Here is a 91,256-nt window from a genome sequence, read left to right as displayed (position 1 = left end):
TTAACTGATCGGCATTAGCCTAATTAGAGGCTGCTTTTTTGTTCTTGTCTGTTGGCTCTGAAAAGAGTATCAGACAAGAGAACTGCGAGTTTACAACTTACTCTGCAGCTTTTGTCTCTTCGGCTTCAACAGTCGCTTCAACGGTGCCTTCAGCTTGCTCTTGAGCGGCTTTAGCCTGTTCTTCAGCTTCCATTTTTGCACGGTCAGCTTTAGAAATGTAGCGAGGCTTGTTGCTACTATGCAGTTTAGAATTCGCCTGTTTCTGCTTCTTTTTTAGAATTTGATTGATTTTTTTCTTACGGTTCATTGCTGCATAGCCTTGTATTTAGTTTAGGCGGTGGAGGATAATCATTTTAGCTCTAGAACTCAATATTTACATGGTATTCAGCAAGGAAAATATCACTATGCAGGCCGTCGAGACCGAACGTTTACGATTAAGAATGATCACGCCTCAAGATGCAGTGTTTATTCAGCGATTATACAGCTCAGAAGATTTCCTGCGTTACATTGGAGACAAGGAAATCAACGACACTGACAAGGCAGTTGAATACATCAAAAACAACATTCTTAAGATGCATGAAGAGAAGGGTGTTTGCCTATTGATGGTCGAAATGAAGGGCTCATTAACCCCAATTGGTATTTGCGGGTTAATTAAAAGAGATACCTTAGACTCGCATGATATTGGCTATGGCTTTGTTCCAGAGGTGTATGGGCAAGGTTTTGCTCAAGAAGCGGCACAAGCAATAATTGAACAAGCTAAGCAGAATGCTGATATCGATCATTTAGTTGCCATCACAACCTCTGATAACATTCGAAGTATCACATTACTGACTAAGTTGGGTTTTGTGTTTGAGCGAGTCGAAGACGTATTAAGTGAAAGCGTCAATCTCAACCTGTACGGTTTATCTCTGGGCAATTAATCATGTTTCAACATAACAACCTTCTACAAGGCGAGCTTGCAACGGAGTACAAAACCGTTATTGCGATGGTGCACATCTACTGTAAAGATCACCACGGTACAGTGCGTCAGAATGGCGCGTTATGTGAAGAGTGTGATCAACTGTTACGCTATGCCGAAACACGACTTGACCGTTGCCCTTATGGTGAAGCCAAACCGACCTGCAATAAGTGTCCGATTCATTGCTATAAACCAGACCCGAAAGAGCAAATGCGTTTAGTGATGCGCTATGCTGGGCCAAGAATGCTACTTAAGCATCCTATTTTAGCGATTCGACATCTGATTCATGAAAAACGAAAAGTGCCTGAAAAGCCGCTTCCAAATGTATCTAATCGTCATATCCGAATGAACAAGAAGTAAGTGGCGCTTTAAAGTAATTTCTAAAGAAACGAAAAAGGTCTGATTTCTCAGACCTTTTTTGATGTAGATACGTTTTATCTAAGCTTGAATATAGCAAGGTAACTGTAACTTACGCCGCTTGAGGCTCTTCGTAGGTCACGGTGAGGTTGTTGATCCAGCGTCGGCTCAAGTATCGGTGTGAGCATATTGCTAACTTCACCACTTCTTCTACCAACATCAAACCATAGATGTATTTGAAATCCCATCCAGCGACAAACGCGCCATAAACACATACTGGAATGCCCACCATCCACATCGCGATGAAGTCCATACGCAGGCAAAATGCATTATCACCACCAGCACGAATGATACCGTTAATGATCACCATGTTGAGCATACGAATCACAACCGCAAAACACATGATCATCATTGCTGGTGAAGCGAGCGGGTATAAAGCGTCTGTGGTCAGGTTTAGCCATGATAGAACATGCTCTTTACCCATAAACAGCATCAAACCGACAACAGCCCCAAAACCAACCACGGCTTTGATGAAGGTCAGACCCATACTCATAGCGTCATCAAACTCATCACGGCCCAATGAGTGACCAAGCAACACTGAACACGCAACCGAGATACCAAAGAATATCGAGTAGCACAGCGACTCAAAAGGCGCGAGCATTGAGAATACTGCGAGCTCCGTTGTGCCCATGTGACCGAAGATCATTTGGTACGCCATGGTGCCCATTGCCCACAACACTGCGTTCATCGTTAGTGGCAAAGCAATACGACGGTAAGACAACCATAATGATGGACGATGTGGTGAGCTAGGCGTGGTTAACAACCAGTGTTTACGCACGCGCATGTAGCCATACATCAAGCAAACTTGAATTGCGCGAGCGAGTGTCGTCGCCAGTGCTGCACCAGCAACACCCATAGCGGGAATACCAAAGGCACCTTTGATTAGAACGAAGTTAAGCGCAATGTTGAGTGCAATCGTCACCGCACCAAGTAAAAGCGGAGTTACGGTGTCACCTGATGAGCGCATACTTGCTTCTACGACGACAACAATATGAGTCAGCAGTAAAACAGGGAAGCCATACCATAGGTAAGTCGCGCCAAGCTCAATGACGGTTTGATCGCTGGTTTGCAACATCATTAAAAACTGAGAACCAAGAGTGATGATTGCAGTCACTGGCAACAGAACTTTTAAGCCAAACACCATCGCGATAGATGATACCGTTCGCGCGCTTTTCCGGTCATTCTTTCCCCAATATTGAGCGACTAATGTTCCGTTTGCTGAGGCCAACCCTGCCATAATCATAATAGCAACGAAGTGCCATTTTGATGCAATTCCCACAGCCGCAGCAGCTTCCATACCATAATCACTGACCATTAATACGTCAGCAAGGGCAAGAATAGCGACAAGCGCACTTTGCAAAGCAACAGGCAAACCAAGTTTAACGATACGAGGTAAGATGCTCTCTGGCTTGTTATTCATAGATGAGTTAGGGTTGATGTTAGTTGTCATAAGCTCTCCGATTTATGGCAGAACTATAGTGATTTGAGCGAAGTAACAACATGTTTAAAAAACAACAAAACCTGTGCGAATCCGTCATTGATGCAATGAGACCAAAATCAACTTGGCATGATGATGTTTTTCTCGCGGAACAGTGCAAAGAACGTTTTTTGACCGTTGAAGATATTCCAGAGATGAAAAGCTTTGGTGTCTATATGGGCGGCATGGCGAAGCTATATGATGGCTACTGGGTTGAGCGCGAATCCGTTAATGTTCATACGTTGATTTTCACTATGGAAGGTGGCGGGATTCTAACAACCGCAACATCGGTCCAAGCGATTACACCTTATACACTCGTGGTGCTTCCTGCTGAAACCCCATTTCGTTTTGAACTCGATCCTCAATATAATTATTGGAAAATGGCGTGGATGTTGACGCCTGACACTAAGCAATGGCAGCACATAGCTAGTTTAGGGCAGGGGATTGTGCCCTTTGGAGAGTGTGAGCAGATCTGGTCATTAATGAACTTGGTTTACTTTGAGATAGGCGGTAGAGCCAGTTACCGTAAGTTACTCTTGAGCGAAATTATCCGAACATTAACAGGGTTTGAGCCGAAGTCGACCAGCACCACTGCACGTGTTCAAGCGCTCTATAACGAAATTGAAAGTAGTCTGCACCAGCCATGGACAGTGGCTGGGATGGCTGAAAGAGTGTTCATCAGTGAAGAGCAACTCAATCGAGTCACCAAGACGCTATTTAACCTGTCGCCACGCAGTAAATTGATTCAATTACGCATGGATAAAGCCACCAGCCTGTTGAAATATCAAGATTGGTCAGTTTCTATGATTTCTAATCGCTTGGGCTACAAAGATCCTTATAACTTTTCGCATCGCTTCAAAAAGCATTTCGGTTTATCACCCAGTCAATATCGAAAGAGCCATCGACTTCTTGGTTAGCCTTGCACGATGAAATGAGAAGTGTGGGAGAAGAAGGTTACATATAGGCATGAGTTGAAAAGGGCCCTTCGCTTAGACATAAAGTCTGAACTCGGAGCCCTAATGACACGCATCTAGTGTCTGTCTATTTAAGCTTACTCGCCTGCAATCTGTAGGTGAGAGCGCTTTAGGCTAGCAATCAACATGTAGATCGTTGTAGCAAGTAGAGACGAGAACAGGTAAGTGAACAATCCTGCTTGTGAATCCATAAAGCTGTCTGCAACGATTGGTCCCGCAACAGAACCGATGCTGTAGCAAAGTAGCATGATTTGAGTCACTGACACCAAGTAGCTTGGGTCAAGGTTACGGCAACCTAAGTTAATCGCGATTGGGTATAGCGCAAATGTGGCCATGCCTAATACGAACAAGCTCATGCCTAGTACGTAGAAATCGTGATTGATAGTCAGCACACCAATGCTTGCAACCCCTAGCAGGCAGAACAGAGCCATTAATAACACTTGTCCTACGTGGTGAGATAACCAAGTCACCATCGGCTGTACAGCCATACCACCCATGATAACCAAAGCCATCAAACCACCAATGTCTTCGTGTGCAATGTTACGTTGAGCAAGTTCAACTGGCATCAAGCCGTAAATCGCACCTAGCGTTAATCCGGAAACAATGCAGCCAATTAGCGCGCTGTGGCTTAATTTGCTGATCTGCTTTAAAGACAAAGATTGCACATCGTGGATCTGTGGTGGAGTTGCTTGTCCGTACATCAGCACAATGATCGCACCAAACAGAAGGGTGAACATTGCGATGAAAGGTACGCCACCAGTAATACCTAAGTAACCGATACCAAGCTGACCAACTGCAGAACCGCCGTACAGTGAACACATGTAGATAGCGAGACGTTTTGCGCGTTGTGACTCGTCACCGCTCATTAGCCAAGACTCTACAATCACGAAGATACCTGCAACCGCCACACCAGCCACAAAGCGAGCTAGTAGCCATACTGCTTGGTGTGGGATCAATGGCAATACAAGGATCGTTGCGATGAACACACTCAATGCGATGACGAACGCATCTTTGTGGCCAACACGCGCAATGGCACGTTCAATCAATAATGTACCAGCCAGTAGACCTGCATAGAATGCACTCGCCAACCAACTCGATAGATCTTTGTCTAAGCCATACTCAGACAGCATTAATGGTAATGAACTCATTAAGTAGCCTGAAGCGATCGCGTAAAAAGACAATGCAATAACAGGAACAGTTATGCGAGTTGTTGGTTGGATGTTGTCCAATGCAGGAGCCTCTGATAGTAAAAGAAACGATGAATTTTCCGCGACTATGGGGGAGAAACTGAATTGGGTAAAACAAATAAAAATGGTCGTTAAGATAAAAGAAATTTATCGACCAACTAAACTAAAATACGGTTGCGATATTTGGTGGTTTGGCGAGATTTTATGCGGGCAAAAAGTCGTTAAGCCGTTGTTCATTGGTGGTTTAATTTAGAAAAAGATTGCAGCGTGATTGTCTTTTTATGATTTGGATTGAGTGGGATTTTAAGTGTTAGACCGTTTCTTTACGGTATTGACGTGGCGAGTTACCACTCCACTTACGAAAGGCATGACGAAAGTTAGCGCTATCAGAAAAGCCAACTCGTTCAGATATCTCTTCAATACTCATTCGAGTTGAAGAAAGGTAGTGCCGGGAAAGGTGAAAGCGAACATGGTCCAGTATCTTCTGATAGCTCGTATCCGCTGCTTTCAGGTGACGACGCAGAGTTCGAGAAGACATGCCCAGTTCTGAAGAAATGGATTCTATAGAAGGGTAACATCCTGGCCTTTCAATCAGCATCTGAGAGACTTTCTCTTTGAGGCTACTGGGTGCACTGACTTTTGCCAACATGTCATCACACGATTTTAAGCACATCTGTAAAGTGATGGGGTTGGCGGTAGGAAGAGATGAGTACAAGGTGGTTGCGTCGAACTCCCATTCAAGCCGGTCACTATTGAATTCAACCGGGCAGCGGAAAATCTCTGTGTATAGATCGCCGTATTCAGGTTTTGGATAGGGGAAGCGGATCACTTGAGAAGGAAAGGGCTGCTGTAAGACCTCTTCGCACAAACTGTGTATCGCTGCGAACCAGTATTCACAACAAAAGGGCAGTAAAGAATCGAGTTCGATAAGTTGCTCTGCGCGAAAGTAACCAATGTTGTCTTCTACAGACATGGTTTTCCTGAGGACAGGGCCAGCAAGTTGCAGATACTTAAACCCGATTAAAAAGGCATCGAGTAGTGTTTCGCTGCTAAACACCGCATAACCGAGCACGCCGAAATCGCTGAACCTCGCTTGTTGGCCAACTTTAAGCCCCAATCCGTCTTCGTTGGAATTCGCTAACGCATTACTGAACACAGCAAGCTTTTGCGCCAAAGTGATGTGTGTATCGGGTGTGTTGAGTTGGAGAGCATCGATGTTACTGCCTTCGAGCAACTCTTCGATACTGAGAACAGGCGACAGGTAACGATGCAGCAACTGAAGATCCAGAATGCCGAATGCTTGCATGTCGGGTTCGTAAACTGCGGTGTATTCCATAAGCTGCCTCTTGTTGAATATCGATATCTTAACCGAACTTTTAACATTTACGCCTGTTGCTTGTTCTCACTTTCGCAAGCTTGTTCCAAATTTTGGTTTATGTGTGCAAGGTTTTATTGGGCTAGCGCAGGCTGTGTCCGAATATCACCGGTTTTTGTCTTTTTGAAACCTGTTCGAAATGTTATCGAAATGTTGTAATTTATTGGACTGCACATTGGAGCGTCTCAAACATTTTGCTCAATAACGACTCTTATCTACATGACACACCAATGTGCAGGCTCGTGATGACAAGAAAGAGACTTATTACAACGATTAGAACGTCTACGGTGACCGTCACAAACAGGTCTAAGCCGCACAAGGAGATCATGGATGCACAATCTTGCTGTTAATTTGGAGCGTAGCGCTTCGCTTTTTCCAACTAAAGCCGCTCTGCGTATGGGATCGGATGAAATCAGTTTTTCTCAGTTAGAACAACTTTCTGGAAACGTGGCTGCTAACTTGAAAAGACTTGGGTTGCAGAACGGAGATAAGGTAGCGTTGTCATGCCCGAACGTGACTTACTTTCCGATAGCCTATTACGGGATTCTAAAAGCGGGTTGTGTAGTCGTGCCTTTGAACGTGCTATTCAAGGCCAGAGAGATCGCTTATCACCTTAATGACTCTAACGCGAAGGCCTATTTATGTTTTGACGGCAGTGAAGAGCTTCCAATTGGTCGCTATGGTTTACAAGGTTTTGAGCAGGCAAACCACTGTGAACACTTTGTCGAGATGCCTATCCCAACAAACACAGACACTACTTTAGAAAGTAATGAGGAGCATGAATCAATCGCTGATTGGTTGGCACAACCTTTTACTCCTTTTGAGTCTGTGGCTTGTCATGGCGATGATACCGCTGTGATCCTTTATACCTCTGGCACGACGGGTCAGCCAAAAGGGGCTGAGCTTTCCCACACCAACATGCAAACCAATGCGATGTCGTCACAGTATCTAATGAGATTGGAGTACAGCGACACCACAATGGCTACACTGCCTTTATTCCATAGCTTCGGTCAGACGGTGATGATGAACGCGAGTGTGCTAACAGGGTCCACCATGGTGTTGATTCCTCGTTTTGAACCGTCATTGGTTATTGAACAGATCATTAGCCATAAAGTCAGCGTGTTTGCGGGTGTTCCTACTATGTATATCGCGCTATTAAAGGCGGGAGAAGAGTCTTCTGATAGTTTAGAAAACACAAGCAAACGCTCTGAACAGGTTAAACACAGCTTGAGGTTAGGTGTTTCTGGCGGTGCTTCTATGCCGCTTGAGGTTATACGACAGTTTGAATCTCGTTTTGAATTACCAGTCTTAGAAGGTTATGGGCTCTCGGAAACGGCGCCGGTTGCGACCTTTAATCATATTGATGGCGATCGTTTATCGGGTAGTGTCGGTCAGCCTTTATGTGGCCACCTCATCAAGATTACTGATATACAAGGCAACTCTGTCGCTATGGGTGAACTCGGCGAAGTCTGCATTAAAAGCCCAAGTGTGATGAAAGGCTATTATCAAAGGCCAGAGGCGACAGCTGAATCTATTCGTGATGGTTGGTTCTTAACGGGAGATATCGGTCGCGTCGATGAGCATGGCAATTTGTTCATTGTTGACCGTGTTAAAGACATGATTATTCGTGGTGGGTACAACGTTTATCCACGTGAAGTCGAAGAAGTGTTGATGTGTCACCCCGATGTCGAAATGGTCGCGGTGGTAGGCGAGCATCATGAACATTTAGGCGAGGAGATCCACGCGCATGTGGTTCTTCACGAACATACGCAATGTGATAGTGCCGCCTTGATAGCATGGTGTCGTGAGCAACTCGCCGACTACAAATACCCGCGTAAGGTATTCATTCGTAAAGCCTTACCCATGACAGCAACCGGAAAAATCTTGAAGCGTGAGTTACACCCACTAGAAATAGCGGAGATGGCAAATGGATAGTTATGATTTTATTATTGTTGGCGGTGGTTCAGCTGGGTGTGTGATGGCTTCTCGGCTGTCGGAAGATCCTGATGTGACGGTTTGCTTGTTAGAAGCGGGTGGTAAAGACACCAGCCCATTCATTCACACACCCGTTGGCGTGGTGGCGATGATGCCAACCAAACTCAATAATTGGGCATTCGAAACGGTTGAACAGCCGGGTTTGAACGGTCGTAAAGGCTATCAGCCTAGAGGTAAGACACTTGGCGGTTCTAGCTCTATCAATGCCATGATGTACGCTCGTGGACATCGCTATGACTACGATAGATGGGAAAGCTTGGGCAATGCTGGCTGGAACTATGAATCCTGTTTGCCTTACTTTAAGAAAGCAGAAAACAACGAAGTCCACCAAGATGAGTTCCATGGCCAAGGTGGTCCTCTTAATGTGGCCAATCTTAGATCGCCAAGCCCTATGTTGGAACGTTATTTAACGGCGTGTGAATCGATAGGTGTACCTCGCAATGAGGATATTAACGGCGCTGCTCAGTTTGGGGCGATGCCGACGCAGGTAACACAGCTGAATGGTGAACGATGCAGTGCTGCCAAGGCTTACTTAACGCCAAACCTTTCACGATCGAATCTCACGGTCGTGACTAAAGCCACCACACATAAGGTTTTGTTTGAAGGCAAGAAGGCGATAGGTGTTGAATATGGTTCTAGCGGAAAGCGCTATCAGATACGATGCAACAAAGAAGTGATTCTTTCCGCTGGCGCGTTTGGTTCTCCCCAATTGCTGTTACTGTCTGGTGTCGGTGCTCAAACTGAACTAGAGACACATGGAATCGAACAGGTTCATGAATTACCTGGAGTGGGCAAGAACCTTCAAGATCATATCGACTTAGTACATTCGTATAAATGCAGTGAAAAGCGTGAAACTTTTGGTATCTCGCTGCAAATGGCCTCTGAAATGACCAAAGCCTTACCACTATGGCGCAAAGAACGCCGCGGTAAAATGAGCAGTAATTTTGCAGAGGGAATAGGCTTTCTCTGTTCCGAAGATCATATCGCTGTACCGGATTTAGAGTTTGTATTTGTGGTCGCTGTTGTAGATGACCATGCTAGAAAAATTCATACCAGTCATGGCTTTACCTCTCATGTCACCTTATTGCGACCGAAGAGCTACGGCACCGTAACGCTCAATAGTAATGATCCCTATGATCCGCCTAAGATCGATCCTGCGTTTTTCAGTCATCCTGAAGACATGGAGATCATGATTAAGGGCTGGAAGAAGCAGTATCAAATGTTAGAGAGTTCCGCGTTTGATGATATCCGAGGCAATGCTTTCTACCCTGTGGACGCCAGTGATGACAAGGCTATCGAGCAAGATATTCGCAATCGTGCAGACACTCAGTATCACCCGATCGGGACCTGTAAAATGGGACCTAGTAGCGATTCTTTAGCTGTGGTAGATAAAGATCTCAAAGTTTATGGATTGGATAATTTGAGAGTCATTGATGCTTCTGTGATGCCGACACTGATTGGGGCAAACACCAATGCACCAACCATTATGATTGCTGAGAAAGTCGCAGATCAAATCAAACAGCAATACGGGTTTGGCAAGCAAGAATCTAATATTCAAGCGAAAGGCGAAGCTGTAGTTTTATTCAAGAAGTTAAGTGATAACCATAAATAAAACAGTAGGTTAGATAGTCTTGATTTGGTAAGACTCTCTAACCTATTTTTGTGTGCTTACTTAGAATTAAGTAATGCTAAATCAATAGCTTAACCAATAGTATTACTTAGTTAGTGCTTGATTAAGCCACTGATCAAATTGACCTTTTGGCAGTGCACCGTTAATCGTATCAACACGTTGACCGTTCTTGAACACCATCACCGTTGGGATGCTTCTGATTTGATACATAGCCGCCAGTTGCTGTTGAGCTTCGGTATCAATTTTAACAAATCGAACATCGCCAGCGCGCTCTTTAGCGACATCGCTAAATACAGGTGCGAAACCTACACATGGGTTGCACCATGTCGCCCAAAAATCGACAACGACAGGCTGTGAACTGTTCAAAATTGATTGGAAATTCAGTGACGTACCTTCGATTGGTGCACCGTCTAGAAGTGCGTTTTTGCACTTACCACAAGTAGGGCTTTCTGAAATTCTTTCTGAAGGAACTCGGTTTATGCCACCGCAAGAAGGGCAACGTGTGTTGAATGTAGACATAACTTTCTCTTTTTATTGCGTCTCCGTGCCTAACGCGATTTACGAATCATGTACGGAACGCTTATACTGTTTAAAACAAGAATAAGATACTCAAATAAAAACAAACAATAAACAGGTAAATGATGACAAAATTTTACGCTGAAATTACGGGCTGGGGAAAGTGTCTGCCACCAGCCGTGCTATCCAATGATGATTTAAGCACTTTCATTGATACGTCTGACGAGTGGATTCGTACTCGAACTGGTATCGAAAATCGTCGTATCAGTCATGTAAATACCTCTGAGCTAGCGACCGTTGCTGCTCAACATGCAATGGCGTGTGCTGGTTTAACAGCCGAAGATATCGATCTTGTGATCGTAGCGACGTGCAGTCCAGACTCTCTTATTCCAAATACCGCGTCTAAAGTTCAACAGAACTTAGGCATCAAGAGCGCAGCAGCTTTTGACCTTAATGCAGCGTGTACAGGCTTTATCTACGGTGTTGAAACAGCAACTCGATTGATTCAAGCGGGCAACTACCGCAATGCGATCGTTGTGGGTGCAGAGCGTCTTTCATTCTTCATCGACTGGACCAAGCGTGATACTGCGGTTCTATTCGGTGATGGCGCTGGCGCTGTGGTTTTATCGCGTACTGAAGAACAAGTGGGTTTACAAGAAGCTCAAATCGGTTGTGACGCAGAGGGCCGTGACATTCTAGCAGTACCAAAATTCGGTACGTCTATGGACCGCTTTGCTGCTGATAACGGTTACTGGGATTTTGATTTCGTTGGTAAAGAGATCTTCAAGCGTGCAGTGAAAGGAATGGGCGCTGCAGCACATACAGTATTGAGTCGCACTGGCATCTCAACTGAAAACATCGATGTTGTGATTCCGCACCAAGCGAACATCCGAATTATTCAAACTCTGTGTGATATGGCGGGCATTGAACGTGAGAAAGCGTTTGTGAACATTCAAAACTATGGCAACACGTCGGCTGCGACTGTGCCAATTGCATTGTGTGAATCGTTAGAGCAAGGCTTTGTTAAACCGAACTCAAACATCCTTGTGGCGGCATTCGGTGCCGGTTTAACTTGGGGGGCAGGCCATATTAAGTGGGGTAGCCGTGTTGATCCGTTAGGTCAATCGGACGCTAAGCTTCCAGAAGCAGATAGCTCGGCATTAGAACTTCTAGAGAGAGCCATTTTACACTGTAAAACGCGTCCTAATTCTGAGAATGAGTAGCAGCATGGCGCAAGTTCGTTTTATGACAGAAGCCGACCTCGATGGAGCGGCTTTAGTTCACCAAGCTACTTTTGTTCGACAGCAAAACTCAAAAAATTGGTTACAATGTAACTTAAATGCTGCGCCACGCTTTCTTAACTTTGTTGCTGAAAGCGATGGCGAGATTGTCGGCTACATTATTTGGGTTCAAAAGAGTGGGTTTAGGCCTGAAGCTGTTTTGGAGCTAGAACAACTTGCTGTGTTACCGAGTGCTCAGGGGCAAGGATTGGGCAAAAAGCTGATTCTAGACTCTTTGCCTCAAGTGAAGCAGAAGCTATCAGAGCAGGGCTCGACACTAAAACATGTATTAGTGACCACCAGAGCAGATAACTTTGCACAAAAGCTCTATCAGTCGACATTGGGCGCAGAAGTCGAAACCACGATTTCAAACCTTCACTCAGCCGATGAAGTGCTTATGATAGCTCGCAATGTAGGTGAGCGAATCTGATCGCTGAGTGATTAGAACTCATTATAATCAGCAATATAAGTCGACCACGATCGATAAACGTTTTATTAGGGGCTAAGTTAGTCCCTTTTGTTATTTCTTAGGAAGTGTTTTGAAGAAAGTTTTAGCAATTGGCTACGTTTGGCCAGAACCGAATTCATCGGCGGCTGGCAGCCATATGATGTCACTTTTACGACTGTTCAAGAGACAAGGTTGGCCCGTTGAGTTCGCAACGCCAGCTCAAGAAACCGAGCATATGATTGATCTTTCTGAAGAGGGCATTACAAGCCAATCTATTCAGCTAAATTGCGATAGCTTTGACCAGTACATCGAAGAGCTGCAACCTGATGTTGTCATGTTTGACCGGTTTATGATGGAAGAGCAATTCGGCTGGCGCGTCGAGAAGGTATGTCCCAATGCCTTTAAGCTACTGGATACTGAAGATTTACAATTCCTACGCAATGCTCGACATGAAGCTGTTAAGAAAGAGACAGAGTTAACGAAAGAGCACCTGTACAGTGACTTGGCGAAACGTGAAATCGCTGCAATCCTGCGCTGTGATCTTTCGTTGATCATCTCAAATTACGAGATGGAATTGCTCCAATCTGAGTTCAATATCGATCCAAAACTATTACATCACCTGCCGTTCATGGTTGATCTCAACACGTTGCCTGAAAGTACGAAAAGCTTTGAAGAACGTAAGCATTTCATGACGATAGGTAATTTTAGACATGCGCCTAACTGGGATGCAGTGCTTCAGTTACAGAAGATTTGGCCGAAGATTCGTAAGCAGTTGCCTGATAGTGAACTTCATATTTACGGATCTTATCCGCCGCCGAAAGCAACCGCTTTGCATAACCCTAAAACTGGCTTCCATATCAAAGGTTGGGCGAAAGACGCTCAAGAAGTGATGGAGCAGGCTCGTGTGTGTGTTGCACCTTTACGATTTGGCGCAGGCATTAAAGGCAAGTTACTTGATGCGATGAAGCTACAGACTCCGAATGTAACCAGCGAGATCGGCAGTGAAGGCATGCTACCGCAAGGTGAACTGCAATGGCCGGGCGCAGTGTCAGATGATATTGATGAGTTTGTTGAACAAGCTGTCGCTCTTTATAAAGATGAAAAGAAATGGCTTAAAGCTCAAAGCCAATGTCATTCAATTCTTGAAGCGCACTATGAACAGAATCAACTGGGCGACAAATTGATCGAGCGACTGACTGCGCTAGGTTCTGAGCTTGATGCGCATCGACTGGATAATTTCTTTGGTTCAATGCTTAAGCACCATAGTATGGCGAGCACTAAGTACATGTCGCAATGGATTGCTGAGAAGAACAAGGTCAAATAGCTGTTCTTTACCAAAGACAGAATAAATCTTAAGCCCTTAGGTTAACACCTAGGGGCTTTTTTCATGCAGGGCGCTTGTTAATTCCAGACTTACAAAACGACACATACTCGCAGTACATTAGCATTGACTAATTTATATTTATTAGTAAACTCTAATTTATAGGTTGTTATGAGTTTATGATGTTTGTGGATAGGAGAGGTTTGTGCTTAGTTTGATTCCTTGGGATGCTTTTTTCGGCGGCATGTTGTTAGGCGTGTCGGCCATTGTTTTAATGTTGGGGATTGGTCGAGTTGCTGGCATTAGTGGCATTGTCAGCCGATTATTGCCAACTGGCACCAGCAACAAAGAACGTAAAGATGCGGATACAGCAAACACCGAAAAACACTGGCGTATCGCCTTTGTTGTGGGAATGGTCGCAAGTGGTTGGCTATTAATTCCGACGGGCTACCAACTTCCGCAGTTAGAAGAGATGAATCTCGCTTTAGTGATTATTGCTGGCCTTCTGGTGGGCTTTGGTACTAAAACAGCGAACGGTTGTACTAGCGGGCATGGCATTGTCGGAATGGCGCGTTTATCTAAACGTTCTATTGTTGCGACCTGTGTATTTATGGGTGTGGCAATCGTAACCGTGTTTATCAAGAATCTGACTGGCTTGGGGGCATAATGAAAAACGCTTCATTTACTATCGTTATCGGTTTGGTCGCAGGTATTCTTTTTGGCTCTGGCATGATCATCTCAGGGATGGTTGATCCTGAGAAGGTACTCGGCTTCTTAGACATTACCGGTAACTGGGACATTAGTTTGGCATTCGTCATGGGTGGCGCGCTATTGGTCTTTGCACCGTTTTATCATCTGGTCATTAAAAAGCGCGCTAAAGCCATCAATGGCGAGCCGTTAGATAGCCGTAACAATCCGTTGATAGACAGAAAGCTGATTCTTGGATCTACAGCGTTTGGCTTAGGCTGGGGGATTGCAGGCTTTTGCCCAGGCCCTGCGGTAACCAGCCTAAGTGGCGGCAACCCGACGGTGTGGGTGTTTATGATAAGCATGCTGGTGGGAATGTGGCTGGCGGATCGTATGAACAAAACGTGTTAGTAGCAAGCTTATAGCTGATTACATTGGCTTTGACGTTATCCGTTCTGAGCTGACCAAGCATAGAGGTTGACTCGCTTTCAGCACGAAAGTCAGTCAGCCTCTTTCTATATTTACTGTTTCTATTATTTTCAGTTATCTACAATCTGCTGTTATCTAAAATCTACTATTTAATAGTCGTTGAAACTGGACAGTGGTCGCTGAGTTTGTAGTCCAGAACATCTTGTGTTTCAAATACCTTCTGCTTTGCAGGAGAAGCATTTAGCGACTCACTCACCACAATATGATCAATAACAGAGCGGAACTGATGTGTGCGATAATTGTTGCGGTTAGAGCGTACCTTACAATCTGCACGGGTCTTTCGTGTCGCTAACTGCGCATCAGTATATTGTGATAACTCTTTCCACATCCAATCTCGTGAGTAAGCGAGGTTATGGTTAAAGTCGCCAAGAATGGCGTAGTCTTCGTTATTGCGCTCTCTTTGCTTTATCCACTTGTTCAGTTGCTGAGCTTGCTCTTTTAAACGAGAGCAATCGCGGTTGGACTTATACGCTCCGCTACAACCTGCCTTTAAATGCACAGACAACATGTGAATGGGATTAAAGTTTGTTTCTACAACGATATAGCTGGCAAACCTAAGTTTACTGTTGGATGTGGTTTCAAGCGGAAAGTCAGCGTAGTCGGTGAGGGCTACTCCTTTACGAACTGCAAATCCCGTGTATTGGTTCACTTCTTTAAATTGGCGGTTGCTGTTCTTAGATAGCGCCCGGTCAGACATCAATATCTTGTATTGATCGCCGGCGATGCGCTGAATGGCATTTACGTCGTCGACTTCTTGAAAGGCGACCACATCCGCATTTAAGGATTGAAAATATTCTTCAAGTTTGTCGAAATCAGCTTGATCACGTTGGGCAGAAAACTTATTCACAGCCTCGTTGGTTGATAACCATTCGATATTCCAACTGGATATGGTCAAAGGTTCAGCAAATGTCTGGCTACTGAGTAAGCAACCTAACATTATCCAGTTTTGAAGTCGTTTCATCCCAAATATCCCTAATTTTGTCGTCCAATATAGTTGAGCCGTTATCCTACAACACTTACCAAAAATTCAACTCTTTTTAGCAGTTTTTTTATTGTTACATTGTTTCTTTTCGACTTGAGAACTAGCGTAATAATATTGAATTGATCTTAGTCAGCGTTCTCTTTTTATTGATCCAAATCAATACTCAAAGTTGGTGGTTCTCGTTAAATACGCCACAATATCTAGTGTTAGTTAAACGATAAATCGCTCTATATAGTGTGTTTGTGGATAAGTCTGTGAATACCTCAAGAGTAAGGAGAAGTGGTGAAATCAATCGTAATCAAGCGTGATGGCTCAAGGGCTCCATTCAGTAGAGATCGCATCCAAGCTGCAGTGGAAGCAGCATCAGACAAAGCCGATAAGGAAATTGCTATTTATGCACTGAATGTGGCATTAGCAGTTGAGTTGAAGCTCGAAGACTACGATGAAGTTCATATCTCTGAAATTCAAACTATGGTCGAGAACGAGCTAATGCAGGGACCTTATAAGTCTCTGGCTCGTGCCTACATTGAATATCGTCATGACCGTGACATCGCCCGTGAGAAGCAAAGCGCTTTAACTCGCGAGATCGAAGGTTTGATCGAAGAAAGCAATGTTGATCTGATCAATGAGAATGCCAACAAAGACGGTAAAGTTATCCCAACTCAGCGTGACTTGCTGGCGGGTATCGTGGCTAAACACTATGCAAAAACTCACATTTTGCCGCGTGACATCGTACAAGCTCACGAGTGTGGTGACATTCACTACCACGATCTAGATTACGCACCGTTCTTCCCAATGTTTAACTGTATGCTTATCGACTTGAAAGGCATGTTAACGCATGGCTTCAAGATGGGTAATGCGGAAATCGACACACCTAAGTCAATTTCTACAGCGACAGCGGTAACTGCGCAGATCATCGCGCAAGTGGCGAGCCACATTTATGGCGGTACAACGATTAACCGTATCGACGAGGTTCTAGAACCTTACGTGATGGCGAGTTACGAAAAGCACTTATCTTTAGCGAAAGAGTGGGACATTCATAGCCCAGAAGCTTTTGCTATCTCTCGTACCGAGAAAGAGTGTTACGACGCGTTCCAATCTTTGGAATACGAAGTAAACACGCTACACACGGCTAACGGTCAAACACCATTCGTTACGTTTGGTTTTGGTCTAGGCGAAAGTTGGGGTTCAAAACTTATCCAGCAATCTATCTTGAAGAACCGCATCGCAGGTTTGGGTAAGAACCGCAAAACAGCGGTATTCCCTAAACTGGTGTTTGCAATCAAAGATGGTTTGAACCACCAGAAGCAAGATCCAAACTACGACATCAAGCAATTAGCGCTTGAGTGTGCGTCTAAGCGTATGTACCCAGACATTCTTAACTACGACAAAGTAGTAGAAGTGACAGGGTCATTTAAAACGCCTATGGGCTGCCGTAGCTTCTTGAATACTTACGAAGAAAACGGTGAGTTGATTCATGAAGGCCGTAACAACTTAGGTGTTGTTAGCCTGAACTTGCCACGTATTGCGATTAACGCAAAACAAGATATGACTAAGTTCTACGAACTGCTTGATGAAAAACTTAAGCTAGCTCGTCGTGCGCTAGAAACTCGTATTTCTCGTCTAGAAAACGTGAAAGCGCGTGTTGCTCCAATCCTATACATGGAAGGTGCGTGTGGCGTTCGCTTAAAAGCAGACGACTCTATTGCAGACATCTTCAAGAACGGTCGTGCGTCTGTTTCTCTTGGTTACATCGGTATCCACGAAGCAATGACTGCGCTTTACGGCACAGACGTTCACTTGTACGACGACGGCGAAATGCGTGCTAAAGCGCTTGAGCTGGTGGAATACATGAAGCGTGAAGTGGAATCTTGGACGAAAGAGACAGGTTACGCATTCAGCCTATACGGCACACCAAGTGAAAACCTATGTAGCCGTTTCTGCAGCATCGACACTAAAGAATTTGGTGTGATTGATGGTGTAACAGACCGTGGTTACTACACCAACAGCTTCCACCTAGATGTGCAGAAGAAAGTGAACCCATACGACAAGATCGATTTTGAGATGCCTTATCCAGAAATCTCTAGCGGTGGTTTCATTTGTTACGGTGAATTCCCGAACATGCAGAAGAACATCGAAGCACTAGAAAACGTATGGGATTACAGCTACACACGCGTACCTTACTACGGCACGAATACACCAATTGATGAGTGTTACGAATGTGGTTACAACGGTGAGTTTGACTGTACAAGCAAGGGCTTTACGTGTCCTAAGTGTGGCAACCACGACTCAACCAAAGTATCGGTAACACGCCGTGTTTGTGGTTACCTTGGTAGTCCAGATGCACGACCATTTAACTTCGGTAAGCAAGAAGAAGTTAAACGCCGAGTGAAGCATCTTTAGTAAGCTCTAAGATTATTAGCTAGCTTACTTAGAAGAGCTACGTTTCAAGAAATATGATTGGTATCGGCGCTATGTCGATACCAATTCATTTGTTTCAACTCTCGCTACTTTTCGAGTTAAACCATTAAGCCATCACGAGTTCTCAATACTGCCTTATGAATTATCACCAATATCACCCAATCGACGTTGTAAATGGCCCAGGAACACGCTGCACTTTGTTTGTGTCGGGTTGTGTACACCAGTGTCGCGGGTGTTATAACCAATCGACGCAAAGGTTGGACTCCGGGCATTTGTTTACTCAAGAGCTGCAAGACCACATTATCGCTGATCTCAATGATCCACGAATCAAGCGTCGTGGCTTGTCGCTTTCAGGTGGTGATCCTCTTCATCCTGCAAATGTATCTGAAGTGCTTAAGCTTGTTCAGCGTGTAAAAGCAGAATGTGAAGGCAAAGACATCTGGATGTGGACGGGCTACGAGCTCGACGAACTCGACGAAAAGCAGAGGCAAGTACTTGAATATGTAGATACTTTGATTGATGGTCGTTTTGAGCAAGATAAAGCGGATCCAATGTTGGATTGGCGTGGTAGTTCAAACCAAATCATCCATCGATTTACTGATATATAACTGCTGTCGTGACTTTGCACACTCGTAAACGAAAAAGGGCTTCATCGTTAGCGCAATGCTACAAATCAGCCCTTGGGTGTGAGTTCTTTGAATCTATCGCCTGTTTATATAGGAATGTGCTCAGGCTCGTCGATTAGATTGTTGATCCATTTCTTAGAGTGAATTCGCTGGCTAGTTAAAGCGATCTTCGCTAACTCCTCCAGTAACACAATCATCAACACCCATTCTAGCGGCCAACCCAACACCAGCGCAGATTTCTTTTCTGTCCATCGGAAGAATCCACAGAAACACATGCTGCTTTACACGGTTAGGGGCAAAGGGTGGTTAGAAAGTGGGGCGTGTCGCTATATTCTAGAGCCGGGGTCGTGCATTACTGTGCCTGCAGGCGTTGAGAATGGCTTTGGGATTGAAGAAGAAACATGGCAGATAGCGTGGATCTTTCTATCGCCTGATAAGCATTGGGATAATGTCGTCAATGATGAAGTGAGTTATACGCTCTCTCCTGCAGCCGAAGTCGTCTCGTCTTGTATTCATACCTTGCTGAGAAGTATTGCCTTGCCCATTGATTTAGGCGGAGCGATTGCCATTCACAGCGTAGCCCAAATAGAGTTCATGATTAATGCACCAGTCCCGCAGCAACAGTCTCGAAATTTGATTCGCTTGAGACGTGTGTTCGACAGTGTTCAAAAGCAGCTTCATAAAGAGTGGAATGTGCATGAGCTAGCAAACCTATTTCCTTGTTCAGAGCCGCACTTCCATCGTTTGTGCCAACGTTATTACTCTCATAGCCCGATGACTCATATTATGCGTATGAGAATGGAATACGCTGCAAGGCTGCTCAGGTCGAGTGATTGGTCGATTCAACACATTGGCGAGATAGTTGGATATCCCAATGCCGCTAACTTTAGCACTCGGTTTAAGGCTTGGTCAGGAATGACACCAAGACAATTCAAACAGAGTGCCCAGTAGTAATCTTAATAGAGCACGTGCAAACATAAGAATATAGGAACATAAGACGCATAGAAATAAAGCAATTTGAATTGTGCAATGGGTCATTAGGTGTTTGAAATTTGCACTATTTATCCGTTTGAAACGACCAATCTCTGATTACTTATGGTAACTAAGCGCTTCTATTAAAAAATGTTTCTGATTTTAGTACGAAAATGTTAACGTGAAATCCATTACTTGAATTTCAAAGGGTTGTGACTTTCATGTTTTCACATCTACCAAAACCAACTTTAGATCCAATTCTATCTCTTTCTGTTGCTTACCGCGGCGATACTCGTACTGATAAAGTCGATTTAGGCATTGGCGTTTACAAAAACGACCAAGGCGAAACTCCGATCATGAAAGCCGTTTCTAAGGCTCAAGATATCGTTGTTGAGACTCAGAAAACCAAAGCTTACGTTGGCCTAGCAGGCTGTGAAGAGTTTAACCAGAGCATGGTTGATCTGCTGCTTAAAGGGACTTCTGCAATGGATCGCGTAGCTGCGATTCAAACACCGGGTGCAAGTGGTGCACTTCGCATGTTGGGTGACTTAATGAAAGTTTCTCAACCAGACACCACGGTTTGGATTTCAAACCCAAGCTACGTTAACCACAAACCGGTGATGGAAGCGGCAGGCTTAAAAGTTCGATATTACAATTACTTCAGTCCTGAAACGAAGCAAGTTGATACTGCAAGAATGTTGGATGATCTTTCAAAAGCGGGTCCATCAGACGTGGTACTACTGCACGGTTGCTGTCATAACCCAACGGGTGCGGATATCAACTTTGAGGCGTGGCAGGAAATTACCAAACTATCGCAGAAAAATGGCTTCTTGCCGTTCGTTGATATTGCTTACCAAGGCTTTGGTGATGGCTTAGAAGAAGACGCAAAAGGTCTTCAACACATGGCTAACAACGTCGAAGAGATGTTGATTACGACATCTTGCTCGAAGAACTTCGGTTTATACCGTGAAAGAACGGGTGCCGCTATCGTGATTGGCAAAAACAGCGAACACGTTGGCAATGCTAAAGGTAAGCTTCTAACGCTTGCTCGTTCAACTTACACAATGCCGCCAGATCATGGTGCAGCTTTGGTTAAAACAATTCTTCAGAATCAAGAGCTAACCTCGATTTGGAAGCAAGAATTGAGTGAAATGCAGCAACGTTTGTTAAATCTGCGCCAAAGTTTATGTGATGAATTGCGAAATACTTATAACACGTCACAATTTGACTTCATTGAAAGCCATAAAGGCATGTTTAGTGTACTAGGCTTTAAAGAAGCTCAAATGAATCAATTACGTGAAGAATATGGAGTCTATGGTGTTGGTGATGGACGCATCAATATCGCAGGCCTTTCCGAATCTCATATTCCTTATGTAGCAAAAGCGATAGCAAACGTTTCAAAATAGAAGGTGACTGAATGTATAATTGGAAAGCGATTGTAGTTTTAATGCTAAGTGGTGGCCTGTTTGCTTGTTCGGCTACAACTCAAGCTCCTGTTGAGCCAGAGCAAAAGCCTCAAATCGAACAACCTGTTGTGGATGACTCTTCAAAAACTGACGCAACAGAAGGCGAGAAAGTAACGGAACCTACTGAGAAGCCTGAAGAAGTAAAACCAACTGAGCCGGAAGTAAAACCTGCACCTGTTGAAAAACCAGTAGAGAAGGTTAGAAAAACAAGTGACGGCAAACTGATTCTTGGTGAAGAAGAGTGGGTGTTTGTTCCTGGTTTAAAAGAAGCGTTTAAAGCACGTGTCGATACCGGTGCAACAACCTCTTCAATCAGTGCAGTTGATATTGTTGATTTTGAACGTGACGGCAAAGACTGGGTTAAGTTCAAGATTGAACACGACGGAATTACAACTGAAGAGATCAGCTTACCAGTAGAACGCTGGGTTAAGATCAAGCAATCAAGCGCAGAAGGCACACAACGACGCGCTGTGGTTGTAGCTTCGATTCAAATTGGCGATCTAAAAGACAAAACTGAATTTACGCTAGCCGACCGAACGCATCTTTCTTTCCCACTTCTGTTGGGTAGAAGCTTCTTTAGAGATGTTGCGGTTGTCGACGTGAGCAAAAAATACGTTCAGAAGAAAATTACTAAATAACAAGTTCTGCTCGTCATCAAAGCTTTTCGTTTGAAGAGCTATAGTTTCAAAGGTGACGAGCTTAAAAGACTTTTAGTGTTGATAAATGAAATCCCTACCAGTTCTGCTGGTGGGGATTTTTTTATTTACACCCCATAACGTATGAAAAGCATCTAAATGGTCTATGTTTACTATTCGTTTACTGTTTAGCCTCGACAACGTGATCGAGATCTCTATATAATCCGCGCTTCGATTTTTGTTTAATCCATACTTTCGTACTTCTTATTTAGGTTCTTGAAATAGCCTAATAATTATCTGTCAGTACACGCTTAGGAATTAGTTCTTTGATATCTACCGCGAACATCACAATGCAATTTGGCGCAGAGCCGCTGTTTGAAAACATCTCTGCTAAATTTGGTAACGGCAACCGTTATGGTTTGATCGGCGCTAATGGTTGCGGCAAATCAACGTTCATGAAAATCCTAAGTGGCGCATTAACGCCAAGCTCGGGCAACGTTTCTATCACTCCAGGAGAAAAACTGGGTGTGCTAAGCCAAGATCAGTTCGCTTTCGAACAGTACAGCGTTATCGACGTTGTGATCATGGGCGACAGAAAACTTTGGGAAGTAAAACAAGAACGTGACCGCATTTACTCTTTGCCAGAAATGAGCGAAGACGACGGCATGAAAGTCGCAGAACTTGAAAGTGAATTCGCGGAAATGGATGGCTACACAGCAGAAAGCCGTGCTGGCGACATCCTAATTCAAGCGGGTATTGAAGAAGAGTTCCATTTCGGCTTGATGCAGCAAGTAGCTCCAGGTTGGAAACTGCGTGTGCTATTGGCACAAGCTCTGTTTGCAAACCCAGATATCCTGCTTCTTGATGAACCAACCAACAACTTGGACATTCACACGATCAACTGGCTTGCTGAAGAGCTAAACCAGCGTAAATGTACAATGATCATCATTTCGCACGATAGACACTTCCTGAACTCTGTGTGTACACACATGGCAGACATCGACTACGGTGAGCTACGTGTCTACCCTGGTAACTACGAGTACTTCCTAGAAGCATCTGGCTTGATTCGTGAACAGCTTTTAGCAAGCAACGCTAAGAAAGCGGCTGAAATCAGCGAGCTTCAAGATTTCGTAAACCGTTTTGGTGCTAACGCATCTAAAGCAAAACAAGCAAGCTCTCGTGCCAAGAAAATGGATAAGATCACGCTTGATGAAGTGAAATCATCGAGCCGTATGAGCCCATCTATTGATTTTGGCGAAGGTAAGAAACTACACCGTCAAGCGCTTGAACTTAAAGACCTTGGTCACGGCTTCGATGGCGAAACATTGTTTGCCGGTGGTAACTTGCTGCTTGAAGCGGGTACTCGTCTTGCGGTTATCGGTGAGAACGGTGTAGGTAAAACCACGCTGCTACGTTGCCTAGTTCAAGAGCTAGAGCAAAACGAAGGTATCGTAAAATGGTCTGAAAACGCATCTGTAGGCTACTGCCCACAAGATAGTACGTCTGACTTTGATAACGACCTGAGCATCTTCGATTGGATCTCACAATGGCGCACAGTGAAGCACGATGACCTTATGGTACGTGGCATTCTAGGTCGCCTATTGTTTACTGCTGACGATGCGAACAAAAAAGCGCGTAACTGTTCTGGTGGTGAGAAGAACCGTCTGTTATTCGGCAAGCTAATGATGCAAGACATCAACGTGCTTGTAATGGACGAACCAACCAACCACATGGACATGGAAGCAATCCAAGCCCTGAACGACGCGTTGAAGGTTTACACTGGCACGCTTATCTTCGTAAGCCATGACCGAGAGTTCGTTTCTTCATTAGCAACACACATCATCGATGTAAAAGATCAACAGCTAGTGAGCTTCCAAGGTACTTATGAAGAGTACTTAGATCACCAGAAAAAGATGCTGATGGTTAGCTTATGAAGCAAGTCGCTGGCTCAGGTCGTGAACGACTAAAAGCCAGCGAAACTAACAAACAAAAAAGCCCCGAACATTAATATGTTCGGGGCTTTTCTATGTAATACGTTTAGCTATTTATTACTCAGTAATTGAAATCTAGATTAGAATCCGAATCGAGCCGACATTAAGATTTGGTGGCCATATGTGCCGTTATTGCGCATATCAAGACCAACAGACAGTTGATCAGTTGAATGGAAACGAGCACCGATACCCAAAATTGAACGAGTGTCATCGTTGTCGATCAGTTGACCAAGGCGTGCGTTAACTTCAACGTTTGCCATTAACCAAGCTCTCAAGCCAAGGTTAATTTCTGTTTTGATGTGGTTATCGTCATTCCGTTCAATGTTGTGCAGTAACATTTGGCCAGTAACGTCAGCAAATTGACTGATTGGGCCGTTGAATCCCATACCTACCGCTGCATCCCAATCACTTTCAAATTCTGAATCGATACGAGCAACAAAATGAGAGTTCTGAGTGAACATTGTTGTGACTTCACCACCGAAAGTACTTGGGCTAGTACCCATGCGCAGCTCGAATGTGTTGTAGTTAAAGTTGTTTGCAGACGCAGAGAATGAACACAGTGCAGCGAGTCCTAAAAGGACAGTCTTATTCGTGCAACCTAGCATGGTGACTCCATATAAATTGTATTTTGCGGCAGTATAATACAAAAAAGCCTGCAATATGCAGGCCAATTATTTGAAGTCGGTATTTTTATATTAATCGCTTATAGAACCTGGATGTGGTCCACTTCGATTTCAGGTGTCTTACCACCTTCATATTCACCGAAGATACGAACTTTTGTATCAGCGGTCAGTGGTTGTGCTAGGCGGATATCATCATCAAGTTCGATTTGAATTTCACTCTGGCCATCAGAGAAGACAAACGTGTCATTCTTAAGTTGACGAACGATCTTGCCATCCACAATTGCTTCTTGCTCTGCGAACATGCTTGTGTCGGCAAGTAGTGTCGCAACAGAAACGGTTTCAATTGGGCCAGTATAAGCAATAGCGCTTTCGTGCTTGCTGTTGACATTATTATTGCTGTTGTGGTCACTAGCCATTGCGAAAGTAGGAGCAAGGATAATAGTAGATGCGATAGCTAATACAGTTTTTTTCATGGTGAATCCCTTAATGTTGTTTTTAGTAGAAACGTTTTTCTGAATTTGAAACGTTTCTTTTCGTTAGTACGTTTTTTGTTGAAGCGCCTGTTATCGTTCACAAGCTTGGTTTCGATGGAGCTATTAAACAACACTGGGGTTGAATCCAGAGTGAGTAACACATTCATTTTCCATTCATTTTATTGAGCATCTACTCGGCAATGACGTTAAGATGGTCGCAGAGAAATATTGCCCACAGCTATAAATTGAAAATTAAGAAATTAAGGATTTAAGTACAAATGCGAGCACCATTAAGTGCCCTTATGGTTCAAGGGACAACGTCAGATGCCGGAAAAAGTGTTTTGGTGGCAGGTTTATGCCGTGTTTTGGCAAGGAAAGGAATCAAAGTGGCACCTTTTAAGCCACAAAACATGGCGTTGAACAGTGCTGTGACAAAAGATGGTGGCGAAATTGGCCGTGCTCAAGCGGTTCAGGCGCAAGCTTGTAATATAGAGCCAACCGTTCACATGAACCCTGTATTGCTAAAGCCCAACTCAGATACCGGCGCGCAAGTGATTTTGCAAGGCCGAGCGCTGAGCAACATGGAAGCGACGGGTTATCATGATTACAAGAAAGTGGCGATGGATACAGTTATCGATTCGTTTGACCGACTTTCTGAAGAATATGAAAGCGTGATGATTGAAGGTGCGGGGAGCCCAGCCGAAATCAATCTTCGTGAAAATGATATCGCTAACATGGGATTTGCTGAGAAAGCGGACATCCCTGTGATCATCGTTGCTGATATTGACCGTGGTGGCGTTTTTGCGCATCTCTACGGGACATTAGCTCTATTGTCTGAATCTGAACAAGCTCGTGTAAAAGGCTTTGTGATAAATCGTTTTAGAGGCGATATCGCACTGCTTCAATCTGGCCTAGATTGGCTAGAGGAAAAAACCGGCAAGCCAGTCATTGGTGTTTTGCCATATCTGCATGGTTTTAACTTAGAAGCGGAAGATGCCATTACCTCTGCTCAAGAGTCTTACGGAGAAGCTAAGCTTAAGGTGGCGGTGCCAGTGCTAACCCGAATCAGCAACCATACAGACTTTGACGCGTTAAGATTGAATCCTTCGATTGATTTACGTTATGTCGGTAAAGGCGAACGTGTAAACAATGCTGATTTAATTATCTTGCCGGGTACAAAGTCGGTAAGAGCAGATTTGGATTACCTAAAAGAACAAGGCTGGGATAAAGATATTCAACGCCACCTGCGCTTAGGCGGCAAAGTGATGGGTATCTGCGGTGGCTACCAAATGTTAGGTAACATCATCCACGATCCTGATGGCGTTGAAGGGGAACCCGGCAGCAGCGAAGGGTTAGGGTATCTGGATACTGAAACGACCCTTACACAGCAGAAAACCTTAACCAACGTACGCGGCACCATGACGCTGGATGGCAAAACAGCACAAGTAAAAGGGTATGAAATCCACGTAGGTAGGACTGATGTCAAAGAAACAGCCTTACCGGTTCAGTTAGAATCTGGCAGCCTAGATGGCGCTGTGAATCAAGATAACTCGATTTTTGGTACTTACTTGCATGGCGTATTCGACAACAGTGATGCGTTGTCGCTTATTTGCGAATGGGCAGGAGCCAACGATGTGACCGCGATTGACCACGAACAGCTTAAAGAGCTGGGTATTAATCGAATCGCTGATGCCATCGAAGAGTACTTAAATCTTGATCTGCTTTGGCCAGAGTTAACAGCTTAAGCCGCCATTTAGAAGTTAGCTAAAGAACTTAAACGAACAATAGATAAGTGATAACAATGAAAAAGCGAGTCTTCCTTTTAACCATGGCTTTAACTTCGGCATTGAGTTCTAGTCATCTTTTTGCTGCGGAAAAGCTACGAGTTTACGCTGCATCGTCGATGACCAATGCGGTTAATCTGTTGGTTGAAGAGTTTGAGAAAGACCATTCTGTCGATGTGATTCCTGTGTACGCGAGTACATCGTCTTTGGTGCGACAAATCGAAAGAGGAGCACCAGCAGACATTTTTATCTCGGCAAATGAGAAATGGATGACGCATTTAGTCGATCGTAAATTGGTTTATAGTGACAATGTCACAAACCTATGTGAAAACGAACTGGTGCTGATTGCTCCTAAAGAGACATCGGTAACGTTAGACCTATCAAAAGGTGAACAATGGGCTAAACTGCTTACTAATGAAAGGCTTGCAGTGGGTAACACCATGTCGGTTCCTGCTGGTATCTATGCAAAAGAAGCGTTAGAAACGTTAGGTGTATGGGACGATGTGAAAACTCGGTTGGCACCAAGTAACAATGTTCGTATGGCCTTAGCCTTAGTCGAGCGCAGTGAAGCTAAGCTTGGCATTGTCTACAAAACGGATGCGTTGCTTTCTAAAGAAGTAAACCTAGTGTCGACCTTCCCATCAGATCTGCACACACCAATACGTTACCCTGTAGCGAAGTTGAGTGATAAAGTTGTGGCAGAAGAGTTCTATACTTTCCTAAAGAGCGAAAAAGCGAAAGACACCTTGAACAGTTTTGGATTTGAAGTGCGTTAAATGATGTATTTATCGGAATACGAATACCAAGCCTTAATGCTGAGCTTAAAAGTCGCTGGGTTTGCAATCTTATGGCTTATCCCTATCGGTATTGGCTTAGCATGGCTACTTGCTAAGAAACAATTTGTAGGTAAGAGCATTGTTGAGAGTATTGTCCATTTACCTTTGGTACTTCCACCTGTGGTTATTGGCTATTTACTGCTAGTGATGATGGGCAGGCAAGGTATCATAGGTTCGTGGCTCAATGACGTGTTTGGTATTGTATTCAGCTTTAGCTGGAAGGGCGCGGCACTCGCTTGTGTGGTTGTGGCGTTGCCGCTGATGGTTCGCTCTATTAGATTGAGCCTAGAAACCGTAGACAGTAAGCTTGAAGAGGCGGCTGCTACATTAGGCGCTTCACCTCTTCGTGTGTTTTTCACGATCACTTTACCCTTGATGATCCCAGGGGTCATTACCGGCACCATGCTTTCATTCGCAAGAAGCCTAGGGGAGTTTGGCGCGACCATCAGCTTCGTTTCAAATATTCCCGGTGAAACTCAAACCATTCCTTTGGCTATGTATACCTTTATTGAAACCCCTGGCGCTGAAATGGAAGCCGCGCGTTTGTGTGTCATTTCTATTGTGATAGCGCTGGGTTCATTGATGCTATCTGAGTGGCTCAACAAAAAGTCAGCACAACGCTTGGGAGGCAATGCATGAGTGCTTTGATCCTCCAATATCAACAACAACTTGGTGAAACGTTCTTTGATATCGACTTGGAATTACCAAGTAGCGGCATTACGGCAATTTTTGGTCGTTCTGGCGCGGGTAAAACCTCACTTATCAATGCAATCAGTGGCCTTAAACAGCCCGATAAAGGTCTGATCAGCGTATCTGGAACCACACTGTTCGATAGTGAAAATGGCATTAATTTGCCGACTCACAAACGCAACGTCGGTTATGTGTTCCAAGAGTCGCGATTGTTTCCACATATGAAGGTGGCAGCGAACCTTAAATACGGTATGAAAAGCGTCGATCAAGCGCACTTTGAGCAAATAGTCTCGCTGTTGTCTTTGGGTTCATTGCTTGACCGATACCCAGCTCGTTTGTCTGGCGGTGAGAAGCAACGTGTGGCGATTGGCCGCGCTTTGTTATCAAAGCCGAGCATTTTGTTGATGGATGAGCCTTTAGCGTCTCTCGACTTGCCTCGTAAGCGCGAAGTGATGCCATTTCTGGAAAACTTATCCGAAACCGTCCAAATACCGATCATCTATGTCACCCATAGCCTCAATGAAATTTTACGCTTGGCAAATCACCTTGTGATTATTGACCAAGGCAAAGTGATTTCGTCGGGTGTGACGGAAGAGGTTTGGGCATCGAGAGCCATGCAACCTTGGCAATCTTTCTCAGAGCAAAGCTCGTTGTTTGAAGCGACATTAGCGGAACACAATGACGATTATGCGCTGTCTCGCCTGATGCTAGGAAAGTCGACGTCGTTATGGGTTCAGAAAGTATCGAGTGAGCTTGGTACGACAGTGAGGCTGCAAGTTAGGGCAAATGATGTCTCTATCACGCTAGAACGGCCGAAAGGGACTTCTATACGTAACATCCTTCCTGTCACCATTAAAAGCGTAGAGACGCACCAACAAGGCACAAATAAGCAGAGTGTCCAGGTCGAGCTAGAGTTAGAGTCTGGGTGCTACCTATGGGCAACCATTACATTGTGGGCGCTGGATGAGTTAAATCTAGAAATCGGGCAGCGTGTTTACGCTCAAATTAAAGGTGTGAGTGTCGCTCAAAGAGATATCGCGGTAACGCATTAAACCTGACAAGGTCAGTTTTTCGATATTGCCGCGATACTGCCTGTTATAGGTTCTGAAAATTCGGTCTTGATTCCATGAATGGATACATGCGTCATTTTTATACGGTATAACTGCCAGTTTTGCGCCACACTATATGAGTGTTAAAGCATATGATTTGTCGAATCATATGAACATTAGCAACAAGAACATACAGACGTAACGATCGACGAACAGAAAATAGCGGATATAAAAAAGCCGCGTGTTTAAAGAAACATGCGGCTTAATTCTAAGTAGTACTGTTAGCGCTTAGCCTAGTTTAGGCGACTAGCGACTTACTTAGTAAAAACTTCTTTGAAATCACGCTTCAAGATTGCATCACGACGAGCTTTCTTGATTTGTTTAACCATGTCTTTTACACAGTTGTGTAGAACTTGGTCTAGCAGTTGAGCACGGTACTCTTCTTTTTCTTCGTCAGACATGTCTTCTGGAAGTTTAAGAGTAGGGAACTCTTCCATCACGTTAACACCAGCGAAAGCTTGGCTAACTGAGATTAGAGCGTGGAACTGCTCGAAGTTGTCTAAAACATTTTGTGCGCTTGCTGGAAGACTATCCCAAGCTTCGCGTACTGCTTCTTCAGACACTTCGTGAATAGAAGTAACCATAAAGTGCATCTCTTTTGGTACGCCATCAAATTCGATAACTTGACGAAGTTCTGGTGAGATGGTGGTTAAATCGATTTCTTGTTGTTCGTTGTTTGTAGCGTCTGACATAGTATTTCTCTTTAAAAAGAAACAATGCTAAAAAGATCTGTAAAAAAGTCAATATAATATAGAGATTAGGGCATGATTTAAGCCCAAATTTGAGCTACTTTGAATATTCAACACTAGATAAAGGTGATGTGATGATAGAAAAGGGATCTTCAATGCGCATATTGCTGGTTGATGACGTTCAACTAGACAGGATGCAACTTGCTATCCGACTCAAGCAACTGGGTCATATTGTAGAAGCTGTCGGTAGCGGAAAAGAAGCCCTGAGTGTTTATTCTGATTTTGATCCTGAACTCGTGTTACTTGATATCAGCATGCCTGATATGGATGGTTTTGAAGTGGCGAATGAGGTTCGAAGCCGATTCCCAGAATGGGTTCCCATCATCTTTCTTAGTGGTCACGAAGAACCTGAGATGATCGCAAAAGCGATTGACGCTGGTGGCGATGATTACCTGATCAAGCCAGTAAACAAGGTTGTTTTGAATTCTAAGCTGATTGCGATGCAACGTATCGCGCACATGAGACGAGAGCTAAAACAAAGCACAGCCAAACTCGAAGAACTGAACATCCTTCTGCAGCAACAAGCCAACGAAGATGGCCTGACCAAATTGTATAACCGTCGATATATGGATACTAAGCTTGAAGAGAGCATAGCGTGGCACGGAAGACGTAATATATCCATGACAGTCATACTTCTAGATGTAGACTTCTTTAAGCCTTACAACGATAATTATGGTCATATTCAAGGGGATAAGTGCTTACAAGGGCTTGCTAATACCTTGAAACAGCTGTTTGTTCGTGCGGGAGAGTTTGTCGGTCGTTATGGCGGTGAAGAGTTTGTTCTGATTCTTAGCGACACAGACAGTGAAGGCGCTAAGGTACACGCGACTCGAGTTAAAGAGGCATTGCATGAGATGAACTACGCTCATGAACACTCAACGGTATCGGATAGAGTGACAGCGTCACAAGGTGTGTTGTCATTTGTGCCAGAAGGTGGCGAATCTATTGCGTCTATTTACGAAAAGGTCGATCAAGCGCTTTATCAAGCGAAGCAAAGTGGTAGAAATACCTTTGTACAACGTAACATTTTGGAGCTTGCGCGTTAGTTGGCGAGCTCTTTTAGATATTTGAATTTATACTTCTAATAGCGTTTGAGCTAGGAAGTGCTTTAAGTGATAAAAGAAATGCCACATTCGAAGTCATTTTCTATGACTAACACATCTTGGACGCTTGCGGTTCCTCTATTTTTTACCGCTTTGGCGACCACTGTTAATGCCAATACGCTATCTGATCTTTTTCGAAAGGATCTAGAGCAGAGCTTTGCCACCAGTGTATTGCTCAACGACACCGATGTTTTCACTTTTGGTATCAATAACTTTGACCCCAATAAAGTGTTTAGTTTGGACAATGAAGACATCGGTTCGAATGATTCGGTAAGTCGTCGCCAAAACATCACCTCCCTGAGTTTGCCTTACACATTTGAATTACCAAGTTACATCGAATACAACCATCAAGAGGTGACGCTACGCTTGTCTGCATTGCGAATCGAGAACGATGTCGAGTACGCGGCAGCAAACAGAAACGATTTTCAAAAAGAGTCGGTAGTGTCTGGCTACGTCGAATTCGCGAATGTGTCCCAGCTAGACGAATATTGGAGCTTCAGCTCTGCAATCGGTAACCACATCTCTTACTACCGCAATGATTATGAATATCGCGCTTCGTTGCTAAAGCCTATTCAAGACCAACTGGATGGCGTATATCTCAATACTGATGCTTGGGCTTACATCATCGAGCCTAAAATCAAGCTGATGTACGAAGATAAGAATGACTGGGGAAAGTATAAATTGAGCACCAGTTGGCATTACTTTAATGGCATCGGCTGGGGCGAGGCGAATAATGGCAATGTCGGTCATCCTGAAGGGTGGTATATCGCCAATGAAGCAAAGGTTTTCTATGATCTCGTACGTTGGGATAAGAACATCACATCGATGTACTCGAGTATAAGACGAATTGATATTGGTGGTGACACGGTGGCCTCTATGGGCACCACATCTTACTACGAGGGCAGTGTTGGCTGGCTGCTTAACCCAAACCTGTTTAATGAGTGGGTCGATAACGTGGGAATAGGTTTTACGATTAACTACGGAAGTAGCTTAAAAGGTGGTAGCTTGGTTATATTCTTCAACCAAGATTAAGCTCTCTTTTTCCACTTGAGCTATACGGCCTCAAATCAATGAGGCTCGTTGAACTTGGAAGTGATAGTTATTGAAGCAGTTCGCTATTAATGGCTTAAGCTATTTAGATCTCTAGTACTTAATATCTTTAGCTTTTAACCATCGTTAACGGTCAATACATAATTTGTTTCGACCGGTTTCTTTCGCTTTATACAGCGCTTGGTCAGCAAGCTTCAATACCTCTTCAGGATGTCTGGTGGTTGTACTATCAGACAATCCAATACTCACCGTCACATTCACCACTTCCGATGGTTTACCGTTCTTGCCACGCTTTTTCATACCCACTTCATGATCGTCGGGGCGCTCATGGCTATTCCGAATCGTCATGTCGTAGTTTTGAACTTCGGAAATCAGAGCTTGAAGGTGCTCTTTAACTTGTTCCGAATGTTTGCCTTTGAAGATAATCGTGAACTCTTCTCCACCATAGCGATAAGCTTTAGCGCCGCCTGTGGTTTCCCTCAGAATACGCGCCACCAGTTTTAACACATCGTCGCCAATGTCATGGCCGTAGGTGTCGTTGAATTGCTTAAAGTGATCGATATCGACCATCGCCATCGAATACTTACTCCCCAAGTGCTTCATATCGACTTCTAAGGCGTGTCGACCGGGAATGTTAGTCAGTTGGTCGTTAAAGGCCATATCATGACTAGCAGACATCACATAGACGATGATCAGTGTGCCTGACAGCGAGAACATGGTGCTCGAGATGTACTGAATATCGAAGAAGATGAACGTACAAGAAGAAAGCAGGATAGCGCTATAAACCACAACATCGATAGAGCGGTTATACACCAACACGAGAATGGCAGTAAGGCCAAGTAAGCAAAGGCTATACAACACCAAAACAAAAGGCAGTTTGGAGAAGTCTCTGACAATAAATAGAAGACCATCACTCCATGATTCAAAACCGCCGGCATGGAAGTGAGAGACGATCAATTGTGCCCACACCATAAACAGAACAAGAACGATGGCGTAGAGCAGCATCGACTTTGAGTTTACGCCGTTATCAGGGAAGGCATAAACAAGTAAGCAAGTGACAGGTACTAATGCCGCAAGTAACGAGAGCTCTAATAGCGTTGTGCCAGTATTGAGAGGCGTTTGTAAGCGAACTTGGATGATCAGATAAGCGACAAGCATGGTCACCGATACCATCGCCATTCGACCTTGTCTGAACGTATGGCATAGCAGAACCGCAACGCTCAATAAAATGTAAGGGAGGTTGCTAGCAAACCCTAAATTTGAGTCCGTCACGAGAATGACGTTGTCCATACCAACGAGCAAAATTGTTAACAGGACTAAAGGGAAGCAAAATCGAAACATGCTCGACGTTACAAAAGATGATGCCATTTATGTGGTGAGCCTAACTATATTGATGATCTTATTATTTAATACTATGCGTAGGATACGGTTAAACAAGCGATTGCCAAGCTTTTTGCCTAAATTAGAGCAAAAACATAGTCATAGGTCGCTATTGGTGCAATCATTTTTATATGTATTTTGAGTTGCTATTAACCTTAGAACGAACTACACAGTATATATGAGAAATTAATTAGTCGTTATAGATACTTAACAAAATCTGCTCTGCTGCTCTTACGTTGGCGCTGTCACTTAAAGGGCTTGATGATCAGTTATCATTGAGTGACCTTTTCATTAAGCGACGAAGAACTGTAATGAAGTCAGAGTAAGATTAAATAATGCCTAAGTTTCAACTATGGACAGTAAAACCTATAACTGAGTTATAGAAAGCTATTAGGAATTGCATGGTTTCAAGTGACTTTAGAAACGACTGCGACTAGAAAAACCGCTACAAATGGAGGTGTGGTATGCAAATTAGTGTTGATGTACATAACTATATGGAAACTCTGGTCGGTCATGTATTGGCTACCGAGGAATATGTGTCTAGTTATACCAACGAACAGTTGGCCGATCTCGCGTGCTTGGCTTTGGGCCAGCTAAAACCTATCTATATTCGTTTTGATATCGATTTTCTGTCAGCATTGCCAGAAGACAAATTGGTGCTCTATAAACGCAATAGTGAGATCGCGGTCAAAAATGCAGAAAGTATGATTATTGACGATCGAAGACGTGAACGTGACGACAATGTGCCTGTTATATTTAGTCAACACAATTTTGACGATGACGTAGAATTGCAATGGTATGAAAAGCCGTTGTTGAACCGTAAACAGTCATGATAGTTTAGGGTGAATACGGTCATTTAAGGAGTAAAAAAACGTGGGATTCTTTTCTAGATTATTTGGTGGCAAAGAAAAAACCGAACAAAAAGTAGAGATTGAGCCAGTCGAATATAAGGGTTTCAATATCTATCAAGATGCCATTGCAGAATCTGGTCAATACCGTGTTGCTGGGCGAATCGAGAAAGAATTCGATGGTGAAATCAAAACTCACCGTTTTATTCGTTCAGATGTTGTTTCAAACAAACAAGATGCCGATGAATTGATGCTCAAAAAATCGCAGATGTTCATCGACCAAATGGGCGACAATATATTTAGCTAACCAATTAGGGTTAGAATTGATGTTGGTCATAATTTAGAGAGCTTTCAGTGTATATGCTGAAAGCTCTTTTTAGTTTTAGGGACAAAGAACAGCTAGTAGGTTGTTATTAAAAGGATTATTTGCAAGTGGTTTGACCTCTTGGTTCGAGACGGTCGTCATTTATCCAAATGAAGCGCTCAAACTCCATCCAAATCGTTATAAGTAATAACTTTTCCTGTTCTTTGAACAAAACGCTTGAAGTATTAGTTGTCGTTAGATACAAACGAATAAGTCATTCGTGCCAATAGTCAAGGAATAGCTATGCAAATTGGTGTACCAAGAGAAACGCTCGCTGGTGAAACGCGAGTCGCTGCTTCGCCGAAATCGGTAGAACAGCTTCTAAAATTAGGATTTGAAGTTTGTGTTGAATCACAAGCAGGTGCGTTAGCAAGTTTTGAAGATGCAGCTTATGAACAAGCTGGAGCAAAAGTTGTCACCGCAGATGAAGCTTGGAAATCCGATATTATCTTTAAAGTTAACGCTCCGATCGTTGACGAGTCTAAAAATGAAATCGATCTTCTTAAAGATGGCGCAACATTGGTCAGCTTTATTTGGCCTGCCCAAAATCCAGAATTAATGGAACAATTGTCCAGTCGTAACATCAACGTGATGGCGATGGATTCTGTACCACGAATTTCAAGAGCTCAGGCGTTAGATGCATTGAGTTCTATGGCAAACATCGCGGGTTATCGTGCTGTTGTTGAAGCGGCGCATGAGTTTGGTCGATTCTTCACGGGTCAGATTACGGCTGCGGGTAAAGTTCCGCCAGCAAAAGTACTGGTTGCAGGTGCTGGTGTTGCTGGCCTAGCGGCAATCGGCGCTGCGGGTAGCTTAGGTGCAATCGTTCGTTCATTCGATGTTCGTCCTGAAGTTAAAGAACAAGTTGAGTCGATGGGTGCTGAATTCTTGGAAGTGGATTTCAAGGAAGATACCAGTGCTGGTGACGGCTACGCAAAAGAGATGTCTGAAGCATTCAATAAGAAAGCGGAAGAGCTTTATGCAGCTCAAGCAAAAGACGTTGATATCATCATTACAACGGCGCTGATTCCAGGTCGCCCGGCTCCGAAGCTGATTACCAAAGAGATGGTAGACAGCATGAGTGCAGGTAGTGTGATTGTAGACCTTGCGGCGGCCAATGGCGGTAACTGTGAATACACGGTTGCGGATCAAGTCATTACAACGGCTAATGGTGTGAAGGTGGTTGGTTACACTGATATGGTTGGTCGACTGCCGACTCAATCATCTCAACTGTATGCAACGAACCTAGTTAACCTTCTGAAACTGCTTTGCAAAGAGAAAGATGGCAACATCAAAATCGACTTTGAAGATGTTGTTCTGCGTGGTGTTACTGTCGTTAAAGAGGGCGAGGTCACTTGGCCAGCTCCACCAATTCAAGTTTCAGCTCAACCACAACAAGCTAAGCCAAAAGCGGCCAAACCAGAGCCTAAAGTTGAAGAACCTGTTTCTCCAATTAAGAAAGTGGCGGGTATGGCGGTAGCTGTTGGTGCATTCGCTTGGGTAGCTTCGGTTGCTCCAGCTGCGTTCTTATCTCACTTTACCGTTTTTGTTCTCGCTTGTGTGGTGGGTTATTACGTAGTTTGGAATGTAAGCCATTCTCTGCATACGCCTTTGATGTCCGTGACTAACGCGATTTCAGGCATCATTGTAGTAGGTGCACTGTTACAGATCGGACAAGGAAGTGGCGTCGTCACGTTCTTATCATTTATTGCCGTATTAATTGCAAGTATCAATATCTTTGGTGGCTTTACCGTGACCAAACGTATGCTTGAAATGTTCCGTAAAGACTAAGGAGTAACAGATGTCTGAAGGATTAGTACAAGCAGCTTATATTGTTGCTGCTGTATTTTTTATTATGAGCTTGGCTGGGTTATCGAAACAGGAATCTGCGCGTGCAGGTAACTATTACGGTATCACGGGTATGGCAATCGCGTTGATCGCAACGATCTTTGGCCCTCACTCTGCTGGTATTGTGTGGATCATCATTGCTATGGTGATCGGTGGTGGTATTGGTATCCACTACGCAAGAAAAGTAGAAATGACTGAAATGCCAGAGCTGGTTGCAATTCTGCACAGCTTCGTAGGTATGGCTGCAGTACTTGTAGGTTACAACAGCTACATCGATCCACCTGCTGCTGTTTCTATCAACCCTGCAGATATTCATGCAGAGCACGTTATCCATCTAGTGGAAGTGTTCCTTGGCGTGTTTATCGGTGCGGTGACGTTCACGGGTTCTATTGTTGCGTTTGGTAAGCTTCGTGGCGTTATCTCTTCGTCTGCATTGAACATCCCTCATAAGCACAAGTGGAATCTAGCGGCTATCGTAGTTTCTACACTGCTGATGATCATGTTCGTTAAAGCAGACGGCAGCATGTTCGCACTAATGGTGATGACACTTATCGCATTCGCATTCGGTTACCACCTAGTGGCATCGATTGGCGGTGCAGATATGCCAGTAGTTGTCTCTATGCTGAACTCGTACTCTGGTTGGGCAGCAGCAGCGGCAGGTTTCATGCTTGCAAACGATCTGCTAATCGTAACTGGTGCATTGGTTGGTTCGTCGGGTGCGATTCTGTCTTACATTATGTGTAAGGCGATGAACCGCTCTTTCATCAGCGTTATTGCTGGTGGATTCGGCCAAGAAGTGGTTGTGTCTGATGGCGATGAAGAGCAAGGTGAACACCGCGAAACATCAGCTGAAGATGTGGCTGATATGCTGAAAAACTCTAAGTCAGTAATCATCACTCCTGGATACGGCATGGCAGTAGCTCAAGCACAATACCCAGTGCATGAAATCACTGAGAAGCTACGAGCGCAGGGCATTAATGTTCGATTTGGTATCCACCCAGTCGCTGGTAGGTTACCGGGTCACATGAACGTACTGCTTGCTGAAGCGAAAGTGCCTTACGATATCGTTCTAGAAATGGACGAAATCAACGATGACTTCGATGAGACAGATACTGTATTGGTAATTGGTGCGAATGACACCGTAAACCCTGCAGCACTTGAAGATCCAAACAGCCCAATTGCTGGTATGCCAGTACTTGAAGTTTGGAACGCTCAGAATGTTATCGTATTCAAGCGTTCGATGAACACAGGTTACGCCGGTGTGCAAAACCCACTGTTCTTCAAAGAGAACACGCAGATGCTGTTTGGCGATGCTAAAAAGAGTTGTCTAAGTATCTTAGAACATCTATAGAGATCACCTCTAAACAATATGTAACAACTCGATAAGGAGCTCATTTGAGCTCCTTTTTTTATCTTACGAAAGCGACTCTATGTGTGATCTCAGTTGATACGAAGTTGACGAAGCCTGATGCAAAACTTGTCGCAATTGAGGTTTGGCTTGCCAATCAGCCTACTAGTATGTATGTACAATGTGGCCGTAATATATTGGCCTTTATCTCTGTAGCTCGCCATTCTCAAAGTTTTTCATGCGGTTAAAAATTTATCTTTGATAGCGAATGGTATATATTTGGTTGATCTATATGAATTTGCGTTGGTTTGTGATCATCAAAAGAACATTTACTCTTCTTATCGCTACGTTGTCTGTGTCTGCAAACGCATTTGCTGACTCTTTACCTGAGCGTATCGATAATTTCACCAAACTCTTTGATCATGAAACGGCAATCGAATCTTACGATATTCGAGTGCTACAGGCTGATTATCCAACACGTTTGATCATGCCGTCTTCTATGCTGCCACAAACAGCAGAGTACCCGTTAAAAGACATTCAGCGCTTGTACCAGTTATCAAAAACCTGTAGTGGTAAACTGCCGTTAAGCCCTTTGATTACTGAGCCTTTAGTTTTTACTCGTGCAATGTGTAAAGGCACCAAGCTTTCTGACCGTTGGTTTAGCCGTAGTGGTTTGATTCACCCTGGCGGCGGTTCTTATGCGGCACGATACGTTGAGAAGTACCCAGAAAAATTCGACTCTCTGAAGCGCTTTATGCATATTCAAGAGCGACCAAACACCGAACACGATGAACTACTGTCTCGCTTGCAACAAATGGATAGCGAAGCAATCACCGCGCTGTTAGCGGGTGCCAGTATGTTTGTTGAGCTTGATGAGATGTGGGTAAAACGCGGCGACAGATATTACCTGTATAAAAAATCAGTCTGGAACGAAAATGCCACGCTTGCTGGGTTATCGTTTAGCTTGTCTTCAGAAGGTAAAAGCTGTTTTGTCCAGCGTGGTAATGTGTGTTGGGAAATAGAAGATCATTCAGAGCTTCTGCAAGTCGCCATGTTTATCTTGGTTATTGCCAACATCATGCTTGTCTTAGGTTGGGCGATTTACCGCTGGAACAGCAAGAAACAAGAGATGAAGAGTCGCATGCTGGTTCTTCAAATCCTAACGCACGAATTAAGAACGCCGATTGCGAGTTTGTCATTGACGGTGGAAGGGTTCAGGCGTGAGTTCGAACACTTACCAGAATCGGTATATGATGAGTTCCGTAGGCTGTGTGAAGATACACGCCGTTTGAGACAGTTGGCGGAAGCAAGTAAAGATTACCTGCAATCAGATAATCAACCGCTCGCAACAGAGTGGGTGCCAAGTGTTGAAGAGTGGCTCCAATACAAAGTTGAAGAAGACTTTGCGCCGGGGATTGAACTCCGTGTAAACAAAGATATAGCTGCAAAAGTGAACGTATATTGGTTGGGAACGTGCATCGATAACCTAATCAGAAATGCCGTGAAATACGGTGTGGCTCCAGTAATTCTAGAACTGAATACTTCTGACAAGAAGCTGACATTCAAAGTTATAGATAATGGAGACTTGTCTCGCAAAGATTGGGGGCAACTAAGAAAGCCATTCGTAAGTAAGAGTGGACTCGGTTTAGGTCTGACGATAGTGGAATCTATGGTTGGAAAAATGGGCGGTCACATGACGCTTATCGGCCCCCCAACAACATTTATTTTGGAGATACCTTGTGAAACAGACATTGCTTCTCGTTGAAGATGATAAAAATTTAGCTGACGGTTTATTAGTTAGCCTTGAGCAAGCTGGATATGAATGTTTGCATGCAGAACTGATCTCTGAAGTTGAAGGCTACTGGGAACAAGCGGATCTAGTGATTCTAGACCGTCAACTTCCTGATGGCGACTCAGTAGATTCACTTCCAGGTTGGAAGAAAAAGAAAGATATCCCAGTTATTTTGCTGACGGCTCTCGTGACAGTAAAAGACAAAGTAGCGGGCCTAGATTCAGGTGCAAACGACTACTTAACAAAGCCATTCGCAGAGGCTGAGCTATTTGCTCGAATTCGTGCTCAACTTCGCCTGCCAGATTCTGAAGAACAAGATGCATCAAAAGTTATCGCTCAGAATCTTGTTATCGATAAAGCGACACGTGAAGTGTTTTTCAATGAACAGGAAGTAACGTTAACGCGCACTGAATTTGACCTTCTACTGTTCTTGGCAAGTAACCTTGGACGTGTGTTTACACGTGATGAACTGCTTGACCATGTATGGGGTTACAACCATTTCCCAACAACACGTACGGTAGACACGCACGTTCTGCAACTAAGACAGAAACTGCCGGGTCTAGAAATTGAAACGCTGCGTGGCGTTGGTTACAAGATGAAAGCGTAATGAGAATAGCCTTACTCCCACTATTAATGTTTTCTTGCGTAGCGAATACCGCGCAAGCAACGGATTGGTTTAAGAGCAGCGATGCTCTGACTCAAGTTCATAAACATCTGCTAGATAATGATTTACCTCAGATGTTTGACTCATTAGTGGAAGTTTGGCAAATCAACTCGTCTCAATCACGAGAAGATCACCTCAATGAACTGTTCGATCAAGCATTGAACAAAGATTGTGGTAAAACTCTCACCAGAAAAACACTCCCAGATTGGATTAGTTCAGTCGTCGTTAAAAGACACATCATTCAAAGCCCTGGCCGAGATACCTTTCGTGTATCGATTAATGTTGAATCCGAAAACAACATTCAAGACATTACCTTCGAGAAGTGGGTCGATAAGATCGTTTCTTCGGACAGTGAGTTAACCAAAGACAGTGAAGTGGTTAACAACGCATCGGTGAGTCTATACCGCAAGCGTTACAATTTAGCCTCTCAACTTGAATCCGGTTTATACCGTTTAAGCGTTAAAGGTGATGGCGGAAAGTCTTGGAGCACTTGGGTTGTTTTGGGTGAAGTTGCCATGCGTCAACAAGTTCGCTGGGCATCAAAAGACACGTGGCGAATCGATAAAAAAGAACTACTCAATCCTTATTGTCCGCTCCCTAAGCTCGAAATCGGTTTGTACGATTACGTTGATGAACACTATGAACAGGTCTGGGGCAAGAGCTACGAATCTGATTATCCAATGAACCTTACTGGTGAAGAACTTCCTAATGATCGCTATGTTTTAGCGGTTTCAATGGTGCATTCACGCTGGCAAGGCGACATAGCGATAGAACAAGCACAAACTATCAGTAAAACTTATGATATTTCTAGCGAAGAAGAGTTAAAGTAATTTAAAATTGTGCCGTTAACTATATAAGGGATCTAACAAAGATAAACGGCATGAAAAAAACTACAAAACTACTCGCAGCGTCAATTGCATTCGCCAGTCTTCCTCTTTCAGCAGCAAACTACGCCATTGAAGCGCGTGGTGATGCGATGGGTGGTGTTGGTGTTGTTTCAGCAAACTTCCTAACTGCTCCATTCTATAACCCAGCACTTGTTGCCATTTATCGTCGTAATGATGACATGGGAATGATCACGCCAAGTTTCGGCGGTAATTATAATGACCCTAATAACTTAGTTGATGATATCGATAATTTAGTTGACAGCATTGAGTCAGGTACTGTGACTGGTTCTGATCTAGATGCTCTTAATGGTGATAGCCTGAATGTTGATTTAGGTGGTGTTGTAGCATTCGCTCTACCAAATCAGTATATTGCAGCAAACGTATTTGCAAAAGCATACACTGAATCATTTGTAACCCCTGATACATCTAGTGACGCTGCTAATAGTGACTTGGTTAATGCTGAGTTAACTGCTGTTAAAGCTGTTTCTATTGGCATTATGGAAGCTGGTATATCATTAGCAAAATATCAAACGTTCATGGGACAACATTTGTCGTTTGGTATTTCTCCAAAACTCCAAAGAATCTATACGTATAACTACATTGCCTCGGCACAAAACTACGATCTAAGTGATGTTCGAGAAAACGACACCGCGGAAACTACATTTAATATTGATGCAGGTGCGCTTTGGTTTTACGGCCCATTTAGAGTGGGTTTTTCTGCAACGAATATTATAGACCGTGAGATTGAAACTAAATCCGTTAGCCAACAGCTAACAAGCAGCACAGGGGCTACAAGAACAGTAACATCGAGTCATTCTTATAACCTGGGGCCTGTCTACACTGTTGGTGCGGGGATCGTTTCTGATTACTTTACGTTGAGTGTTGATTATGATTTGAATGAAGCAGAGAAGTTTACTTCGTTCGAAGACAACGAACAGATGATTCGTGTTGGTACTGAAGTCGACCTGTTACGTCAGCTTAAGCTAAGGGGAGGGTATTACAAGAACCTGGCTTACTCTGATTCAGAAGGAACAGTGACAGCTGGTGTTGGTATCTCGCCATTGAACTTGTTTCAGCTAGATCTAAGTGCTAACTACACGAATGAAAATGCAATGGGTGCATCCATCAATTTCCTTGCTAGTTACTAACAGTCCTTATATAGTTCTGCTCCTAAATAAAGGAGCAGAGCATGCTAAACGACTTACCAACCCTTTCTCACGAAGAACAACAGAAAGCTGTTGAACGAATTCAAGAAATGATGACCCAAGGCATCAGCACAGCACAAGCTATCAAAATCGTTGCTGAGCAAATCCGTGAAGAAATGAGTAATAAAGAAGAGTAGGGCATCAGCCCTTCTTTTTTAACCCTTAGTGCACTATAACTAAATATATTACCCTCTAGTATATTATCTCGTACATACCAACTCTTTAGCTACCCTAAATTCCCGACCTATCCAAAGCCATTAAATTCTTTTTATTCAGTAAGTTATGTCGGAGTGATCCACTTTTCAGGCATTTCTTGGCTTTGGGTTGTAATTAAATTACAGTAAGTTCTGAAAGTGGAACAATCGCCATTTTAGGTGTCAGCATTTGTGTCACCGCACCTAAGTGGCTAAATATATGGTGTTTTTACGGCTAGTGACGTTGTGACTTGTATTTTGAACGGATGAGAATCCATGAATGTTCAGAAGCAGACAAATGATGATTTCATCGAAGAACAGAGTGAGACAATCCACAGCGGTAATGTTCAAAACCGATATCGCGAATGGCTTACCACCGCTTAGAGCAAGCTTCGTTGCCACATATGTGCTTTACAGAATAAGTATTTAAAAAGCTTACGAGGCGTAAGGTGTTGTGTAGAAGTCGATTAAGGAATGCGGCGCGTATCAATTTGAGAATGCTAAATTGATGTGTTTTCTATTGGGGAATGATAAGTCTAAGCGATAGAACTTGTTAGAAATAGGGTCGCTTTGAGCGCTGTAGTTGTCGTCGTGGTTACGTATGTAGAATCGAAACCTTGGCTCCTCTTGACCTTCATATTCTATATTGATGGTGACCGAATCGAACGTTGAGAGATCGAGCCCTTTATTTTGGGTCGATATAACGAACTCAATTTCACAGAAGGGTAAGCTATAGGTTTGTTCAAAGTCACACTGTAACTCAATTCCATCTTCTGACTTATGTAATGAGCCTACGGTGCCACCATCGTGGTCTCTGTCCGTATTTACGCGCGTAGGCTATCTGTCAGGTGTGATGATGTAGTTCTTATCCATGAGCGTATTAAAAGAGATCAACGACACTAGCGTGATTACTAGGCAAAAATACGCGCCCAGCGACAGATATATGCCTAAATAGCGTTGTTTTTGTTCGGTATTTATACGAAAGGTAACGTTTTTAAGGGGATAATAATTTAACTGTGTAAATATACAGTTGTTATTTGGGTTCTTTATTTTGTGTTCCATAGGACCAAGCTTTACCTGTACAGCTAGCTACAGTGTCACTTTACTTATTGATTACATGTGTCGATAAACATTATAAGCTTTCTAATCTCAGGCGGTAACACCATTGCGACTTCAAAGCAGGCATATCAGTTAGAGAAAACAAGTAAAGAAAAACTAAGCGCAATGGGTTTAAAGTAACTCTTAGGTTTATTACCAAAGCTACCTAAGTCCAATTGAACGTAATTTCAGGGCAAACCGTGATTATGGATCTCCCAAGTATCGGTGTTGTGTACCAGCAATAAGTGTAATGAATCTATGCAAACTGAACACAAAGTACTAACTCTAGAGAGAATCGTTAAGAAGGTTTGAAAAATCTGTGTGCGGGTCTACATAAGACACACGAACTTTATTAGTTGATGGATTTAAACGAGAGCTAAGCATGTGCAGTTGATAAGAAACATTGGTCGCGTGTGTGAAATCTGGAATAGAAACAACAGCAATGCTTACAAGAATTGCACACAGCGCAGCGAACCGTTAGTGCAAACAGAGAAGTGGCATATAAGTTAAACCAGACGGACAAAGTTTCGCGTCAATTAGATTTTCTGAATGAAGATTCAATTATATAATTATTAGATTTCAAATGCGATAAGAAAACTCTGAACGGCGCAAGAAGCGTGAGAGTCAGTTGGAACAAGGATTTTAAGGACAAAAGATGAGAATACTACCTTTAGAATTAACTACATGTATTATTAACTGCGTATTATGTACGTTATGTTAAATGGATTTTGATGTTTATAAGGCAGGTATCTTTGTGTGATGCCCTGCCTTTGTATTGTGCCGATATTCTCTAATTTATACTGTGTATTTAACCATACTGGCTATTTACCATAAAATACCTAATAACCAGTGATAATAATCTTCGATTTTAACCCTGGTATTAGTTAGAGATTAACCGCCAGCAAATTTAACTTTGTAGCCTTTCTTTTCAAGGTGCGCTTTGATCTTGTCGCGCGCGTCACCTTGAATTTCGATGTTGCCATCTTTTACTGAGCCACCGCAGCCGCAAACTTTCTTGAGTTCTACTGCCATTAGTTTTAATGGTGCGTCATCTAGGTCTAAGCCAGTTACGACAGAAACGCCTTTGCCTTTACGGCCTTTGGTTTCTTTTTGGATTCGAACGATACCATCGCCTTTAGGACGTTGGACTTTCTCTTCTTCAGGCTTAATGCGACCTGTTTCTGTTGAATATACTAGGCTCATAATTTACTTCTTTTGTTGCTCTGCTTTTTGTTTTGCGAGTAAGTAAGCTTCTATATGGCGTTGGATTGCAACCTTGCCGCCTTTGATTAAGCGACCGTTAAACATGCAATACCACGCATTAGGCTCACCGGTGTCATTCTTGATTTGGTAGCCGTTGAAGTTTTCAGTCGAGCCACCAGTTCCTCTCGACTTATTTAATGACATGAATTCTTTTGGATCAATAATAGATGCGGTATCAATCCACCAATCAATACTCTTTTTCACGGCAGCTAGGTTGCCCTGAATAACGTTGTTTTTTAACTTAGCACGCCAAACTGTGTTGTTAGCATCTATCGATTGAAGATGGACGCTTCGGTAAATTGAATTAGCCATATCTATTAATCATCTTTCTGTTTTCACTGCATTAATCATAAGTATACTAATAATGATATCAAGCATAATATGGTAAAAACACCTGTCGAGGTATGATAATTTGAGAAAAAAAGTCCCTATTTTAACTGACTCTGTGATAATTAATTCATTTGTTGAAAAATTAAACAGCAACGCGACAATAGAAATTATAGATGAGTTGACAGGATTTCAATACTCTCGCAATTCACTGTTGGGCATTTACAGTGATTGGAATCGCTATCATGCGTTCTGTACCAAACATCGTATTAACACACTTCCCGCATCTATAACCGCTGTTCGTCGTTTTCTTGAAACGGAGTCTAACGATAGAAAATACGCATCGCTAAAACGTTACACTGCAACGCTTAGCATGTTACATACTGTGTTGAGCTTTGCTAACCCGATCAAGCACAGGCAAGTTCGCTTTACCCTACTCCACTTACAATCTAAAATGGCCGGTGACGCTAAACAAACCAATGCTATGACATCTGTGCATCTCACTGATTTGAATACGTTACTCTCCCATGAGAAAGCAAACCTGAAAGAGATCAGAGACATTGCTATTTATAACGTGATGTTCGAGTGTGCTTTAAAGCGCTCAGAGCTTAAGTTGTTATCGATGAGTGATGTTGAGTACGTTGAAGATCATTACCAAGTAACAGTCAAAGATTCGGCTTATCAATTGTCACAAATAGCCAGTGTTGCACTTCAACGTTGGCTTTCGTTTACTGGTATACAAGATGACTTGCCAGTATTTCGTGCGATAGACAAGCATGAGAATATTGGTTTGCAGCCTTTAGATGATTCGTCCATCTATAGGATATTGAGAAGAGCTAGCGACTTACTTCAACTGCCAGAAAATCACCATTTCTCTGGAAATTCGATTCGTGTTGGTGCTGCACAAGAGTTGTCGAAACAAGGTCTTAAGGTGAGAGAGATTCAGGACTTTGGTCGTTGGCTTAGCCCGGCAATGCCAGCTCAATATGTCGGTTTCACGGGAACGGCTGATAGTGAGAAGATGAAGTTTAAGGCGTTAATACCTTGGCAATGACGGGTCGCAGATTACTTGGATATTACTATTTTGATATAAGTTATGGTTAAAACGATATTTGTAAAAACGGTTAGCGTTAAAAACAAAAAGCGCCTTGGCGAAAGCTCAAGGCACTTGTTGGTTCAGCTCTAAGTGAACGAAAACGAGTTAGAAACCTAAGAAAGGCTTGTTCTCACGCAGTTTTCTAAGAACTGGCTGAATTTGTGGCCGTCATGCTCAACCATTTTAGGGAACATGGAGATTGGCGTCATACCTGGGAAGGTGTTGACTTCGTTCAGGTAGATCTCGTTGTCTTGCGTTAAAAAGAAGTCGATACGAGACAAGTGACGAAGCTTCATCTGGGTGAAGACTTTTCGTGCGCTGTCTGCAATCAATTCACGCTGTTCGTCAGTTAAATTACTTGCTTCAACTTCAGTGATCGAGTGGCTGTCTGCACTGTACTTCTCTTCGTAAGAGTAAAATGCGCCATTCGGTGCAATCACCTCACCCGGCTTGCTGATGTGTAGCTCGCCATCGATTTCATAAGCAGCAATTTCTAGCTCTCTAGGCACCACTGATTTCTCAACCAATACTTGGTCCGAGAAAGTGAACGCCTTGTTGATAGCCTCGCTTAAATCTTCTACTTGGTTAACTTGGTAACAACCTACAGAAGAACCTTGACGAGCCGCTTTCACAAACACTTTACCCCACTTTTCAAATGCTTGAATTGCTTGAGAGTGAGCTTGATCATTGTTGTCTGATAAGAACAGGTACGGCGTATTTGGAATGCCGAGTGCGTCGTACCAAAGCTTTGAAGTGATTTTGTTAAAGCTGTTATTGCTAGCTTCTGAACCACAGCCTAGATATGGAATTTTAGCCATTTCAAACAGTGATTGAATATCACCAGTTTCACCTGGGAAGCCGTGGATGCAAGGCACAATGAAATCGACTTTAGATGCTAAATTGTCACCGCGCAAGGTTTGGTCGTTAATATCAAGATAAACCAATTCACCTGAATCAAGACACCAGCCTTCGTTTTTAATTTCAACTCTTACAACGTTAAAATCTGCAACGCTATTGAGTTGTTCAAAAAGGTAATTGGCTGAAACTAAAGACACTTCATGCTCTGAAGATCCACCGCCGCAAAGTAGAAGGATGTTTGTGGTGTTCATGGGTAAATTCGGTCCTTGAAACTAGGAGTACTGACTTCAGTGATAAACAAAAGTCGAGATAGGTACAGTGTTTTGATTGCTAAAATTGCGTTCGAAAGATCGAGCGATTAACTATTAAACAAAACAGCGAGTCTTAAAACAAAAGAAGGAGCATTTGCCCCTTCTTTATGAATCAAAACTTAGTTCAACTTGTTAAGCGTTGGGTATTCAGAGTTCTTGATGTCATCAATGCTCTTAACGAACGGCTTCAAGTTTTGGAAAGTGTTCGGCAGTGTTGAGATTGCTTTTTTAGCTTCTAAGCGCGTTGCGTAGTCACCATAAAGTACCGTGAACCACTTAGTGCCGTTAACCATTTTGTAGTTTTCCCAAACTGGTTGAGAAGTCGTAGGTAGCATTTTAACGAAAGAATCGACTTTACTTTGGCTGCCAACAGCAACAACTTGAACTGTGTAACCAAAACGTTGGTTCATGTCTTGTTGTTTCTTGGTTGGGCCTGTCACTACGGCAACTGGCTTAGCTTTAGTCGTTTGAGCGACTTTCTGTTCAACAGGTTCGGTTCTGATAACGTTGACAACATTTTCTTCAACAACGCTTGTTTGCTCAGATTGAGATACAACGGGAGCTTCAACTTTTGCCGTTTTGTACTCTTCTTGATAACTATCTGAAGTGACATTGGTAACGTAGTCGTCAGATACACATGCAGCCAAGAGCAGTGGCAAAGTCACAATTGCAAATTTTTTCATGGAAAGCTCTATATCCTTAATAATAATTACTATAAATCATGCCGATACGTCGGTTTAGAATCAAGTTAACTTTGAGATTATACACCATTAGTGGGTGACCTATTTCACAAACTTTATGCAGTGTTTGCTTATTCATCTGAATTCGGTGAATTTGCCATCAACCCGTAAGTGCAAAGTAAGTTACGATGAACTTACGTGCATTGCTAGGATATGTCTATGAATCATCTTGATCCCCTACTTAAACCCCGTTCAATCGCTGTTGTTGGTGCTTCTCAACGAGAAACGCGCGCAGGATATATCGTTATGAACAATTTGTTGCATGGGGATTTTAAAGGTGCGGTGATGCCGGTTACGCCGAAATATGACTCAGTGGCCGGCGTTCTTTCTTACAAGAACATTTTGTCGTTACCGATTGTTCCTGATCTCGCAATCTTGTGTACCAATGCGACCCGCAATGTAGCCATTTTTGAAGAGCTGGCTGAGAAAGGTATAGCCTCTGTCATTGTGCTTTCTTCAGACATGCAGCAAGAAAGCGATAATGGCGAGACGTATGATGAACGATGCCTAGCTATTGCCAAGAAGCACAACGTTCGAGTGTTGGGTTCCAATAGTTTGGGGGTAATTGTCCCTTGGTTAAATTTGAACGCCTCATTCTCTCCAGTGACAGCATTACCCGGTAAGATCGCCTTTGTTTCTCAGTCGGCAGCTGTGTGTACCACTATTCTCGATTGGGCTAATGACAAAGAGATCGGTTTTTCGGCGTTTATCTCCATAGGCAATGGTAGCGATATCGAATTCTCGGAGTTATTGGATTATCTCAGCACCGACTCTCACACCGAAGCGATATTGCTTTATGTAGACAGCATTACCGATGCGAGACGCTTTATTTCTGCAGCGCGTGCGGCTTCGCGTAACAGACGAATTTTGGTGTTGAAAGGCGGTCGAACGGCGAAAGGCAGAGCCGCAGCAATGGCACACACTGGCGGTGCCGACACATTAGATATCATTTACGACTCTGCAATTCGACGCAGCGGCATGCTACGAGTTAAGAACTTACATGAACTGTTTGCTGCGGTAGAAACACTGACTCATTCAGTACCATTGCGCGGCGAGCGCTTGGCTATTGTTACTAACGGTGGCGGTCCTGCAATTATGGCGGTGGATACCCTATTTGACCGCGGTGGCAAGCTTGCAGAGTTTTCAGAAGAGACACTTGATAAGTTGAACAAGGTGTTGCCATCGAGTTGGTCTCACAGCAATCCTATCGATATTGTTGGTGATGCCGGTGACCAACGTTATATCGACACCATAAACATATTACTCGATGGTGATGAAGCGGATGCGATTCTTATCATGCACAGCCCTTCAGCAATTGCACATTCCGCTAAAACGGCAGAACGAATTATTGAAGCGATTAAAAAGCACCCTCGCCACAAGCGCTTTAATATCCTGACGAATTGGTCTGGTGAGCTAACAGCAAGGCCTGCACGAAAGCTGTTTACCGAAGCGGGTTTCCCTACCTATCGAACCCCTGAAAGCTCAGTGGTCGCATTCATGCACTTAGTCGAGTACAGACGTAACCAACGTCAGTTAATGGAAACGCCGACTACTGCAGAAAAAGTACACATTGAAGATCTAGCAGATGCGAAAAGTTGGATAAAAAGACAATTACTGGATAAAGATACAGTTAGCCTTGATACTCACCAAAACAGTCAGTTTTTCAAGAGCTTCAACCTCGATGTGTTACCAACTTGGATCGCTTCTGACCCAAGTGAAGCGGTGCACATCGCTGAAACGATTGGTTATCCCGTCGCAGTAAAATTACGTTCGCCGGATATTGCACATAAGTCAGACGTACAAGGCGTGATGCTCAATTTGCGAAACAGCAGTGAAGTGGCCAATGCGGCTCAGGCAATTCTCGATCGTTCTCAATTATCCTTCCCTACAGCGCACATCCATGGCTTGTTAATTCAAGGAATGGCCAAGCTCGCGGGTGGCCAAGAACTGCGAGTTAAGGTCACAACGGACGAAACCTTTGGCCCTATCATTTTACTTGGACAAGGTGGCTCGGAATGGGATGAATCGATTGACGCCGCCGCTGCTTTTCCACCGCTCAACATGACACTGGCGCGCTACTTGATTATTCGAGCGATAAAAAGTGGCAAGATTCGTCTACAAAAACTCCCTAACCCGATTGATATAGAGGGCCTTTCTGAATTATTGGTACGTATATCGCAGATGGTCGTTGATTGCCGTGAAATACATGATTTGGATATCCATCCAGTACTCGCCAACGGAGACAAATTCACGATATTAGACGCTGATATCATATTGAAAGCCTACGAAGGGGATCCGCAAGAAAGGTTGGCCATTCGCCCTTACCCAGTCGAGCTTGAAGAACGTATCCAGCTAAAAGATGGAACCGAAGTGTTGTTACGCCCTATTCTTCCCGAAGATGAACCGCTGCATGCTGACTTCATTAACCGTGTGTCTAAGGAAGATCTCTATAAGCGTTTCTTTAGTGATGTCGGTGAATTCAATCATGAGGCGTTGGCGAATTTCACTCAGATTGATTTCGATAGAGAAATCGCTTTTGTGGTCGTTCGCGAGGAACAAGGCGTTCCAGCGATCATCGGCGTGTCCCGTGCGCTGATTAACCCTGAGAACACAGACGCCGAATTCGCAATATTGATTCGTTCTGACCTTAAACGTGTTGGTCTAGGTCGCATTCTTATGACCAAGGTTATCGATTACTGCCGTGCGAAGCAGACTAAACAGATGTCGGGTATGACGATGCCAACCAATAGAGGGATGCTAACACTAGCTCAAAAGCTCGGTTTTAAGCTAGATATCAGTTTTGAAGATGGTACTGCAGATATGGTGTTACCGTTACTTTAACGCCCATGTCTTTTTAAGATGTTGGATACACCAAGACTTAGCGTCGCCCATTTTGTTGCGTCGCCAAGCCATTACGATATCAATAGGCTGTGGCTCGGTACCGGAGATCTGCTGTAGAACGCCCGATTCAATCAAAGGTTTAGCGACACTATTCGGCAAAGTGCCAATCCCTAGTCCTGACGTCAAAGCCTCTACTTTCGCAGGAAAGCTTGTCACGGTTAAACGTGGCTGTTTCTCTAGAATATTGATGCTTAGTGCTGGCTGATCGCGTGCGGTGTCTGCAATGGCAATAACCCTGTAACTTTCTCTCGCCTTCTGATCGAATTCACCAGAACGATTGTGAACATAGTGGCTTGATGCCGCGACCCACACCATCTCCATTTTACCAATTACGTCACTTTTCATATCGTTTGGAATTGTATCGAGCTTAGGGCATATCAATAAGTCAGCACGACCATCTGTGAGAGATTCCCAACAACCCGCTAAGATTTCCTCTTGCAAACGAACGCGTGTTTTACTGATTTTTCCTAGTTCATCTACCAGTGGGAAAAAGTTAGCAATCGGGATAATGCCATCAAATGCGATGGTCAAATCGAGCTCCCAACCATTGGCTAGAATGCTTGCCTCGTTAACAAGACGTTCTGTAGCTCCAAGAATGATTCTACCTTGCTCAAGTATCAACTGACCCGCTTCCGTGAAATTTGCACGGTGGCCTGAGCGGTCAAAAATCATGATGTCTAGATCTTGTTCAAGCTTCTGTATTTGATAGCTGAGTGATGAAGGCGCTCTGTCCATTTCATTGGCCGCGGCGGCGAAACTTCCACGTCGGTCGATGGCGTCTAGGATGTGTAACGCTTCAAGTGTTATTGGACTATGCATAGCTTTCCTACTTTATAAATGAGACTTGAATCACAAAAACAGAAGCATTCAGGCTGTGAATGGAACTGTAAAAGTCTTTTTAATACAGATATTTAAGAGTATTAATTATGAGTTAGTTGATAAAATTGAAAATTATTTAAATGCAAATAATAGTAATTATCATTTAGATCCAATATTATATTTCGCAAATCAAGATAATACTATGGAACTAAGGTAACTATCAGATGTATAAGCAATCCCTGCTCTCTGCTTCAATCGTTTTAGCGCTTTCATCAACGTCAGCCTTTGCTGAAGATTATGCCCTATTTGATGAGGTTGTTGTATCCTCGACGCGCACGAATCAAACACTTATCAATACAGCGGCTTCTGTTGCAGTCATCTCCGATGAGCAAATCGAAGAGAACATGGCAAAAAATGTTAACGAAATCTTCGAATACACTCCAGGTGTAACGATGAACTCGAGCTCTCGACAAGGTGCACAAACCATCAACATTCGTGGCATGGAAGGTAAGCGCGTAAAGATTTTAGTGGATGGCTCATCGCAACCAGGTTCATTTGATGGTGGCCCTTACGCATTTATTAACTCTAGCGGTATTTCAATCGATCCCGATATGCTGAAAAGTGTCGAAATTATCAAAGGTGCGGCTTCAAGTTTACACGGAAGCGACGCTATTGGTGGTGTTGTCGCCTTTGAAACTAAAGACCCTTCTGATTTCTTAAAAGATGGAGAAGACTTTGGCGGTCAAGCGAAACTGTCTTACTCTTCAGAAGATAACTCTTTCAGTGAGCACGTTGCATTAGCTAATCGATTCGATGACCTAGAAACATTGGTAGCCTACACTCGTCGAGATGGTGAAGAGTTGCAAAACTTCCGTAACCCTAACGACTTAGAGAACTACGCTGTAGAAGGTCAAGATACTTCAGCAGATAATCTTTTGGTTAAGTTGCAATATCAGTTAAACGAAAGTCATCGTATCGAGTTTTTAGCTGAGCTAATCAAAGATACTTCAGACTCTGACATCTACCACTCAAGCTACGATAGCTATACAGGTGCTGATGACACAACGCAAAATCGATTCGCTATTAAGCACATTTGGTTCGCTGATGGCACAATTGCCGATACTGTAACGAGTAAAGTATCGTACATTTCTAAAGAAGAGAATGGTGTAACTAAGCGCTTTAAACCTGCAGGCCCAGGTATGCCACCTTGGGTACCAGCTAACAACGACAACTTACAAACAAAAGACTACGAGTACACTGAAGATAAGCTTGAAATCGAGACTCAGCTAGATAAAGAAATTAACAACCATTACCTAGTGTATGGTGCAACTTATACACATAGTGACATCAGCAACACCAATATGGAGTATAACTCTGATCCTGCTACTGATAACCAACTTTATGTATATACTCCAGATGCTAAGGAGCAAAAATTTGGCTTGTTTATTCAAGACGAAATTAGCTTAGTGAATGACAAACTTATTGTTACCCCTGGTGTACGCTTTGACTATTTCTCAACTGATCCTGGTAACAACACCACTGAGACGTTGAGTGATTTCTCAGATTCTGCGGTAACTGGTCGTTTAGGTTCAACATACAAACTTACAGATACAGGCACTATTTTTGGCCAAATTAGCCAAGGCTTTAGAGCCCCTTCTTTTGATGAACTTTACTATACATATGATAACCCTGGACATGGGTACGTAAATGATCCAAATCCAGATCTTAAATCAGAAACCAGTATTTCATACGAGCTAGGCTATCGTCACAACACTCAAGCTTCATCATCTGAAATCGCGGCCTACTACAGTGACTACGATGACTTTATCGAGACAGTGGTTATGAAAAAGGTTGGTGGAACAACGCACTATTCTAACGTTAACTTGGATTCGGCAACGATAAAGGGGATTGAATTCTCGAACACGTTACTTTGGGATGTCTTGGTTGGTGCGCCTAAGGGTATTTCAACTCACTTCGTAGCTTCATACACAGAGGGTGAGGACGGAAACGGAAATGCACTAAATAGTGTTAACCCTTGGAATGCGGTGTTAGGTCTTAACTATGATGCGCCAAACCAAAATTGGGGTACTAGCGTTAAGTTAAACTACACAGCTGACAAATCTGGTTCAGACATCAACTTCGATGACGAAAGTGGCGGTAACGCAGGCCAGGCTGAGCTTCCAAGCGCAACAGTTGTTGATTTAACAGCTTACTACAAACCAATGAAGGATCTGACGATTCGTGGTGGTGTGTTCAACTTAACTAACGAAGAGTACTGCCGTTGGAATGATATTCGCGGTGATGATGAACTTTACAAAGAGAACACTCAAGCGGAAAGAAACTACGGTATTTCCGCTAAATACGAATTCTAACTCGTTAGAAAACTTAACGACAGAATCTGATACAGCAGAAACTAAAAAGCCAGCTTAATTGCTGGCTTTTAATTTATTTCACTAAAAAATTGTATAAAAAAGGTAATAAGTGAAATTACTTCTCTGCCATCTCTTTTTTAACCATTACTGCAGCAGCAACGATGAAAGTGATGATTAGGCCTAGTTCCATGATTAACTCCAAAGAAAATTAACATTAAACATATAATTCGCGAGCATAATAACACAGCGGATACAGAATGATACTTTTTAACCACTAATTTACTTTTTATTCGATTAAGATCAAAAAAGATGCCCGAAAGCATCTTTTAATTTTTGAATCATTCACGAAACCACTAGGTTAACCAGGGAATCCATTCGGGTTTGTTGACTGCCAGCGCCATGTATCTTCGGTCATTTCAGCCAATGTGCGGCTTGCATTCCAGCCCAGTTCTTTCTGAGCTTTAGCTGGATCTGCCCAACACTCTGCGATGTCACCCGGGCGACGCTCGACAAGCTTGTAAGGGATCTCTTTACCGCTTGCTTGTTCGAATGCTTTAACCATGTCTAACACACTTGAACCGTTACCCGTACCAAGGTTGTAGATATGAAGACCGTCTTTGCACCCTACTTTCTCAAGCGCTGCGATGTGGCCATCAGACAGATCCATTACGTGGATGTAATCGCGAACGCCAGTCCCGTCTTTTGTTGGATAATCGCTACCAAATACAGATAGGAATTCACGGCGGCCCACTGCTACTTGAGAGACAAATGGCATTAGGTTATTTGGGATACCTTGCGGGTCTTCACCTAGCTCACCACTTGGATGTGAACCTACAGGGTTAAAGTAACGCAGCAGTGTAATGCTCCAATCAGGATTGGCTTTTTGGAAATCGGTTAAACACTCTTCAACCATTAGTTTACTACGACCATATGGGTTGGTAGCGCTTGTTGGGAAGTCTTCAGTAATTGGCACACTTGCAGGATCACCGTATACCGTTGCTGAAGAGCTAAATACCAAGGTTTTTACACCCGCATCACGCATTGCATCAACAAGAACTAAAGTGCCGTTTACGTTGTTGTCGTAGTATTCAAGAGGCTTTTCCACAGACTCTCCGACGGCTTTCAGACCAGCAAAATGGATAACCGCTTCGATGTTGTGTTGCTTCATAGTTTCAGTCAAAAGCGCTTTATCACGAACGTCACCTTCAATGAAGTTGGGACGAACGCCCGAGACTTTTTCGATGCGCTCTAGAACGCTTGGTTTGCTGTTGTACAAGCTATCAAAAAGTACAGGTGTCATACCTGCGTTGATCATCTGGATACTTGTATGGCTACCAATGTAACCCATGCCACCTGTAACTAAAACATTCATGCTTAGCAGACCTTTTAATTAAAAATATTCAACCTATCACTTATGATACAACAACTTAGGGTGAGCTCACAAACACCGGTGCCTATTTACCCTCACGAGCGAACACAAACTGACCTTTTCCTTTGCGTTTCGCTTGGTACATAGCCTCATCAGCAACCTTTAGAATCACGTCAATATCACGCTCTGAGCCATCAACTAAATTGATACCTAAGCTCGCCCCAACATGAAGTGAACGCTGTTTATAATTCACTTCTTGCCCGATCAGATCCAACAATCGCTCGGCTAACTTCGCTAATAAGACTTTGTTTGTCTGTTTAATAATAAGAACAAATTCATCACCCGACAAACGTGCAACCAAATCCCCCGCTCTTACCTGAGATAATAACCGGTTTGACACTTCTTTAAGGATTTCGTCACCCGCATCGTGACCATAGTTGTCATTCACTTCTTTGAAGCCATCCAAATCCAAGTAAATAACCGCAAAATGCTGATTTGAATAGTGGCTCGACGTGACAATATCATCCATAACCTTATACAGCTGCGCTCTATTCGCTAACCCGGTTAATGCATCGTGATGAGCCAAGTGTTCGAGTCTTTCCATCTCTTTAACGTTGGATAAATCAGACAGCGTTAATACCATATCAAACTCGTCTTTCTCGTTGTCTGAGGCAATTCGATTCACTTTGACAAACATTGGAACTAACGTGCCGGACGCGCTTTTCTCCCACACTTCGCCTTGCCATTGACCATAGTTGTCTAACGAACTGCGAATTGTCGGCATCAATGATGAAAATTGCTGCCACGAAAATACTTCAAATGGTGTTTTGCCCACCAGCAGATCAGAGTGATAACCGAGAAGTTGTGTGATCGCCGGGTTAACCATGGTTATCACATTGGATGAGTTGAGCACGATCAAGCCGTCTTTACTGTTTTCGAAAACACCCGCAGCAATACGTTGGCGACTCATGGCCGTTTCTATGTCGGTGACATCTTGGATTGCATAAAGAATACGACCATGTTTTGTCAAAGAACGACTGCTCACACGAAGCCAGCGTTTTGATTGAAAGAGATCGGTGGTTTCCAGCAATTCGTCATTAAGTTCAATATTGGCATCAATAACATCTTGTAAGTAACCCGTTTGCTTGGTCGCGATCAACTCTTGGATCAACAAATTCTCAAGAAAGGCTTCCGAGCATTTAAAAATATCCCGAGTAGCTGCGTTCGCATGAAGAATGAGCCCTTTTTCATCCACCACCAACAAAGAGTGCTGAACGGTTTCAATGACCTCATTTGCGAATGATTTTTCTTCTTGTAACTTGTCTAACGTAAAATTGATTTGGTTATCGCGATGTTGAAGCCTTTCTAACATGGTATTGAAAGCTCGAACCAGATCGCCGATTTCATCGCGGTTCGTTACGACTAATTTAGGCTGCTTCGAACGACGCTCAACAAAGGCTTGCATCGCCTCATTGAGGTCAAACATCGGTTCGATAATCAAGCGTTGCACCAATTTGACCACTACTCCGCCTAACATCACCAGAAACAACAGGTAGACGACCGCAACCTTGAAAATATTCGTTAAGATCGAATTAAACGTCTCTTTCGATATTGTTACTCTCAAGTTCGCGATCACTGCGCCATCCAGTGTCACTGGAACGAGCAAGAAGATGAAATGCTCAGAGATGGCAAATTGATGATCGGCGATATCGTCTAATTCTTCTGCGTTTGGCCTTGGAACCAGAGTGTTGCTCACCTGATAGCTGGCAAAAAGCTGTTCGTTGATGTCATAGAGCTTCACTCTAACAATATCTTTATCTGCGACGAAAGCTGACAATATTTCCTGAGCCGATGACTTGTCTTCAAATAAAATCGCGGCTTGCAAGTTATAAGCAACACCTTGTGCTAGCACTTTAACACGCTGAATAAGACTCTCTTTCTCTCTCTCAAACGTGACAGTGTAATTTACCGATTGGATCGTTACAAAAGTGACTGCGATGAAGATGATAATGGGTAATATCAGCTTGTTTTTAATCGATATGTTATTAATGAAAGACAACATTATTGGCCCTCCACTATAGCGATTCGTAACAGGTTCGAGCCAATGACGTAGTCACCGCGCCTTGCGTTCTCTAGATTGATCTTAGGTTTGAGCTTATTATCGATGTGCGTGAGTTCAATGATTCCACCTAAGTCCGTAAAGTTAGGGATATCACTGATTGTCACAGTATGTGGCGAGTGCTCTTGACTAAGAAATTGGTCATTTTTACGGTCAGACAAATACGTAATATCACACTTAGAAGTAATCGACTGTTGAACTCGGATAGCGAGCGAACGAATAGATTTCCCCTCGGTAATTGACGTTAGCACTTGGCTTACCTTTTCATCGCCAATCACACAAAAGTTCACAGCGTTCATTGAGCTTTCATCATTCCAACGTATAAAATTCGCAATTCTAAAAAGGTACACCGCTTTCACTTCATAAGGTTTGAAACTAGCCGCCGATGTATTCAAAGGCACAATAAACATAGCTATAGTGGCAAGGCTGAGTTTCGTAAAACCGAGCTTAATACGGTACTTGAGCCACTTAGAATTCATGAGAGATCCTCACATATACGGACTCTTGGTTGACACAAATCTCGGTAAGTTTTTGTGTCACTTTCGAAGCCGTTTCCATTTCAACATCTAACATAGACAACTCTTCAAGGCTCATCGACATGAGTTGGTCTAAAGAGTTTTCTTGAGCAGCTACAAAAACAGGTGTCGTTAATGCTAGTCCTAAGCAAACCTGGCGGGATATCATGTGCTCACCTAATATACAGATAGATATTAATCCTTTAATCAATAGTTCAACTATATACAAAATACCATACTGGTAAATCTACGGTGTCGAAAGTTTGAGTTAGGTCACTGTTTATTTATGGTATTTATAAGACCGTCATTACTTACCTAAACGTAAAGGATTAGCACCACGTGACAACGAAGATTTTGCTTAATTGCGACATGGGAGAAAGTTTCGGCAATTGGAAGATGGGCGATGACGAGTCGGTCATGGAATGGGTCGATATGGCAAACATCGCTTGTGGCTTTCACGCGTCTGATCCGCACGTTATGTCCAAAACCATAAAACTGGCGCAGCACTATCACACCCAAATTGGTGCTCACCCTGGTTATCAAGATTTGGTTGGGTTTGGTCGCCGTTCTATTCCTCATACTATGGACGAGATCAGTGAACTAGTTTGTTATCAAGTCGGTGCACTACAAGCCCTTTGCCGATATCACCATGCATCTGTTGGCTATGTGAAACCTCATGGCGCCCTTTACAACGATATGATGGCGAACATTGATGTGTTTAATGCGGTAGCCCAAGCCGTCGCTGAATTTAACATCCCCTTAATGATTCTCTCTTCATCAGACAATCAACAGTATTTGGATATTGCTGACGATCATGACTTGCCTCTCTTGTTTGAAGCGTTTGCCGACCGTGCTTATTTAAATAACGGACAATTAGCGCCACGTACTCAAAAAGGCTCGGTTTACGTCAATCAAGACGATATCTATAACCAAGTTATGCAAATCATTAACTATGGCTCGGTTACGACTTTAGAGGGCGAAAGACTGCCTATTGAAGCCGATACTATCTGTGTTCATGGTGATAACCCTCAATCCATCGCATTAATTAGAAAAATCAGACAAGACCTCAACGCTTTTAATTAGTATGAAGCGTGTGATTGGTATGACGCATGGTCTAATCGCTCGTGAGATCTAATTGACTTGTATTGGCTTGGACACGGAAGTGAGACGCGCCAAGTAAGCTAATAAAAGGCAAAATAACAAACGTATGGAAACGAAATGACGACGAATCAGATTGAATTCAATATAGCGCCAGTCGCGGAATGCAGCGTTTTAGTCACCTTGACGCTATCGCCTTCAAATAATCAATCTAGCGCCGAATATGCGCAGTACATGGCTCACTTTTCCGATGCCATTCGCCAAAATTTGGCATCGGTGTTGATGAATGTGACGCCGGCTTACCAAACAATATTGGTCGACTACCTCCCTTATCGAATATCAGAACAGCAGCTCATTGAACAGCTCAATAATTTGATGAGTCATGCTCTGTCGTCCTTTTCTAGTGTTAGTAAAACTCGCGATACGATTGAGCTTCCTGCCTATTACTCACCAGAAACGGCGCTCGATTTAGACCGATATCAAAACAAAGGCCTGTCGCTCGACCAGATAATTCAACATCACACCTCACAGACATACAGCGTCAGTGCGATTGGGTTTACGCCTGGCTTTGCCTTTATGTCGGATGTGGTTAATGAGCTTGCCTTGCCCCGTCACTCCACACCCCGCTTAATTGTGCCCAAAGGCAGTATCGCCATCGCGGATACGAAAACAGCTGTGTACCCTTCGGATTCACCGGGCGGTTGGAATATTATTGGCAATTGCCCACTTCCGTTGTTCGATCATAGCCAGTTGAAGAACGCCGATATCACGCAAAGACCACTGTCTCTGCTTAATGTTGGTGATACCGTCCGTTTCATAGCGATTTCAAAAAAAGAATTTGTAGAGTTGGGTGGAGGCATCGTAAATGGCTAAGACAAAAACTAAACCAACACTGACAGTGATTAAGCCCGGCCCGTTGAGTTTGATTCAAGACTTTGGGCGATTTGGTGTTGCTCATCTTGGATTAACGCAAGGTGGACCGGTTGATGACTACTCTTATAGCTGGGCTAACCATCTATTGGGCAACCCAGTCAACCAAGCGGCGTTGGAAATCACGCTTGGGCAATGTGCGTTGAGAATCGATTTTGATTGCGAGATGGCACTATGCGGGGGTGATTTACAAGCGAAACTCGATGGTAAACCACAGGCTAACTGGAGCACTTTTCAAGCTTTTAAGGGGCAAGTTCTCTCATTTGGTTTGCCTAAAAATGGTCTAAGGGCGTATTTAGCCATTAAGGGCGGTTTCGATGTTCCATCAACTCTTGATAGCTGCTCTACAGTCACTCGTGAAAAGATTGGTGGATTAACGCAAGATGGAGAGCCATGCCAACAAGGGCAACAAATAGCTTTTACCCAGCACCAACTATCACATTCATTTAAAGCGGTAAGTGTTACCTTCCGATACACGCCTGATTACAATCTACCCGTGAACCTACGAGTGATTGAAGGCTATCAAAGCGAGCTATTCTCCGAGTCAGCAAAAGAGACTTTGTATAACGCGCAGTATCACGTTGACCAAAACTCAAATCGGATGGGTTATCGACTCAGTGGCGAACCCGTCGACTCGCCTGACATTTCGCTATTGTCAGAAGGCATTGCCTTAGGTGCGATTCAAATTCCACAAGATGGACAACCTATCGTGCTGCTTAATGATAGACAGACCATAGGTGGTTATCCGAAGATAGGATGTGTCGCCAGAATCGATTTACCACGCTTGGCGCAAGCAAAACCTGGACATGCGATATCGTTCAGCAAGGGCGATCGCTTGGGCTTACAAGATGTTTGGTGCCAATGGGCTCAGTTTTTCGGCTATTAGTTTTTGCGATGTGTTATGTGCTAAATGCTATGTAGCTGAGAATAATCAACTAGGAAGATGTCATTTAGATGAGGTTCGGTATCTAAGCAGATGTTGAAATGAAGATTCGGCTTACCTATTACAGTAAGCCGAATTGAAGAAATTAAACGCAGTCGATGATGATAGACTAATTATAGGCTATTAAGCGTGATCTAGACCTGACACCTTGGCAAGCGCTTCTGGGTATCCACGTTCTTGTGTCAAATCTATCGCTCTGTTTTCAATATCATTTAGATTAAGTGACATTGTCACTGAGTGTGTGTCTTCAATAGATGCCGCCTCTGATACATCAAACCATTGCTCAGCGACCTTTTGTGCCGCTTCTAATGTTGAAGAAGCTTTTACTACTTCAAGTCGAGCATAGCGATCCCCACAGAATGAAACGTCTGAAGCTCTTAAGCTTGGATCGGTTCCCGGAATCTGTTGTGCACCAAACAAAGGTTTACCACCGACCAATGCAGAACTGAAACTTGGGATGAACTGAGACATATGCGTTATTGCCGCGCGAGTTCTTAATTCAAGCTGATCTTCACTCCAACCCGATACGATTTTCTTAAGCAGCTTCGAAGGCAACTGTGGCTGTGACGAGTCTGTTGACGATGAAACAAGCCCACCCTCAAACAGAGTAATCCCTTCTGTCATGCCGTGAAGTTGGAACACACCATCAGCATACGGCGTTAATTGCGCCATGCCTTGCGGTGTGCCTCTCGGGCCATGGAAGATAACTTCTGGCCACTCTTCCTTACATTCTTGCGAATATGGCCACTCTGTAACGTATGCAGCTTTAAACTCAACAAGTCTTTGCTGCTTAGAGCCAACAAAGTCATCTACGATACCCGTTTCAAACCCACTCGCATTAATCAAGTAATCGGTCGTTAGTTGGCAGCTTTGGTTTTCGGCATCGGTATAAGTCAAAGACCAACCTTGACCTGTCGACTCAACAGATTGTAATCGGCTGTTGGTTAACACAGTACAGTTAGCTTGTTGCCCCAAAGAGAGTTGAGCGGTCGCAGAAAGTCGGAATACGCTCCAGCCATACTCTTGGACCATCGCAACAGGATACTTTAGGGTCTCTAAATCCGTATGCTTGGCGAAAGGAATACACCAATCATCAAGCGATGTTGGTTTCAGAGGCTGTGTTTTCGCAGAAAGTGCTAATAAATCTTCTTTGCTGTACAGCTTATAATACTCTTCCGGATCACCGAGCACTTGGTTGCTTTTATCTTGTTTAACAAGATCGGCATAAGCGCTTTTGATTATCTTGAGACGAGGAAGCAGATCCAACGGCTCTCCACCATCACTGTGCGGAACGGCGATGATTGTCGGACGAATATTGATCGTATGAGGGAATAAGCGGACGGTATCAATTGACTGTGTGAGCAATTGAAGACACTGCTCTACAGAAATATCTCGATACAAATTGCCGCCAGCGTGCAGGTGGCAAATTGGTGGACCATTAACCAAACTCGGCCCTTTTTCTAAGATAGTGACCTTAAAACCCAACTCACTAAAGTGAATCGCGCTCGTTGTTCCGGCAATACCACCACCAACAATGGCAATAGAAGGTTGATTTGTATCCGTTTTGTTGTGGTTCATCGTGTTCTGTAGAATAAGATTAACTGCCTCTATTCTACTTTTGTTCTGCGATGAATTAAAACACATTTTTATCAAGGTCTTAGATAGGCGGGATTTAATATCTATGTAAAAAACATAAATAATCTCTTGACTCAATAACTCCAGATAGGGTTTTAAAGGTTATTCTAACAGTCAAATTTGTCCTAAGTGACGCCACATAAAGGCTGCCTCAGTACTCTTAAAACATAGCGGTTAACTTATCCCTAAAGTTATCCACCGTTTTTGTGGATAACTGTTGATAACGTTCTTGCTAAGTTGCGCAAACCCTTTGTTTACAGGGACTAACCGCTGTTCATTAAATCGGCATTATTGGGTAATTAGTTTTAAAAAATGCTAAAAACAGTGGAATCTAAGGTGCGATATTTTTTACTTATGCTACCGGTTGGTTAAATAAAAAACGGTCTAAAGCGACGTATTATAAATAGTGCATGACTAAGTATAAATAATCTCACTTTTAGACCGTTTTAAGCGCTTGGCTAGATCTCGCTAACGACTAGCCAAAATCCTTGTTTACTGGTGCCAACAAACGTTTGATTAAGCTATTCACTACCGCGGCTAATGTGATGAACGTTAGCACCGGTAGCGCTATCCACAACATCGGGTGAAGTGAAGGTTGTAACTCAAAACCAAAGTTCATCATTCCTGCCACGCTGAGCTCAGAACCAAGGGCTGCAATTGAGCCTGCGACTAACGCCATTAAACCGTACTCACACCAAATAGTATTGAGAATTCGCTTCTTACTCGCGCCTAATGTTCGATACAAGCGTATCTCTTGTTGTCTTTGAGATAAGCTCAATCGCAATAGAGTGAAGATAAGCAACAGCCCCGCCACCACACCTAACGCCGCAAGTACGGTAATCGACCAAACAATCTGCTTAAGCAACTCTTGGATCTTGCTACCCATCTTACGAATATCCATCAAACTCACGGTTGGATGATTTCGAGAGAGTTCGTTGAGCATCTGATTGTGTTGTTCTTCTAATCTGAAGCTCACTAGCCAAGTAGAAGGGATTGAACTCAAGACATCTGGAGTAAAAATGAAGTAGAAGTTCGGCTTCATTTCTCGCCACTCGACTTTGCGGATGCTATTCACCTTGGCAGAAACATTCTGGCTGTTGATTGTGAATGACAGCTCATCGCCAATCTTTAGATCCAGTTGCTCCGCGACATCCGATTCCACAGATACGCCATGCTCTTGCGTCCAGTTACCTTCTAACACTTCATTGTACTCGGGTAAGCTATCTCCCCAAGTGAAGTTGATCTCTCGACTTAGTGCGTCTGTTTCGCCTGAGGTATCGCTGTATTCCGACGCTTCAACACCGTTTATCGTCGTCAGTCGTCCTCGGATAATTGGAAACGCTTGAGTACGCTCTACTTCGTTTGCATCAATCGTCTCGAGATAACTGTCTTTCTCATAGCTTGCAATGTTAAGTGCAAACGCATTCGGTGCGTTCTCGGGTAAGGTTTGTTGCCAATCTGACAGTAAATCACTTCTTACCAACCAGATGATAGACAGCAACATCAGTGAAAGCGCTAAAGAGCCAAATTGAATCCCAGTTGCTAAAGGTGTGCGATTAATTCGACTCAATGCCAAACGCATCGATGTCGATGTCGGCAACTTACTAACTAAACGCAGAACAAGCGTACTGACGACCGCAAGCACTAAGAACAGGCAAGCGATACCCGCTAAAACTATCCATACCAATAGATTGTCGCCATACATCAGCATCATTGGAATAATCGGTACCAGTAACAACAAATATTTCTTGTAGCTTTCATTGGACTGGTGACTTGATTGGATAACGCTGATTGCCGAGGTGTTGACCAAGCCAATTAACGGGATACCAAGAGCAGGAACACCAATTAGGATGCTTGATAAAATCGCCAAGATTGCAGGTTCAATACCATAGCTAGGAAGTGGCGTTGGTAATAAGTCACCCAGAGGTATACGAAGCAAAAACTCTAAGCCGATACCGATAGTTATTCCCAGTACTGCACCGATAACCACTAATAAAGATACCTGTACAGACAACCATTTAACGATCCACTGCTTGCTTGCACCCAAACTCTTAAGCATCGCGATGGTTTTACGGCGACTCGCAACATAATGTTGGCAAGTGAGTACCAAAGTGGTCGCAGCCATGATCACAACAATAGCAACGGTTAACGAAAGATATTGAGTCGTGCTTTCGAACATGTCGTTAGTACGGCTCGCAGAATCTTGAGTACGCCAGCGATCGCTTGGTGTTAATTCTACGCTGTCTTGCGCGGCTTGCAGTTTTGTATCATCACCGTTGAGAAACAGCCTAAAACTAACACGACTGCCCGGTTGAATCGCTCCCGTGGCATCAATATCGCTTGTATGAATCAGAACGGCTGGCATTTGTTGGAATGGGTTAAAGCTTAAGCCTGGTTCTTGAGTGATTCGTCCAGTTATCGCTAAATCGGCATCACCAATAGTGACATTGTCACCAATTTCAACCTCTAACTGTGCAAATATACGCTCGTCTAGCCAAAGTTCACCCGGCTCAACATGGTTACTTGATGCTTTATCAGCGCCCTCTAAGATCATTTCACCGCGTAATGGGTAATTACTTTCAACTGCTTTTACCGTCACTAACTGCATTGAGTTATCACTGAATGCCATGGTTGAAAAACGAGTCAACTGAGATCTTTCTAATTGTTCAACTTGAGTGAGGTCTAACAAGGATTGCGGAATTGGGTTTGCTGAGATAAACACGCTATCAGCAGTAAGCGCATCTTTGCCCTGTTTAACAATTACCTGCTCCATACGTTCGGCCAACGCCGACAATGCAAATACACAAGCAATAATAAGCGTTAAAGCGATTGAAACTGGCCACAACTGGCCGTGTCGAATCTCTTCGATACTCCATGAAAACAGGCGTTTATTCAGTCCGTTTGATGAATTCAATTTAGACTTCCTCTATCTGACCGACATGCATCTTGAGTGTTCTTTGGCAACGTTGTGCAAGCTTAGGATCGTGTGTCACCAAAACTAAAGTTGTGCCGTGGGATGAGTTCAATTCAAACAACAACTCAACAATTTTGGCTGCCGTTTGTTGGTCTAGGTTGCCTGTGGGTTCATCGGCAAAAAGAATTTTTGGCTTAATCATAAATGCGCGCGCCAACGCGACCCTTTGTTGTTCACCACCAGATAGCTGCGACGGTAAGTGATCAAGCCTGTCTTTCAAGCCTACTGATTCAAGCAGAGCAGTCGCGCGTTCGATGTCTTCGTCTTCTCCCTTTAACAAACAAGGTAACGTGACATTTTGTAGCGCTGAAAGACTTGGAATTAACAAGAAGCTTTGAAATACAAACCCTACCGATTCACTGCGGATCTTCGCTCTTGCCTCGTCATCAAGCTGTGAAAGTGGCTGTCCTAATAAACTGATTTCGCCTTTCGTTGGTACATCAAGACCAGCTAACAGCGTCATTAGGGTCGATTTACCCGCACCAGACGTGCCTACGATCGCGACCGTTTCGCCTTCACGAATATCGATATCAACGTGCTCTAGGATTGTTAAATGTTCTTGATTAGTAGACACTGTCTTGGAAACAGCTTCTGCTTTAATGATGGATGTATGCATGACTCGACTAATTTCCTTTTTATTTTTTATTTTATTTTCAACCGCTTCTTTAGCTCAAGGCTCTGCGTCAGCTCAAGATTCAAAGTTATTGGTACTTGGCGATAGTTTGAGTGCTGGTTACAACATGGATATCAAACAGAGTTGGCCAAGTTTGTTGCCAGACGCGCTAGCAAAACATGATAAAGCGGTTACCGTGGTTAACGGGAGTATTTCTGGTGATACAACGGGCAATGGTTTAGCCCGCCTACCACAATTGCTTGAAGAACATGCTCCAGACACCGTTCTTATCGAACTTGGTGCGAATGATGGACTTCGTGGTTTCCCACCTAAGCTGATGTCTGCAAATCTTGAGCAGATCATTGAGCAGATAAAAGCTGCGGGCGCCAAACCTATAATGATGCAGATTAAAATCCCACCAAATTACGGAAAGCGTTACAACCAGCAGTTTGAATACGTTTTTGCAGCGCTTGCTGATCAACAAAACGTGCCACTTTTGCCGTTTTTCCTAGAGCATATCATCCTCAAACCTGAGTGGATGATGAACGATGGACTGCATCCAAAACCAGAAGCTCAACCTTGGATTGCTGAATTCGTCGCCGAAGAATTATATCAGTATCTTTAAGTTTTAATGGTCTAGCTCAATAAATTTTACACAGCTTTACGTTAGCCTGAGTGCATATCACCGTTAACTGTAAGGTTATTTATGCTGATCGAACCTGTTATCAAGGGTGTGGTAGCCAAAAGCGCTCACCCTCTTGGCTGTCAAGAAGCCGTAAAGCAACAAATCAAGTTTGTTAAGAGTGCGCCGCAAATCAAAGATGGCCCTAAACGAGTACTGATCATCGGCGCTTCCTCTGGATTCGGCCTTGCCGCTCGTATCGCCCTTACCTTTGGCGGTGCAAAAGCTGACACCATCGGCGTCTCATTCGAACGCGGTCCCAACGAAAAATCCCTCGGTAGTGCCGGTTGGTACAACAACATCTACTTCAAGAAAGAAGCCGAACGAGAGCAACGCACTGCTATCAACATCGTTGGCGACGCATTTTCGCAAGAAACACGCTCACAAGTTGTCGAAGCCATTGAAACCTACTTCGAAGGTGAAGTCGATCTGATCATTTACAGCTTAGCCGCAGGTGTGAGACCAAAACCAGACTCCGATGAATTTTGGCGCTCAGCTATTAAACCGATTGGCGAAAGCGTTACTGGCGCGACGATTTCCCTTGAGCACGACGACTGGGTGACCAACACGCTCGACGCTGCAACAGAAGAAGAAGCCGAAAGCACACTCAAAGTGATGGGAGGCGAAGATTGGGAACAATGGATAGATGAGCTCATCAACGCAGAATCTATTGCTCCGGGTTGTAAGACAATCGCGTTTTCTTATGTGGGTCCAGAAGTCACACATCCTATCTATTTAGACGGTACATTGGGACGCGCTAAGATCGACCTTCACCAAACCAGCCACGCTCTTAATCTAGAGTTAGCTAACTTTGATGGCAACGCTTACGCGGCGGTATGTAAAGCCCTAGTCACTAAAGCGAGCGTTTTCATCCCTGGATTAAGCCCTTACTTACTTGCTTTGTATAAGGTGATGAAAGAGAAAGAGACCCACGAAGGTTGTATCCAACAAATGCAGCGTCTGTTTGGCAGTAAACTTTATGGTCAATCCAAAGTACCACTTGATGGTGAGCGATTGATCCGTATGGATGATTGGGAATTAGACCCAGAAACCCAAGCGCACGTAACTGAACTGCTAGAAAAGATGGACGAAAATAACTTCCAAACCTTAGGGGATTACCAAGGGTTTAAAGAAGAATTTCTACAATTAAATGGGTTTGCTCAACCATCGGTAGATTATAGCCAGAAACTTAATACAGAAGATTTTATAAAGTTAAAGCCTTAATCTAAAATTATCTCATTACTGAGACCCGGATTCACATTTGAAAACCTCTGCATAATTGCGGAGGTTTTTTCGTGCAACATTTCTTATACTTAGTTAACGTAAGATTCACAGTTTTCTTTGGTTCATCATAATTAACACAGGATGTGTTGATGCATTTAGCATAATTGACTCGGAGTCATATGAAGAAAATAAAAACTCTCGATTTAGATATCCCAGACGATATGGAGCACGGTTGGCAGAATATTGTCGACCTCTTAGCTCAAATTACTCAAGTGCCCGCAGCACTAATCATGCGTGTTCACGCCAATTACATTGAAGTTTTTTCAACCAGTCGTAGCGAGAACAACCCATACAACAAAGGTGATTCTGAAACGCTGGGGAATGGGCTGTACTGCGAAACAGTGATGGAAACTCAACGACAGCTTCTTGTGCCTAACGCGCTTGCCGATCCTAAGTGGGACAACAACCCAGACATCAAACTCGGCTTAGTCTCCTATTGTGGTATTCCATTACTTTGGCCTAACGGTGAACTGTTTGGCACCATTTGTATCTTGGACTCGAAAGAGAATCACTACACCCCTACTTATATCAAACTGTTAGAGAGCTTTCGGACTTCGATTGAATCTCAGCTTAAAACCCTATTCCAACACGCCAAGCTTACCCAAATGAATCGCGACCTAAAAAACCGCGTTTACAATCGCACTAAAGATCTCGCGAGCCTTAATTACTCGTTGAATCAAGAAATTGATAAACGAAAAGCGGCTGAACAGAAGATTAACTTCCAAAAGAATCACGACCTCGGCACCGGCTTTTTAAACCGAAACGCATTTGAATCTCGCTTAAACCACAAGCTACTGTCACAGAGAAGGCTGACAGACAGCTCATTTGCAGTCGTTCATATTGGTTTTACCAACGGTAGACGCATACAAGCACGCTACGGCTATAACGCGTTAGACCAAGTGCTTGTTGAATACCGAAAACGCATCGACTGTATTTCTGATATCGATGTATTAACTGCACGCCCTACTTCGGTTGACCTCGTATTGGCGTTTAGCGTTAAAGATTTACACCATCGCCTTGAAGAACTTTGCCAGACGCTCGTTAAAGTTGGTCATTCAGAATTCGACATCGAAAGTGACAAAGTGCATTTGCACGCGTTTATTGGGATTGCAATTACGAACGACGAAGATGACGCGGAAAGCATTCTGCAGAAATCTTCTGAAGCGATGTTAGCCTGCAAAGATTCAGGACAAAAGTTCGCTTACTACTCTCAATCCCATACCGAAGAACAAACTCACATTAATAAGATCGAAGGCTATTTGCTTCAAGCCGTTCGTAATGATGACCTTATGCTCTACTTTCAACCCAAAGTTAGCCCGTTGACGCATCGCTGGGTCGGTGCTGAAGCTTTGCTTCGTTGGCGACATCCTGTTTTGGGTGATATCTCTAACGAAACCCTGATCCACATGGCTGAACAAAACGGTTTGATTTTCGAAGTGGGCAGCTTTGTTTTACGCAATGCGATTGAAAAAGCCAAAGAGTGGTCCGAATACGTTGAAGATTTCAAGATGGCTGTGAATGTGTCTGCAATTCAACTCAAGAACGTACACTTTGCGGAACAAGTGGTTCACCTACTCGAAACCTATCATTTAGAGCCTCGTTTCTTAGAACTTGAAGTTACGGAGAGTGGACTGATAGCAGATGAAGTGGTTGCCAAGAATACCTTGGGATCTTTGCACGATATTGGCGTTACATTGTCACTAGATGACTTCGGTACGGGCTACGCCTCCTTCAGTTATCTGAAGAAGTTCCCATTCGACACCATTAAGATTGATAAGAGCTTTATCGACCAAATGCTCAACTCACACGAAGACTCGGAAATTGTTCGTTCTATTGTCCAAATTGCCAAAAAGCTCGACTTAAAAGTGACGATTGAAGGCATAGAAACGGAGGTTCAGGAGCAATTTATTATTAACGAAGGCTGCGATGTGGGCCAAGGTTACCTTTACGGAAGACCAATGCCGAGCCAAGAATTCGAACACAGCTTAATCAATCAAAACTATTTGGGGACAACTCGTTACGCTTAAAGCGAAAAAGAGCAGTTAGTTTTGGATTTAGGCCTACTTTCTCTTTACTCTAAAGGTGGTGATTTTTATAATCGCCGCCTTTCTGTTTTTATCTTTCCCCTTATATAGGCATTCCTCGTTATGGATCAGTTGACTGCAAAGCTTAAAAAGCTCGAAAAACAAAACTACCGTGCATATCAACAAATTAAAGGTCAATACGACTTTGCTGATTTTGAATTACACATAGACCACATCCAAGGTGACCCATACGCGTCAGCTTCTCGTTTTCGTGCAACGCGCGCGTGGTCTTTGACCGGGTTAGATTGGCTGAAAGAAAAAACTTACGAATACCAAGTTGCCGCTCGTGACTTTATCGCACGTAGCTTCTCTGAGTTCGCGAAACAAGAGTCGACCGTTTCTATCGCGCTGACGGGTCAAACCGTATTAGACAACACAGCTGTTGTATTCACAGACCACGGCATCGAAATTCGTTTCCGTATTAATTTACCAGCTGATGGTCGTAGCATTCTTGCTAAGAAAGCGAACAACATCATCACTTTCTACTTACCGAAGTTTATTCGTCGCGCGACGCTTGAGCGTGAGTTAAACATCGATGCAATGATCAAACATTGTGAAGCCGTTGAAGACCAAGAAGCGCTGCGTGCTCAATTGGATGAAAACAACCTAGCCGCTTTCGTTGCAAACGGCAGTGTGTTACCTCGTATCGCGGGTAACTGCGACCTTCCAATGAAAGATGCGGTACCTTTCGCGGCTCCAGAATCATTGAGTGTTACGTTAAATACTCCAAACCAAGGTGACGTGACCGGCCTAGGCATTCCAAAAGGCATTACGCTGATCGTTGGTGGTGGTTTCCATGGTAAATCGACACTGTTGAACGCCGTTGAACGTTCTATCTACAACCATATTCCTGGTGACGGTCGCGAAGGCATTGTAACTGCGATTGATACGATGAAGATCCGCGCTGAAGATGGTCGATGTGTGCACAGCTTGAACCTGTCAAACTACATCAACCATTTACCAATGCAGAAAGACACATCTGACTTCAGCACACAAGATGCGTCAGGTTCTACGTCTCAAGCGGCTTGGTTACAAGAATCGATTGAAGCCGGCGTTCAAACTCTACTTATCGATGAAGATACGTCAGCGACTAACTTCATGATTCGTGACGAGCGTATGCAAGCGCTAGTGTCAAAAGGCGATGAGCCAATCACACCACTTGTCGACCGCATTGGTCAGCTTCGTGAAGAGATGGATATCTCTACCATTGTTGTAATGGGTGGCTCTGGTGATTACCTAGATGTCGCGAACACTGTGATTCAAATGCACGACTACCAAGCGGTAGATGTGACTGAAAAAGCAAAAGACGTGATTGCTCAGCACCCTACTCAGCGTACTAACGAATGTGAAACTGCTTTAGAAACGTTTGTACCGCGTTCATTGAACCGTGCTTCACTGATGAACATTCTGACTGACGGTAAATTCCGTGTTAATGCTAAAGGCAAAGAGTCACTGCGTTTTGGTAAAGAGTTTGCAGACCTTTCTGCGCTTGAGCAATTAGAATCACCGTCTGAAGTGAATGCGATCGGTTGGGCTTGGTTCCAATTCGCACAAACTCCAGGTTGGTCAAACAACCCTGCTAAAGAGTTTAACGCTATTTTAGAAAACGAATGGCACGCTAACATGCCTAACTACGGTGACCTAGCGAAACCAAGAACGTTAGATGTGATGGCTGCTCTGAACCGTATGCGTAAATCTCAGTTCAAGCCTTCGAACTGATTTCGTTAAATATCGGATTTATTGTGCTTCTAGGTTTTTGAAGTTTTAATCTTCTAATTTACTAAAGCTTCTAAGCCACTAAATAAGCAAATTAACCTTCTACGGCTCTCATTCTGAGGGCCGTAAATTTATCTAACCTCTTTTGACCTAACCTCTAGTGTCGTCAAAACTCTTGAACTTTATAAATTCATAAAACCAATCTTTACATCAATTACTTATCATCTTTTGTAATGAGAAAATTAAAGGCACTGTTTACCGCCATCTAATGCTGTCGATCCCTCAAAACATGACACAGCTTTTACAAAACCCTAGTGATATTCAGATAAAGTCCCGATTCGACAAGTGTAACCAAATGTAACAGACCCTTGAGGCTTCAATGAATCATAAACGCGTTAAGATGCGTGACCATAAAATCGAAGTGAACCTATTCAAAAACCGCGTAATCGTCGCGTTTTGTGGGATCTTGATGTTCACTCTTGTCTTAGTCGGCAATCTATACCGACTTCAAGTTGAAAATTTTAAAAGCTATCAAACTCGTGCCGATGGCAACAGAATCAAAGTATTACCTATCGCCCCTACTCGTGGACTTATTTACGACCGTAACGGCGTGTTGCTTGCAGAGAACAAGCTTGTCTTTGATCTAACCATGATTCCTGAGCAAACCGATGATGTCGATGCAATGCTCACCAAGCTAGACAAATATGTCCCCCGTGATGCAGAGCAGATCGCTCGTTTCAAAAAACGCTATCACAACACCCGCCGTTTTAAATCTGTGACTATTCTAGAGAACTTAACGGAGGAAGAGATCGCCAAGTTCTCCGTGCACCAGTACCAGTTCCCCGGCTTATCTATCGATACCAGCTTAAAGCGTTTTTACCCGAATGGTGAGGTGCTTACCCATGTTCTTGGTTACGTGGCGCACATCAATGATAGCGATCTCAGAAAGCTTGAAGAACAAGGGATAGAAGCGAATTATCAAGCTACAACAATCATAGGAAAACTGGGTGTTGAACGTTATTACGAAGATATTCTGCACGGCACCAAAGGTTATCAAGAAGTCGAAGTAAACAGCCGTGGGCGAATAGTCCGAACCATTGAGTACGTGCCGCCAGTAGCTGGTAAAGATATCGTGTTAAATATTGACCTTGAGCTGCAAAAATACGTCTTTGAGCAACTTGATCACCGAACTGGAAGCGCGGTTATTCTCGATCCGAAAGACAACAGCGTGTTGGCGATGGCATCAAGCCCGAGTTACGACCCTAACCTATTTGTCGACGGCATTTCGAGTAAGAACTACCAACGTTTATTGAATGATCCGGCTCACCCGTTGGTTAACCGCACCACTCTAGGCGTTTATCCTCCTGCCTCAACCGTTAAACCATTTATGGCTGTGGCAGGACTGCAAGAACATGTCATCTCTGAAGATACCATCCGTAACGACCATGGCGTTTGGAGAATTCCTGGCTCTAAACGAAACTCTAAATCGTGGCGTGACTGGAAACGTTGGGGTCACGGACCTGTCGATGTCACTCAAGCCATTGAAGAGTCGGTAGATTCATTCTTCTATCAAACCGCTTTCGATTTGGGTATTGACCGAATTTCAAGTTGGATGAACCGATTTGGATTTGGTGAACCGACAGGCATTGATATCTATGAAGAAAGTACCGCCAACATGCCGACTCGAGAATGGAAGATGATGCGTTATCGCACCCCTTGGTATCAGGGTGACACAGTTCCGATTGGTATTGGCCAAGGTTATTGGACATCGACACCTATGCAACTTGCTAAAGCAACGTCAGTATTGGTTAATCATGGTAAGGTGATGCCACCTCATATCTTAAGAGCCACCTTAGATCATGGTGAAGATTTCAGTACACAACAACTTGTCGAACCGGAGCCAATGCCCTCAATCACCGAAGTGCCGGATAGAATTTGGGATGTACCAATCAACGCGATGCGACTCGTGAACCACGGAAGTAGAGGCAGCGGCAGACGTGCATTTAAGGGAACTGACTATACGAGCGGCGGAAAATCAGGAACTGCACAAGTCTTTGATCTTGCGAAAGATCAGGTCTACAACTCGAAGAAACTCGCTAGACACTTGCTTGACCATGCGCTTTACACGGCTTTCGCACCGTATGAACACCCTGAATATGTCGCAACTGTGGTCATTGAACACGGTAACGGCGGTTCAAAAGTCGGTGCGCCTTATATCCGTAAAGTACTCGACTATGCCTTTGAACATAAAAGTGGCGAGAGCAAAGATCACTCCTAACACCAATAACTTAAGTCGCTACAGCACATAACGTAGTTACCCAAAACATAACGTAATAACGACAAAGCCCCACTTGTGTCACTCACAATGTGGGGCTTTCTGTTTTTAGGGTTCTAAGCAATTAGACAGCTAAAAATGCCTGTCGATTATGAGCTTCTTAATACATGCCATGCTTCACAGAGCGTCTGAAATTTTGCGGTGTTGCCTTCGTCTCTGTCCGGATGCCATCTCAATGCCAGTTGTCGCCAACGTTTTCTAATTTCATGGTGTGTCGAGTCTAAAGGTAACTCAAACAGGTTCAATGCTCGACTTCGATCCATATCGAGTTCATCACCACCCACATACTTTCTATACCGAGTCCAAAATTCGTTCAACAGCCTTTTGACTTCACCTTCATCCGCTTCATAGTTAACCCAATTAATGTAGTATTCTCGAAGTGGGTCTTGATGATCGATGCTGTGACTGCTTCCGTGATAACGACCATTCATCAATTCGATGTCCATCGCTTGGACTTGGAGCCAACCATCTGGGTGTAAGGTTTCTTGAAGCTGATAAAGCGCATTCATGATAAGGAAGTTCTTTTTAAACAACTCTTTCTCAGGCACAGCATCCAACACTGGCACAAACCCAAGATCGTTCAGATGAGCTGCCAATGTGTGTACTTTCCATCCGCTTGGCTTTTGCTTAAGCACTTCCATTATCGGCCAAAGCAATGGGTTTTCCATATGGCAATGAAAGTTTGCTCTCACATCTTGATAATTCGACATAGTTGACTCAGTTAGCTTCTCTGAATTAATGGATTTCTAGAACTATGGATACTATAAGTAACCTGTTTCGCATCCGTTGCGTATCTTCTTTAATTGAAAGCGATTTTCTAAGATTTGTCGAGCTTAAGGACAAACAACTTTCTAACGTTTGGCTTAAAGGCACCTTTTATCGTCAAAACTGAGTACCATTTCGTTGAATACAACCATTAGGGCGTGTTGACCTTTCGCGGTTAAATTTTGTTCGAGATAAAAGCGTTTTAATCGCGGCGAGGGAGAAGTAGCCTAGTCATTCTAAGCAAATCTCCCTCAACAAAGAGTAAAACGCTTTTTGCGGGGGCGCCCAGCTCGAACCCTTCGGGCAGCGTTTGCTGGTCATTTCTACTACGTTATCGGCTTCTCATGTAGGCTAGCTACACATCGATGCCTCTGCCTTGTATAAATACCCAGCAACTCGCTGCAAAAATCAGCTCGAAAGATCAACACGCCCTAGTAATAAAGCCGCAATTCTTTGGTACGGATACAAAAAAGGTCAGCGACTTAGCTGACCTTTCACATCTATCCCAATTTTAGGGACGAAGCATTGAACTGACTAGATAACGCCAAGCTCTCTTAGACGTTCCATTAGGTATTCGTTTGCTGTGTACTTTTCAGATAGCACTACTTCTGGTTTCGGGTGAAGGAATAGAGGCAAAGAGATACGAGACTTCTCTTGGCGTTCACCTGATGGGTTGATTACACGGTGAGTTGTCGATGGGAAGTAACCACCAGATGCTTCTTGAAGCATGTCACCAATGTTGATGATCATGTTACCGAAGTCACATGGAACATCTAGCCACTCGTCATTTTGAGCTTTAACTTGAAGGCCCGGCTCGCTTGCAGCAGGAAGAACCGTCAGTAAGTTGATGTCTTCGTGTGCCGCAGCGCGGATTGCACCTGGCTCTTCATCACCCTGCATTGGTGGGTAATGAAGTACGCGAAGCAGAGTTTGCTCGCTGCCATTAATCATTTCAGAAAGTGCGATTGAGAACTTCTCTTGTACTTCTTGAGGCGCGTGTGCTTCAACCCAACCTAATAGCTCTTGAGCAAAAGCATTAGCGCGTTGGTAGTAATCCAGAATCTGTTCTTTCAGCTGTTCAGGAATCTGACCCCAAGGGTATACGTGAAAGTACTCTTTAATATCTTTTACAGTGTGGCCCTTTGCAACTTCCGACACTGAAGGTGGAAAATATCCATCTTGTGTTTCAACATTAAAGTGGAAGTTCTCTTTCTCTTCAGAAATGAAGAATTGGTACCAGTTTTCGTAAATTGACTCAACAAGCTCTTTCGGGATTGGGTGATTTTTTAGTACGCCAAATCCAGTTTCACGTAGAGAGCGAACAAATTGTTCTGCTGCGTCGTCAGCAAGATAATCGACAGTTTCCAGTTTCATGACTTTCTTTCTTGTTATGTAGTGATAGAGGGATTTTATGGTTCGCTTTGTTGTAAATCAAACTTTTGTGAAACTCTCGCAACCGTTTGTCTAGATACTGGGCGATAACGCTACTTTTCAACAAATTTGGTGATAAAATCACAATTGAACACTGTTCATTATTGTGTAACTATACATGAAACTTATATAGGATCTGATGATGACAATTACGCCACTTGCTCAAAATAGACCTCTACTTTCACTGACTGCTGTCTATCTTGTTATCTTTCTTTTTTCAGCGTTTGCGCCCTCTTCTCGAGCCGTTTGGATTGCTGAGATCATTCCTGCACTCGGTATTCTTGTCGGGATATGGTGGCTCTCAACCAAGCTCACTTTTTCAAAGACGGCTTACCTTTTGATGTTCATCTGGTTAGTTCTGCATACAATTGGCGCTAAGTACACCTTCGCTGAAGTACCCTTTGATTGGTTTAATAACCTGATTGGTTCTGGACGTAATAACTTCGACCGCGTGGCGCATTTTTCGATTGGTCTTTACGCTTACCCGCTCGCTGAGTATTTGATTCGTAAGAAGTTGGCTCAACCAGTGTTCGCGTGTTTCTTTGCTCTGTTTGCCATCATGAGTGTTGCAGCAGGTTATGAGATTATTGAGTGGTGGTATGCGGAGATTGCAGGTGGTGATGAAGGTATCGCATTCTTGGGTTCACAAGGTGATATTTGGGATGCTCAGAAAGACATGCTTTGCGATACAACAGGGGCGATAGTCTCGTTGTTGCTTCTCAAGCTCCAAGGGCGAGTTAGGGTTCATTGATACTCGCCTCTGATTCTTAACATCCAGAGCAGTTCTTAACTTCAATAACATTTCTTAACTTCAGAAGCAGGTCTGAAATGCCACACACAATTCGTGCTGTGGCATTTTTATTTCATCGTTATTTTGCCACCAACAAACTTGTAGGCAGGTGTGCCTCTAACTAAGGTATCGCGAGCGAACTCTATGCCACATTCAGGGCAAATACAGGGCTCTGTCGTGAAATCTTCAACAATGCGTTCTTTAAAACACTTAACGAGAGCACCTTTGCCACCTTTCCGATACTTAAAAAGCTGCGTTTTACATTTGGCACAGAAAATCTGAACCGTCTTGGTCGGTTGTTTCTTGTTTGGTTTAGCCATAGAAGTTAATGATTGAACTCTTTATTTCTTAAGTTTAGGGGCGACAAGAACCAAGCTTATCCCAAGAAGTATAACGGTTGATGAGACTATAAATTGCATAGTGACAGGTTCAGATAACAGTAATACGCCACCAAGTGTCGCGATAACTGGAACAGAAAGCTGTGCAATAGACGCAACCACGGTATTCAGTTTTTTCACTACGTAATACCACAAACTATAACCGATACCAGAAGCCACAGAGCCCGATATAACCGCGTAAATCAAACCTTGCTCAGTGATAGACACTTGCGTTAATGCATTAGGTATTAAAACTAATAAGCTCAATGCCACAAGGATAACTAGCGAGCTGAATCCAAAGTTAGCGGTGGTCGATTGCAGTGCGTTTGACGATTTCTTTCCTGCCAATGTGTAAATGCCCCACCCAATTCCGGCCAGAGACATCAAGATAATAGAAACTAAGTCGGGTGCTTGAGTCGATTCCGTTGGCATTAACAAATAAACAAGCCCTGCCACAGATAACAAACACCCGCCCCACTCAATGAGCGACATTCTGTTTCCAGAAAACAGGTGCGCGGCAATCATCGTAAATTGCACTGCGACAAACAACACCAGAGCACCAAGACCTGCGCCAAGCTCTAAGTAAGCAAACGAAAAACCAAACATATACACGAGCAGTGACAATATTGATGTGAGTTGAAACTGTGATTTGAGCTTTGTGTATAGCGATGTGTTACTTGCTAACTCACTTTTAGCTTTAGATTGGGAAGATAAAGCTAATAAAATCAGAAGCGTAAGCGCACCAGATAAGATGCGAACGATCGAAAAGATCAAAGGATCGATCGTTTGATCCATTAAGGCCCAGCGACACAGAACTGAATTAGCAGCAAATGCCACCAGCGTAATAAATGTAACCATCAGAGTTTGCATCGTTTTTCCTAAATGAGTTATTTGGTCCTAATTGAGTTTTCTTGGATTTCAATCAACGTCAGGCTTCACCCAAACTTGGCTAAAGTCGAACCAACCTAATGCATTACATTTCGCGTTTTGCAACGTACCACATTGATCTTTATTGACGCCTAACCAGCAATGGAACATCGGGATCAATTGATTGCTTTGGACTAGTTGTTTACCTAACTGTCTTGCTGGGAATTGCTCGAATTCACCAGAACGCCAACGGTCAATCATGTGACACCATTGGTCGAAGTCTTCTGCCGGGCTAGATTCATCAAGAAAACTGTAGTCCATTAGCCAACCGGCTAAAGCGTCGTCTCTGTTATTAGCGATACCCATAGGGTTAATCCAAATATCGACATCATCAGCGTGTGGAGGATCGGTTTCGTAACCGTAAAGATCAACATCGACATTGTATTGCTTCAGCATCGTGACAATCGCCTTGGCAAGCGTTGGAAACATTGGATGTTGGCATTGATACGCCAATCTTATCGTTGGTTTGGAATTTGCTGGTGGACAAACGGGCACTTTTAACTTTATGTCATACCAACCGGGTTTTATCCCATAAGCGTGTAACACGCCCAAATCGATAACAGTCTCTTTTGGAATATGAACAAACAGATCCGCCGCATTCAACGCGTTAGATAAAAACTGTGCCCATGCGGGATCTTGTGCAATACCCTTCTTTCTATTGAGCAGTAAATACGTGCAACCAGGATCGAGTTCTACTTCATCGCTATCGCCACGGTCGGCCATAACAGGCTTAGATAGGCTTGGGTAAACCATTGAAGAATAAGCCTCATCCACCACCCAAACTTCAACGCGATCAATTAACGGTCTGAAACCAAAGTACCCATTGAAAGCGGTTAACACGAGTTGTTTCTCGTCGTTCTTTTCAATGCGATAAGGTCCCGTTCCAATCGGTCGAATATCGTAGTCTTCACCACGTAAAGTGATCGGTAATGTGACTTTAGCGACCGATTCCGTTAGTGCGAGGGGAAAATACTTGTCTGGACGTGTGAGAAAAACATCTACTACACAATTTGCAGGTGAAGAGACATCTTTGATATGCGAAAACATGTTGAGAGGTTCGAGTGCAAGCAGTGTATCCACAACATGATTGGTTAACAGAGGTTCCCCGTTATGGAAACGAACACCGGGTCTCAAGAAGAATCGCCATTGGTAATCGCTGATTTTTTGCCATGAATGAGCAAGATCGGGTTGAAGTTGGTCATTCTCATCTAGACGAGTCAACCCACTGAATACCTGACAAGCGATATGTTGCTCTGAACGACGCATCGATTTGGTTGGGTTAAGCATTGAAAGCGGCCGGTAATAAGGCAAACGAATAACTTGTTCGCCTTCTTGATACTGTACGCCCAAGTAGTTTTGAATAACTTGCGTGAGTTTGGCAGCATTGTGATCAAGCACTGACAGCGCCTGTCCAATTTTTCCTTCCTGCAAGTAGCGTCTTGCTAAGTTCTCGCTGACATCACAACGATTCTGTTTAAAGATAAGTTGAGATAACTTTCCTCGACCTGCTGCAGGTAACCATTCTACCCACCCTTCTTCTTCAAGCTTGTTGAGTACCATTCGGGCATTACGACGGGTACAACAAAGCACATCCGTGATGTCGTCGAGTTGAACATCAGAATCTTTACCATCGAAGTATTCAAACAGGGTTTCAAATTGAACGCGAAGTCTTGGGCTGCTCATAAAGAGGAAAACTTATTCAAAGGACATTGAATTCAGTTTCCCTATTTTATGGCGTAAAATCAATATTACGGACACGATTTTATTGTGAATTATTGAGTACGACATCCTAAGGTGTTATTCAATTTGAAGGGTTAAGTGCTTTTACAGTAAAGGATTACATCACATCGCAGCCAATTTCATTGGCGATTTCACGGAGCTGCTGTTCATCGTCTAGTTTTATCGACCATTTACACTCAGAACCGTTGGCTGAAATGACATTTGCCCCTTTTCCAATCAGTTGAATTGCGTCAACTTGAGCTTGCAAAGTGACTCTATGCTCACCATCTAAACGAACAACCAACTCATGTGCGGTTGCGATGACTTTTCCACTTTTAAACGTTATGACCATGGGCTTCTCGGGTTACTTCTTTAAATACGAATTGCTTGTTCTAAGTACTGATTACTTCTTCTAAAGACAAAACCAGCGTACGACTACCTAGTCTGTTATCTTTTATGTTTCTTCACGGCAATAGTTAAGCGGCTGGTACAAACTAAGCGTTGACGATCATCAGTGATATTGATCTGCCATACTTGAGTAGAGACGCCCAAGTGAATAGGCTCAGCAGTACCAATGACATGCCCTTCACGCATTGACCTTACGTGGTTCGCATTGATATCGAGCCCAACGCAATAATAGCCTTCTGGTACGCAGAAGTTTGCAGCCAATGAGCCAAGCGTTTCTGCTAGCACAACCGATGCGCCGCCATGAAGCATACCCAGTGGTTGGTGCGTAAAATGACAAACCGGCATGGTTGCCACCAAAGAGTTGTCATTTACTTCGGTGTAAACAATGTTGAGGTGTTCAATTAAGGTATTTTTTGAGGTCGCGTTGAAGGTATCTAGGTCAACGGGCTTTTTCCAAATACTCATGTGGGTTCCTTAATTATTGATCTTGTTATCGCGTGCATAGCTTTTTTCTATATTACTGGCTGTTAGTTATCTTACAGCCCTTAGTTATTACGCAAGTTGATGTTAACATGCATAAAAACCGAATACACAGAGGATATTGTATGACGTCATGGATGAAGTTTGCCTCGCTTCTCACACTTGCAGGCCTAACCGCGTGTAGCGCTTCTCCGACAGGCAGAAACCAATTGCTGCTTTTTTCAGATAAAGACATGTCTCAGCTTGGAGCACAGTCTTTTGAACAAATGAAAAAAGAACAACCCATCAGCAAAGATGCCAAAACTAACGCTTATGTACAGTGCGTAGCGAACAGCATCACTCAATATATTCCTAAACAAGGTTTTAGTGAATGGGAAGTTGTTGTGTTTGATAGTGATCAAGTGAACGCATTCGCCCTACCTGGCGGAAAAATCGGTGTATACACAGGGTTACTCAATGTTGCAGTAAACCAAGACCAACTCGCGACGGTTATCGGTCACGAAGTAGCACACGTTTTAGCGGACCACAGTAATGAGCGCCTTTCTCAGTCTCAAATCGCTAATACGGGCTTATCTATTACTAACGTTGCGTTAGGTGCATCAGAATACAAACAGTATCAAGGTATGACGATGGCCGCGTTAGGGTTAGGCGTTCAATATGGCGTTATTCTACCGTATGGGCGAACTCAAGAGTCTGAAGCCGATGTTGTTGGTTTAGAGTATATGGCTCAAGCAGGTTTCGATCCAAACCAAAGTGTCAACTTGTGGCAAAACATGGCGAAAGCATCAGGGGGTAATCAACCGCCAGAGTTGCTTTCTACGCACCCTTCCCACAGTACGCGTATTAAAGATCTACAAGCAACGATAAAAACGCTTCCTCAATCAGGTTCACCAAGACCAAATTGCAAAGCGTAATCTAAGTAAGAATCGCCTAGCTGGTGTAAATACAAAATGCCCTATCCATATTGGTTAGGGCATTTTCAGTTTCTTGCTTGCTAACAGTTCAAGTGCACTAAGCAGCTGGATAATTCCAACAACAGAAACTCACTCGTTAAGTACCAAGAATTTGTAATGGTAGGCTTAATAGCTGATCACCAGTAGATGCAAAATACCAGATAACACCAATCAAACTGCTCACTAAACCTACATACCAAACGAACGACACGACTTGCCCGTATTTGTCTAACGGTAACAAGTGACTGTGATGACGTCCTTTCCATTCAAACAGTATTTCAACACTGCCCATGATCAATAAGAAACCAAACAGGGTTAAATTCAACTGATAACTCAATACCACACCAGCAACGGCAGCCGCGACACAAAGTACAATGCCAAGCACACTGTTCATCGAGAAACTGATACTTTTAAGAACATGTCCGCCATCGAGAGGCAAAATCGGCAATAGATTGAACAGGTTTAATAGAGCATTAAATACTGCAAGGCCGGCAAAGAACATTTCGCCAGTCGCCCAATACAGCACCATAAATACTAACGACAATATCAGGCCGAACAATGGCCCCATGATTGAGATAACCACATCTTGCCAACGCGTATTAATCTTTTCATCGGATAACGCCAAGCCACCAAGAAATGGTATCAAATAGATCCCTTTGGTTTTCATGCCGAAGTATTTCATCGCTCTAATATGACCGTACTCATGGAACATTAAACAGGCGATTAAGGCCAAAGCGAACTGAATTGAAAACAACCATGAATAGGCCGCTAAACTCGCAGAAGCAAGTACGACCTTGATTAGCTTGGCGCTTTTAAGCGCTTTCATACCAAGCGACACCAACCCAATTAAGCTAAAACGCTTCTCTGGTTTAGGAGCGACAACAGGAGTTTGTTGTTCAATATCTTTGGTGTTTCGATTGCCTTCGGTAATGGTTTGCCCATTCACCGACGCTTTATACGTCATCTCAAACGGTTGCCACTGAACGGTCGATTCAACGTGACACTGCAACGTTTCTTCGCCAGCGCGTAGTGTAAATTCGTGTTTTCGGGCGTCTTCTTGGTCTGTGGTCGCATCTAATTGAGATACCAAAGTGTTATCCCAATACAACTGTTGCCACCCTGCCATTGATCCTTCTAAACGAAGCGGTTTTCCAAGAAACTCTATCGCGAGTAATTCCAAACTTAAAATTCCAATTTAATGACTTCTAACGAGTGTCGATATTATGCCGATTTAGCGAATGGTGGTAAACAGAAACAAAGTTGTTACATATTGAGCTATTGAACACTATTTATACCGCAACGATGCATAAACACTCTGGTCACACCTCCAACCATGAATAAATTATTGATTATACTTATATTATCGATGTTAAAGTGCCGCCCCTTTAAAACATAACCTCACAAAATAACAACTCTTTCTTTGACTTTATATAAAACATGAATTTAACATGCCATTTACATTAGAGCTTCAACACCAAAAATGCTCAGTGTGTTTTCAAACCATAATAACGAAATTCGATGCCCTAGGAGGGTCAAGGATGAAAACAATACAACGCTCTCTCGTTTCACTTTCAGTACTATTTGCATGTAACTCACTTGCGGCTGGTTTCCAAGTTGCTGAGCATTCTGCCTCAGGTCTTGGTCGTGCCTTTTCAGGTGAAGGTGCAGTAGCTGATAACGCGAGTGTACTAGCGAGAAACCCCGCCGCAATGACCCTATTTGATACAGCCCAATTTTCAGGCGCGGTTTCTATCGTTGATCCAGAGGTTAACGTTTACGACGTTGACGCTAACGAGCATTCAAAAGATGTTGCTCCATTACAAGTCGTGCCAGCCGCATATTACATCAGCCCAATCAACGAAAAATGGGCTTGGGGTATCGGTATGTTCACCAATTATGGTGTTGCTACGGATTACCCTGATGACATCTCGGCAGGTGATATGGCTGGTGATACGTCGCTCTTATCTGTAAATCTAAATCCAAATATTGCGTATCGCGTGAATGAATCATTTAGCGTTGGTGCAGGTTTAAACCTTGTGTATGCGGAAGCTGAACTTACTCGCCATAAAGGCGAGCTCGCTAACTTTGTTGGTGGAAATCCATCTGACAAACTTATAGGCATGACCGGTGAAACATTTGCCTATGGTTGGAATGTTGGCGCGATGTATGAGCTGAACGAAAACAATCGCTTTAGTATCGCTTACCGCTCTTCTGTTGATCTTGATTTCGATGACGGTGAATTTACCAGCTACGATTCAGGTAGAGCAACATCTCCCAAGGTTGATGGTCGTCTTCAAATCGAGCTTCCTTCTATTCTGGAGCTTTCAGCATTTCACCAACTTAACGAACAATGGGCAATTCACTACGGTTGGCAACAAACTGATTGGAGTACTTTTAAGGAGTTAAAAGCAACAAGTCCAGATTGTACTGACAACGGTGTAGTAGGTCAGTGCTTCTACAAACCTGAAAAATATGAAGACAACAATCGATATTCACTAGGCGCAACGTACCAACTAAACAGTAAGTGGACATTAAGAGCTGGTTACGCTTATGACGAACAAGCTGGTGAAGCAACTTTAAGCATTCCTGATAGTGATCGTATGTGGTATAGCGCTGGCTTCACTTATGTTTGGAGCGAAAATATGACTGTCGATGCAGGATTCGCACTTGTTGTAAGTGATGACGGTGAGTTCACTGAGACAAATGGCGCTCAGCAAGAAAGGACTTTCGAAGCAGAAGGTACCGCTTACCTTTCTTCAGTTCAGCTTAACTACACTTTTAACTAAATCAGGATCGTATCATGAAACGTAACTTTAAGATCTCTCTACTATGTTCAGCGATCCTGCTAGCAGGTTGTGGCGACAACACCGAAAGTTCGGTAACAAGTAACCAACAACTTGAAGCCTATCTAGAAACGTCTTTGGCAAGAGCGACAACTCAAAAAATGCTCTTGCAAGGTAGTAATGCATCAGTTCCTTTAAGCAATAACCTATTATTTGACTCTACAGATGGCACGTTAGCGATCCCAACAGGTGGCGACGATAGCATTTCTAACCCAAAAGCAGCATTAAATTATGCCGATGGTTTTTCGACCAGCATGCCAATTTACATCGAGTTTGAAGGCGACGGTTTTGGTGATACTCCTGGAGTTGTTACTTCCGGAGTGACATTGTTGAAGCTTTCTAAAAAGCTAACAGACACATCCACAGCGGCTCAAGTACCAACACCTGTTGCTAGCTCTGAATACAAAGTTTACAAAGTAGGCTCAAACCTAGCAATTACACCTAATACTCCTTTTGATGAGAAGTCTGAATATTTGCTTGTTGTTACTGATGACGTTACAGATGTAAATGGTAACCCAGTAGGTACATCGCAAAGCTATGCGGCTCTCAAAACAGCCACTAAAACTTATTCAACCGGTGACTTAGCTAGTGCGCAAACTTTAATTAAAGGTCAAGAAGCTATAGCTGCCGCTGTTGGTATTGATGCGGAAAAGATTGTGTATTCAGCTTGGTTTACTACAACTTCTGTTGGTGATGTTCTTGCCTCTACAGCATCGTTGATTGGCGGAATGATTGATGCTGGGGCCCCACTTTCGACTTATTGGAATGGCAGCGCAAACCCAAATAATATCGATCTGACAAACGCTTACAATCTTAGTTTAGATTCCTCATCAACAACACCATTTGCTACAGCAATCGCTGCAGATGCTGACTTTAAAAAATATCTTGCCGATGACGATGCAACAGAAAATGCCACTTTGATTGGAGGGATAAATCTCCTTTACTCTAACGCTGGTATCAGCACTACGTCGGTAAACGTGACTAAAGGTACTGTTCAACTCCCATATTTCTTGGAAACCGATCCAACTAAGTTCTCTACAACGCCATTTGCATCAGCATTGGACAGTTTAGCGGTTATAAAAAGCGCACTAACGGATAACTCTACAAGTTCTTTCGTTGGTGGAGAGTTGGTTAAATTAGGATTAGACCCAACAAACCTTAGCGCAGCTGATGTCACGACTTTAATGGGAAAAACACTCACAAAGGACGCAAGTGGAACAGCTCTAGATAGTGATCGCATTGTCACTCAGTATTCACCAATACCACAAATTAAATCACTTGAAGCTGTTGATGTGCTTTTGTTTACTCCTGTAACTGACCCAATAACCGGGGTTGTAATCTACCAACACGGTATTACCTCTGTAAAAGAGAATGCGTATGCGTTTGCGGCAAACTTAACGGCTGAAGGTCTTGCTGTCATTGCAATTGACCACCCTATTCATGGGTCTCGTTCACTTGCCGGAGGTGCTATTTCAACTAACGATAATGCTCTGTACTACTTGAATCTAAGCGCTTTGCCCGTTGCGCGTGACAACATCCGTCAAAGTGCACTTGATGTAATAGGTCTTCGTATGGCACTTGAAAAAGTGGGGAATGACTTTACTGGTACACCATTAGCCGGAGTTGATGTAAAAGACACAACCGTTAAATTTATGGGCCACTCATTGGGCGGTATTACTGGATTTACGTCAGTAGCTACATCTGAAATTGCTGGTACACATAAATTTAGCTCGGCGGTATATGCTAATTCAGGTGGGCACATTGCTGAATTACTCTTCGCATCGGAAACCTTTGGCCCCGAAATTAAACACAATCTAGCTAAACAGTTAAATGCAACGTATCGGGATTCAGTGGCTTCAGCTTGTACTGCGGCTGACATTGAAGATGGCGATTGCTATACCGCTTTTGCTAAGGAAAATCCAACTAGTGCCGCAGCAATTGAAACTGAATTAGTTGCATTTAAAGTCGCCGCTCAAACCCTTATTGACACGGTCGATCCACATTCAATAGCAAACACTGAGGACCAGTCATCAATTAGCTCTAGCTATCCAACGTTGTTGATCCAGTCGCAAAATGATGAAACGGTACCAAACAATGGCAATGATGATAATGGTGCACCGTTATCATATACGGCTTCATTTGTTGGCTCTGAAGGGTTAGATTCGACGTTAGGATTGACTGACTCAACAAAAGCTAGCCCTTCAACTGGGAATCGTGTGTTTGTTCAATATAACGAAATAGCTAAACACTCAACGATCATCGGACCGCAAGCAGACCTTTCTGATGCCACTCATACCCTATCAATGAGAGCTCAAGTAGCTGATTTCTTAGAATCGGATAGCCTTGATGCAGCAGCACTGGATGCTTTATTGGAATAACTAAGACTTAAGCTTTTCACTAAACCAAATGCCAGCCTAACCGCTGGCATTTTTGTCTCTGTCGTTCGAACAAGTCCCCTAGTTGACCGTTTGCATAAAACTTTAAAACACAAATGGTTGATCTCAGCTAAAATTAATCAAGACAGAATACCGTACGACCTCTTTCTTTATTGTAAATAAAGTGGATAATAGCCCCGTAATTTAATACCTAATAAATGTGAGTCCATTATGTCTTCTGAAGCTACTATGCTAGAACGCTGCCAATCTAAATGTGAACTATGTGGTTCTGATTCTTCTCTTACTGCATACGCAGTGCCGCCACACAGCCACGTAACAGTGGATCACGGCATCATGGTATGTGACAAATGTCTTGGTGAGATTGACGATCCTAAAGATATCAACCACTGGCGTTGTCTGACTGACAGCATGTGGAGCCAGGAAGCGCCAGTTCAAGTAACGGCATGGCGTCAACTTACTCGTCTGAACACAGAAAGCTGGGCTCAGGACGCGCTAGACATGATGTACCTTGAAGAAGAAACATCAGTTTGGGCACAAATCGGCATGTCTGCTGATGACAAGCCTCTTGATGTGAATGGCGTTGAACTTAAGAAAGGTGACGACGTAACAGTAATCAAAGACCTGCCAATCAAAGGTACTAACCAAGTGATTAAGCAAGGTACTGTTATTCGTGGTATCAGCGTTGGTGACGATCCTAAGCTTGTTTCTGGTAAAACAAACGGCGGTCAATCAATGTACGTAATCGCTGAGTTCTGCCGTAAGAAGTAATCTTACTGTAAGAAAGTGATAGAAAACGAAAAGGCGCTAATTGGCGCCTTTTTTCTTGGAAAAATTTAACCTATTCCGTTGTTCTAGAAACCACTGCCTACGTTAAAGTAGATAGCGCGTTCTTCATGGCTTTGCGCATAATCCATCCCAAGGTGCAAACCGTAACGTCTCGCGATTTGGTATCGAAAGCCGACACCTCCGGCATTGACGGTACTGTCGTGGCTTATGCCGTTATCTTGCTTTGCAACCCCTGAACCGTAAAACCCAGACACCTTCCAACGATGAGTGATGCTGTACGTCAATTGGCCTTGAATTGTTTCAATCTCATCTCCTTGGTACCGATAAGATGACACCCCGCGTAACGACACGTACGGTTTCGCTGTGGGTGATACAAACAGGTCTTGCTGTTCGAAGCTTTGATAATTTGCAGCCAAGCCTAACGTCCATTTATTGGCAATTGGGATATAGGCTTCGCCATCTATGTTCAAATTTCGGTAATTGTAATCACTGCCAATCGCATCGTCGTACACCATGTAATCTGCAGACAATTTGTAACCTTTGGTTGGATAAAATAAATTATCTCTTGTGTCATATTCAGCCTCCAACCCTAAACCAGAAGTAACCGATTCGTTACCCAAAATTCGGTCTAAAACCATGTTATCAAATTCAATCTCAGACTTAGCTAATAACTGCTTTATTCCCAACATCCAAGGCGTATGCCCAATCCGGAACTGCACCTTTTGTGAAAGTACGGCTACCGAAGTTGACGTGCCTATTCTAAGGTCATGATCTATGGGGCCCCAGTTGATTGATGTGTACAAATCCAAATTCGCAACACCAAAGCCGCCGCCTCCTGTGTAACGAATGGAATCATTCATCCAAGATCGTCTATGGCCACCAAATACAAACCAAGTTTCGTTCTCTGTCCCTACTGCGCCCACTACTGACATTGCTGAGGGTACTAACTGCGCACCACCATCTATGGCAGAAAGAGCAGCTTGCTTTCTTTGTCGCTTTTCCTCATCCGTCTCATGTAAAAACAAACCAGCCACACCGCCGCCGTACCCCACCGCAGGCTCGGTAATCAAAATTGGGATAGGCAAAAAGCCATATGCGTTTTCCGCAAGGTGATGCCCCATATCAAATTGACCATCAACAGGATCATAAAACGATGCGAAAGAAGATGTTGTAAATAAAAAGCAGGAAAGAAGAACAATGCCGCCGCAGCGAGTCATAAAATTTGCCTCATAAAAAAGACCGGGTGACGAAACCCGGCCGAAAGTTTGCTTCCTTGCAATAAACATAGAAATTAAACACTTATTGCCAATAAAGGGGGTCCTTAATCGACGGGCATAGAATAGGCCAAATAATGGTGTTGCCCTACTCCTATATAGAGGATGTCGCCCTACAAAATTAAAGAGCTTTCGAGATGACAGAAACGCAAAAGGCTCATATAAATGAGCCTCTATTAATAAGTTACCTACATTCTTCCTTTGCTAATATTGACTCAATACTCGATCAACATGTTCTTGTATAACAGATAAAACCGATAATTTTACATCCTTCACTTGCTTAGAATGATTGCACCAAAGCGCAAAACCGAATTTGAATCCTTGGTGCATTTCAGACGACTGTATAGGTTCAATGTCGTAATGGGAAAATTCAGAATGAGCAAACGTTTTTGGTAACAGTGCCCACCCTAAACCGGCTTCAACCATTTTAATAACTAACGCCAATTGATCGACTTCTTCGTTATCGGAGCTGATGGTTACTTTTTCTGACATTCCCTCTTCAATAAACGATCTCAAGATAAACTGCTTTGAATTTCTTAACGCTAAAAGTACATCCTCTTGCGCCAAAGATGAGAACTCACCATTTTTTTGAACGAATGGGGAAAACTCAATGTGACCTAGAAAAGTCGCATCAAAGCTGTGTATACCCCGGCTGTCATGCACATTGACTAATCCAAAGTGGTACTCGCCACTTTGAAGGCCCTTCTTAATATCCTTTTTGTTTCGGATTAAAAAGTTCACTCGCATCATCGGGAAATCACGACGCAGTTTCTTTCGAATATCCAAAAGCATTTGATGAGGTATCACACCAGAATAAGCAAAGGTGATGTTTTCCAACCCGCCATAAGAGAGGCTCAATGCTACCTTATCGAAGGTACGAGCTTGTTCAATGGTTTGTTTAGCGTAATGGTAAAGAAGATGCCCGTCTTCTGTCGGCTTTACAGAGCGCCCAACCCTTTCAAATAGGCTTACCGCGAGTTGGTCTTCAAGGTTAGTAATAACCTGCCCGATTGTCGTTCTGTGTTTATTGAGTTTAACGGCGGCTTTGCTGAAAGAGAGTTGGTCATAAACGGTAACGAACGCGAGAAGTTGTTCAATGCTGAAATTCATTTTGTTGTGCTTACTTTTAATCGTTATGTATTTAAATTATCACAGGTTGGCGAAATATCTACTTTGTCAGAATAATATTAGTGAAAATAATTCGTCAATTTGAATCGAGTAGGAGGAGGCC

79 protein-coding genes and 3 pseudogenes are annotated in these 91,256 nt (G+C 43.5%); 48 read left to right on the top strand and 34 right to left on the bottom strand.

Going from position 1 to position 91,256, the window contains the following annotated elements:
• Nucleotides 1–97 precede the first annotated feature (97 nt).
• Nucleotides 98–307 (bottom strand): DUF2986 domain-containing protein, encoded by a 210-nt coding sequence (locus AB4351_RS14935; protein ID WP_048608234.1) that lies wholly within the window; start codon nucleotides 305–307, stop codon nucleotides 98–100.
• 97 nt (nucleotides 308–404) lie between these two features.
• Between AB4351_RS14935 and AB4351_RS14930 the strand changes: the two genes are divergently transcribed.
• Together AB4351_RS14930 and AB4351_RS14925 are read left to right on the top strand one after the other, a co-directional pair.
• Nucleotides 405–920, top strand: coding sequence for a GNAT family N-acetyltransferase (locus AB4351_RS14930; RefSeq protein ID WP_372126428.1), 516 nt, complete (start codon nucleotides 405–407; stop codon nucleotides 918–920).
• 2 nt (nucleotides 921–922) lie between these two features.
• Nucleotides 923–1,318: a nitrous oxide-stimulated promoter family protein gene (locus AB4351_RS14925; protein WP_372126426.1), complete on the top strand. Its 396-nt coding sequence runs from the start codon at nucleotides 923–925 to the stop codon at nucleotides 1,316–1,318.
• 109 nt (nucleotides 1,319–1,427) lie between these two features.
• Here AB4351_RS14925 and AB4351_RS14920 read toward each other — a convergent pair whose 3' ends face one another.
• Entirely contained in the window at nucleotides 1,428–2,825 is a 1,398-nt protein-coding gene (locus tag AB4351_RS14920) for an MATE family efflux transporter (protein ID WP_372126424.1), read from the bottom strand.
• Between the two features lie 50 nt (nucleotides 2,826–2,875).
• Between AB4351_RS14920 and AB4351_RS14915 the strand changes: the two genes are divergently transcribed.
• On the top strand, nucleotides 2,876–3,769 hold the full coding sequence (locus AB4351_RS14915; RefSeq protein WP_372126423.1) for a helix-turn-helix transcriptional regulator: 894 nt from the start codon (nucleotides 2,876–2,878) through the stop codon (nucleotides 3,767–3,769).
• Between the two features lie 134 nt (nucleotides 3,770–3,903).
• Here the strand turns inward: AB4351_RS14915 and AB4351_RS14910 are convergent, their stop codons facing one another.
• Nucleotides 3,904–5,055: an MFS transporter gene (locus AB4351_RS14910; protein ID WP_372126422.1), complete on the bottom strand. Its 1,152-nt coding sequence runs from the start codon at nucleotides 5,053–5,055 to the stop codon at nucleotides 3,904–3,906.
• Here AB4351_RS14910 and AB4351_RS14905 point away from each other — a divergent pair.
• On the top strand, nucleotides 5,027–5,266 hold the full coding sequence (locus tag AB4351_RS14905) for a hypothetical protein (protein WP_017060129.1): 240 nt from the start codon (nucleotides 5,027–5,029) through the stop codon (nucleotides 5,264–5,266). The genes AB4351_RS14910 and AB4351_RS14905 overlap by 29 nt on opposite strands.
• A 57-nt stretch (nucleotides 5,267–5,323) precedes the next feature.
• Here the strand turns inward: AB4351_RS14905 and AB4351_RS14900 are convergent, their stop codons facing one another.
• A complete protein-coding gene (locus AB4351_RS14900; protein ID WP_017069105.1) occupies nucleotides 5,324–6,349 on the bottom strand; it encodes an AraC family transcriptional regulator in 1,026 nt (341 codons plus the stop codon).
• A 369-nt stretch (nucleotides 6,350–6,718) separates the two neighbouring features.
• On the opposite strand from AB4351_RS14900, the gene AB4351_RS14895 reads away from it, so the two are divergent.
• Both AB4351_RS14895 and AB4351_RS14890 read left to right on the top strand, forming a co-directional pair.
• Nucleotides 6,719–8,323 carry a long-chain fatty acid--CoA ligase gene (locus AB4351_RS14895; RefSeq protein ID WP_017060127.1) on the top strand — a complete coding sequence of 535 codons (1,605 nt, stop codon included), beginning with the start codon at nucleotides 6,719–6,721 and terminating at the stop codon, nucleotides 8,321–8,323.
• Nucleotides 8,316–9,995, top strand: a complete 1,680-nt coding sequence (locus AB4351_RS14890; RefSeq protein ID WP_065584943.1) for a GMC family oxidoreductase — start codon at nucleotides 8,316–8,318, stop codon at nucleotides 9,993–9,995. The genes AB4351_RS14895 and AB4351_RS14890 overlap by 8 nt, the downstream gene beginning before the upstream one ends.
• A 102-nt stretch (nucleotides 9,996–10,097) precedes the next feature.
• Here AB4351_RS14890 and trxC read toward each other — a convergent pair whose 3' ends face one another.
• Nucleotides 10,098–10,532, bottom strand: coding sequence for a thioredoxin TrxC (trxC, locus tag AB4351_RS14885; protein WP_372126421.1), 435 nt, complete (start codon nucleotides 10,530–10,532; stop codon nucleotides 10,098–10,100).
• Between the two features lie 122 nt (nucleotides 10,533–10,654).
• On the opposite strand from trxC, the gene AB4351_RS14880 reads away from it, so the two are divergent.
• The 5 genes from AB4351_RS14880 to AB4351_RS14860 all read left to right on the top strand — a co-directional run bounded on the left by AB4351_RS14880 (nucleotide 10,655) and on the right by AB4351_RS14860 (nucleotide 14,676).
• Entirely contained in the window at nucleotides 10,655–11,752 is a 1,098-nt protein-coding gene (locus AB4351_RS14880) for a ketoacyl-ACP synthase III (RefSeq protein WP_017060124.1), read from the top strand.
• A 22-nt stretch (nucleotides 11,753–11,774) separates the two neighbouring features.
• Complete coding sequence (locus AB4351_RS14875) at nucleotides 11,775–12,239, top strand: GNAT family N-acetyltransferase (RefSeq protein WP_102320829.1); 465 nt, start codon at nucleotides 11,775–11,777, stop codon at nucleotides 12,237–12,239.
• Between the two features lie 109 nt (nucleotides 12,240–12,348).
• Complete coding sequence (locus tag AB4351_RS14870) at nucleotides 12,349–13,581, top strand: glycosyltransferase (RefSeq protein ID WP_102320793.1); 1,233 nt, start codon at nucleotides 12,349–12,351, stop codon at nucleotides 13,579–13,581.
• Between the two features lie 202 nt (nucleotides 13,582–13,783).
• Entirely contained in the window at nucleotides 13,784–14,245 is a 462-nt protein-coding gene (locus tag AB4351_RS14865) for a YeeE/YedE family protein (RefSeq protein WP_010429747.1), read from the top strand.
• On the top strand, nucleotides 14,245–14,676 hold the full coding sequence (locus tag AB4351_RS14860) for a YeeE/YedE family protein (protein WP_016787649.1): 432 nt from the start codon (nucleotides 14,245–14,247) through the stop codon (nucleotides 14,674–14,676). The genes AB4351_RS14865 and AB4351_RS14860 overlap by 1 nt, the downstream gene beginning before the upstream one ends.
• A 163-nt stretch (nucleotides 14,677–14,839) precedes the next feature.
• Here AB4351_RS14860 and AB4351_RS14855 read toward each other — a convergent pair whose 3' ends face one another.
• Entirely contained in the window at nucleotides 14,840–15,715 is an 876-nt protein-coding gene (locus AB4351_RS14855) for an endonuclease/exonuclease/phosphatase family protein (RefSeq protein WP_372126420.1), read from the bottom strand.
• A 303-nt stretch (nucleotides 15,716–16,018) separates the two neighbouring features.
• On the opposite strand from AB4351_RS14855, the gene nrdD reads away from it, so the two are divergent.
• Both nrdD and nrdG read left to right on the top strand, forming a co-directional pair.
• Nucleotides 16,019–18,139 (top strand): anaerobic ribonucleoside-triphosphate reductase, encoded by a 2,121-nt coding sequence (gene nrdD / locus AB4351_RS14850; RefSeq protein WP_048613547.1) that lies wholly within the window; start codon nucleotides 16,019–16,021, stop codon nucleotides 18,137–18,139.
• Between the two features lie 155 nt (nucleotides 18,140–18,294).
• Nucleotides 18,295–18,765, top strand: coding sequence for an anaerobic ribonucleoside-triphosphate reductase-activating protein (gene nrdG, locus AB4351_RS14845; RefSeq protein WP_017069098.1), 471 nt, complete (start codon nucleotides 18,295–18,297; stop codon nucleotides 18,763–18,765).
• A 104-nt stretch (nucleotides 18,766–18,869) separates the two neighbouring features.
• Here the strand turns inward: nrdG and AB4351_RS14840 are convergent.
• Nucleotides 18,870–19,019, bottom strand: a pseudogene (locus AB4351_RS14840) (MATE family efflux transporter); the annotation flags it as partial.
• Between AB4351_RS14840 and AB4351_RS14835 the strand changes: the two are divergent.
• The 4 genes and pseudogenes from AB4351_RS14835 to AB4351_RS14820 form a co-directional block, all read left to right on the top strand.
• A pseudogene (locus tag AB4351_RS14835) lies at nucleotides 19,018–19,734 on the top strand (AraC family transcriptional regulator); the annotation flags it as partial. The pseudogenes AB4351_RS14840 and AB4351_RS14835 overlap by 2 nt on opposite strands.
• 242 nt (nucleotides 19,735–19,976) lie before the next feature.
• The gene (locus tag AB4351_RS14830) at nucleotides 19,977–21,161 is read left to right on the top strand and encodes an amino acid aminotransferase (protein WP_372126419.1); all 1,185 of its coding nucleotides are present in this window, start codon (nucleotides 19,977–19,979) and stop codon (nucleotides 21,159–21,161) included.
• 11 nt (nucleotides 21,162–21,172) lie between these two features.
• On the top strand, nucleotides 21,173–21,859 hold the full coding sequence (locus AB4351_RS14825; RefSeq protein WP_017069095.1) for an ATP-dependent zinc protease: 687 nt from the start codon (nucleotides 21,173–21,175) through the stop codon (nucleotides 21,857–21,859).
• 323 nt (nucleotides 21,860–22,182) lie between these two features.
• Nucleotides 22,183–23,790, top strand: a complete 1,608-nt coding sequence (locus tag AB4351_RS14820) for an ABC-F family ATPase (protein ID WP_372126417.1) — start codon at nucleotides 22,183–22,185, stop codon at nucleotides 23,788–23,790.
• 137 nt (nucleotides 23,791–23,927) lie between these two features.
• Here the strand turns inward: AB4351_RS14820 and AB4351_RS14815 are convergent, their stop codons facing one another.
• The gene (locus tag AB4351_RS14815) at nucleotides 23,928–24,452 is read right to left on the bottom strand and encodes a hypothetical protein (RefSeq protein ID WP_017060115.1); all 525 of its coding nucleotides are present in this window, start codon (nucleotides 24,450–24,452) and stop codon (nucleotides 23,928–23,930) included.
• Between the two features lie 98 nt (nucleotides 24,453–24,550).
• Complete coding sequence (locus AB4351_RS14810; protein WP_017064574.1) at nucleotides 24,551–24,943, bottom strand: YgiW/YdeI family stress tolerance OB fold protein; 393 nt, start codon at nucleotides 24,941–24,943, stop codon at nucleotides 24,551–24,553.
• A 278-nt stretch (nucleotides 24,944–25,221) separates the two neighbouring features.
• Here AB4351_RS14810 and AB4351_RS14805 point away from each other — a divergent pair, with 278 nt between their 5' ends.
• The 4 genes from AB4351_RS14805 to modC are packed head-to-tail and all read left to right on the top strand — an operon-like array spanning nucleotide 25,222 to nucleotide 29,305.
• On the top strand, nucleotides 25,222–26,688 hold the full coding sequence (locus AB4351_RS14805) for a cobyric acid synthase (RefSeq protein WP_017069093.1): 1,467 nt from the start codon (nucleotides 25,222–25,224) through the stop codon (nucleotides 26,686–26,688).
• A 56-nt stretch (nucleotides 26,689–26,744) separates the two neighbouring features.
• Entirely contained in the window at nucleotides 26,745–27,503 is a 759-nt protein-coding gene (gene modA, locus AB4351_RS14800) for a molybdate ABC transporter substrate-binding protein (RefSeq protein WP_017060111.1), read from the top strand.
• Nucleotides 27,504–28,202: a molybdate ABC transporter permease subunit gene (modB, locus tag AB4351_RS14795; protein WP_017060110.1), complete on the top strand. Its 699-nt coding sequence runs from the start codon at nucleotides 27,504–27,506 to the stop codon at nucleotides 28,200–28,202.
• Nucleotides 28,199–29,305, top strand: coding sequence for a molybdenum ABC transporter ATP-binding protein ModC (modC, locus tag AB4351_RS14790; protein WP_372126415.1), 1,107 nt, complete (start codon nucleotides 28,199–28,201; stop codon nucleotides 29,303–29,305). Before modB ends, modC begins: the two co-directional genes overlap by 4 nt.
• A gap of 311 nt (nucleotides 29,306–29,616) precedes the next feature.
• On the opposite strand, the gene AB4351_RS14785 is transcribed toward modC, so the two are convergent.
• Entirely contained in the window at nucleotides 29,617–30,054 is a 438-nt protein-coding gene (locus AB4351_RS14785; RefSeq protein WP_017060108.1) for a DUF3069 domain-containing protein, read from the bottom strand.
• A gap of 131 nt (nucleotides 30,055–30,185) precedes the next feature.
• On the opposite strand from AB4351_RS14785, the gene AB4351_RS14780 reads away from it, so the two are divergent.
• Both AB4351_RS14780 and AB4351_RS14775 read left to right on the top strand, forming a co-directional pair.
• Entirely contained in the window at nucleotides 30,186–31,157 is a 972-nt protein-coding gene (locus AB4351_RS14780) for a diguanylate cyclase (RefSeq protein WP_170791831.1), read from the top strand.
• A gap of 78 nt (nucleotides 31,158–31,235) precedes the next feature.
• Entirely contained in the window at nucleotides 31,236–32,246 is a 1,011-nt protein-coding gene (locus tag AB4351_RS14775; protein WP_372126413.1) for a Solitary outer membrane autotransporter beta-barrel domain, read from the top strand.
• A 144-nt stretch (nucleotides 32,247–32,390) separates the two neighbouring features.
• Here AB4351_RS14775 and AB4351_RS14770 read toward each other — a convergent pair whose 3' ends face one another.
• Nucleotides 32,391–33,632, bottom strand: coding sequence for a GGDEF domain-containing protein (locus AB4351_RS14770; RefSeq protein ID WP_372126411.1), 1,242 nt, complete (start codon nucleotides 33,630–33,632; stop codon nucleotides 32,391–32,393).
• 476 nt (nucleotides 33,633–34,108) lie between these two features.
• Between AB4351_RS14770 and AB4351_RS14765 the strand changes: the two genes are divergently transcribed.
• The 9 genes from AB4351_RS14765 (at nucleotide 34,109) to AB4351_RS14725 (ending at nucleotide 42,737) form a co-directional block, all read left to right on the top strand.
• Nucleotides 34,109–34,477 (top strand): late competence development ComFB family protein, encoded by a 369-nt coding sequence (locus tag AB4351_RS14765; protein WP_017060104.1) that lies wholly within the window; start codon nucleotides 34,109–34,111, stop codon nucleotides 34,475–34,477.
• Nucleotides 34,478–34,517: 40 nt separating this feature from the next.
• Nucleotides 34,518–34,799 carry an HlyU family transcriptional regulator gene (locus AB4351_RS14760; RefSeq protein ID WP_004731023.1) on the top strand — a complete coding sequence of 94 codons (282 nt, stop codon included), beginning with the start codon at nucleotides 34,518–34,520 and terminating at the stop codon, nucleotides 34,797–34,799.
• Nucleotides 34,800–35,099: 300 nt separating this feature from the next.
• Nucleotides 35,100–36,647, top strand: coding sequence for a Re/Si-specific NAD(P)(+) transhydrogenase subunit alpha (gene pntA / locus AB4351_RS14755; protein ID WP_136974587.1), 1,548 nt, complete (start codon nucleotides 35,100–35,102; stop codon nucleotides 36,645–36,647).
• A gap of 10 nt (nucleotides 36,648–36,657) precedes the next feature.
• The gene (gene pntB / locus AB4351_RS14750; protein ID WP_017064580.1) at nucleotides 36,658–38,055 is read left to right on the top strand and encodes a Re/Si-specific NAD(P)(+) transhydrogenase subunit beta; all 1,398 of its coding nucleotides are present in this window, start codon (nucleotides 36,658–36,660) and stop codon (nucleotides 38,053–38,055) included.
• 289 nt (nucleotides 38,056–38,344) lie between these two features.
• Entirely contained in the window at nucleotides 38,345–39,817 is a 1,473-nt protein-coding gene (vxrA, locus tag AB4351_RS14745) for a sensor histidine kinase VxrA (protein ID WP_017065947.1), read from the top strand.
• On the top strand, nucleotides 39,792–40,451 hold the full coding sequence (gene vxrB, locus AB4351_RS14740) for a response regulator transcription factor VxrB (protein ID WP_017060099.1): 660 nt from the start codon (nucleotides 39,792–39,794) through the stop codon (nucleotides 40,449–40,451). Before vxrA ends, vxrB begins: the two co-directional genes overlap by 26 nt.
• Nucleotides 40,451–41,338 carry a DUF2861 family protein gene (locus AB4351_RS14735; RefSeq protein WP_029235234.1) on the top strand — a complete coding sequence of 296 codons (888 nt, stop codon included), beginning with the start codon at nucleotides 40,451–40,453 and terminating at the stop codon, nucleotides 41,336–41,338. Before vxrB ends, AB4351_RS14735 begins: the two co-directional genes overlap by 1 nt.
• Before the next feature lie 50 nt (nucleotides 41,339–41,388).
• Nucleotides 41,389–42,543, top strand: coding sequence for a conjugal transfer protein TraF (locus AB4351_RS14730; protein WP_017069084.1), 1,155 nt, complete (start codon nucleotides 41,389–41,391; stop codon nucleotides 42,541–42,543).
• A 41-nt stretch (nucleotides 42,544–42,584) separates the two neighbouring features.
• A complete protein-coding gene (locus tag AB4351_RS14725; protein ID WP_004731009.1) occupies nucleotides 42,585–42,737 on the top strand; it encodes a YoaH family protein in 153 nt (50 codons plus the stop codon).
• 546 nt (nucleotides 42,738–43,283) lie between these two features.
• Here AB4351_RS14725 and AB4351_RS14720 read toward each other — a convergent pair.
• From AB4351_RS14720 to AB4351_RS14710, 3 genes and pseudogenes are all read right to left on the bottom strand, one after another.
• Nucleotides 43,284–43,772 (bottom strand): annotated as a pseudogene (locus AB4351_RS14720) (GGDEF domain-containing protein); the annotation flags it as partial.
• A 1,011-nt stretch (nucleotides 43,773–44,783) separates the two neighbouring features.
• The gene (gene yciH, locus AB4351_RS14715; protein WP_372126409.1) at nucleotides 44,784–45,095 is read right to left on the bottom strand and encodes a stress response translation initiation inhibitor YciH; all 312 of its coding nucleotides are present in this window, start codon (nucleotides 45,093–45,095) and stop codon (nucleotides 44,784–44,786) included.
• Nucleotides 45,096–45,098: 3 nt separating this feature from the next.
• On the bottom strand, nucleotides 45,099–45,467 hold the full coding sequence (locus AB4351_RS14710; protein WP_017060095.1) for a DUF3319 domain-containing protein: 369 nt from the start codon (nucleotides 45,465–45,467) through the stop codon (nucleotides 45,099–45,101).
• A 100-nt stretch (nucleotides 45,468–45,567) separates the two neighbouring features.
• Here AB4351_RS14710 and AB4351_RS14705 point away from each other — a divergent pair, with 100 nt between their 5' ends.
• Nucleotides 45,568–46,536, top strand: coding sequence for a tyrosine-type recombinase/integrase (locus tag AB4351_RS14705; protein ID WP_372126408.1), 969 nt, complete (start codon nucleotides 45,568–45,570; stop codon nucleotides 46,534–46,536).
• Between the two features lie 155 nt (nucleotides 46,537–46,691).
• Here AB4351_RS14705 and AB4351_RS14700 read toward each other — a convergent pair whose 3' ends face one another.
• Both AB4351_RS14700 and AB4351_RS14695 read right to left on the bottom strand, forming a co-directional pair.
• The gene (locus AB4351_RS14700; protein ID WP_048613615.1) at nucleotides 46,692–47,687 is read right to left on the bottom strand and encodes a D-alanine--D-alanine ligase; all 996 of its coding nucleotides are present in this window, start codon (nucleotides 47,685–47,687) and stop codon (nucleotides 46,692–46,694) included.
• A gap of 179 nt (nucleotides 47,688–47,866) precedes the next feature.
• Nucleotides 47,867–48,430, bottom strand: coding sequence for an SPOR domain-containing protein (locus tag AB4351_RS14695; RefSeq protein ID WP_017060092.1), 564 nt, complete (start codon nucleotides 48,428–48,430; stop codon nucleotides 47,867–47,869).
• A gap of 216 nt (nucleotides 48,431–48,646) precedes the next feature.
• On the opposite strand from AB4351_RS14695, the gene AB4351_RS14690 reads away from it, so the two are divergent.
• A complete protein-coding gene (locus AB4351_RS14690) occupies nucleotides 48,647–51,328 on the top strand; it encodes a GNAT family N-acetyltransferase (RefSeq protein WP_372126405.1) in 2,682 nt (893 codons plus the stop codon).
• On the opposite strand, the gene AB4351_RS14685 is transcribed toward AB4351_RS14690, so the two are convergent.
• A complete protein-coding gene (locus AB4351_RS14685; protein WP_065584957.1) occupies nucleotides 51,320–52,207 on the bottom strand; it encodes a LysR family transcriptional regulator in 888 nt (295 codons plus the stop codon). The two genes, AB4351_RS14690 and AB4351_RS14685, sit on opposite strands and share 9 nt — an antisense overlap.
• A gap of 224 nt (nucleotides 52,208–52,431) precedes the next feature.
• Between AB4351_RS14685 and AB4351_RS14680 the strand changes: the two genes are divergently transcribed.
• Nucleotides 52,432–54,579 (top strand): TonB-dependent hemoglobin/transferrin/lactoferrin family receptor, encoded by a 2,148-nt coding sequence (locus tag AB4351_RS14680; RefSeq protein ID WP_372126403.1) that lies wholly within the window; start codon nucleotides 52,432–52,434, stop codon nucleotides 54,577–54,579.
• Nucleotides 54,580–54,937: 358 nt separating this feature from the next.
• On the opposite strand, the gene galE is transcribed toward AB4351_RS14680, so the two are convergent.
• The 4 genes from galE to AB4351_RS14660 all read right to left on the bottom strand — a co-directional run bounded on the left by galE (nucleotide 54,938) and on the right by AB4351_RS14660 (nucleotide 58,751).
• Entirely contained in the window at nucleotides 54,938–55,951 is a 1,014-nt protein-coding gene (gene galE / locus AB4351_RS14675; RefSeq protein ID WP_017060088.1) for a UDP-glucose 4-epimerase GalE, read from the bottom strand.
• An 82-nt stretch (nucleotides 55,952–56,033) separates the two neighbouring features.
• Nucleotides 56,034–58,010: a diguanylate cyclase domain-containing protein gene (locus AB4351_RS14670; protein ID WP_372126401.1), complete on the bottom strand. Its 1,977-nt coding sequence runs from the start codon at nucleotides 58,008–58,010 to the stop codon at nucleotides 56,034–56,036.
• Nucleotides 58,010–58,546 carry a YfiR family protein gene (locus AB4351_RS14665; protein ID WP_372055049.1) on the bottom strand — a complete coding sequence of 179 codons (537 nt, stop codon included), beginning with the start codon at nucleotides 58,544–58,546 and terminating at the stop codon, nucleotides 58,010–58,012. The genes AB4351_RS14670 and AB4351_RS14665 overlap by 1 nt, the downstream gene beginning before the upstream one ends.
• Nucleotides 58,536–58,751: a hypothetical protein gene (locus AB4351_RS14660; RefSeq protein WP_017069912.1), complete on the bottom strand. Its 216-nt coding sequence runs from the start codon at nucleotides 58,749–58,751 to the stop codon at nucleotides 58,536–58,538. The genes AB4351_RS14665 and AB4351_RS14660 overlap by 11 nt, the downstream gene beginning before the upstream one ends.
• 170 nt (nucleotides 58,752–58,921) lie before the next feature.
• Here AB4351_RS14660 and AB4351_RS14655 point away from each other — a divergent pair, with 170 nt between their 5' ends.
• The 3 genes from AB4351_RS14655 (at nucleotide 58,922) to AB4351_RS14645 (ending at nucleotide 61,496) form a co-directional block, all read left to right on the top strand.
• Nucleotides 58,922–59,665, top strand: a complete 744-nt coding sequence (locus tag AB4351_RS14655; protein WP_372073417.1) for a 5-oxoprolinase subunit PxpA — start codon at nucleotides 58,922–58,924, stop codon at nucleotides 59,663–59,665.
• A gap of 135 nt (nucleotides 59,666–59,800) precedes the next feature.
• On the top strand, nucleotides 59,801–60,553 hold the full coding sequence (locus tag AB4351_RS14650) for an allophanate hydrolase subunit 1 (RefSeq protein WP_372126399.1): 753 nt from the start codon (nucleotides 59,801–59,803) through the stop codon (nucleotides 60,551–60,553).
• Nucleotides 60,546–61,496 (top strand): biotin-dependent carboxyltransferase family protein, encoded by a 951-nt coding sequence (locus tag AB4351_RS14645; RefSeq protein WP_017060082.1) that lies wholly within the window; start codon nucleotides 60,546–60,548, stop codon nucleotides 61,494–61,496. The genes AB4351_RS14650 and AB4351_RS14645 overlap by 8 nt, the downstream gene beginning before the upstream one ends.
• Nucleotides 61,497–61,676: 180 nt before the next feature.
• On the opposite strand, the gene AB4351_RS14640 is transcribed toward AB4351_RS14645, so the two are convergent.
• From AB4351_RS14640 to AB4351_RS14630, 3 genes are all read right to left on the bottom strand, one after another.
• Nucleotides 61,677–63,131 carry an FAD-dependent oxidoreductase gene (locus AB4351_RS14640; protein ID WP_372126397.1) on the bottom strand — a complete coding sequence of 485 codons (1,455 nt, stop codon included), beginning with the start codon at nucleotides 63,129–63,131 and terminating at the stop codon, nucleotides 61,677–61,679.
• A gap of 532 nt (nucleotides 63,132–63,663) precedes the next feature.
• Nucleotides 63,664–66,102 (bottom strand): ABC transporter permease, encoded by a 2,439-nt coding sequence (locus tag AB4351_RS14635; protein WP_372126395.1) that lies wholly within the window; start codon nucleotides 66,100–66,102, stop codon nucleotides 63,664–63,666.
• 1 nt (nucleotide 66,103) lies between these two features.
• Nucleotides 66,104–66,778, bottom strand: a complete 675-nt coding sequence (locus tag AB4351_RS14630) for an ABC transporter ATP-binding protein (protein ID WP_004730959.1) — start codon at nucleotides 66,776–66,778, stop codon at nucleotides 66,104–66,106.
• Between AB4351_RS14630 and AB4351_RS14625 the strand changes: the two genes are divergently transcribed.
• The 5 genes from AB4351_RS14625 (at nucleotide 66,777) to mrdA (ending at nucleotide 74,819) form a co-directional block, all read left to right on the top strand.
• Entirely contained in the window at nucleotides 66,777–67,400 is a 624-nt protein-coding gene (locus AB4351_RS14625; protein ID WP_017069908.1) for an arylesterase, read from the top strand. The two genes, AB4351_RS14630 and AB4351_RS14625, sit on opposite strands and share 2 nt — an antisense overlap.
• A gap of 81 nt (nucleotides 67,401–67,481) precedes the next feature.
• Complete coding sequence (gene fabV, locus AB4351_RS14620) at nucleotides 67,482–68,681, top strand: enoyl-ACP reductase FabV (RefSeq protein ID WP_136974599.1); 1,200 nt, start codon at nucleotides 67,482–67,484, stop codon at nucleotides 68,679–68,681.
• 179 nt (nucleotides 68,682–68,860) lie between these two features.
• A complete protein-coding gene (locus AB4351_RS14615) occupies nucleotides 68,861–70,768 on the top strand; it encodes a GGDEF and EAL domain-containing protein (protein WP_017060077.1) in 1,908 nt (635 codons plus the stop codon).
• Nucleotides 70,769–70,888: 120 nt separating this feature from the next.
• Nucleotides 70,889–72,544 (top strand): P-loop domain-containing protein, encoded by a 1,656-nt coding sequence (locus tag AB4351_RS14610; RefSeq protein WP_372126393.1) that lies wholly within the window; start codon nucleotides 70,889–70,891, stop codon nucleotides 72,542–72,544.
• A gap of 376 nt (nucleotides 72,545–72,920) precedes the next feature.
• On the top strand, nucleotides 72,921–74,819 hold the full coding sequence (gene mrdA / locus AB4351_RS14605) for a penicillin-binding protein 2 (protein ID WP_102478747.1): 1,899 nt from the start codon (nucleotides 72,921–72,923) through the stop codon (nucleotides 74,817–74,819).
• Nucleotides 74,820–74,965: 146 nt separating this feature from the next.
• On the opposite strand, the gene AB4351_RS14600 is transcribed toward mrdA, so the two are convergent.
• Nucleotides 74,966–75,586 (bottom strand): DNA-J related domain-containing protein, encoded by a 621-nt coding sequence (locus tag AB4351_RS14600; RefSeq protein ID WP_372126392.1) that lies wholly within the window; start codon nucleotides 75,584–75,586, stop codon nucleotides 74,966–74,968.
• Between the two features lie 589 nt (nucleotides 75,587–76,175).
• A complete protein-coding gene (locus tag AB4351_RS14595) occupies nucleotides 76,176–77,015 on the bottom strand; it encodes an isopenicillin N synthase family dioxygenase (protein ID WP_372126390.1) in 840 nt (279 codons plus the stop codon).
• A 199-nt stretch (nucleotides 77,016–77,214) separates the two neighbouring features.
• On the opposite strand from AB4351_RS14595, the gene AB4351_RS14590 reads away from it, so the two are divergent.
• Nucleotides 77,215–77,823, top strand: coding sequence for a DUF2238 domain-containing protein (locus tag AB4351_RS14590; RefSeq protein WP_372126388.1), 609 nt, complete (start codon nucleotides 77,215–77,217; stop codon nucleotides 77,821–77,823).
• A gap of 107 nt (nucleotides 77,824–77,930) precedes the next feature.
• Here the strand turns inward: AB4351_RS14590 and AB4351_RS14585 are convergent, their stop codons facing one another.
• The 5 genes from AB4351_RS14585 to AB4351_RS14565 form a co-directional block, all read right to left on the bottom strand.
• Entirely contained in the window at nucleotides 77,931–78,182 is a 252-nt protein-coding gene (locus AB4351_RS14585) for a hypothetical protein (RefSeq protein ID WP_372126387.1), read from the bottom strand.
• A 21-nt stretch (nucleotides 78,183–78,203) separates the two neighbouring features.
• Nucleotides 78,204–79,109: a DMT family transporter gene (locus tag AB4351_RS14580; protein ID WP_137001948.1), complete on the bottom strand. Its 906-nt coding sequence runs from the start codon at nucleotides 79,107–79,109 to the stop codon at nucleotides 78,204–78,206.
• Nucleotides 79,110–79,157: 48 nt separating this feature from the next.
• Complete coding sequence (locus tag AB4351_RS14575) at nucleotides 79,158–80,849, bottom strand: SgrR family transcriptional regulator (RefSeq protein WP_017060069.1); 1,692 nt, start codon at nucleotides 80,847–80,849, stop codon at nucleotides 79,158–79,160.
• A 154-nt stretch (nucleotides 80,850–81,003) separates the two neighbouring features.
• Complete coding sequence (locus AB4351_RS14570) at nucleotides 81,004–81,237, bottom strand: DUF3389 domain-containing protein (protein WP_017064605.1); 234 nt, start codon at nucleotides 81,235–81,237, stop codon at nucleotides 81,004–81,006.
• A gap of 95 nt (nucleotides 81,238–81,332) precedes the next feature.
• A complete protein-coding gene (locus tag AB4351_RS14565) occupies nucleotides 81,333–81,758 on the bottom strand; it encodes a hotdog fold thioesterase (protein ID WP_017060067.1) in 426 nt (141 codons plus the stop codon).
• 140 nt (nucleotides 81,759–81,898) lie between these two features.
• Here AB4351_RS14565 and AB4351_RS14560 point away from each other — a divergent pair, with 140 nt between their 5' ends.
• On the top strand, nucleotides 81,899–82,687 hold the full coding sequence (locus tag AB4351_RS14560; protein ID WP_102320824.1) for a M48 family metallopeptidase: 789 nt from the start codon (nucleotides 81,899–81,901) through the stop codon (nucleotides 82,685–82,687).
• A gap of 136 nt (nucleotides 82,688–82,823) precedes the next feature.
• On the opposite strand, the gene AB4351_RS14555 is transcribed toward AB4351_RS14560, so the two are convergent.
• Nucleotides 82,824–83,906 carry a site-2 protease family protein gene (locus tag AB4351_RS14555; RefSeq protein WP_017060065.1) on the bottom strand — a complete coding sequence of 361 codons (1,083 nt, stop codon included), beginning with the start codon at nucleotides 83,904–83,906 and terminating at the stop codon, nucleotides 82,824–82,826.
• 358 nt (nucleotides 83,907–84,264) lie between these two features.
• Between AB4351_RS14555 and AB4351_RS14550 the strand changes: the two genes are divergently transcribed.
• The 3 genes from AB4351_RS14550 (at nucleotide 84,265) to AB4351_RS14540 (ending at nucleotide 88,733) form a co-directional block, all read left to right on the top strand.
• Nucleotides 84,265–85,512 carry a porin gene (locus AB4351_RS14550; protein WP_136974605.1) on the top strand — a complete coding sequence of 416 codons (1,248 nt, stop codon included), beginning with the start codon at nucleotides 84,265–84,267 and terminating at the stop codon, nucleotides 85,510–85,512.
• Between the two features lie 14 nt (nucleotides 85,513–85,526).
• A complete protein-coding gene (locus tag AB4351_RS14545) occupies nucleotides 85,527–87,947 on the top strand; it encodes a VolA/Pla-1 family phospholipase (protein ID WP_137001949.1) in 2,421 nt (806 codons plus the stop codon).
• Nucleotides 87,948–88,175: 228 nt separating this feature from the next.
• The gene (locus AB4351_RS14540) at nucleotides 88,176–88,733 is read left to right on the top strand and encodes a PhnA domain-containing protein (protein WP_017060062.1); all 558 of its coding nucleotides are present in this window, start codon (nucleotides 88,176–88,178) and stop codon (nucleotides 88,731–88,733) included.
• Between the two features lie 83 nt (nucleotides 88,734–88,816).
• On the opposite strand, the gene AB4351_RS14535 is transcribed toward AB4351_RS14540, so the two are convergent.
• The gene (locus AB4351_RS14535; protein ID WP_017069662.1) at nucleotides 88,817–89,968 is read right to left on the bottom strand and encodes a BamA/TamA family outer membrane protein; all 1,152 of its coding nucleotides are present in this window, start codon (nucleotides 89,966–89,968) and stop codon (nucleotides 88,817–88,819) included.
• A gap of 261 nt (nucleotides 89,969–90,229) precedes the next feature.
• A complete protein-coding gene (locus AB4351_RS14530) occupies nucleotides 90,230–91,135 on the bottom strand; it encodes a LysR family transcriptional regulator (protein ID WP_102394484.1) in 906 nt (301 codons plus the stop codon).
• Nucleotides 91,136–91,256 lie beyond the last annotated feature (121 nt).

It is taken from the genome of Vibrio sp. 10N.261.51.F11, from assembly GCF_041471665.1.
Lineage (GTDB): Bacteria > Pseudomonadota > Gammaproteobacteria > Enterobacterales > Vibrionaceae > Vibrio > Vibrio crassostreae_C.
This window is presented reverse-complemented; position numbering and strand designations above follow the sequence as displayed.

What these genes read in the sequence shown, in the direction of transcription:
- AB4351_RS14935 (WP_048608234.1), bottom strand. Translation starts at nt 307, where the DNA reads ATGAACCGTAAGAAAAAAATCAATCAAATTCTAAAAAAGAAGCAGAAA.
- AB4351_RS14930 (WP_372126428.1), top strand. Translation starts at nt 405, where the DNA reads ATGCAGGCCGTCGAGACCGAACGTTTACGATTAAGAATGATCACGCCT.
- AB4351_RS14925 (WP_372126426.1), top strand. Translation starts at nt 923, where the DNA reads ATGTTTCAACATAACAACCTTCTACAAGGCGAGCTTGCAACGGAGTAC.
- AB4351_RS14920 (WP_372126424.1), bottom strand. Translation starts at nt 2,825, where the DNA reads ATGACAACTAACATCAACCCTAACTCATCTATGAATAACAAGCCAGAG.
- AB4351_RS14915 (WP_372126423.1), top strand. Translation starts at nt 2,876, where the DNA reads ATGTTTAAAAAACAACAAAACCTGTGCGAATCCGTCATTGATGCAATG.
- AB4351_RS14905 (WP_017060129.1), top strand. Translation starts at nt 5,027, where the DNA reads ATGCGAGTTGTTGGTTGGATGTTGTCCAATGCAGGAGCCTCTGATAGT.
- AB4351_RS14900 (WP_017069105.1), bottom strand. Translation starts at nt 6,349, where the DNA reads ATGGAATACACCGCAGTTTACGAACCCGACATGCAAGCATTCGGCATT.
- AB4351_RS14895 (WP_017060127.1), top strand. Translation starts at nt 6,719, where the DNA reads ATGCACAATCTTGCTGTTAATTTGGAGCGTAGCGCTTCGCTTTTTCCA.
- AB4351_RS14890 (WP_065584943.1), top strand. Translation starts at nt 8,316, where the DNA reads ATGGATAGTTATGATTTTATTATTGTTGGCGGTGGTTCAGCTGGGTGT.
- trxC (WP_372126421.1), bottom strand. Translation starts at nt 10,532, where the DNA reads ATGTCTACATTCAACACACGTTGCCCTTCTTGCGGTGGCATAAACCGA.
- AB4351_RS14880 (WP_017060124.1), top strand. Translation starts at nt 10,655, where the DNA reads ATGACAAAATTTTACGCTGAAATTACGGGCTGGGGAAAGTGTCTGCCA.
- AB4351_RS14875 (WP_102320829.1), top strand. Translation starts at nt 11,775, where the DNA reads ATGACAGAAGCCGACCTCGATGGAGCGGCTTTAGTTCACCAAGCTACT.
- AB4351_RS14860 (WP_016787649.1), top strand. Translation starts at nt 14,245, where the DNA reads ATGAAAAACGCTTCATTTACTATCGTTATCGGTTTGGTCGCAGGTATT.
- AB4351_RS14855 (WP_372126420.1), bottom strand. Translation starts at nt 15,715, where the DNA reads ATGAAACGACTTCAAAACTGGATAATGTTAGGTTGCTTACTCAGTAGC.
- nrdG (WP_017069098.1), top strand. Translation starts at nt 18,295, where the DNA reads ATGAATTATCACCAATATCACCCAATCGACGTTGTAAATGGCCCAGGA.
- AB4351_RS14830 (WP_372126419.1), top strand. Translation starts at nt 19,977, where the DNA reads ATGTTTTCACATCTACCAAAACCAACTTTAGATCCAATTCTATCTCTT.
- AB4351_RS14825 (WP_017069095.1), top strand. Translation starts at nt 21,173, where the DNA reads ATGTATAATTGGAAAGCGATTGTAGTTTTAATGCTAAGTGGTGGCCTG.
- AB4351_RS14815 (WP_017060115.1), bottom strand. Translation starts at nt 24,452, where the DNA reads ATGCTAGGTTGCACGAATAAGACTGTCCTTTTAGGACTCGCTGCACTG.
- AB4351_RS14810 (WP_017064574.1), bottom strand. Translation starts at nt 24,943, where the DNA reads ATGAAAAAAACTGTATTAGCTATCGCATCTACTATTATCCTTGCTCCT.
- AB4351_RS14805 (WP_017069093.1), top strand. Translation starts at nt 25,222, where the DNA reads ATGCGAGCACCATTAAGTGCCCTTATGGTTCAAGGGACAACGTCAGAT.
- modA (WP_017060111.1), top strand. Translation starts at nt 26,745, where the DNA reads ATGAAAAAGCGAGTCTTCCTTTTAACCATGGCTTTAACTTCGGCATTG.
- modB (WP_017060110.1), top strand. Translation starts at nt 27,504, where the DNA reads ATGATGTATTTATCGGAATACGAATACCAAGCCTTAATGCTGAGCTTA.
- modC (WP_372126415.1), top strand. Translation starts at nt 28,199, where the DNA reads ATGAGTGCTTTGATCCTCCAATATCAACAACAACTTGGTGAAACGTTC.
- AB4351_RS14785 (WP_017060108.1), bottom strand. Translation starts at nt 30,054, where the DNA reads ATGTCAGACGCTACAAACAACGAACAACAAGAAATCGATTTAACCACC.
- AB4351_RS14780 (WP_170791831.1), top strand. Translation starts at nt 30,186, where the DNA reads ATGATAGAAAAGGGATCTTCAATGCGCATATTGCTGGTTGATGACGTT.
- AB4351_RS14775 (WP_372126413.1), top strand. Translation starts at nt 31,236, where the DNA reads ATGCCACATTCGAAGTCATTTTCTATGACTAACACATCTTGGACGCTT.
- AB4351_RS14770 (WP_372126411.1), bottom strand. Translation starts at nt 33,632, where the DNA reads ATGGCATCATCTTTTGTAACGTCGAGCATGTTTCGATTTTGCTTCCCT.
- AB4351_RS14765 (WP_017060104.1), top strand. Translation starts at nt 34,109, where the DNA reads ATGCAAATTAGTGTTGATGTACATAACTATATGGAAACTCTGGTCGGT.
- pntA (WP_136974587.1), top strand. Translation starts at nt 35,100, where the DNA reads ATGCAAATTGGTGTACCAAGAGAAACGCTCGCTGGTGAAACGCGAGTC.
- pntB (WP_017064580.1), top strand. Translation starts at nt 36,658, where the DNA reads ATGTCTGAAGGATTAGTACAAGCAGCTTATATTGTTGCTGCTGTATTT.
- vxrA (WP_017065947.1), top strand. Translation starts at nt 38,345, where the DNA reads ATGAATTTGCGTTGGTTTGTGATCATCAAAAGAACATTTACTCTTCTT.
- AB4351_RS14735 (WP_029235234.1), top strand. Translation starts at nt 40,451, where the DNA reads ATGAGAATAGCCTTACTCCCACTATTAATGTTTTCTTGCGTAGCGAAT.
- AB4351_RS14730 (WP_017069084.1), top strand. Translation starts at nt 41,389, where the DNA reads ATGAAAAAAACTACAAAACTACTCGCAGCGTCAATTGCATTCGCCAGT.
- AB4351_RS14725 (WP_004731009.1), top strand. Translation starts at nt 42,585, where the DNA reads ATGCTAAACGACTTACCAACCCTTTCTCACGAAGAACAACAGAAAGCT.
- yciH (WP_372126409.1), bottom strand. Translation starts at nt 45,095, where the DNA reads ATGAGCCTAGTATATTCAACAGAAACAGGTCGCATTAAGCCTGAAGAA.
- AB4351_RS14710 (WP_017060095.1), bottom strand. Translation starts at nt 45,467, where the DNA reads ATGGCTAATTCAATTTACCGAAGCGTCCATCTTCAATCGATAGATGCT.
- AB4351_RS14700 (WP_048613615.1), bottom strand. Translation starts at nt 47,687, where the DNA reads ATGAACACCACAAACATCCTTCTACTTTGCGGCGGTGGATCTTCAGAG.
- AB4351_RS14695 (WP_017060092.1), bottom strand. Translation starts at nt 48,430, where the DNA reads ATGAAAAAATTTGCAATTGTGACTTTGCCACTGCTCTTGGCTGCATGT.
- AB4351_RS14690 (WP_372126405.1), top strand. Translation starts at nt 48,647, where the DNA reads ATGAATCATCTTGATCCCCTACTTAAACCCCGTTCAATCGCTGTTGTT.
- AB4351_RS14685 (WP_065584957.1), bottom strand. Translation starts at nt 52,207, where the DNA reads ATGCATAGTCCAATAACACTTGAAGCGTTACACATCCTAGACGCCATC.
- AB4351_RS14680 (WP_372126403.1), top strand. Translation starts at nt 52,432, where the DNA reads ATGTATAAGCAATCCCTGCTCTCTGCTTCAATCGTTTTAGCGCTTTCA.
- galE (WP_017060088.1), bottom strand. Translation starts at nt 55,951, where the DNA reads ATGAATGTTTTAGTTACAGGTGGCATGGGTTACATTGGTAGCCATACA.
- AB4351_RS14670 (WP_372126401.1), bottom strand. Translation starts at nt 58,010, where the DNA reads ATGTTGTCTTTCATTAATAACATATCGATTAAAAACAAGCTGATATTA.
- AB4351_RS14665 (WP_372055049.1), bottom strand. Translation starts at nt 58,546, where the DNA reads ATGAATTCTAAGTGGCTCAAGTACCGTATTAAGCTCGGTTTTACGAAA.
- AB4351_RS14660 (WP_017069912.1), bottom strand. Translation starts at nt 58,751, where the DNA reads ATGATATCCCGCCAGGTTTGCTTAGGACTAGCATTAACGACACCTGTT.
- AB4351_RS14650 (WP_372126399.1), top strand. Translation starts at nt 59,801, where the DNA reads ATGACGACGAATCAGATTGAATTCAATATAGCGCCAGTCGCGGAATGC.
- AB4351_RS14645 (WP_017060082.1), top strand. Translation starts at nt 60,546, where the DNA reads ATGGCTAAGACAAAAACTAAACCAACACTGACAGTGATTAAGCCCGGC.
- AB4351_RS14640 (WP_372126397.1), bottom strand. Translation starts at nt 63,131, where the DNA reads ATGAACCACAACAAAACGGATACAAATCAACCTTCTATTGCCATTGTT.
- AB4351_RS14625 (WP_017069908.1), top strand. Translation starts at nt 66,777, where the DNA reads ATGACTCGACTAATTTCCTTTTTATTTTTTATTTTATTTTCAACCGCT.
- AB4351_RS14630 (WP_004730959.1), bottom strand. Translation starts at nt 66,778, where the DNA reads ATGCATACATCCATCATTAAAGCAGAAGCTGTTTCCAAGACAGTGTCT.
- fabV (WP_136974599.1), top strand. Translation starts at nt 67,482, where the DNA reads ATGCTGATCGAACCTGTTATCAAGGGTGTGGTAGCCAAAAGCGCTCAC.
- AB4351_RS14615 (WP_017060077.1), top strand. Translation starts at nt 68,861, where the DNA reads ATGAAGAAAATAAAAACTCTCGATTTAGATATCCCAGACGATATGGAG.
- AB4351_RS14610 (WP_372126393.1), top strand. Translation starts at nt 70,889, where the DNA reads ATGGATCAGTTGACTGCAAAGCTTAAAAAGCTCGAAAAACAAAACTAC.
- mrdA (WP_102478747.1), top strand. Translation starts at nt 72,921, where the DNA reads ATGAATCATAAACGCGTTAAGATGCGTGACCATAAAATCGAAGTGAAC.
- AB4351_RS14600 (WP_372126392.1), bottom strand. Translation starts at nt 75,586, where the DNA reads ATGTCGAATTATCAAGATGTGAGAGCAAACTTTCATTGCCATATGGAA.
- AB4351_RS14595 (WP_372126390.1), bottom strand. Translation starts at nt 77,015, where the DNA reads ATGAAACTGGAAACTGTCGATTATCTTGCTGACGACGCAGCAGAACAA.
- AB4351_RS14590 (WP_372126388.1), top strand. Translation starts at nt 77,215, where the DNA reads ATGACAATTACGCCACTTGCTCAAAATAGACCTCTACTTTCACTGACT.
- AB4351_RS14585 (WP_372126387.1), bottom strand. Translation starts at nt 78,182, where the DNA reads ATGGCTAAACCAAACAAGAAACAACCGACCAAGACGGTTCAGATTTTC.
- AB4351_RS14580 (WP_137001948.1), bottom strand. Translation starts at nt 79,109, where the DNA reads ATGCAAACTCTGATGGTTACATTTATTACGCTGGTGGCATTTGCTGCT.
- AB4351_RS14575 (WP_017060069.1), bottom strand. Translation starts at nt 80,849, where the DNA reads ATGAGCAGCCCAAGACTTCGCGTTCAATTTGAAACCCTGTTTGAATAC.
- AB4351_RS14570 (WP_017064605.1), bottom strand. Translation starts at nt 81,237, where the DNA reads ATGGTCATAACGTTTAAAAGTGGAAAAGTCATCGCAACCGCACATGAG.
- AB4351_RS14565 (WP_017060067.1), bottom strand. Translation starts at nt 81,758, where the DNA reads ATGAGTATTTGGAAAAAGCCCGTTGACCTAGATACCTTCAACGCGACC.
- AB4351_RS14560 (WP_102320824.1), top strand. Translation starts at nt 81,899, where the DNA reads ATGACGTCATGGATGAAGTTTGCCTCGCTTCTCACACTTGCAGGCCTA.
- AB4351_RS14550 (WP_136974605.1), top strand. Translation starts at nt 84,265, where the DNA reads ATGAAAACAATACAACGCTCTCTCGTTTCACTTTCAGTACTATTTGCA.
- AB4351_RS14545 (WP_137001949.1), top strand. Translation starts at nt 85,527, where the DNA reads ATGAAACGTAACTTTAAGATCTCTCTACTATGTTCAGCGATCCTGCTA.
- AB4351_RS14540 (WP_017060062.1), top strand. Translation starts at nt 88,176, where the DNA reads ATGTCTTCTGAAGCTACTATGCTAGAACGCTGCCAATCTAAATGTGAA.
- AB4351_RS14535 (WP_017069662.1), bottom strand. Translation starts at nt 89,968, where the DNA reads ATGACTCGCTGCGGCGGCATTGTTCTTCTTTCCTGCTTTTTATTTACA.
- AB4351_RS14530 (WP_102394484.1), bottom strand. Translation starts at nt 91,135, where the DNA reads ATGAATTTCAGCATTGAACAACTTCTCGCGTTCGTTACCGTTTATGAC.